This is a genomic window from Pelomonas candidula, assembly GCF_043555985.1.
GTDB classification, from domain to species: domain Bacteria; phylum Pseudomonadota; class Gammaproteobacteria; order Burkholderiales; family Burkholderiaceae_C; genus Pelomonas; species Pelomonas candidula.
Genome location: NZ_JBIGIC010000015.1, coordinates 1 through 115,343 on the forward strand (window position 1 = coordinate 1; position 115,343 = coordinate 115,343).

General features: G+C 70.2%; 83 protein-coding genes and 1 tRNA gene (1 of these 84 running past the window's edge). 28 read left to right on the forward strand and 56 right to left on the reverse strand.

Annotation, left to right across the window (positions count from 1 at the left end):
- Both ACG04R_RS24005 and ACG04R_RS24010 read right to left on the reverse strand, forming a co-directional pair.
- A partial coding sequence (locus tag ACG04R_RS24005) for an autotransporter-associated beta strand repeat-containing protein (protein ID WP_394416178.1) occupies nucleotides 1–2,914 on the reverse strand: 2,914 nt, incomplete at its 3' end.
- A gap of 55 nt (nucleotides 2,915–2,969) precedes the next feature.
- Complete coding sequence (locus ACG04R_RS24010; protein ID WP_394416180.1) at nucleotides 2,970–4,610, reverse strand: ShlB/FhaC/HecB family hemolysin secretion/activation protein; 1,641 nt, start codon at nucleotides 4,608–4,610, stop codon at nucleotides 2,970–2,972.
- Nucleotides 4,611–4,868: 258 nt separating this feature from the next.
- On the opposite strand from ACG04R_RS24010, the gene tssA reads away from it, so the two are divergent.
- The 15 genes from tssA to ACG04R_RS24085 all read left to right on the forward strand — a co-directional run bounded on the left by tssA (nucleotide 4,869) and on the right by ACG04R_RS24085 (nucleotide 23,354).
- A complete protein-coding gene (tssA, locus tag ACG04R_RS24015; RefSeq protein ID WP_394416182.1) occupies nucleotides 4,869–5,912 on the forward strand; it encodes a type VI secretion system protein TssA in 1,044 nt (347 codons plus the stop codon).
- Nucleotides 5,913–5,973: 61 nt separating this feature from the next.
- Nucleotides 5,974–6,477 (forward strand): type VI secretion system contractile sheath small subunit, encoded by a 504-nt coding sequence (gene tssB, locus ACG04R_RS24020; RefSeq protein WP_474103940.1) that lies wholly within the window; start codon nucleotides 5,974–5,976, stop codon nucleotides 6,475–6,477.
- Nucleotides 6,478–6,518: 41 nt separating this feature from the next.
- Nucleotides 6,519–8,009, forward strand: a complete 1,491-nt coding sequence (tssC, locus tag ACG04R_RS24025; protein WP_394416186.1) for a type VI secretion system contractile sheath large subunit — start codon at nucleotides 6,519–6,521, stop codon at nucleotides 8,007–8,009.
- Nucleotides 8,010–8,100: 91 nt separating this feature from the next.
- Nucleotides 8,101–8,586, forward strand: a complete 486-nt coding sequence (locus ACG04R_RS24030; RefSeq protein WP_394416188.1) for an Hcp family type VI secretion system effector — start codon at nucleotides 8,101–8,103, stop codon at nucleotides 8,584–8,586.
- A 233-nt stretch (nucleotides 8,587–8,819) separates the two neighbouring features.
- Nucleotides 8,820–9,305: an Hcp family type VI secretion system effector gene (locus ACG04R_RS24035; RefSeq protein WP_394416190.1), complete on the forward strand. Its 486-nt coding sequence runs from the start codon at nucleotides 8,820–8,822 to the stop codon at nucleotides 9,303–9,305.
- Entirely contained in the window at nucleotides 9,302–10,102 is an 801-nt protein-coding gene (locus ACG04R_RS24040) for a type VI secretion system accessory protein TagJ (protein ID WP_394416192.1), read from the forward strand. The genes ACG04R_RS24035 and ACG04R_RS24040 overlap by 4 nt, the downstream gene beginning before the upstream one ends.
- A gap of 25 nt (nucleotides 10,103–10,127) precedes the next feature.
- Nucleotides 10,128–10,634, forward strand: coding sequence for a type VI secretion system baseplate subunit TssE (gene tssE, locus ACG04R_RS24045; protein ID WP_394416194.1), 507 nt, complete (start codon nucleotides 10,128–10,130; stop codon nucleotides 10,632–10,634).
- Between the two features lie 5 nt (nucleotides 10,635–10,639).
- Nucleotides 10,640–12,511 (forward strand): type VI secretion system baseplate subunit TssF, encoded by a 1,872-nt coding sequence (tssF, locus tag ACG04R_RS24050; protein WP_394416196.1) that lies wholly within the window; start codon nucleotides 10,640–10,642, stop codon nucleotides 12,509–12,511.
- Nucleotides 12,508–13,596, forward strand: coding sequence for a type VI secretion system baseplate subunit TssG (gene tssG, locus ACG04R_RS24055; RefSeq protein ID WP_394416198.1), 1,089 nt, complete (start codon nucleotides 12,508–12,510; stop codon nucleotides 13,594–13,596). Before tssF ends, tssG begins: the two co-directional genes overlap by 4 nt.
- A gap of 25 nt (nucleotides 13,597–13,621) precedes the next feature.
- On the forward strand, nucleotides 13,622–16,345 hold the full coding sequence (gene tssH / locus ACG04R_RS24060; RefSeq protein ID WP_394416200.1) for a type VI secretion system ATPase TssH: 2,724 nt from the start codon (nucleotides 13,622–13,624) through the stop codon (nucleotides 16,343–16,345).
- A 72-nt stretch (nucleotides 16,346–16,417) separates the two neighbouring features.
- Nucleotides 16,418–17,539, forward strand: a complete 1,122-nt coding sequence (locus ACG04R_RS24065) for a PI-PLC domain-containing protein (RefSeq protein ID WP_394416202.1) — start codon at nucleotides 16,418–16,420, stop codon at nucleotides 17,537–17,539.
- 189 nt (nucleotides 17,540–17,728) lie between these two features.
- Nucleotides 17,729–19,102, forward strand: a complete 1,374-nt coding sequence (locus ACG04R_RS24070) for a tetratricopeptide repeat protein (RefSeq protein ID WP_394416204.1) — start codon at nucleotides 17,729–17,731, stop codon at nucleotides 19,100–19,102.
- Between the two features lie 115 nt (nucleotides 19,103–19,217).
- Nucleotides 19,218–21,257, forward strand: a complete 2,040-nt coding sequence (locus ACG04R_RS24075) for a type VI secretion system Vgr family protein (protein ID WP_394416206.1) — start codon at nucleotides 19,218–19,220, stop codon at nucleotides 21,255–21,257.
- Between the two features lie 16 nt (nucleotides 21,258–21,273).
- A complete protein-coding gene (locus ACG04R_RS24080) occupies nucleotides 21,274–22,710 on the forward strand; it encodes a polymorphic toxin type 15 domain-containing protein (RefSeq protein ID WP_394416208.1) in 1,437 nt (478 codons plus the stop codon).
- Nucleotides 22,707–23,354, forward strand: a complete 648-nt coding sequence (locus tag ACG04R_RS24085) for a GAD-like domain-containing protein (RefSeq protein ID WP_394416210.1) — start codon at nucleotides 22,707–22,709, stop codon at nucleotides 23,352–23,354. Before ACG04R_RS24080 ends, ACG04R_RS24085 begins: the two co-directional genes overlap by 4 nt.
- A gap of 507 nt (nucleotides 23,355–23,861) precedes the next feature.
- On the opposite strand, the gene pdeM is transcribed toward ACG04R_RS24085, so the two are convergent.
- The 4 genes from pdeM to ACG04R_RS24105 are packed head-to-tail and all read right to left on the reverse strand — an operon-like array spanning nucleotide 23,862 to nucleotide 29,704.
- Nucleotides 23,862–24,524, reverse strand: a complete 663-nt coding sequence (pdeM, locus tag ACG04R_RS24090; RefSeq protein WP_394416212.1) for a ligase-associated DNA damage response endonuclease PdeM — start codon at nucleotides 24,522–24,524, stop codon at nucleotides 23,862–23,864.
- On the reverse strand, nucleotides 24,521–27,037 hold the full coding sequence (locus tag ACG04R_RS24095; RefSeq protein ID WP_394416214.1) for a ligase-associated DNA damage response DEXH box helicase: 2,517 nt from the start codon (nucleotides 27,035–27,037) through the stop codon (nucleotides 24,521–24,523). The genes pdeM and ACG04R_RS24095 overlap by 4 nt, the downstream gene beginning before the upstream one ends.
- Entirely contained in the window at nucleotides 27,009–28,679 is a 1,671-nt protein-coding gene (locus ACG04R_RS24100) for an ATP-dependent DNA ligase (protein ID WP_394416216.1), read from the reverse strand. Before ACG04R_RS24100 ends, ACG04R_RS24095 begins: the two co-directional genes overlap by 29 nt.
- Nucleotides 28,676–29,704: a ligase-associated DNA damage response exonuclease gene (locus tag ACG04R_RS24105; protein WP_394416218.1), complete on the reverse strand. Its 1,029-nt coding sequence runs from the start codon at nucleotides 29,702–29,704 to the stop codon at nucleotides 28,676–28,678. Before ACG04R_RS24105 ends, ACG04R_RS24100 begins: the two co-directional genes overlap by 4 nt.
- A 157-nt stretch (nucleotides 29,705–29,861) precedes the next feature.
- Here ACG04R_RS24105 and ACG04R_RS24110 point away from each other — a divergent pair.
- Nucleotides 29,862–29,938: transfer RNA gene (locus tag ACG04R_RS24110), tRNA-Met, on the forward strand.
- Nucleotides 29,939–30,057: 119 nt separating this feature from the next.
- Here ACG04R_RS24110 and ACG04R_RS24115 read toward each other — a convergent pair.
- From ACG04R_RS24115 to ACG04R_RS24185, 15 genes are all read right to left on the reverse strand, one after another.
- Nucleotides 30,058–32,760 carry an alpha-L-rhamnosidase gene (locus tag ACG04R_RS24115; RefSeq protein WP_394416220.1) on the reverse strand — a complete coding sequence of 901 codons (2,703 nt, stop codon included), beginning with the start codon at nucleotides 32,758–32,760 and terminating at the stop codon, nucleotides 30,058–30,060.
- Nucleotides 32,757–34,298, reverse strand: a complete 1,542-nt coding sequence (locus ACG04R_RS24120; RefSeq protein ID WP_394416222.1) for a glycoside hydrolase family 43 protein — start codon at nucleotides 34,296–34,298, stop codon at nucleotides 32,757–32,759. Before ACG04R_RS24120 ends, ACG04R_RS24115 begins: the two co-directional genes overlap by 4 nt.
- Nucleotides 34,299–34,316: 18 nt before the next feature.
- On the reverse strand, nucleotides 34,317–36,758 hold the full coding sequence (locus ACG04R_RS24125) for a glycoside hydrolase family 3 C-terminal domain-containing protein (protein ID WP_394416224.1): 2,442 nt from the start codon (nucleotides 36,756–36,758) through the stop codon (nucleotides 34,317–34,319).
- The gene (locus ACG04R_RS24130) at nucleotides 36,755–37,696 is read right to left on the reverse strand and encodes an alpha/beta hydrolase (protein WP_394416226.1); all 942 of its coding nucleotides are present in this window, start codon (nucleotides 37,694–37,696) and stop codon (nucleotides 36,755–36,757) included. Before ACG04R_RS24130 ends, ACG04R_RS24125 begins: the two co-directional genes overlap by 4 nt.
- Complete coding sequence (locus tag ACG04R_RS24135; RefSeq protein WP_394416228.1) at nucleotides 37,693–38,616, reverse strand: nucleoside hydrolase; 924 nt, start codon at nucleotides 38,614–38,616, stop codon at nucleotides 37,693–37,695. Before ACG04R_RS24135 ends, ACG04R_RS24130 begins: the two co-directional genes overlap by 4 nt.
- 1 nt (nucleotide 38,617) lies before the next feature.
- Nucleotides 38,618–41,176, reverse strand: coding sequence for a family 1 glycosylhydrolase (locus ACG04R_RS24140; RefSeq protein WP_394416230.1), 2,559 nt, complete (start codon nucleotides 41,174–41,176; stop codon nucleotides 38,618–38,620).
- Between the two features lie 31 nt (nucleotides 41,177–41,207).
- Complete coding sequence (locus ACG04R_RS24145) at nucleotides 41,208–42,563, reverse strand: MFS transporter (protein WP_394416232.1); 1,356 nt, start codon at nucleotides 42,561–42,563, stop codon at nucleotides 41,208–41,210.
- Nucleotides 42,560–45,343 (reverse strand): glycosyl hydrolase, encoded by a 2,784-nt coding sequence (locus ACG04R_RS24150; RefSeq protein WP_394416234.1) that lies wholly within the window; start codon nucleotides 45,341–45,343, stop codon nucleotides 42,560–42,562. Before ACG04R_RS24150 ends, ACG04R_RS24145 begins: the two co-directional genes overlap by 4 nt.
- A 160-nt stretch (nucleotides 45,344–45,503) precedes the next feature.
- Nucleotides 45,504–47,816 (reverse strand): TonB-dependent receptor, encoded by a 2,313-nt coding sequence (locus ACG04R_RS24155; protein ID WP_394416236.1) that lies wholly within the window; start codon nucleotides 47,814–47,816, stop codon nucleotides 45,504–45,506.
- A 668-nt stretch (nucleotides 47,817–48,484) separates the two neighbouring features.
- Nucleotides 48,485–49,378 carry an alpha/beta hydrolase gene (locus ACG04R_RS24160; RefSeq protein ID WP_394416238.1) on the reverse strand — a complete coding sequence of 298 codons (894 nt, stop codon included), beginning with the start codon at nucleotides 49,376–49,378 and terminating at the stop codon, nucleotides 48,485–48,487.
- An 11-nt stretch (nucleotides 49,379–49,389) separates the two neighbouring features.
- Nucleotides 49,390–51,048 (reverse strand): bifunctional 3-(3-hydroxy-phenyl)propionate/3-hydroxycinnamic acid hydroxylase, encoded by a 1,659-nt coding sequence (locus tag ACG04R_RS24165; protein ID WP_394416240.1) that lies wholly within the window; start codon nucleotides 51,046–51,048, stop codon nucleotides 49,390–49,392.
- 3 nt (nucleotides 51,049–51,051) lie between these two features.
- On the reverse strand, nucleotides 51,052–51,921 hold the full coding sequence (locus ACG04R_RS24170) for a fumarylacetoacetate hydrolase family protein (protein ID WP_394416242.1): 870 nt from the start codon (nucleotides 51,919–51,921) through the stop codon (nucleotides 51,052–51,054).
- A gap of 10 nt (nucleotides 51,922–51,931) precedes the next feature.
- Nucleotides 51,932–52,828: a VOC family protein gene (locus ACG04R_RS24175; protein WP_394416244.1), complete on the reverse strand. Its 897-nt coding sequence runs from the start codon at nucleotides 52,826–52,828 to the stop codon at nucleotides 51,932–51,934.
- Nucleotides 52,825–53,868 carry an amidohydrolase family protein gene (locus ACG04R_RS24180; protein ID WP_394416246.1) on the reverse strand — a complete coding sequence of 348 codons (1,044 nt, stop codon included), beginning with the start codon at nucleotides 53,866–53,868 and terminating at the stop codon, nucleotides 52,825–52,827. Before ACG04R_RS24180 ends, ACG04R_RS24175 begins: the two co-directional genes overlap by 4 nt.
- 5 nt (nucleotides 53,869–53,873) lie before the next feature.
- Nucleotides 53,874–54,299: a GlcG/HbpS family heme-binding protein gene (locus ACG04R_RS24185; protein WP_394416248.1), complete on the reverse strand. Its 426-nt coding sequence runs from the start codon at nucleotides 54,297–54,299 to the stop codon at nucleotides 53,874–53,876.
- Between the two features lie 120 nt (nucleotides 54,300–54,419).
- Between ACG04R_RS24185 and ACG04R_RS24190 the strand changes: the two genes are divergently transcribed.
- The gene (locus ACG04R_RS24190) at nucleotides 54,420–55,325 is read left to right on the forward strand and encodes a LysR family transcriptional regulator (RefSeq protein WP_394416250.1); all 906 of its coding nucleotides are present in this window, start codon (nucleotides 54,420–54,422) and stop codon (nucleotides 55,323–55,325) included.
- 9 nt (nucleotides 55,326–55,334) lie between these two features.
- Here ACG04R_RS24190 and ACG04R_RS24195 read toward each other — a convergent pair whose 3' ends face one another.
- Both ACG04R_RS24195 and ACG04R_RS24200 read right to left on the reverse strand, forming a co-directional pair.
- Nucleotides 55,335–56,891: an acyl CoA:acetate/3-ketoacid CoA transferase gene (locus ACG04R_RS24195; protein WP_394416252.1), complete on the reverse strand. Its 1,557-nt coding sequence runs from the start codon at nucleotides 56,889–56,891 to the stop codon at nucleotides 55,335–55,337.
- Nucleotides 56,892–56,901: 10 nt separating this feature from the next.
- Entirely contained in the window at nucleotides 56,902–58,113 is a 1,212-nt protein-coding gene (locus tag ACG04R_RS24200) for a thiolase family protein (RefSeq protein WP_394416254.1), read from the reverse strand.
- 179 nt (nucleotides 58,114–58,292) lie between these two features.
- Here ACG04R_RS24200 and ACG04R_RS24205 point away from each other — a divergent pair, with 179 nt between their 5' ends.
- Genes ACG04R_RS24205 through ACG04R_RS24220 form a run of 4 tightly spaced genes read left to right on the forward strand, consistent with a single transcriptional unit; the run spans nucleotide 58,293 to nucleotide 62,309 of the window.
- Nucleotides 58,293–59,120 (forward strand): crotonase/enoyl-CoA hydratase family protein, encoded by an 828-nt coding sequence (locus ACG04R_RS24205; RefSeq protein ID WP_394416256.1) that lies wholly within the window; start codon nucleotides 58,293–58,295, stop codon nucleotides 59,118–59,120.
- Nucleotides 59,117–61,030 (forward strand): feruloyl-CoA synthase, encoded by a 1,914-nt coding sequence (locus ACG04R_RS24210; RefSeq protein WP_394416258.1) that lies wholly within the window; start codon nucleotides 59,117–59,119, stop codon nucleotides 61,028–61,030. The genes ACG04R_RS24205 and ACG04R_RS24210 overlap by 4 nt, the downstream gene beginning before the upstream one ends.
- Nucleotides 61,027–61,791, forward strand: a complete 765-nt coding sequence (locus tag ACG04R_RS24215; RefSeq protein ID WP_394416260.1) for an SDR family NAD(P)-dependent oxidoreductase — start codon at nucleotides 61,027–61,029, stop codon at nucleotides 61,789–61,791. Before ACG04R_RS24210 ends, ACG04R_RS24215 begins: the two co-directional genes overlap by 4 nt.
- Nucleotides 61,792–61,829: 38 nt before the next feature.
- The gene (locus ACG04R_RS24220) at nucleotides 61,830–62,309 is read left to right on the forward strand and encodes a MarR family winged helix-turn-helix transcriptional regulator (RefSeq protein ID WP_394416262.1); all 480 of its coding nucleotides are present in this window, start codon (nucleotides 61,830–61,832) and stop codon (nucleotides 62,307–62,309) included.
- On the opposite strand, the gene ACG04R_RS24225 is transcribed toward ACG04R_RS24220, so the two are convergent.
- The 5 genes from ACG04R_RS24225 to pobA all read right to left on the reverse strand — a co-directional run bounded on the left by ACG04R_RS24225 (nucleotide 62,306) and on the right by pobA (nucleotide 66,831).
- A complete protein-coding gene (locus ACG04R_RS24225; protein ID WP_394416264.1) occupies nucleotides 62,306–63,292 on the reverse strand; it encodes an aldo/keto reductase in 987 nt (328 codons plus the stop codon). The two genes, ACG04R_RS24220 and ACG04R_RS24225, sit on opposite strands and share 4 nt — an antisense overlap.
- Complete coding sequence (locus tag ACG04R_RS24230) at nucleotides 63,289–64,245, reverse strand: Gfo/Idh/MocA family oxidoreductase (protein WP_394416266.1); 957 nt, start codon at nucleotides 64,243–64,245, stop codon at nucleotides 63,289–63,291. Before ACG04R_RS24230 ends, ACG04R_RS24225 begins: the two co-directional genes overlap by 4 nt.
- Entirely contained in the window at nucleotides 64,242–65,108 is an 867-nt protein-coding gene (locus ACG04R_RS24235; protein ID WP_394416268.1) for a class III extradiol dioxygenase subunit beta, read from the reverse strand. The genes ACG04R_RS24230 and ACG04R_RS24235 overlap by 4 nt, the downstream gene beginning before the upstream one ends.
- A 2-nt stretch (nucleotides 65,109–65,110) precedes the next feature.
- The gene (gene ligA, locus ACG04R_RS24240) at nucleotides 65,111–65,554 is read right to left on the reverse strand and encodes a protocatechuate 4,5-dioxygenase subunit alpha (protein WP_394416270.1); all 444 of its coding nucleotides are present in this window, start codon (nucleotides 65,552–65,554) and stop codon (nucleotides 65,111–65,113) included.
- Nucleotides 65,555–65,658: 104 nt separating this feature from the next.
- A complete protein-coding gene (gene pobA / locus ACG04R_RS24245) occupies nucleotides 65,659–66,831 on the reverse strand; it encodes a 4-hydroxybenzoate 3-monooxygenase (protein WP_394416406.1) in 1,173 nt (390 codons plus the stop codon).
- Nucleotides 66,832–66,937: 106 nt separating this feature from the next.
- On the opposite strand from pobA, the gene ACG04R_RS24250 reads away from it, so the two are divergent.
- Complete coding sequence (locus tag ACG04R_RS24250; RefSeq protein WP_394416272.1) at nucleotides 66,938–67,831, forward strand: helix-turn-helix domain-containing protein; 894 nt, start codon at nucleotides 66,938–66,940, stop codon at nucleotides 67,829–67,831.
- Here ACG04R_RS24250 and ACG04R_RS24255 read toward each other — a convergent pair.
- The 5 genes from ACG04R_RS24255 to ACG04R_RS24275 form a co-directional block, all read right to left on the reverse strand.
- Complete coding sequence (locus ACG04R_RS24255; protein ID WP_394416274.1) at nucleotides 67,828–69,120, reverse strand: NAD(P)/FAD-dependent oxidoreductase; 1,293 nt, start codon at nucleotides 69,118–69,120, stop codon at nucleotides 67,828–67,830. The genes ACG04R_RS24250 and ACG04R_RS24255 overlap by 4 nt on opposite strands.
- Nucleotides 69,121–69,127: 7 nt before the next feature.
- Complete coding sequence (locus ACG04R_RS24260; protein ID WP_394416276.1) at nucleotides 69,128–70,618, reverse strand: aldehyde dehydrogenase; 1,491 nt, start codon at nucleotides 70,616–70,618, stop codon at nucleotides 69,128–69,130.
- 10 nt (nucleotides 70,619–70,628) lie between these two features.
- Complete coding sequence (locus ACG04R_RS24265) at nucleotides 70,629–72,026, reverse strand: glutamine synthetase family protein (protein ID WP_394416278.1); 1,398 nt, start codon at nucleotides 72,024–72,026, stop codon at nucleotides 70,629–70,631.
- 62 nt (nucleotides 72,027–72,088) lie between these two features.
- On the reverse strand, nucleotides 72,089–72,883 hold the full coding sequence (locus ACG04R_RS24270; RefSeq protein ID WP_394416280.1) for a gamma-glutamyl-gamma-aminobutyrate hydrolase family protein: 795 nt from the start codon (nucleotides 72,881–72,883) through the stop codon (nucleotides 72,089–72,091).
- 115 nt (nucleotides 72,884–72,998) lie between these two features.
- Nucleotides 72,999–73,928 (reverse strand): LysR family transcriptional regulator, encoded by a 930-nt coding sequence (locus tag ACG04R_RS24275; RefSeq protein ID WP_394416282.1) that lies wholly within the window; start codon nucleotides 73,926–73,928, stop codon nucleotides 72,999–73,001.
- A gap of 108 nt (nucleotides 73,929–74,036) precedes the next feature.
- Here ACG04R_RS24275 and aptA point away from each other — a divergent pair, with 108 nt between their 5' ends.
- Nucleotides 74,037–75,386 (forward strand): omega-aminotransferase AptA, encoded by a 1,350-nt coding sequence (aptA, locus tag ACG04R_RS24280; RefSeq protein ID WP_394416284.1) that lies wholly within the window; start codon nucleotides 74,037–74,039, stop codon nucleotides 75,384–75,386.
- 24 nt (nucleotides 75,387–75,410) lie between these two features.
- Nucleotides 75,411–76,916 carry a CoA-acylating methylmalonate-semialdehyde dehydrogenase gene (locus ACG04R_RS24285; RefSeq protein WP_394416286.1) on the forward strand — a complete coding sequence of 502 codons (1,506 nt, stop codon included), beginning with the start codon at nucleotides 75,411–75,413 and terminating at the stop codon, nucleotides 76,914–76,916.
- Between the two features lie 12 nt (nucleotides 76,917–76,928).
- Here the strand turns inward: ACG04R_RS24285 and ACG04R_RS24290 are convergent, their stop codons facing one another.
- The 22 genes from ACG04R_RS24290 to gspG form a co-directional block, all read right to left on the reverse strand.
- Nucleotides 76,929–77,555: a hypothetical protein gene (locus ACG04R_RS24290; protein WP_394416288.1), complete on the reverse strand. Its 627-nt coding sequence runs from the start codon at nucleotides 77,553–77,555 to the stop codon at nucleotides 76,929–76,931.
- Nucleotides 77,555–79,207, reverse strand: coding sequence for a putative porin (locus ACG04R_RS24295; protein WP_394416290.1), 1,653 nt, complete (start codon nucleotides 79,205–79,207; stop codon nucleotides 77,555–77,557). The genes ACG04R_RS24290 and ACG04R_RS24295 overlap by 1 nt, the downstream gene beginning before the upstream one ends.
- A 21-nt stretch (nucleotides 79,208–79,228) precedes the next feature.
- Complete coding sequence (locus ACG04R_RS24300) at nucleotides 79,229–79,903, reverse strand: TonB C-terminal domain-containing protein (protein ID WP_394416292.1); 675 nt, start codon at nucleotides 79,901–79,903, stop codon at nucleotides 79,229–79,231.
- Nucleotide 79,904: 1 nt separating this feature from the next.
- On the reverse strand, nucleotides 79,905–80,306 hold the full coding sequence (locus ACG04R_RS24305; protein WP_394416294.1) for an ExbD/TolR family protein: 402 nt from the start codon (nucleotides 80,304–80,306) through the stop codon (nucleotides 79,905–79,907).
- 380 nt (nucleotides 80,307–80,686) lie between these two features.
- Nucleotides 80,687–81,097, reverse strand: coding sequence for an ExbD/TolR family protein (locus ACG04R_RS24310; RefSeq protein ID WP_394416296.1), 411 nt, complete (start codon nucleotides 81,095–81,097; stop codon nucleotides 80,687–80,689).
- Nucleotides 81,098–81,241: 144 nt separating this feature from the next.
- The gene (locus tag ACG04R_RS24315; RefSeq protein WP_394416298.1) at nucleotides 81,242–82,930 is read right to left on the reverse strand and encodes a DUF2341 domain-containing protein; all 1,689 of its coding nucleotides are present in this window, start codon (nucleotides 82,928–82,930) and stop codon (nucleotides 81,242–81,244) included.
- A 19-nt stretch (nucleotides 82,931–82,949) separates the two neighbouring features.
- Complete coding sequence (locus ACG04R_RS24320) at nucleotides 82,950–95,258, reverse strand: filamentous haemagglutinin family protein (RefSeq protein WP_394416300.1); 12,309 nt, start codon at nucleotides 95,256–95,258, stop codon at nucleotides 82,950–82,952.
- A gap of 9 nt (nucleotides 95,259–95,267) precedes the next feature.
- Nucleotides 95,268–96,926 carry a ShlB/FhaC/HecB family hemolysin secretion/activation protein gene (locus ACG04R_RS24325; RefSeq protein ID WP_394416302.1) on the reverse strand — a complete coding sequence of 553 codons (1,659 nt, stop codon included), beginning with the start codon at nucleotides 96,924–96,926 and terminating at the stop codon, nucleotides 95,268–95,270.
- A gap of 61 nt (nucleotides 96,927–96,987) precedes the next feature.
- Complete coding sequence (locus ACG04R_RS24330; protein ID WP_394416304.1) at nucleotides 96,988–98,046, reverse strand: PEP-CTERM sorting domain-containing protein; 1,059 nt, start codon at nucleotides 98,044–98,046, stop codon at nucleotides 96,988–96,990.
- Nucleotides 98,047–98,232: 186 nt separating this feature from the next.
- Nucleotides 98,233–99,684 carry a hypothetical protein gene (locus ACG04R_RS24335; RefSeq protein ID WP_394416306.1) on the reverse strand — a complete coding sequence of 484 codons (1,452 nt, stop codon included), beginning with the start codon at nucleotides 99,682–99,684 and terminating at the stop codon, nucleotides 98,233–98,235.
- A gap of 120 nt (nucleotides 99,685–99,804) precedes the next feature.
- On the reverse strand, nucleotides 99,805–100,581 hold the full coding sequence (locus tag ACG04R_RS24340) for a PEP-CTERM sorting domain-containing protein (protein WP_394416308.1): 777 nt from the start codon (nucleotides 100,579–100,581) through the stop codon (nucleotides 99,805–99,807).
- A 267-nt stretch (nucleotides 100,582–100,848) separates the two neighbouring features.
- Entirely contained in the window at nucleotides 100,849–101,691 is an 843-nt protein-coding gene (locus ACG04R_RS24345; protein WP_394416310.1) for a helix-turn-helix transcriptional regulator, read from the reverse strand.
- Nucleotides 101,692–101,819: 128 nt separating this feature from the next.
- Nucleotides 101,820–102,326, reverse strand: a complete 507-nt coding sequence (locus ACG04R_RS24350; protein WP_394416312.1) for a type II secretion system protein — start codon at nucleotides 102,324–102,326, stop codon at nucleotides 101,820–101,822.
- Nucleotides 102,313–102,693 carry a type II secretion system protein gene (locus ACG04R_RS24355; RefSeq protein WP_394416315.1) on the reverse strand — a complete coding sequence of 127 codons (381 nt, stop codon included), beginning with the start codon at nucleotides 102,691–102,693 and terminating at the stop codon, nucleotides 102,313–102,315. The genes ACG04R_RS24350 and ACG04R_RS24355 overlap by 14 nt, the downstream gene beginning before the upstream one ends.
- A 2-nt stretch (nucleotides 102,694–102,695) precedes the next feature.
- The gene (locus ACG04R_RS24360; RefSeq protein ID WP_394416317.1) at nucleotides 102,696–103,187 is read right to left on the reverse strand and encodes a type II secretion system protein; all 492 of its coding nucleotides are present in this window, start codon (nucleotides 103,185–103,187) and stop codon (nucleotides 102,696–102,698) included.
- Entirely contained in the window at nucleotides 103,171–105,324 is a 2,154-nt protein-coding gene (locus ACG04R_RS24365) for a secretin N-terminal domain-containing protein (RefSeq protein ID WP_394416320.1), read from the reverse strand. The genes ACG04R_RS24360 and ACG04R_RS24365 overlap by 17 nt, the downstream gene beginning before the upstream one ends.
- Entirely contained in the window at nucleotides 105,321–105,836 is a 516-nt protein-coding gene (locus ACG04R_RS24370; protein ID WP_394416322.1) for a hypothetical protein, read from the reverse strand. The genes ACG04R_RS24365 and ACG04R_RS24370 overlap by 4 nt, the downstream gene beginning before the upstream one ends.
- Nucleotides 105,836–106,351 (reverse strand): hypothetical protein, encoded by a 516-nt coding sequence (locus ACG04R_RS24375; RefSeq protein ID WP_394416325.1) that lies wholly within the window; start codon nucleotides 106,349–106,351, stop codon nucleotides 105,836–105,838. Before ACG04R_RS24375 ends, ACG04R_RS24370 begins: the two co-directional genes overlap by 1 nt.
- The gene (locus ACG04R_RS24380; protein WP_394416327.1) at nucleotides 106,348–107,412 is read right to left on the reverse strand and encodes a PilN domain-containing protein; all 1,065 of its coding nucleotides are present in this window, start codon (nucleotides 107,410–107,412) and stop codon (nucleotides 106,348–106,350) included. The genes ACG04R_RS24375 and ACG04R_RS24380 overlap by 4 nt, the downstream gene beginning before the upstream one ends.
- Entirely contained in the window at nucleotides 107,393–108,931 is a 1,539-nt protein-coding gene (locus tag ACG04R_RS24385) for a GspE/PulE family protein (protein WP_394416330.1), read from the reverse strand. The genes ACG04R_RS24380 and ACG04R_RS24385 overlap by 20 nt, the downstream gene beginning before the upstream one ends.
- Complete coding sequence (locus ACG04R_RS24390; protein WP_394416332.1) at nucleotides 108,928–110,112, reverse strand: type II secretion system F family protein; 1,185 nt, start codon at nucleotides 110,110–110,112, stop codon at nucleotides 108,928–108,930. Before ACG04R_RS24390 ends, ACG04R_RS24385 begins: the two co-directional genes overlap by 4 nt.
- 9 nt (nucleotides 110,113–110,121) lie before the next feature.
- A complete protein-coding gene (gspG, locus tag ACG04R_RS24395) occupies nucleotides 110,122–110,547 on the reverse strand; it encodes a type II secretion system major pseudopilin GspG (RefSeq protein WP_394416334.1) in 426 nt (141 codons plus the stop codon).
- Nucleotides 110,548–110,669: 122 nt separating this feature from the next.
- On the opposite strand from gspG, the gene ACG04R_RS24400 reads away from it, so the two are divergent.
- Both ACG04R_RS24400 and ACG04R_RS24405 read left to right on the forward strand, forming a co-directional pair.
- On the forward strand, nucleotides 110,670–112,541 hold the full coding sequence (locus tag ACG04R_RS24400) for a S8 family serine peptidase (protein WP_394416336.1): 1,872 nt from the start codon (nucleotides 110,670–110,672) through the stop codon (nucleotides 112,539–112,541).
- A gap of 47 nt (nucleotides 112,542–112,588) precedes the next feature.
- Complete coding sequence (locus ACG04R_RS24405) at nucleotides 112,589–113,188, forward strand: YdeI/OmpD-associated family protein (protein ID WP_394416338.1); 600 nt, start codon at nucleotides 112,589–112,591, stop codon at nucleotides 113,186–113,188.
- Between the two features lie 57 nt (nucleotides 113,189–113,245).
- Here the strand turns inward: ACG04R_RS24405 and ACG04R_RS24410 are convergent, their stop codons facing one another.
- Entirely contained in the window at nucleotides 113,246–113,926 is a 681-nt protein-coding gene (locus tag ACG04R_RS24410; protein WP_394416340.1) for a PEP-CTERM sorting domain-containing protein, read from the reverse strand.
- A gap of 155 nt (nucleotides 113,927–114,081) precedes the next feature.
- Between ACG04R_RS24410 and ACG04R_RS24415 the strand changes: the two genes are divergently transcribed.
- Both ACG04R_RS24415 and ACG04R_RS24420 read left to right on the forward strand, forming a co-directional pair.
- Nucleotides 114,082–114,999, forward strand: a complete 918-nt coding sequence (locus tag ACG04R_RS24415) for a LysR substrate-binding domain-containing protein (protein ID WP_394416343.1) — start codon at nucleotides 114,082–114,084, stop codon at nucleotides 114,997–114,999.
- A gap of 104 nt (nucleotides 115,000–115,103) precedes the next feature.
- Nucleotides 115,104–115,343, forward strand: the 5' portion of a protein-coding gene (locus tag ACG04R_RS24420) for an amino acid ABC transporter substrate-binding protein (RefSeq protein ID WP_394416346.1). 651 nt of this gene lie beyond the right edge of the window; 240 of the gene's 891 nt are visible here — the first part of the coding sequence; its start codon is at nucleotides 115,104–115,106; its stop codon lies off the right edge, out of view.

Consider the following 115,343-nt stretch of genomic DNA (forward strand, 5'->3'; position numbering starts at 1 on the left):
AGCGGCTGGAGTAGTCGGTGGTGTTGCTGGCAGAGAACTGCAGCGAGCCGCCGCCGAGGGTGATGGTGCCGGTGGAGCCGATGGCGCCGGCGCTGCCCAGGGCCAGCGTGCCTGCGGTGAGCGTGGTACCGCCGCCATAGGTGTTGGTGCCGGAGAGCGTCAGCGTGCCGGAGCCGGACTTGGTCAGCGAGCCCCCGACGCCGGTGATGTTGCCGGCGAAGATTCCTGCGCCGACGCTCAGGAGTTGGCCGCTGGCGATGGTGACATTGCCGCCCGATGTGCCGCCGCCGTTGAGCGAGCCGATGGTTTCGCTGCCGACGACGTTCAGCGTCGCGCCCGAGGTGTTGGCCAGCGTCACCGCTCCCGTATCGGAGAGCGCGCCGCCACCACTGACGCTGACGACGCCCCCGTTGATGTTGGTGCCACCATCGTAGGTATTTGCGCCGGAAAGGGTCAGAGTGCCTGCGCCGGACTTGGACAGCGAGCCACCGGAGCTAGTCATCCCGGTGGCCAGCGTGACGGACTGGTTGTTGGTGTCGAAGCTGTAGAGCTGACCGGCCGAGTTGCTGAAACGGGCGGAGTAGTCGGTGGAGTTTGCGCTTGTGAACTGCAGCGTGCCACCGGTGAATGAGATCGTGCCACTGCTGCCGATGGCACTGGCGTTGCCGAGAGCTAGTGTGCCGCCGGCCAGGGTGGTGCCGCCGTCATAGGTGTTGGTGCCGGAGAGCGTGAGCGTGCCGGTGCCGGACTTGGTCAGCGAGCCGCCGGAGCTGGTGAGGGCGGTGGCCAGCGTGACGGCCTGGCCGTTGGTGTCGAGGTTGTACTGCTGGCTGGCAGCGGTGCTGAAGCGGCTGGAGTAGTCGGTGGTGTTGCTGGCAGAGAACTGCAGCGTGCCGCCGCCGAGGGTGATGTTGCCGTTGGAGCCGATGGCACCGGCGCTGCCCAGGGCGAGAGTCCCGCTGGCGAGGACGGTGCCGCCGTTGTATGTGTTGGTGCCGCTCAACGTGAGCGTGCCGACGCCGTCCTTCGTCAGCGCTCTCGTACCGGTATCGGTGAGGGCGCTCCCCAGAGTCAGGTTGCCGGAACCGATATTGAGCGTCAGGTCGCCGCCCATGTTCATGGTGCTCGTGATCGACGACGCGGAAGCCCCCGTGGTGAACGTGCGCGTACCGTTCGTCGAGACCTTGCCGGTAATGCTGATGCCAGCGCCGGTGAGGTTGCCGCCAATTGTGTGGGTGCCCGTTCCGCCGTTGTTGGTGATGGTCAGCGTGCCGATGCCGGCGTCCAACGGCGCATTGACAGCGACTATCCCGGCGGCCACCCGGCCTCCGCCCGCACCGACGTCGTTGGTGGACAGCATGATCCCGTTGGTCGTGATCGTGCTTCCGATGCTGATGTTGCGGCCCGCCTGCAGCGTGAGCAGATTGCTGCCGGTGATGCTGGCACCGGAATTCAGCGTGATGTTGTTGGTGGCTTGTAGCGTGACAGCCGATGTCGTCAGCAAGCCGCTCACGGCGCCCGCGGTGATGACGCTGTTGGTGCCGCTACTGCCGAAGCTCAGCAGCGAGCCTGTGAGATCTTGATTGCTGTTGTCGTCCAGGATGTCGGGACTGGTGGCCTGGATGGTCAGGTTCGTCGGGTCCAGCAGCAACTCGCCGGCGGAGCCGGCGGAGGCTCGCAGATCGGCTTTGCCGGCGAAGTCGAGCACGCCTTTGCTCGACACCTCGACCTTGCCGCCGTTGCCGCTGTTTTCTCCGCCGCGCGCACTGATGGTGCCGGCGAACCGGGTCGATGTATCAGACCACAGCACCACCTGCCCGCCGTCGCCGCTCGTGCCAGCGTCTGCCCTCAATTGCGCGCCGGTGCGCGCGACGACCATGTTGGCGTTGGTGATCTGCGCGTTGGCACCGTGGAAGTCGCCGCCCACCCGGATGCGCCCGCCACCGGTGTCGCCCGAGGCGTCGATCTGCGCGCCGTTGTCCAGCATGATCCGCTGGCCTTGCACCAGCACATCGCCACCCACCTGGCCACTGCCACTGCTGGCTTCGATCTTGCCGTTCACCCAGGTCACGCCCTGGCTGCCGCCGTCGACGACGACCTTGCCGCCCACGCCTTCCAGCGAGCGCGCACGGACGATGCCGTCCATGTTCAGCACGGTGTCGGCGAAGCCGGCGCGGGCCACGGCGCGCAACTCGGCACTTTGCGTGGCATTGATCGTGCCGAGCGCGTTCAGACGCGTCTCGAGGTTCTCGTCGTTGCGGACGTTGAACAGCACGAGGCCGTCGCCTTCGACGTCCACCGAGACCTGGCTGGCCGCCGCCACCGCCACACGGCGGGCGTCGATGCTGCCGTTGACGGTGACCTGCGGCGCGACCAGGGCCACGGTGTCCGCCGCGCGGATACGGCCCTCGGCCTTCAGCTCACCGGCGCCGTCGGTCGACGCGCCGAAGCGCAGCACGCCGCTCTGCAGGTCCGCGTCGCTGATGCTGAGCGTCGTGGCGACGAGGCTGCCGACGTCGATCTGCGAGTCGGCCGAGAAGTAGACGCCGCGCGGGTTGCTGAGCACGACGCGGCCGTTGGCGTTGATCTGGCCGAGGATGCGCGTGGGGTCGTAACCGATGACGCGGTTGATCAGCAGCGCCTGCGAGTTGGGCTGGACGATGTTGACTGTCTCGCTCTTGTCGACCGAGAAGCTGCGCCAGTCGACGGCTGCCGTCTGCGTGGATTGGTTGATCACCATCAGCCCGTTCTGCGGGGTCTGGATGGTGGCCGCGCCTTGCTTGACGACACCGTCCTGCGGCAGCGCCACGGCGGCGACCGGCGCCAGCGCGACGGCGATGGCCCAGGTGAGCGGATGGACGCGGTGATGCCGCTGGCTGTGGCTCTGCGGTTGCGAGCTGCGGTCGAAAGGCATGGTGATCTCCCTGGTTCCTGTGCAGGGCGGCCGCGGCCGCCGGCGGCGTGTTCGGCTACTTGATGAAGTAGGTGAGCTGGGCGTAGGCGCGGGTGCTGCCGCCCTTGGTGTCGCTCTTGGGTGTGCCCTGGGTGCGGCTGGCCACGCTGAGCCGCAACGCGAACTCGCCTGGGCGCACCCAGGTCGCCGCCACGCCGGCGCCGCCCAGCGTCGCCGTGTTCACGAAGGTGTCGTCCTGCTGGATCTGCGCGGTCGGGTCCTTGCGGTACTTGATGTAGCCCGCGTCGTAGAACAGGCTCACGACGGACTCGCGGCCGATGCGCCCGAAGATGGATTCCGGCGGCAGGAAACGCAGCTCCAGGCTGCCGATGACGCCGCTGTCGCCGGTGCCTTCACCGGGCGCGAACGCGCGTACGCCGTCGGGGCCGCCGAGGCGGAACTGCTCGGTGTTGTCCAGGTTTTTAAGGCCTACCTGGCCGCGCACGGCCAGGTAGGCGAGCAGGCGGTTGGTGAGGATGTTCTGCAGCCGCGTGAAGCCGGCGGTGACCTTGGTGAAGTTGGCGGGGTCCTGGCCCGGCTGCACCACGTCGTACTTGAGGTGGCCCGTGATCGCCGAGAACTCGTAGGTATTGACGCCGCCGCTCAGCAGGCTGTCGCGGAAGTCGCCGTTGCCGCCCAGGGCGAGCGTGTCCGAGCTCTTCTTGACGGCCAGCGTCGCGGCGCTCTTGTCGCTGAACTGCTTATGCTCCACCGACAGCAGCGAGAAGAAGTTCAGGTTGCGCGAGCGGATGACGGGGTAGAGGCCGAAGCCGGAGAGGGTCACGGCGTCGCCGGTCAGGTCGAGCGGGAACTCTTCCTTGTCCAGCTGGTAGCGCACGGCCGAGATCGAGGCGCCGAGCTTGAGGCCGCTGCTGCCGAGGGGCGTCGTGTAGTTCACGAGACCGAAGAACAGGCCGCCGGTCGTGGACGCGAGCACGTTGCCCGTCAGGCCGTCGCCACGGCCGAAGGGGCTGTTCATCGTGGCCAGTCCCGTGAGCCGGAAGCGGCCGAGGAAGCGCGAGCCGTTGGCGTCCAGGTCGGCGCGGGCCGTCCAGGTGGCGTCGGCGCGGGGCGTGACGACCAGCGTGGCCGTGCCAGGCTTGCTGCCGGCCTGGACCTCGACCTGGGCCGTGATGCCGCGCAGGTCGTTGATGAGGAAGACCGTACGCTCGACGTCGCGCACCTTGAGGATGCTGCCGGGCTTCAGCTCGTCCAGGTAGGCCTGCACGACTTCGCGCCGCACGGGCAGTCCTTCGCTCCAGTTCAGCCGCACTTCATCCAGGCGCCCTTCCAGCACGGCGATGCGCACGATGCCACCGACGGTCTGCTGCTCGGGGATGTAGGCGTAGCCCAGGTAGTAGCCCAGCTCGCTCTGCAGGAAACGCGTCACCTCGGCCGCGGCGTTGGCCAGGTCTTCAAAGCTGCGCCCCTTGCCGATGAAGGGGGCGGTCAGCTTCGCCAGTGAGGCCCTCAGTTCGGGGGGGGCGTCTTCCGCAACACTGAAGGACTCGATGTCGATGCGGAGGTCGTCGGACGGCTTGCCGAGCTCGCGCGGAGGGGCGGGGCGAGGCACGTCGACGTCGCGCCGGGGTTGCGGCTTGGGGGCCAGTTCGGCGGGAGTCGGTACGGTGCCGGCGGGGGGGGTCGCCTGTGCCATCGCCATGGCGAGAGGCGCCGACAGCCCGAGCGCGAGCAGCGCATTCCTGATCCCCTGAGCCGCCTTCATTTGTTCACACCCCTCCGTTGTAATGGGCCGAGAGGCTATCCGAAGTGCATGGCGGCGGCCATGGTTCGGCCCCCTCAAAGCTGACGGTTTCCTAGCGTTGACCCCAGTCGGAGGGACATGCTTTGAAGCTATCGTATTGCCGGCCGTGATCTGATCTAGGGTCCGCCGTCACCATGTTGGAGTTTGAGCTTGAGTGTTTCGTCTGAGTTGGTCGTGCAGGTCGAGGGCTGGTTGCAGCCCTTGGCGGACGAGTCCGCGCCCTGTGGGCCGGACTTGGAGTACGACAACGCCTTTCTTGAGCTGACGCAGGCGGCGCAAGGCAAGCCCGAGTCCCAGTTCGAGGCGGCCGTGCCGGCGGACTGGCGCGACGTGCGTCGCCGCTGTGAGAAGCTGTTCGACGTCAGCCGCGACCTGCGCGTCGCGATGCTGTGGGCACGTGCACTGCTGCGCCTGGAAGGGGTGGCGAGCCTGGCGCCGAGCCTTCGTCTGTTGACGGGCCTGATGGGCAATTTCTGGGAAGGCTTGCATCCGCAGCCGGACCCGGATGACGGCGATCTCTACGCCCGGGCCAACGTGCTCGCGCTGCTCGTGGATGCGGATGCCGTGCTGGCCGATCTGCGCGAGGCCAACATCATCAGCCTGCGCGGTGTCGGCGAGGTCAAGGTCCGTGCGGTGGACATCGTGCTGGGCAACATCGTCGCGCGTGACGACGAGACGTCCTGGAGCCGCGGCCAGGTCGAGCAGCTGTTCGCCGACGCCATCGCCCAGGGTGCCAGCCTCGCATCCGATATCGCCGACGCCCAGACGGAACTGGCAGCCTTGTCGACGCTGCTCGGCGAGCGGCTGGAACATTCGCAGGTGCCGGACCTGAAGCCGCTGCGCCAGACGCTGAGTGCCATCGCCGGCATGCTGCCGCAGGCCGGCGGCGCTGGCGATGAAGCGGCGGATGTCGCACATGCGGGCGGAGAAGCGTCTGTAGGTACAGGAAGCGGTGCTCAGGCACTGAGTGGGCGGATCAATTCACGTGCCGAGGCGCTGCGTGCCATCGAAATGGTGTGCGACTATCTCGAGCGTGCCGAACCGACCAACCCAGCGCAATTGCTCCTGCGTCGTGCGGGGCGTCTGCTCGGCCACAACTTCCTGCAGTTGATGAAGGAACTGGCCCCGGATGCGCTGAGCGAAGTTGCACGCATCATGGGTGTCGATCCTTCGACGATCGAAATTGACGGATGAGACTGATTCGGGTGATTGACATCACCAAGTTGTACGCTTTCCACTCCTAGGCTCCACGGAGATCCACATGGCCACCAGCAGCCAAAAATTCATCGCCCGCAATCGCGCCCCGCGCGTCCAGATCGAGTACGACGTCGAGCTCTACGGCGCTCAGAAAAAGGTCCAGCTGCCCTTCGTCATGGGCGTGCTGTCCGACCTGTCGGGCAAGCCCGTGGACCCGCTCGCACCTGTGTCGGACCGCAAGTTCCTGGAGGTCGACGTCGACAACTTCGACTCGCGCATGAAGGCGATGAAGCCGCGCGTGGCCTTCCAGGTGCCCAACACGCTGACCGGCGAAGGCAACCTCAGCGTCGACATCACGTTCGACAGCATGGAAGACTTCACCCCTGGCGCGATTGCCCGCAAGGTCGATTCACTCAACAAGTTGCTCGAAGCGCGCAACCAGCTGCAGAACCTGGTCACCTACATGGACGGCAAGACCGGTGCCGAGGAGCTGGTGTCCAAGGTGCTGGCCGATCCCGCGCTGCTGGGCTCGCTCGCGAACTCCGCCAAGCCCACCGAATAACGACCGGCGCGCAAGACGCCCCCTTGTCAAGGAGATCCTGAATGGCTGAGCAACAGACGACGTCCGCCCTGGCGTCGGTCAACTTCGAAGGCAGCGACCTTGCCTCGCTGCTGAACAAGGAATTCAAACCCAAGACCGAAGAGGCGCGCAGCGCCGTGGAACTGGCCGTCCAGACGCTGGCCCAGCAGGCGCTTGCCCAGACGCAGCTGATCAGTGGCGACACCGTCAAGTCCATCGAAAGCATGATTGCGGCCATCGACCGCAAGCTGTCGGAGCAGATCAACCAGATCCTGCACCACGCCGACTTCCAGAAGCTCGAAGGCGCCTGGCGCGGCCTGCACCACCTGGTGAATAACACCGAGACCGACGAGCAGCTGAAGATCCGCGTCATGAACATCTCCAAGGCGGAGCTGGGCAAGACGCTGAAGCGCTACAAGGGCACGAACTGGGACCAGAGCCCCCTGTTCAAAAAGATCTACGAAGAAGAGTACGGCCAGTTTGGTGGCGAGCCCTTCGGCTGCCTCGTGGGCGACTACCACTTCGACCAGAGCGCGCCCGATGTGGAACTGCTGGGCGAGATGTCCAAGGTGGCCGCCGCGGCCCACTCGCCCTTCATCACCGGCGTGTCGCCGACCGTGATGCAGATGGAGTCCTGGCAGGAACTGGCCAACCCGCGCGATCTGACCAAGATCTTCACGACGCCCGAGTACGCCGCCTGGCGCTCGCTGCGTGAATCCGAAGACGCGCGTTATCTCGGCCTGGCCATGCCGCGTTTCCTGGCCCGCCAGCCCTACGGCGCGCGCAGCGCCCCGGTCGAGGAATTCAACTTCGAGGAAGACACCGGCGCCGCGGACCACAGCAAGTACACCTGGGCCAATGCGGCCTACGCGATGGCCGTCAACATCAACCGCTCCTTCAAGGAGTACGGCTGGTGCTCGCGCATCCGTGGCATCGAGTCCGGCGGCGCCGTTGAGGGCCTGCCGACGCACAGCTTCCCCACCGACGACGGTGGCGTGGACATGAAGTGCCCGACCGAGATCGCCATCTCGGACCGCCGCGAGGCGGAACTGGCCAAGGCCGGTTTCATGCCGCTGGTGCACCGCAAGAACAGCGACTTCGCCGCCTTCATCGGCGCCCAGTCGCTGCACCAACCGGCGGAGTACGACGATCCGGACGCGACGGCCAACGCCAATCTGGCGGCCCGTCTGCCCTACCTGTTCGCCACCTGCCGCTTCGCCCACTACCTGAAGTGCATCGTGCGCGACAAGGTCGGCTCCTTCAAGGAGCGCGACGAGATGAACCGTTGGCTGCAGGACTGGATCATGCAGTACGTCGACGGCGATCCGGCGCACTCCAGCGAGTCCACCAAGGCCACCAAGCCGCTGGCCGCGGCTGAAGTGGTCGTCGAGGAGATCGAGGGCAACCCCGGCTACTACTCGTCCAAGTTTTTCCTGAGGCCTCACTATCAGCTCGAAGGGCTGACGGTTTCGCTGCGTCTCGTGTCCAAGCTTCCCTCCGGGAAAGCCGGCTGAGCGGCGTAGCCGCTAGGGCATGACGCCATCCGGCGCACGACCTGCAGCGGTATTTTTTGTTCTGTAATTCATAAATGAAGGAGAAGGGATCATGGCTGTAGACATGTTCATCAAGTTCGATGGCATCGACGGCGAGTCTGTGGATGCGAAGCACGCCAAGTCGATCGACGTGCTGGCCTGGAGCTGGGGCATGAGCCAGTCCGGCACGACGCACACCTCCACGGGTGGTGGCGCCGGCAAGGTCAACGTTCAGGACCTGAGCGTGACCAAGTACATCGACAAGTCGTCCACCGTGCTGATGACGCACTGCGCCACCGGCAAGCACATCCCCAAGGCCGTGCTGACCGTGCGCAAGGCTGGCGACAAGCCCCTGGAATACCTCGTCATCACGCTGAAGGATCTGCTGATCTCCAGCGTCAGCACCGGCGGCAGCGGCGGCGAAGACCGTCTGACGGAAAACGTCAGCATCAACTTCGCTTCGTACGAAGTGGCCTACCAGCAGCAAGCCAAGACCGGCGGCGCCGAAGGCGGCCAGGTGTTCTCGAAGTTCGACATCGCGAAGAACACGGTCATCTGATCGACCTTCGCGGCGGCTCCTGCTCGCGGGAGCTGCCGACGACTGGCACCCAGGTTGCGGCCCGGGTGGCTGCCGGAGCTGTCAGGCCCCGGTGGTTCCAGGCCGCTGCCCTGCCAGGCGAATGGCGGCCACCGCTCGCGGTGGCCGTCCTGTTTCGATGTCCCGCGCTTGGCTGATGTCTGCGCGTGGACGTCGCGGGTCCCGCCATGGGATCGAACACCGGTGAGGTTGAGATGTCGAAGAAAGACATATTCCTGAAGCTCGAGAGCAAGCGCGGCGGCGCCGTGAAGGGCGAGAGCGAGGACCCATCCCATCCGGCCGAGATGGTCGTGCTGGACTTCAGCTGGGGCATGACCAGCGTCGTCAGCACCGGCTTCTCCGGCAAGGAAACCAAGCCGGCGCAGCTGGAGCTGCGCATCGTCAAGAACGTCGATGCCGCCTCCACCGGCCTGATGTCGGTCATGAAGACCAACGACGAGATCAAGAAGGCGGTGCTGACCGTGCGCAAGGCCGGCGGCAAGCAGGAGGACTACTTCTCCATCGCGATCCAGGGCGGCCGCATCACGTCGCTGGAAGTGACTTCCGAAGGCGATCACCCGCTGCTGACCGAGCGCCTGTCGTTGACATTCAACAAGATCGAAGTGCAATACAAGGCCCAGAGCGCCACCGGCGCGATGAAGGGTGCATCGACCTTCCAGGATGAGGTGACCCCGGGATGAGCCAAGCCGAACAAGCCCTCCGCGACGGCGACCCCGAGCTGGCGTTGCGCCTGCTGACAGACCAGGTCCGCGCCAATCCGGCCGATGCCAAGCTGCGCGTCTTCCTGTTCCAGCTGCTGTGCGTGCTGGGCCGCTGGGACCGCGCGCTGAACCAACTCAACGTCGCCGGCGAACTGGACGCGTCCACGCTGGCGATGGTGCAGACCTACCGCGAGGCCTTGCAATGCGAGCGCCTGCGCGCCCAGGTCTTCACCGGCGAGAAGCTGCCCATGCTGTTCGGCGAGCCCGAGCCGTGGACGGCGTTGCTGCTCGAAGCGCTGCTGCGCGAAGGTCGCGGCGAGGCCGAGGCGGCGCAGACCTTGCGTGCGCAGGCCTTCGAGCAGGCGCCGGTCTGCGCCGGCACGGCCGACGGCCAGGCCTTCGAGTGGCTGGCCGACGCTGACATGCGCCTGGGGCCGCTGCTGGAAGCCGTCATCAATGGCCGCTACTACTGGGTGCCGTTCTCGCACCTGAGCCAGCTGCGGCTGGAAGAGCCGGTCGACCTGCGCGACAAGGTCTGGGTGCCCGCGCAGCTGCAATTCAGGAACGGGGGCGAGACCGTGGCCCTCGTGCCCACGCGCTATGCCGACACTGATCTCGCCGTGGCCGAGCTGGCGCTCGCGCGCCGCACCGAGTGGCGCGAGCCGCGTCCGGGCTTCTTCACCGGCCAGGGCCAGCGCCTGCTGACGACCGAGGCGGGCGACCTGGCGCTGCTGGACCTGCGCGAGATCACGTTCGCCGACGGCGAGCCGGCGTGATCCGTTCCGGTGTCGTGAGCCGCCCATGACCACCAACAAGGTCATCGACCGGCTGCAGCCGGCGCTGCTGGACCGGCTGCGGGACGACCATCCGGAGCAGCGCATCGAGTCCGCCGACATGCGCGTCATGAGCCGCCAGCGCCTGCGCGACGCGGTGCTGCGCGACCTGGAGTGGCTGTTCAACGCGACGGCGCCGGCAGCCGTCGAAGGGCTGGGCGACTTCCCCCGCGCCGCGCGCTCCGTGCTGGGCTTCGGACTGCCCGCGCTGTCGGGCACGACGGCCTCGTCCATCGACCCGCCGTGGCTGGAGGCCCAGGTGAAGCGCGCCATCCTCGACCACGAGCCGCGCATCCTGGCCGACAGCCTGCGCGTGGAGGCGCTGCTGTCCGACCTGCAGATCGGCCACCGCAACCAGATCAGCATCCGCATCAGCGGCCAGATGTGGGCCCAGCCCGTGCCGCTGGAGCTGCTGCTGCACACCGACTTCGACCTCGAGACCGGCCGCGTACAGATCCGCGAACTGGCTCGATAAGCGTCATGGACCCACGCCTCATCGGCTATTACGAGCAGGAGCTCCAGCATCTCCAGGACATGGGGAAGGAGTTCGCCGAGCAATTCCCCAAGCAGGCCGCGCGGCTGCGGCTTGGCAAGGATGTCGAGGTCGCCGACCCCTATGTCGAGCGGCTGCTGGAAGGTTTCGCCTTCCTCGCGGCGCGCGTGCAGCTCAAGCTGGACGCCGAGTTCCCGCGCTTCACGCAGCACCTCGTCGAGATCCTCTACCCGCAGTTCCTCGCGCCGCTGCCGTCCATGCTGATCGCACAGGTCCAGCCGGACACGGGCGATGCCGGCCTCGTGACCGGCGTGACGCTGCCGCGCGGCAGCATGCTGCGCGGCCAGTCGGCGCGAGCGGGGCTGACGGACTGCCGCTTCCGCACCGCGCACGAGCTGGTCATGTGGCCGCTGGAGCTGGCGTCGGCGGAGTACTTCAGCCACGCGTCCAACCTGCCGCTGAACGGGCAGGACAGCTGGCGCAAGTTCTCGTCCGGCCTGCGCATCAAGCTGCGCACGACGGGCGGTGCTGACCTCTCCCAGCTGACGCTCAACGACCTGCGCCTGCACTGCGCGGCCAGCGGCGAGCTGGGCTACGCGCTGCACGAGCTGGTGTGCGGCCACACGCTGGGCGTCATCGTCAGCGGCGGTGGCAGGCACGAGACGGTCGCGCCCGGCTGCGTGCGCACGGTGGGTTTCGAGGAAGACGAGGCGCTGCTGCCCGTCAGCCCGCGCGGCTTCGGCGGCTACCGCCTGCTGCAGGAGTACTTCGCCTTCCCCAGCCGCTTCATGTTCTTCGACCTGGCCGGCATCGGCGACGCGCTGCGGCGTGTCGGCGGCCAGGAGGTCGAGATCGTGCTGCTGTTCTCGCGCGCCAACGGCGTGCTGTCGCAGTCGGTCGACGCGAGCTCGCTGGCGCTGAACTGCGTGCCGGCCATCAACCTGTTCCAGACCCGCTGCGACCGCGTGCAGATCGGCCCGCAGGGGCACGATTACCACGTCGTCGTGGACCGCGCGCGGCCGATGGACTTCGAGATCATCGACCTGCTGGAAGTGACCGGCCACGGCAACGACCTCGCCCGTGAGCGCCACTTCTCGCCGCTGTACGCGGCCTTCCACCACGAGGACGAGGAGCGCGGCGCGTACTACACGATGCAGCGCGAGCCGCGCCTGCTGTCGGCACGCCAGAAGGACCTGCGCGGCACGGGCCCGCGCTCCAGCTACATCGGCAGCGAGGTCTTCGTCTCCATCGTCGACACGAAGGAGGCGCCGTTCAGCGCCGACCTGCAGCAGCTCAGCGTGAAGGCGCTGTGCTCCAACCGCGACCTGCCGCTCTTGATGAGCACCGGCAGCGACGACGACCTCAGCCTGGAAGGCAGCGCGCCGATCAAGGGCATCCGCGTCGTCAAGGGGCCGTCGCGGCCGCAGTCGGCGCTGCGTGAGTCCAACCTGACCTGGCGCTTCATCAACCAGCTGTCGCTGAACCACCTCAGCCTGTCGGACACCGACGAGCACCAGGGCGCCGCCGCGCTGCGCGAGATCCTGCGCCTGTATGCCCGCGAGGGTGACGAGGCGGCGCAGCGCCAGATCGACGGCGTGCGCTCCGTGAAGACCGAGTCCGTCGTGCGCCGGCTGCGCAAGCCGGGGCCCATCGCCTTCGGCCGCGGCGTGCAGATCTCGCTGACCGTCGACGAACTCGCCTTCCAGGGCGGCTCGGCCTTCCTGCTGGGCTGCGTGCTGGAGCGCTTCTTCGGCCGGCACGTGTCGATGAACGGCTTCACCGAGCTGCAGATGAGCGCGCCGTCGCGTGGCGTCATCTTCGCGGGCAAGCCGCAGGACGGATCTCGGCCACTCCTATGAGCACGTCGCCGGCAGCCATCGCGGACTTCTGGCGGCAGCTCCACGACGCGCCGTGGGAGCACGACTTCTTCCACGCGCTGCGGCGCCTGGAGAACCTGCACCCCGACCGCCCGCGCCTCGGCACGGCGCGCCGGCCTCAGGATGAGGCGCTGCGGCTGGGCCAGTCGCCCGAGCTGTCGTTCGCACCCGCAGCGCTGCACTCCGCCAGCGGGCCGACGGCCAGCTCGGCGGGCCGCATTGACGTGCGCTTCTTCGGCCTGTTCGGCCCCAACGGCCCGCTGCCGCTGCACCTCACCGAGTATGCGCGCGAGCGGTTGCTGCACGCGGGCGACGCCGGCTTCTCGCGCTTTGCTGACCTGTTCCACCACCGGCTGCTGCTGCTGTTCTACCGCGCCTGGGCGCAGGCCCAGCCCACCGTCAGCCTGGACCGCGGCACCGATGACCGCATCTCGGCCTTCATCGGCTCGCTGGTGGGGATCGGGTCGCAGGCCCTGCGCGACCGCGACAGCGCGGATGACCACGCCCGCCTGCACTTCGCCGGCATCCTGTCGTCGCCGGTGCGCAGTGCCGAGGGGCTGGCCAAGATGTTGAGCGGCGTGCTGCAGCGCCCGGTGCAGGTCGAGCAGTTCGTCGGCAGCTGGATGCCGCTGCCGGAGTCCGAGCGCACGCGCATCGGCCGCAACGCGCTGGGCGAGCGCCAGCACAGCGGCAACTGCGTCGGCGGCGGCGCCGTGCTGGGCGGCGCCGTGTGGGACCGCCAGCACGGCTTCCGCATCCACGTGGGTCCGCTGGACGCGAAGGCGTTTGCGTCGCTGCTGCCCGATGGCGACAACCTGCCGCGCATCGTGCCGCTGGTCATGCACTACGTCGGCGAGGAACTGCATTGGGACCTGCGCCTCGTGCTGGACCGCGACCAGGTTCCCGCCACACGGCCGGGCATCGCCGGCCGGCTCGGCTGGACCAGCTGGCTGGGCCAGCGCAGCGAGCGCCAGCAGGACGCGCACCTTGTTTTGACGCCCGGACCTGCCATGCAGCGTCTGTTGAAGAAGACACGCCGCCCGGGTGGGATGGCGCCACCGAATTAACGAACCCGTTCAGAGGAGAGAACCCATGGCAGAAATCAGTCGTGTCGCCGTCTTCGGCAAGCTCAATGCCCTGACCTACAAGGCGGTCGAAGGCGCCACCGTGTTCTGCAAGTTGCGCGGCAACCCCTACGTGGAGCTGGAGCACTGGATCGCCCAGATCGTCCAGAACCCCGATTCGGATTGGCACCGCATCCTGCGTCACTTCGACATCGACGACGCCGTGCTGGCCAAGGACATCACGACCGCGCTGGACCGCCTGCCGCGCGGTGCCACGGCCATCTCCGACATCGCCGAGAACATCACCAACGCCATCGAGCGTGGCTGGGTCTACGGCTCGTTGATGTACGGCGACACGGCCGTGCGCAGCGGCTACGTGCTGCTGGGCATGCTCAAGACGACCTTCCTGCGCAACGCGCTGTTCGCGATCTCGCGCCAGTTCGAGCGCATCAAGCCCGATGACCTGGCCGACGGCATGGCCAAGATCGTCGCCGGCTCGCCGGAGGATGGCCAGACGGCTAGCGACGGCTCCGGTGCCGGCGCCCCGGGCGAGGCCAGTGGCGCCATCGCGCCGGCCGCGATGGGCAAGCAGGAGGCGCTGAAGAAGTTCACCGTCGACCTGACCGAGCAGGCCCGCAGCGGCAAGATGGACCCCATCGTCGGCCGCGACGACGAGATCCGCCAGGTTGTCGACATCCTGATGCGCCGCCGCCAGAACAACCCCATCCTGGTCGGCGAGGCCGGCGTGGGCAAGACGGCCGTGGTGGAAGGCTTCGCCCAGCGCATCGCGCGAGGCGACGTGCCGCCCAGCCTGAAGGACGTCGAGCTGCGCGCGCTGGATGTGGGCCTGCTGCAGGCCGGTGCCAGCATGAAGGGCGAGTTCGAGCAGCGCCTGCGCAGCGTCATCGACGAGGTGCAGGCCAGCGCCAAGCCCGTCATCCTGTTCATCGACGAGACGCACACGCTGGTCGGCGCCGGTGGCGCCGCCGGCACGGGCGACGCGGCCAACCTGCTGAAGCCGGCGCTGGCACGCGGCACGCTGCGCACCATCGGCGCGACGACGTTCGCCGAGTACAAGAAGCACATCGAGAAGGACCCGGCGCTGACCCGCCGCTTCCAGACCGTGCAGGTCGACGAGCCCGACGAAGTGCGCGCCGTGCTGATGATGCGCGGCGTGGCCGGCACGATGGAGAAGCATCACAAGGTGCAGATCCTCGACGAGGCACTGGAAGCCGCCGTCAAGCTCAGCCACCGCTACATCCCGGCGCGCCAGCTGCCGGACAAGAGCGTCAGCCTGCTCGACACCGCCTGTGCCCGCGTGGCCGTGAGCCTGCACGCGACGCCGGCCGAGGTGGACGACTCGCGCAAGCGCATCGAAGCGTTGGAAGTGGAGCTGGGCATCATCGGCCGCGAGGCGGCGGTCGGCATCGACGTCGGCTCGCGCGAAGCGGTGGCCCGCGAACACCTGGGCAACGAGAAGGCCCGCCTCGAAGCGCTGGACGCCCGCTGGGCCGCGGAGCGCACGCTGGTCGACGAGGTGCTGGGCCTGCGCGCCAAGCTGCGCGCCGCATCGCAGCCGGTCGAAGGCACGGGCAGCGCGCTGGAAGCCGAGGTCAAGGTGGAAGCGGCTGAATCCGACGTGCCCGCTGCGCCGACCGCCGAAGACCGCGCCGCCTGGCTGGCGCAACTGCAGGAAGCGCAGAAGAAGCTGGCCGAACTGCAGGGCGAGTCGCCGCTGATCCTGCCGACCGTGGACTACCAGGCCGTGGCCGCCGTCGTCGGCGACTGGACCGGCATCCCCGTCGGCCGCATGGCGCGCAACGAGATCGAGACCATCCTGAAGATCGCCGACCACCTGGGCCAGCGCGTCATCGGCCAGGACCACGCGATGGAGATGATCGCCAAGCGCATCCAGACGTCGCGCGCGGGCCTGGACAACCCCAGCAAGCCCATTGGCGTCTTCATGCTGGCCGGCACGTCCGGCGTCGGCAAGACCGAGACGGCGCTGGCGCTGGCCGAGGCGCTGTACGGCGGCGAGCAGAACCTCATCACGATCAACATGAGCGAGTACCAGGAGGCGCACACCGTTTCCACGCTCAAGGGCGCGCCTCCGGGCTACATCGGCTACGGCGAAGGCGGCGTGCTGACCGAGGCCGTGCGCCGCAAGCCCTATAGCGTCGTGCTGCTGGACGAGGTCGAGAAGGCCCACCCGGACGTGCACGAGATGTTCTTCCAGGTGTTCGACAAGGGCTTCATGGAAGACGGCGAAGGCCGCTTCATCGACTTCAAGAACACGCTGATCCTGCTGACGACCAACGCCGGCACGGACCTCATCGCCAGCCTGTGCAAGGACCCCGACCTGATGCCCGACCCCGACGGCATGGCCAAGGCGCTGCGCGAGCCGCTGCTGAAGATCTTCCCGCCCGCGCTGCTGGGCCGGCTGGTCACGATCCCGTATTACCCGCTGTCCGACGAGATGTTGGGCCGCATCGTCAAACTGCAGTTGGGCCGCATCAAGAAGCGTGTCGAGGCGCGCTACCAGATCCCGTTCAACTTCGGCGAGGACGTCGTCAAGCTGGTCGTGTCGCGCTGCACCGAGAGCGAGTCCGGCGGCCGCATGATCGACGCCATCCTGACCAACACGATGCTGCCGGACGTGAGCCGCGAGTTCCTGAACCGGATGATGCGAGGCGAGGAGATCAAGGGGGTGACGGTGGGCGTGGCGGGCGGCGGGTTCAGCTACCAGTTCTGAGCCTGTACCGGCCCTGTTTAGCGAAGGCGGGCGCCGCGGCGCCCGAGCCCCCAACAACTCCGGAAAAACGCCATGACCGCATTCCTCAGCCACTACGCCAACAAGCAACTCAACCAGATCGTCTTCCCCGGCGCGCATGACGCCGGCATCTACGGTCAGGGTAAAGACAACGTCATCACGCAGAGCCTGAACATCTCGGACCAGGCCAATGCCGGCGTGCGCTTCTTCGACCTGCGCATCGCCACCGTCAAGCGCAGCGACGGCTCGTTCGAGCAGAAGTCTTATCACCTGGGCGGCGGCGTCATCAACAACAAGCACAAGGGCGCCCAGCCCGGCCAGGTGCAGTCGCACCAGAACGTCTCCCACCTCGGCGGATGGGGCCAGGACACGCTGACGGACATGCTCACGCAGGCCAAGAACTACGTGACGAAGAACCCGACGGAGTTCCTGATCCTGAAGTTCTCCAAGTGCTACAACCTGAAGGACGTGGTCGACACCTGCGTGCGCGTGCTGGGCGACACGCAGTTCAACTACAACAAGTCTGGCGGCGCGCCGGTCAACCTGAACACGCGCACCGTGGGCAGCCTGGCCGGCAAGGTCATCACGCTCTTTGCTCCGAGCGATCTGGAAGAACTCGGATTCGTCATCCGTGGCCAGATCTACAGCGGCTGTCTGTCCTTCGGTGAGCTCTTCGACAAGAAGACCAAGTCATCGCGTGCCTACAACAAGGATTTCAACGGCCTGCAGTACTTCGGCAAGTTCAGCGACACCGCCGACATCAAGGACAACACCAAGAAGCAGACGAAGACGCTGGGCGGCGGCACCACGTGCGACCGCGATGCGATGGGCATGATGTACTGGACCACCACCGGTCTGCTGGGCGACATCAAGAAGCGCAACGACAAGATGTGGAGCGGCGTGAACGTGCAGTCGCTGCGCGACGTGTGGGAGAGCGGCTACAAGAAGGCGCTGATGAACCAGCTGGGCGCGCTCAGCTTCAAGGATCTCTACAGCAGCAACAGCCGGCTGTATGTGGCCAACAAGAACAGCTGGACCAGCTTCACGCCCAACATCGTCATGATCGACTTCGCCGACTACCAGAAGTGCGTGACGATCTACAACCTGAACCGCGTCAAGAACGAGATGCTCGAGAAGCTGATGCAGCAGTCGGGCCATGCGATCGAAGGGCTGTGACGTCGTTGATCGCGAGCTGCTCGATGCAGGTCGCTGCCGGTGGCTGGCGCAGGTCTGTTGCGGTGTCAGGGGGCTTCATCGAGCCGAAGCTGGCGGCCTGATTGCTGAACCAAGCCACCCGCGTGGTCCGCTCGGTTGCCGCCGCTCCTTCACCTCTATCTGCCAGCGCATGCCGAGACCTTGAAGCCGATGTCCAAGTCCAAATCCCGCCGCCCGGCCATCCCGTCCAATCCGCCGCAGCCTCGCAAGGAAGAACTCACCTACGACGAGGCCCTGCGGTTGGCCATGTCCATGCACCAGGATCGTCGCGTGCTGGCTGCCGAGAAGCTCTATCGCAAGCTGGTCGAGGTGCGCCCCGAGGACCCCAACCCGCTGCACTTCCTGGGCGTGCTGTTGCACCAGGACGGCAAGAGCGAGGAGGCGCTGGCGATGATCGACCGCTCCCTCGAGATGGACCCGGGCGTGGCCTCCTGGCACAACAACCGCGGCAATGTGCTGCTGCTGTTGCAGCGCGCTGACGAGGCGCGTGCCGCCTACGAACGCTGCCGTGAGCTGGAGCCCGCCAACCCGGCCGTGGCCAACAACCTGGCCTGCCTGCTGCGGGCGCTGGGCGAGGTGGACGCGGCGGAGGCGCTGTTCCGCGAGCTGCTCGCGCGTGAGCCGGGTTTTGCCGACGCGCACACCAACTTCGCCAACCTGCTGGTGGACACCCGGCGCATGCAGGAGGCCATGCGGCACTTCGGCACGTCGCTGGAGTTGCGGCCCGACGACCCCAAGGCCAACCGCATGATGGGCCTGATCTTTGCGCACAGCGGCCAGCTCGACAAGGCGGCGCAGGCCTTCGAGCGCTGGATCGCGGCCGAGCCCGACAACCCGCAGCCGCGCCACCACCTGGCCGCCGTGACCGGCAAGAACGCGCCCGAGCGCGCGCCGGACGACTACGTCGCCAAGCTGTTCGACACCTTCTCGCTGAGCTTCGACGAGCGGCTGGCCTTCCTCGAATACCGCGCGCCCAGCCTGGTCGCCGAACTGCTGCAGCGCCTGCAGCCCGAGGCCCGTGGCGACCTGGACGTCCTCGATGCCGGCTGCGGCACGGGGCTGTGCGCGCCCTTCCTCGCACCGTACGCACGCGAGCTGGTCGGCGTGGACCTGTCGGGCGGCATGCTCGACAAGGCCCGCGAGCGCGGCGGCTACGACGAACTCGTGAAGGCCGAACTGGTGGGCTATCTGCAGCAGCAGCCCGGCCGCTTCGACCTCATCGTCAGCGCCGACACGCTGTGCTACTTCGGCCGCATCGACGCGGCGATGGCGGCGGCGGCGCAGGCGCTGCGGCCGGGCGGCCGGTTCCTCTTCACCGTGGAGGCCCTGTCTGGCGACGTTCCCGAGCCGGCCGGTTACCGCCTGCAACTGCACGGCCGTTACGCCCACGAGCGCGCCTACGTTGAAACCTGCCTGGCCGACGCCGGGCTGCAGGTGTCGGTGATCGAGTCCGTCGTGCTGCGCAAGGAGGTCGGCGAACCCGTTTCGGGTTGGCTTGTTGCGGCGCAGAGGCCTGCGTTGTGACTGCCGCTGTCCTCTGCGCGGGGGATAGCGGCCCGGCCCGGTGTGGGACACCATGCCAGGCTTCCGCCGAGCTGTTTTCGTCGTCTAGCATCCACAGCGCTCCCCAGGATAGCCCATGACCCCGCCCCCATTCACCCTCAACACCCCGCTCGGCGAGACGCTGCTGTTCCAGTCGCTCAACGCCACCGAAGAGCTGGGCCGTCTGTTCGAGTTCAACGTGCTCGCGCTGGCGGAGGCCAAGACCGACGTCGACCTGGAGAAGCTGCTGGGCAAGAACGCCCACGTCAGCATCCAGCTCGACGACAACACGAAGCGCCACCTGCACGGCGTCATCGCCACCGCGGGCCTGGACGGCGCCAGCGGCGGCTATGCTGCCTACCGCCTCACGCTGCGGCCCTGGCTGTGGCTGGCCACGCTGCGGGCCGACACGCGCATCTTCCAGAACATCCAGATCGACGCCCTCATCAAGAAGGTGCTGCAGCCCTACGGCGGCGACATCGAGTTCAACCTGCAGGGCAGCTACCCCACCTTCGAGTACTGCGTGCAGTACCGCGAGTCGGACTTCAACTTCGTCAGCCGGCTGATGGAGCAGGAAGGCCTGTACTACTACTTCAAGCACTCGGACAGCAAACACACGCTGGTCGTCGTCGACAAGATGAGCGCCCACCAGCCCTTCCCGGACTACGACAAGTTCAAGTTCCGCCAGGGCCTGGGCGAGGGCCAGCACGTGGGCGTCGTCAGCGACTGGCGCCACCACTTCGAACTGCAGTCCGCCAAGACCACGCTCAACGACTACAACTACCTCACGCCCGGCACGGCACTGTTGAAGGACAGCACGTCGATGCACAACGGCGCGCCGGCCACGCTGGAGGTGTACGACCCGCCGGGCGAGTATCTGACCGTGGCCGAAGGCCAGCGCTACGCCAAGTTGCGCATGGAGGAGGCCGACGCACGCTACGCCGCCGTCACCGCCAAGACCAACCTGCGCGGCGTGGCTACCGGCTGCACCTTCTCGCTGACCGACCACCCGCGCGACGCCGAGAACGCCAAGTACCTCATCGTCAGCACGCGCATCGACGTCGTCTACAGCGGCTACGAGGCCGGCCAGAAGGACTCGCACTTCAGCTGCAGCTTCTCGGCCATGAGTGCCAACGACGTCTTCCGCAGCCAGCGCCTCACGCCCAAGCCCCACATCGGCGGCACGCAGTCCGCCGTCGTCGTCGGCCCGTCCGGTGAGGAGATCTACACCGACGAGCATGGCCGCATCAAGGTGCAGTTCCACTGGGACCGCCTCGGCAAGAAGGACGAGAACAGCTCCTGCTGGCTGCGCGTGGCCACGCCCGTGGCCGGCAAGGCCTGGGGCATGATCGCGCTGCCACGCATCGGCCAGGAGGTGGTGGTGCAGTTCGTCGAAGGCGACCCGGACCGGCCGCTGGTGCTGGGCAGCGTCTATAACGCCGAGCAGATCCCGCCCTACCTGCTGCCGGACCACGCCACGGTCTCCACCTTCCGCTCGCGCTCCAGCAAGCAGGGCGTGGCCGCCAATTTCAACGAACTGGCGTTCGAGGACAAGAAGGGCGAGGAATACATCCGGCTGCACGCCGAGAAGGACCTGCTGGAACTGGTCAAGAACGACGCCCACCTGGAAGTGGGCAACGACCAGTACCGCATGGTGGCCAAGAACCTCACCGAGGAGATCGGCGAGAACGTGGCGCGCACCATCGGCAAGAGCTTCACCGACACCATCGCCGAGAACGTCCAGCTCACCATCGGCCAGGACACCAGCGTGGACATCGGCGGCAAGCACGGCGTGAAGACCGGTGCGGACGCCAGCTACGCCAGTGGTGCGTCCATCTCCGTGGAATCCAGCGCCGGCATGGATATCAAGGTCGGCGCCAACCTGCACATCAAGGCCGGCGCCAACGTCGTCATCGAAGCCGGTGCGACGCTCACGCTCAAGGGCGCCATGATCAACATCGAGGGCAGCGGCCCGGTCAGCATCACCGGCGCGATGGTGAAGGTCAACTCGGGCGGCGGCGGTGGTGGCGGCAGTGCCAGCCCCAAGAGTCCGGACAAGCCCGAGAAGGCCAAGAAGCCCGAGGAACTGCCGAAGTTCAAGAAGAAGGTCGCTGACGACCTGGGCAAGAAGCGCTGAGGCGGGAGAAACCGCCTTGGCCAACTACCGCATTCCCGGTCCGCTCGACGCCAGTCGAGGCAATCACGACGTGCTTGACGGCACCGGCCAGCGCAGGGCCGGCGTCACGCCCGGCATCATCAATGGGCCGACCCCGGGCAATACCAGTGCCTGGGACATGCTCGTCAAGAACTATGAGCGCGCCGAAGCTGTCTATGACGCGGTGCAAATTGGGCAGATGCGTGCCGGCGCGGCCATCCTGCGCGAGACCGGGCATGCGCTGGAGGAACTCGTCAAGGGATTGATTCCCGGGCTGCTCACGATGATGGTGGTGCTCGTCGCCACGACCGTCATTGGAGGGGCCATCGGTGGGGTTATCGGCTTCTTCTTCGGTGGCGTCGGTGCGGCACCGGGGGCGGTCATCGGGGCCGACCTTGGCGTTTCGGCAGGCGTCACCATCCTTACCTGGCTGGGCCTGGGTTTCCTGGTCGTTGGTATTGCCCAGGGCTTCGGCGAATTGATCGGCGCATTGAGCCACGCCACCACGCGGGCCTGGAATGCACCCGACAGTCCGAGAACCCGTTCTGAGGTCGAAGCGGCCGGTGACGAATACGCCTATGCGATTGCGCTGCTCTTCAAGCTCATCCTGATGGCCATCGTGGCGCGGCTGACGTTGGGCCCGGCAAAGGCGTCGACGCAAGAGACGCTGGCGCTGCTGCGCAAGAGCAAATTAGGCGAAGGGTTTGCAGAGTGGGTGGCGAAGAACCAGGAGTCGCTTCTCAAGAACCCGAAGCTGCGTCCCAAGCCGAAGGCTGCGCAGAGCGAGGCGCCGGTAGAGCCGTCGAAGTCTCCGAGTCAGGTCAACAAGGAAAAGAAGCAGGCAGAGCGAGCCGAGGCCGCGAAGCGCCTCAAGGAGCACGAAGTTCCGTGCTTCCACCCCTTTGACAAAGCCAAGTTCAAGAAGATGAGTGCGGCTGAGCAGAAGGAGTATCTGCAGGAGTATGCGAAGCAGTTGCGCGGGCAACAGGATGCGCTTAACTCCATGACGGCCAACGAATACAAGGCCGCGCGAGACGCCTACGAGGCAGTCGGTCGCAATCCGGTGGCCGACGCGGCTCAGGAAGAGTTGCGAAAGAACGTTTCTGCCAACATCAGGAAGAGCATCTTCGACAGTTTGCGCAGCAGCGGTATGAGCGCGGCAGACGCCAGGACCGCGTCGGTCAGCAAGGCAGCAGAGGTGATGGACAAACTGGCCGCACTGCATGAGCCCGACATGGTCGCAGGTGGTTGGTTCGATCCTGACCCAACCAAGATGGGACGGACGGACGTCAACTCGTCAATCGGTGGCGGCTGGAATCAGGCTTCGCGGCTCAAGGGCATGGATGCCATGGTCGATGAGGCGATCAAGAATGGGCAGGGTGCCGACAAGCTCAATGTCAAGCTGGAGCCCTGCCGCGGAAAAGGATTGAGATGAGAGACGAAGACTTTTCATTGTTCATCGAGGAGTTCGGCGAGCCGGACCGCAGCGAGCCGGTGCCGGACACAGCATTCGAGCGCTGGGCTGACAAGCTTCCGGCTCAGTTGTTGAATTACTGGCGCCAGGAGGGGTGGTGCAGTTACGGACAAGGACTGTTGTGGACAGTCAACCCGGATGATTATGAAGATCTGGTCGACGAGTGGTTGGCCGACACGCCGCTCGAGCAGGTGGATGCTTTCCACGTTTTCGCGCGCTCTGCCTTTGGCGATCTGTATTTGTGTGGCGAAAAGTCCGGATCTAGTGCGACGTTATGTTGCTCGATCAATGCGATCACAGCGGTTCCCAAGGAGCTGAAACCCAAAGATGTGGCACGCCGGGACAGTTCCATTTGCTCCTTCTTCGCTGCCAGCTTCATTGCTGATTACGATCGAAGCGACCTTTCAAAGAAGCCGTTGTTCAAACGCGCCTGCGCCAAGCTCGGTGTATTGGCGGCGGACGAGATGTACGGCTTCGAGCCAGCGCTTGTCTTGGGTGGAAAGCCAGTTCTGGAAAATCTGCGAAAAGTCAAACTGGATCAGCATCTGACGATGTTGCGGCAGTTCGGTGCGCCCAAGCTGCCGTTTGCAAAGTTGGACTTCTGACAGCGCCCTGAGTATTCAAATCGTTTGGGACTGGTGGGCAAATCGTGGTCGCCCATGCGACACGTCACCGAAATCGTTTTGATCTTCAACAGCCTGCTCGGCAAGCATGGGCAAGTTCTTTGAACGCTTTCTCGAGGGTTTCAGGCCGGGAACGGCGCGCCGAGAGGTTCCGTCGCGGTCCTGAAGAAGTTCCGAGGAGCACTGCCTGACACGCTGCTTGACCATTTTCTGTGGGGGACCCGCAGGGACAGTCCTTGAAGGTTGGTCCGGCTTATGGCGGGTTCTTCCCCTCGTTCGACGCTGAGAAGTTCGAGCGTCGTGGGCCTGACACGTCTCTCCAACTGCTCCTCGCGAGTGCATCGCGGGCCACCTACGATCTGGAAGACGACCAGTCTCTCGTTGAGCTCGCGCTGGCTCGACTTGGGCCGTTGGATCACGACACTTTGTATGGTTTCGTACCTGACAGTTCTTTGCCGACGTGAGGCAGTCCGTCAAGAGCTGAGCGACTCAGCGTCCCGACAGTAACCAGTGCAGGCCGCCGTCGCCCAGCATGGCGACATCGGCACCGTCTCTCGCCAATTCGCTGCGTCGCAATGTCAGCGCGCCCGTCAACCCGCCAAACGCCGGCAGCACCAGCGCGTGCGGGTAGCGGACGAAGCAGGGCCGGCGCAGGCGGTCGCCGGCGCGGCTGCGCAGCGAGATGGCGGGATGCCAGTGGCCCGCGAGCGTGAAGCCGGGCATGCCCGCGGGTGGCGGTTCGTGGGCGGCGGTCAGCGGGCCTAACGACAGCTCGCTGCTGACCACCTTCAACGGCAGACCCTCCGGATGAATCCGCCGGTCGTGGTTGCCGAGCACCAGCACGGTCGGGATGCGTTCGGCGAACGTCGTCACCGCGTTCAGCAGCGAAGGCGTCAGCCCCTGGGCGCCGTGCCAGAAGTCGCCGAGCACAACGAGCTGCGACGCGTCGTGAGCCGCGACGAGCGCTTCCAGTTGAGCCAGCGTCTGCGCACTGCTGCCCGCTGGCACCGGCTGCCCTTGCGCACGGAATGCCGCGCCCTTGCCCAGGTGCAGGTCGGCGGCGAACAAGGTCCGCGTGGCGGGCCACCAGACGGCGCCGCTCGGCAGCAGCCACAGCGTTTCGCCGGCCGCTTCGACACGCAGGCCGTTCATCGCCGCCTCCGGCGCGTCCGGTGCGATGCGGGCTTGTCCTGCACGTCGCCGAACGCGAGGCGCGAGCCCACGTCCACAGCGGGCGCATCGCCGCCGGCCGCTGCCTCCAGCTCCGCCAGCATGCGTGCCAGCCGCTGCGCCAGCGACTCGGTCGACACCCGCTCGCGCAGCCGTTCGATCAGCAGCGGGAAGGCCAGCGGTGTGGGCCGCGCGGGCTGCCGGAGGTCGAGCGTCTGCGCCGCCATGCGTGCCAGCGCGCGCCCCAGCGCATCGACATCCAGCTCCGCCGATAGCAGCTCGGCCTCGGCTTGCCGCAGCAGCCGGTTGTCCGGGTCGTGCTCGCGGAACACGTCGAAGTACAGCGATGCGGACGCCTGCAGCTGCCGCTGGCTGCGCACCTCGCCGGGGTGGCTATGGAAGATCAGCCCGGCGATGCGCGCGATCTCGCGGAAGCGCCGCCGCGCCAGCTCGCTGGCGTTCAGGCTGGCCAGCACCTCCTCGCGCAGCGTCGCGCGGTCCACCGGCGCGAGCAGTGCGCGCAACTGGGCGGCCCAGTCAATGGGCGTGGCGCTCAGCAGCTCCAGTCCATAGTCGGTGATGGCCATCGTGAACGTGGCCGGCGTGTCGCGCCCCGCACGCCAGGCCAGCAGCGACGCCAGGCCCAGGTGCACGGTGCGGCCGGCGAAGGGGAACAGGAACAGATGCCGGCCTTCGTTCGAGTCCAGCACCTCGGCCAGCAGCCGCTGCGCGCCGGGCAGGGCGGACCACTCGGCCTGCAACGTCAGCAGCGGCGCGACGAAGCGCATCTCGGCATCGCTGAAGCGGCCCTGTGCGGCCTCGTCGAAGCGCTCCAGCATCGCGCCGGCCAGCGTGTCGGAGATCGGCAACTGCCCGCCGCCCCAGCGCGGCAGCAGCGCCTGGCCCGCCTTGGCGGTGCGCACATAGGCGGTCAGCCCCTCCACGCGCACCAGCTCCAGCGCGCGGCCGCCGAGCAGGAAGACATCGCCCGCGCGCAGCCGCGCGATGAAGCTCTCCTCCACGGTGGCGATGCGTCCGCCGGTCAGGAACTGCACGCTCATGACCGCGTCCGACACGATGGTGCCGATGTTGCTGCGGTGGCGCCGCGCGAGGCGCGCATCGGGCACGCGCCAGACACCTTCGTCGTCGGGCACGACGCGCTGGAAGTCCGGGTAGGCGCGCAGGCTCTCGCCGCCGTGGCGCACGAAGGCCAGCGCCCACTGCCAGGCCTCGTCGCTCAGCTGGCGGTAGCTCGGCGCACTACGCACCTCGGCCAGCAGCTCGTCGGGCCGGAAGCCGCCGCCCAGCGCGACGGTGACGAGGTGCTGCACCAGCACGTCCAGCGGCGCGTCCGGCGGGCGGCGTGGCTCGATGTGGCCGGCCTGCACGGCGGCGCGCAGCGCCGAGGCTTCGACGATCTCCAGGCTGTGCGTCGGCACCAGCGTCACGCGTGAGCGCCGGCCCGGCGCGTGGCCGCTGCGGCCGGCGCGCTGCAGCAGCCGCGCCACGCCCTTGGCCGAGCCGATCTGCAGCACCTGCTCGACGGGCAGGAAGTCCACGCCCAGGTCCAGGCTGGCGGTGCAGACCACGCACTTGAGCTGACCCGCCTTCATCGCCGCCTCCACCCAGCGGCGCGCCTCCGCGTCCACCGAGCCGTGGTGCAGCGCGATCAGCCCGGCCCAGTCCGGCCGCGCCTCCAGCAGGGCCTGGAACCAGCGTTCGCACTGCGAGCGCGTGTTGGTGAACACCAGCGTGCTGGCCGCGGCGTCGATGTGCTTCACGACCGCGGGCAGCATCGTCAGCCCCATGTGCCCGCCCCACGCGAAGCGCTCGATGCGCGCGGGCAACAGCGTGTCGATGAGGATCTTCTTGTCCTGCGCGCCGCGCACGATGACGGCGCCGGGCGCCAGCGTCTCGGCGGCCTCGTCCAGGTTGGCCAGCGTGGCGGACAGGCCCCAGGTCATCAACGCCGGGTTCCAGCGCCGTAGCCGGGCGAGCGCGAGCTGCAGCTGCACGCCGCGCTTGCTGCCCAGCAGCTCGTGCCATTCGTCGACGACGACAAGGCGCACGCGCTTGAGCACCTCCGGCGCGTCGGCGCGCGACAGCATCAGGCTCAGCGACTCGGGCGTCGTCACGAGCGCCGTGGGCCAGCGGCGCTGCTGCGCGGCGCGCTCGCTGGTCGACGTGTCGCCGGTGCGCGCGGCCAGCGTCCAGTGCGGCGCGAGCGTGGCGGCGGCGTCCTGCAGCGCCAGCAGCGTGTCCTGGCTCAGCGCGCGCATCGGCGTGACCCACAGCACCGTCAGCGGCACCTCGGTGTCGGCCAGCGTCTGCAGCGCGCCGAGCCAGACGGCCAGCGTCTTGCCCGAGCCGGTCGTCGCGTGCAGCAGGCCCGAGTGGCCCCGGGCCATCTCGCGCCAGACCCCGCGCTGGAACGGGAAGGCCTTCCAGCCGCGCGCGGCCAGCCACTCAGTCGTCGGCGCCGTCATCGTCGCCATGCGGGGCGGCCTCCATCAATGCGCGCAGCGTGGCCAGTGTGTCGGCCTCGTGCAGCGGCTTGTCGTCGCGGATGCGCAGCATGCGCGGGAAGCGCACGGCGATGCCGCTCTTGTGCCGCGTGCTGGCCTGGATGCCCTCGAAGCCCAGCTCGAACACCAGCGTCGGCCGCACGCGACGCACCGGGCCGAACTTCTCGACGGTGGTCTTGCGGATCTCACGGTCCACGCGCTGGATCTCTGCGTCGGTCAGGCCCGAGTAGGCCTTGGCGAAGGGCACCAGCGTCAGCTCGCCATTGGTCGCGTCGAGTGCGGCTTCGGCCTCCGCGGCGTCGCGCGGCGCACGGTTCCAGACGGCGAAGCTGTAGTCCGTGTACAGGTTGGCGCGGCGGCCGTGGCCGGCCTGGGCGTAGACGAGCACGGCGTCCACGCTCAGCGGCGCCACCTTCCACTTCCACCACGCACCCGCCGTGCGGCCGATGCCGTAGGCCGACTCGCGGTGCTTCAGCATCAGGCCCTCGACGCGGCGCTCGCGCGAGCCCTCGCGAGCGGCCGCGAGGCCGGGCCAGTCGGCGGCGTCAACCAGTGGCGAGGTCGCGATGCGCAACTGCTCCAGCCGCGCTCGGCGCGCGTGCAGCGGCTCCTGCCGGCGATCCTCGCCCTCGCTCTCCAGCAGGTCGTAGGCCAGTAGCCGCACCGGCGCTTCGGCGAGGATGGCTTTCGACAACTTCGTGCGGCCGATGCGCTTTTGCAGCAGCGCGAAAGGTGCGGGCCGGTCCTCGCCGTGGCGCCAGGCCAGCAGCTCGCCGTCGACGACGGTGCCGTCGGGCCAGGTGCTGGCTTCCAGCTGCACCTCCGGGAAGCGCTCGGTCACCAGTTCCTCGCCGCGCGACCAGATCCACACCTGGCCGTCGCGCTTGACGACCTGCGCGCGGATGCCGTCGTACTTCCACTCGGCCAGCCAGTCGCCGCGCTCACCCAGCGTCGCGGGCTCGGCCTGCAGCGGGTGCGCGAGGAAGAACGGGTAGGGCTGGCCGCCGCGCGCGCCGGTCGTGTCGTCGGCCAGCAGCGCCTGGAAGCGCTCGGCCGTCGGCGGCGTGTCGATCTGCGTGTAGCCCATCATGCGTTGCGCGATGCCGGCCGCGTCCGCGCCTGACCACTCGGCCAGCGCGCGCTGCACCAGCAGCTTGCTGACGCCCACACGAAAACTGCCGCCCACCAGCTTCACGAACATGAAGCGCTCGTCCGCCGACAGACCGCGCCATGCTGCCAGCACGGCCTCGCGTCGTGCGGCGGCGTCCGCCTGGCGCAGTGGCAGGATGCGGCGCTCCATCCAGTCGGCCAGTGGCGCATCGATGCGGTCGACCGGGTCGGGCAGCACGTAGGCGATGGCCTCGGCCAGGTCGCCCGTGGCGGCGTAGCCGGCCTCGAACAGCCACTCCGGCAGCCCCGCCGCCTCGCAGGCCAGCGCGCGCAGCTCGCCCGTCGGCACCGCGCGGCGCGGCGTGCCGCCAGCCAGCAGGTAGACGGCCCAGGCAGCGTCGCTCGGCGGTGCGTCGGCCAGGTAGCGCTTCAGCGCGGCCACCTTCGCGAGCGTGGACGTGCTGGCATCCAGCGCCAGGTAGAGCGCGACGAAGCCTTTCACTCCGCCGCCTCCACGCCGTGCGTCTCGTCGCCGTACTCGGTGGCGAAGGCCTCGGCCTGCAGGCCCAGTTCGGTCAGGTAGCGCACCAGCGCGCCCTCGTCGCCGTGCGTGACGATGACGCGCTGCGCCTCGGTGGCGCGGATGGCCGACAGCAGGCCGGGCCAGTCCGCGTGGTCGCTGAACACGAAGCCGCGGTCCACGCCACGCCGTCGGCGCGCGCCGCGCAGCCGCATCCAGCCGCTCGCGAAGGCGTCGCTGTGCGGGCCGAGCGCCTTGGCCCAGCGGCTGCCCTGCACGGCCGGCGGCGCGATGACGAGGGCGCCGCGTAGCGCCTTGAAGTTCGTCTCGGGCGTGACGCTCTCGACGTCGGGCAGTGCGATGCCGGCCGCGCGGTAGGCCGCGTTCAGCGGCGCGATGGCGCCGTGCACGAGCACCGGGCCTGGTGCGTCTGCCGTCGCCAGCCCGGCGACGAGGCGCTGCGCCTTGCCGAGGCTGTAGCCCATCAGCAGCGCGTGCTTGCCCTGGCTCGCGCAGTCGGCCCACCAGGTGCGCATGTCGGCGAGCACCTCGGTCTGTGGCGCCCAGCGGTAGATGGGCAGGCCGAAGGTGCTTTCGGTGACGAACACGTCGCAGCGCACCGGCTCGAACGGCGCGCAGGTCGTGTTGCAGTCGCCCGCGCCGCTGACGAAGTAGTCGCCCGCGACGACCCACACCTCGCCGCGATGCTCGATGCGCACCTGTGCCGAGCCGAGCACATGGCCGGCCGGATGCAGGCTCAAGCTGACGTCGCCGAGGCGGCGCGTCTCGCCGTAGGCCAGCCCCTCCAGCGAGGCACCGTCGCCCAGCCGGGCGCGCATCAGCCCGAGGCCGTCGTGGTGGGCGAGGTAGGCGCCATGGCCCGCGCGGCAGTGGTCGGCATGCGCGTGCGTGATGACGGCAAGGTCCACCGGCCGCCAGGGATCGATGTAGAAACCGCCGCGTTCGCAGTACAGCCCCTGCGGCCGGCGCGTGACGAGATCGGGCATGGGGCGCGAGTGTGCCCAAGCTGCGCGAGGCGTGCGTGGCGTCGGGAACTGCCGTCTCTGCCACGGCGGTCCGGCAGGCTTGATGAGCGGCTTTTGTCGCCAGGTCTTCAAAGATTTGCGCGGACTTTAAAAACCCGTGTATACTGCTAGCTTCAGTCGCGGGGTGGAGCAGTCTGGTAGCTCGTTGGGCTCATAACCCAAAGGTCGTCGGTTCAAATCCGGCCCCCGCAACCAAATACGGAAACCCGCTGAGTCGCAAGCTCAGCGGGTTTTTTCGTTTCTGGAGTCCGTCGAGGTGAGTCCGGTCGGGGCCAGCGTGCGGCTGGAGGCCAGCACGCTGGGGGCTCCGGCATTCACAGGCGCGGCGAGAACCGCTGTTTGCCGGCCTGGATGGCCGTCGCAGCATGGCCCGGTAGTTCGACGGTTCCTGTCACGCCTTCAGGCAGCGCGATCTCGAACCAGGGCTGGCCTTGCGCGTCGCGGCCCCAGGCGGTGGCGATGACGCCGTGGTCGGTCTGCAGGCAGCAGCGGCCGTCGCCCAGCCGCGGGTCCAGCAGCGGGCGGCAGCGCACGGTCTTGAAGCCCGGGGCCACGCTCGCGAGGCCGGCCACGCGGCGGTACAGGAAGCCCGTCACCGAGCCCAGCGCGTAGTGGTTGAACGAGTTCATCGCCACGTCGCCGGTGTCGCCGTTCCAGCGTTCCCAGATCGTCGTCGCGCCGCGCTCGACCATATAGCCCCAGCTCGGGTACTCGGTGCGCAGCAGCAGGTCCACGGCCAGCGCGGGGTGGCCGTGGTCGGCCAGCACGTCGAGGCTGAACGGCGTGCCGAGGAAACCGGTCGTCAGCAGCGTGCCGCGTTCGCGGATGTTGGCGGCGAGGCGGTCGGCGGCGGCCATCTGCAGATCCTTCGGCACGAGGCCGAAGGCCAGCGCGAGGATGTAGCTCGTGTGGCTGCCGTTGCCGACATGCCCGTCTGGCCGCACGAAGTGCTCGCGGAAGGCGCGTACGACGCGCTCGTGCCAGCCGGCGAAGTGCGCCCCGCGCTGCGTGCGGCTGGTGGCTTCGGCCATCTGCACCATCATGCCCAGCATGCGCGCCCAGCAGGCGGTGGCACTGAGCAGTTTGGGCGTCGTGGCCTCCATCAGGTTCTTCGCGTCGAGTGACAGCCAGTCCCCGAAGTCCACGTCGCGCCGCCGCGCCCACAGGCCGTCGGGGTTGACGTCGGCGATCCAGGCCATCCAGCGTTCCATCGATTCCCAGTGCTCGTCGATGCCCGCGGTCTCGCCGTAGTGCTGCCAGACGGTGTGCGGCAGCACCACGCCGGCATCGCTCCAGCCGTGCGCACCGTAGGCTGGCAGCGCGGGCGGGTTGGTGTCGGCGTAGGCGCCGTCGGCGCGCTGGCTGGCGCGCAGGTCGGCCAGGAAGCGGCGCGTGAAGCCGCGCACGTCCATGTTGAACGCGGCCGTGGGCCAGAACACCTGCGCGTCGCCGGTCCAGCCCAGGCGCTCGTCGCGCTGCGGGCAGTCGGTCGGCATGCCGACGAAGTTGCTGCGCTGGCTCCACAGCGTGTTGTGCCACAGGCCCTGCACGATGGGCTGAGTGCTCTGGAGGTCGCCCGTGACGCCGAGGTCGCTGTGCACGACGACGCCGTCGATGTCTCCGGCGCGCAGCTCGCCCGGCCAGCCCGACACCTGCACGTGGCGGAAGCCGTGGTACGTGAAGCGCGGCTCCCAGGTCTCGCCGTTGGCGTCACCGCGCAGCGTGTAGCGGTCCGTGCACTGGGCCGCTCGCAGGTTGCGCATGTCGACCTGGCCGTCGTCCGCCAGGATCTCGGCATGCCGCAGCGTGACGGTGCGGCCGGCCTCGCCGCGCACGCGGATGCGGCACCAGCCTGCGAAGTTCTGGCCAAAGTCGACGACGTGGTCGCCGTTGGCGAGGCGCCGGATGCTGCGCGGTTGGAGCGTCAGCGTCGCGCGGATCGGCGGGCTCTCCTGCGGCATCAGCGCGCAGGGCGGCGTCGGCGCGGTATGGACGGCGTCCCAGCCGGAGGCGTCGAAGCCCGGCGCATCCCAGCCGGCGGGCTCCAGCCGCGCGTCGTGAGTCTCGCCGTGATAGATCTCGGCGAACAGCGTCGGTGCCGGCGCGGCCTGCCAGTCGCGGTCGGTCGTGACGACATGCGTGTTGCCGTCGGCGAGCGTCAGCGTGAGCCGCGCCCACAGCCGGCGCGGCGCGGCGCCGAAGGGGTAGCGGCCGCGGCCGATGGCCTCGCTGGCGTAGAAGCCGTCGGCCACCGTCACGCCCAGCACGTTCTCGCCGGCACGCAGCATGTCGGTCACGTCGTAGCTTTGCAGCAGCAGGCGCACGCGGAAGTCGCTGTTCTCCGGCGTCAGCAGCGCGTCGCCGACGCGCCGGCCGTTCAGCCGCGCCTCGTAGCCGCCCAAGGCGGTGATCTCCAGCGTGGCCGAGCGCAGCTGCGCGTCGAGGTCGAAGCGGCGGCGCATCAGCCGACCGGCCTGCGCCGGCGTGGGCAGCCAGTCGATGGGCTCGGCGGGCAGCAGCGCTGGCAGCCAGACGGCGGCATCCAGCGGCGCGTCGCTCTCGTGCCAGCCCGGCTCGGCACCCGTGCGGATGCGCCAGTCGGCCGCGCGCGGCGCGAGGAAAAAGTCGCCAGAGCGCAGCAGCGCGCCGACGCCGCCCTGGCGCGGCTCCTGGATGAAGGGATGGAAGGTGCGCACGGCCACGGCCAGCCGGTGCGTGCCGGCGGCGAGGTCGCCGAGGTCCAGGTCCTGCAGCTCGCGGCCGGCCATGCCGTCCTTGGACGCGTGCAGCAGCCGTCCGTCCAGCCACACGCCCGGCAGGCCCTTCTGCGCGGCCAGCGTCAGCCGCGTGGCGGACAGTGGGCGGTCCAGCGTGAAGGTCCACAGGCACTGGCGCAGCTCGCCGTCGGCGGGGCCGTCGTCCCAGGCCCAGTGCCAGCCGGCGGCGCGCTCGGCACGGGCGGCGGCGTCCTCGGCGGCCAGCCACAGGGGAGCGGTGGTTTGCGGGGTGTTGCTCATGGTGTCGTGTCTCGATAGTCCAGCCCGCGGAAGCAGGCCGGTGCCGCGCTGTGGCGGCCGTTGCCGGTGGCGTAGAGGCCCAGGTAGACGCCGGTGAAACCGCCCGCCACCTCGGTGGACAGCAGCGCGCATTCGCCGGTGCCGAAGGCCTGTTCGGCCTGGCCGGGGCGCTGGAAGAAGAAGCGGTAGTGCTGCGCGTCAGCGCGCAGGCCCAGCAGCAGCTCGCCGTGCGGCAGCGGCTGCTCGCGCTCGACCTTCCACAGGCTGCCGAGGCGCCGGCGCAGGAAGACGACGCGCTGGCTGTCGCGCCGGCCGACGGCGATCTCGTAGTGGAAGCGCTCGTTCTTGAAGACGGTCAGCCCGGCCTCCTCGCCGTCCGCCGCAGGCTCGAAGTCCAGCAGCGTCGTGACCGTGCAGTCGAAGTGCTGCTGGCGGCGGCCGACGAAGGCCGGTGCGGCAACGTCGTCCAGCGTGTCGGGCTGGCCTTGCAGCGTCAGCCAGCCGGGCCGTGCCTGCAGGCTCCAGCTGCCGGGTTGCGGGTTGCGGAGGTGGTTGAACTCGGGCGGGAGCGTGGTACCGCTGAACGTCGTGCTTGTCGACCGTGCCGCGGGTGGCTGCAGCGGCAGCGTGCCGGCGTCCATCGTCTCGAACACGCGGCCCTGCTGGCCGATGACCGGCCAGCCGTCGTCGGTCCACGTCACCGGCGCGAGGAAGGTCTCGCGGCCGAGGTGATGGTGCAGCCCGGCGAAGCGCACCGGCGCCGGGCGGATGCCGAGGAAGACGGCCCACCAGTGGCCATCGGCCGCCTCGACGAGGTCGGCGTGGCCGGTGGCTTGAATGGGACTGTCCAGGCTGCGATGGCTGAGGATGGGGTTGCGCGGGCAGGCCTCGAACGGCCCCATCGGCTGAGCGCTGCGCGCGACCGTGACCATGTGGCCGTACTCCGTGCCGCCCTCGGCGATCAGCAGGTAGTAGAAGCCGCCACGGCGGTAGAGATGCGGCCCCTCGGGCGCCTTGCCGCCGGTGCCGGGCCAGACGAGCCGGCGCGGCGACTTCAGCGCGCCGGTGGCGAGGTCGATCTCGGCCTGGTAGATGCCGGCCGGCTCGTCGCCGAGGAAGCCGCCGTTGCCGCTGATGTAGACGCGCCCGTCCGCGTCCTCGAACAGCGAGGGGTCGATGCCGGGCCAGTCCAGCCACAGCGGTTCGGACCAGCTGCCTTCGGCACGGTCGGCCGAGACGATGAAATTGCTGAACTTGTTGAGGTTGGTCGTGACCAGATGGAAGCGCCCGCCGATGTGGCGCAGCGTCGGCGCGAAGATGCCCAGCGAGCTCTTGCAACCGTGCAGGTCGAGCTGGCTGTCGCGCGTCAGCGCGTGACCGATGGCTCGCCAATTGACGAGGTCGCGGCTGTGAAACAGCGGCACGCCGGGGAAGAACTCGAACGAGCTGCAGGCCAGGTAGTAGTCGTCGCCGACGCGGCAGACGCTGGGGTCGGCATGCGAGCCCGGGATGACGGGGTTGCGGTACTGCGCGCTCATAGTCGGGCTCGGGTGGGCTCAGTCGGGCAGGCGCTGCCGGCCGTGGATGTGGAAGTGCAGCGCCACGGACGGCGCCGCCGTGCCGGGCTGGCCGCCGCCCATATGCAGCGTGTAGCGACCCTCGCCGACCCAGCGGCTGCCGTCGGCGGCGACGTGGCTCAGTTGACGGGCGTCGAGTTCCAGCGTCACGCGCTGCTCGGTGCCTGCGGCGATCCGCATGCGCCTGAACGCGCGCAGGCTGGGGCGCGACGCGACGAGGCCGGCGGGCAACTCGAGGTAGGCCTGCACGACTTCGTCACCGTCGCGGCCGCCCACGTTCTGAACGCTGACCTGGGCCGTCAGCGATTCACCGGCCTGAAGTGCCGTGGTCGACAGCCGCGCCTCGGCGTAGCGGAACGTCGTGTAGCTCAGGCCGTGGCCGAAGGCGTAGCGCGGCTGGCCGTCGAAATAGCGATAGGTGCGGCCGGTCATTGCGTAGCTTTCGAACGGCGGCAGGTCGTCCGTGTGCCGGTAGGCCGTGACGGGCATGCGGCCCGCCGGATTGATGTCGCCCGCCAGCGCCTGCGCGATCGCGATGCCACCTTCCTGCCCCGGATACCAAGCTTGCAGCACAGCATCGGCTGCGTCCACGGCATCGTCGGACACCGCGCCGCCGGCCATCACAACCGCGGCCCACGGCTTGCCGCTGCGGCGCACAGCCGCCAGCAACTGCTGCTGTTCGGCCGGCAGCGCCAGTGTCTGGCGGTCGCCGCGTTCGAAGCCCGGCAGCTTGACCGGCAGGTCTTCGCCTTCCAGCCGGCCGTTCAGGCCGACAAAGGCCAGCACGAGGTCGGCCTGCGCCATCGCCGCCTCGGCCTGCGCCAGCGCGTCCGGCACCTCGGCGAAGGCGACCAGCCGGCTGAAGCCCATTGGCATGCCCATGACCTCGAAGCGCAGCCGGTAGCGCCGGCCCTGCACGAGGTCCACGGCGGCCAGGCAGTCAGCCGGTGCGTGCGGGTGGCTGTCGTCGGCGATCAGCGCGTCGCCCAGCCACACGCGGCTCATGCCGGTGCCGTGGCTGCCGAGCTGCCAGCGGCCCGTCGTCGGCGCGACCAGCCAGCCGCTCCAGCGCGTGAAGCCCTGGCCGGCGCGGCCGAACCAGATCGCCTGCGGGTCCACCCAGCGCGACACCGCCTCGCCCGGGCCGAAGCCGGCGTGGCGCTCGGCGGCCAGGCCGGGTTCGTCGGCATCGGTGCGCAGCAGGGCGGTGGGCACGTCCACCGGCGTCATCGGCACGTTGGCGCCGGCAGCGTGGATGAATGTCGTGTTCGGGAAGCGCTGGCGCAGTGCCTGCAGCGGCGTGAGGCCTTGCGTGGGCTGGCCGTGGTAGTTGCCCAGCATGGATTCGAGGTCGTCGGCCAGCGGCCCGACGATGGCTACGCGGGCGAGGCCGGCGGGCAGCGGCAGCAGGCCGTCGTTCTTCAGCAGCACCAGGCCTTGCTGGGCGGCGCGCAGCGCGGTCTGCGCGTGGTCCGAGGTCGATGGCGACGGTACGGCGTTGGCAAGCCGCTCGCGCACCGCGAGGCTGCGGGTCAGCGCGCGGTCAAGATCGTCTTCCGTCAGCAGGCCTTGCGACACGGCCTCCAGATAGGCCGCGGCGGCCGGCACGGGGCCGGCGTAGAGCTCGGTGTCCATGCCGCTCGTGACCGCGGCGGCCACGGCCTCGGCATCGCTGGCGGCCGTGCGGTGGTGCTGGCGCAGGAAGCGCACCGCGTTGCAGTCGGACATGACAAAGCCCGCGAAGCCCCAGGTCGCGCGCGCCATGTCCTGCACCAGCCCGGCATGCGCCGCGCCCGGCTGGCCGTTGACGGCGTTGTAGACCGTCATCAGGCCGGCGACTTCACCGTCCACGACGGCGGCGCGGAAGGCCGGCAGGTAGGTGTCGGCCAGGTCGTAGGCGGTCACGCGGGCGTCGAACGTGAAGCGCAGCGGCTCCGGCCCGCTGTGCACGGCGAAGTGCTTGGCGACGGCGCAGGCCTGGTCGTCGGCCTGCAGGCCGCGGATCAGCGCGACGCCCAGTTGCGCGGTCAGCTGCGGGTCTTCGCCCAGCGTCTCCTGGCCGCGGCCCCAACGCGGGTCGCGCAGGATGTTGAGGTTGGGCGCCATGAAGGTCAGGCCTTCGGACATGCCCGTGCCGCCCGGACTGCGCCCCAGCGCGCGGGCGTGGGCGGCGCGCCCGTCGGCGGCGATCTCGCGGCCGATGGCGTGCAGCAGTTCGGTGTCGAAGCCGGCCGCCAGCGCGATGGGCGCGGGGTAGACGGTGGCCGGCTCGCCGGGCGAGACCAGGCCGTGCAGCGCTTCGGTCCAGTGGTCGTAGGCGGGCAGGTCCAGCCGCGGCACGGCGGCGTTGGCGTTGCTCATCAGACCGGCCTTCTCGGCCAGCGTCAGCGCGCGCAGCAGGGAGTCGACGCGCGCGGTCACTGCTTCGCCAGCCAGCTCAGGTAGGCGTCCAGCCAGGCATCGGCCGTCGTGCCGCGCGGCATCGAACCGAAGCCGTGGCCGCCGCGCTCGTACAGGTGCAGCTCGACGCGCTGGCCGGCCCGGCGCCAGTTCTGCACGATGTCGAAGCCGTCGGGCGGGAACAGCGGGTCGTCGGCGGCCTGGGCGAGGAACAGCGGCGGCACCGGCTGGCGCGGCGTCGTCGCGTAGAAGCCGCCGTAGATCAGCGCCAGCGTGTCGGGCATCTCGCCGGCCGTGGCCTGCTCCACCAGCGCGCGGCCGCTGCGGGCACCGGCCGAGAAGCCGATGTAGCCGAGGCGCTTCGCGTCGAAGCCCTGCTCGGCGGCGTGGGCCTTCAGCCAGGCCATCGCCGCCTTCGCGTCTTCAATGGCCGGGCCGTGCGGTGCGAGGTCGTCAGCGGCCTTGGGCGCGCCGGGCGCGAAGCGCTGCGCGATCTCGGCGTTGACTTCGGCGGCGAAGTCGGCGTCGGCCACCGGCGTGGGCTTGACGCGGTAGACCAGCACGAAGGCGGTGTAGCCCGCGTCGGCGAGCCGGCGTGCGATGGGCATGCCTTCGTTCTCGATGGCGACGAAGCGGTAGCCGCCGCCCGGCACGACGAGCACCGCGCGGCCGTTGGCCTTGCCGGCAGCCGGGCGCACCGGGAACAGCTGCGGGCGCTGCACGTTGCGCAGGATGCGTTCCTGGCCCAGGCCGGTCCATTGGAAGGCCGGGCCGCTGCCCGTGCCGCCGAAGGGCCGCGGCGTGGGCAGCTCCATCGGCGTGGCGGGCACGGTGCGGAAGACGTGGACGGGCGGTGGCGCGTCGGCCGCGAGCGCCGCGGGTGTGTGGCACAGCGCGAGGCTGGTGACGAGGCCGGTCAGCAGGCGGTTCGAGCGGGAGAAGGCTTGGGGCATCTTCATGGCTGGGTGGGGGCGGCGTGGAAACGGAGCTTGGCGAGCAGGTCGGCGATGAGGGGGCGCGCGTCGATGCGGTCGACGACCGGCAACTCGCGACCCAGCAGCACGCGGCGTGGCGGTGCCTCGCGGTGCAGCACTGCAGCGTGGATCAGCGCGCTGTCGCCCAGCGTGACGGTCGGGCCCAGCTGCACGAACGGCGGCAGCTGCAGGTAGCGGTCGTACAGCCAGCGGCTCAATGGCGAGATGGGGCGCAGGTCCGCGCCCAGCTCTGCGACCGAGGCGGTCAGCTGCCGGTAGGTCTCGCGGGGCACGACCCACAGCGGCAGCGACGGATGCGCGAGCACCTGTCGGGCGGCGTCGGCGTCGGTCGCGAGGTTGTATTCGGGCTCGCCGCCGGCTTCGAGCGCACCGCCGATCCAGATGACCGTCAGGCGCGCCGCGATTTGCGGCGCGAGGCGCAGCGCGGCGGCGACGTTGGTCAGCGGCCCGCCGCAGGTGACGAACAGCGGCAGCGGGGCGTCGCGCGTCGCCTCGGCGACGATGGCTCGCGCAGCGGGGCTGACCTGCGCGTCGCCGATGCCGAAGCTCTCGGCACCGGCGATGACGGGGCAGGGCGCGGCGAGGCCGGCAATGCGCGCCAGCTCCAAAGCCAGGTCGCGGCCCTTCGCCGCCGTCCGGCCCGCGGGTTCGCCCGCCATCGCGGCGAGCTTCGCATCCAGCGCCGTCGTCGTGACGAGCACCGTCTTTGTCGTCGGGCTGAGCCACTGGTGGGCCAGCGCGAACAGGCCGTCCGGGTCGCCGGCCAAGTCGTTGTCGACGATGACGCGGGCCGATGAGCGCTGCGAAATCAGCGGTGCGGCGAACCCAGGCACGCATGCGGCGGCCAGCGCAGCACCGTGCGCGAGGACGAGACGGCGGTTCATGTCAGGCCGGCGACTTGTGGAAGCGGCCGTCCTTCATGATGGCCTTCAGGTGGTGCTTGTTCTGCAGGATGGCGACGTTCTCGGTCGGGTCGCCGTCCACCAGCAGCAGGTCGGCGAGGAAGCCTTCCTTCAGCTGGCCCAGCTCGTCGCCCATGCCCATGATCTGGCCGCCCAGGGCGGTAGCGGCGTGCAGCGCCTCGGCCGGCGTGTAGCCGAAGTGCTGCACCCACAGCTCCAGGTCGCGCGCGTTGCGGCCGTTGGGGTTGAACGGGAAGCCGTAGTCGCCGCCCGGCAGCAGGCGCACGCCGCGGCGGCGCAGTTCGGGCACCAGGGCCTTCTGCGTCTCCAGCACGAGGGCCGCGTCTTGCTTCATGTGCGTCATGTCGAAGTGCGGCGGCGGCGTGGCATCCAGCGTGGCCTGGATGATGCCGATGCTGGGCGCGACGAAGACCTCGTCCTTTGCCGCCTCCAGCATGTCCAGCGCTTCCTCGTCGGCGTAGGTGCAGTGGTACAGCACGCGGAAGCCCGCCTTCAGGCCCAGCTTCACCGCGTCGGCCGCGTGGGCGTGGCCGGTCAGCCAGAGGTCGTGCTCGCGCGCGGCGGCGCCGGCGGCCATCAGCTCCTCCTCGGTGTAGAGCAGCTCCAGCGACGCACCGGGCTTGAGCGCGCTCTCGCCCGAGATCAGGAACTTGACGGCCTTGGCGCCGATGTCCTTGCAGCCCTTCACGAAGGCCGCCACGTTGGCCGGGCCGGCGCCGTGCTCGTCGACCTTGCCAGGGTCCAGCAGCGAACCTTCCATCGGCGGCTCGCGCTCGACCGACGACGCGATGAGTCGCGGGCCGGGCATGCCGCCGGAATCGATCATGTCCTTCAGCGCGGGCTCGATGCGCTTGCCTAAAGCGCCGGCCGAGTAGGCGCTGGTGAAGCCGTGGTCCAGCAGGATGCGCGCGTTGCGCGCGGCGGTCAGCGTCAGTTCCTCCGGCGGCAGGCTCATGCCGGGCACGAACTTCTCGACGCTGGTGGGCCAGGTCAGGTGGGCATGGGCCTCGGTGAGGCCGGGCATCAGCACGCCGCCACGGCCGTCGATGACGCGGGCGTTGTCGTGCGACACGCTCTGGCCGATGGCCGTGATGCGGCGGCCGTCCACGCGCAGCTCTGCGGCGAAGGGCGCGCTACCGCTGCCGTCGAAGACGCGCACGTTGGTGAAGACGACGCCGGGTTCGGCGGCGGGCGGGGTGTAGCGGTGGTCCATGGCCAGCTCTTCCGATGTGCCGGGTTGGGGATGCGTGGTGATGCCGTCGGGCAGCGCGTTGCGGCGCGCGATGTCGCCGAGGAAGGTCGCGCTGGGTTTGGGCAGGCGTTGCTGCGTGGCGCGATCCACGGCGACGAGGCCGAAGCGCACCGCGTAGCCGAACACCCACTCGAAGTTGTCGAAGGCGGTCCAGTACGTGTAGCCGATCAGCGGCACGCCGTCCTCGATGGCCGCGTGCAGGCCGGCCAGCGCCTGGCCGATGAAGGCGATGCGGCGCGTGTCGTCGCTGCCGCTGTAGCCGTTCTCGGTGATGAGGATGGGCAGCTTCAGCTCGTGCGCGACGCGGCGCGCGACGGAGGCCACGGCCTGTGGCGCGAACTCGTAGCGCATGCCGGTGGTCTCGACGCCCTCCGGCGGCGCGACCTGGCCGTCGGGGCCATAGATCTCGCGGGTGTAGTTCTGCAGCGCGAAGAAGTCGTCGCCGTCGATGGCCGGCAGCCACTGGCGGAAGTTGCCGTGCCACATCTTGGCGGCCTGCTGCTCGCCGCCGGGCGCGACCTGCGGCTGCGACAGCGCCAGCGACAGCCCCACCTGCACGCCCGGCGCGACGCGGCGGATCACCGCGCGCGCGGCGATGTGGGCCGCCGAGATGACGGCCACGCCGCGCTCGTCGCCGGCCATCTGGAAGGCGCAGTAGGTGGCGGCGTCGGTGCCGCAGGCCTCGGCCGCGCTGTTGCGCCAGCCCGGCGCGCGCCAGCTCTTCACGTCCACGCCGATGGGCGGCACGAAGCCCAGCTGCGCGAACATGCCTTGCAGCAGCACGCCGATGTTGCATTCGTTCAGCGTGATGACGCGCTTCACGGCCGGGCCTAGCGCCGGCATGACGCGCTCGACGTAGCGCGCGAACAGGGCCGGCGTGCGCTCGCCCTTCCAGCCGCCCAGCGCCATCAGCCACTTCGGCGAAGTGAAGTGGTGCAGCGTGACCAGTGGCTCCAGGCCGTGCTCGACGCAGGCGTCCACCACGGCGCGGTAATGCGCCAGCGCCTCATCGCTGAACTCGCCCTCGCGCGGCTCGACGCGCGCCCATTCGATGGAGAAACGGTAGGCCTTCAGGCCGAACGAGGCCAGCAGCGCGATGTCGTCGCGGAAGCGGCGGTAGTGGTCGATGGCGTCGCCGCTCTTGTCGGCATAGGGTGAGCCTTCGGCCCACTCCTCGGCCCAGGTGTCGCAGTTGTCGTTGCCGCCTTCGACCTGGTGGGCAGCGGTGGCGGCACCCCAGAGGAAGCCGGCGGGAAAGTTCTTGTGCATGACGGGGACGGTGATCGTTCGGTGAGGGGAGTCAGGCGGCAGCCGCGGCACGGCGCTGGCCCAGTTGTTCGTTCATCTGCGAGAGCTGCGCGCGGCCCAGCGGGTAGGCCCAGCCCATGATGGCGGCCACGCCCAGCGCGACAACGGCGGGGATGACGCTCATCAGCGCCACCACACCCTGCAGTGCCTGCGGCGCCTGCTCGGGCGCACCTGCGTGATAGGCCGTCACGCTGAGCACCAGGCCCACGATGGCGCTGCACAGGCCGGCGCCGACCTTGGACGCGAAGTTGATCGTCGCGATCAGCGTGCCGACGACGCGCTTGCCGTCGCGGCACTCGATGTCGTCGGCGATGTCGCCGTTCATCGAGTAGCTGATCGGCGCGCTGACGCCCAGGCAGATATTGGCCAGCAGCGACAGCACGAACACCAGCGGCAGGCGGTCCGGCCCGCCCAATGTCAGGCCCGTCAGCAGCAGCGCGGCGGCGAGCATGGAGCCGACGTAGACGCGCTTCTTGCACAGGCGCCGTGTCAGCTGGTCGCTCAGCACCACGCCCAGCACCAGGCCCACGCCACCCAGCCCCATGAACGGTCCGATCAACTGCGGCTTGCCGATGACAGCGGCGAAGTAGTAGACGCCGGCGGCCAGCGGCAGGCCGATCAGCGTGCCCAGCGCACACTGCGCCAGCACGCCGGCGCGCCAGGCGCGGCTGCCCACCAGCGCGCGCAGGTCGGCCTTCAGGTCGGCGCGCGGCCCGCTCATCGGCGCCACGCGCTCGCGCACGAAGGCGAAGCACAGCCACGTGAACAGCAGGCCCAGTCCTCCGAACAGCAGCGCGGCGCGCTGGAAGCCCTGCGCCGGCACGCCGTCGGACAGCACATCCTTCATGATCGGGAAGCCCGCCGCGCAGCCGACAACGAACAGGAACTGCACGAAGCTGCTGACGCCGGCCATGCGCAGGCGCACGTCGGGGTCGGGCGCGATCATCGGCAGCAGCGACTGGAACGGGATCATGATGAGGCTGTACGAGCACCACAGCGCGACGTAGGCCAGCACGAAGTACACGGTGCGGGCCAGGCCTTCCAGCGGCGGGACCGTGAAGCTCGCCACCAGCGCGATGGACACCACGGGCGCGAACCACAGCAGATAGGGCCGGGCCTGGCCCCAGCGGGTGCGCGTGGCGTCCACGCGGCGGCCGACGAAGATGTCCCACACCGCGTCGACGATGCGCACCAGCAGCAGCAGCGCACCAATGAAGGCGGCCGACAGGCCGGCCACGTCGGTGTAGAAGTACATCGCCATGCCGCCCGTGGCCGTGATGGCCGTCGGCATGAAGTTGCCCAGGCCGTAGGCGACCTTTTCGTGGAAGGGGATGCGGAGCTGGCTCATGGGAGGCTTTCGGCAAGCAGGCGGACGGGGCCGAGGAGGCCGGTGGGAAGACGGGTCAGGCGGCGGCCGGGCAGTGGCAGGCCACCGGGGCGGGCGGGGTCGCGGTGGGCGTTCTCAGGCACGTTGGCCACCGTGATGACGAGGGTGTTGGTGCCGGCCCGCAGGCGCTGGCTCACGTCGAAGACGAACGGGCCTTCGCTGCGCATCCACGGCGTGTCGCCGTTGACCTGCAACGACAGCGCGTCGTGCGCGGCGCCGAGGTCCAGCTGGAGGCCGCCGGCGGCCAGCTCTTCGGGCGCCACGTCGAGCTGCAACGTGTAGCGCAGCTGGCCTGCGAAATCGGCGATGTCGGCGTGGTCGCGCAGGTCGGTCAACTTGTCCCAGGTGGCGTCGAAGACGATGCGCCGGCCACCGAGGCCCCGGCCGTCACCGTTGACCTGCCAGGGGCCGAGCAGTTCGCGCGCCGAGGTCCGCGTGGCGGCTCGTGCGGCGCGCGGTGCGCGGCAGTGCAGGGCGGGCGCGATGCGCAGCCAGCGCGACGTGGCGGGCGGCAGCCGCATGTCGGCAGCGTCGTGGGTCTTCATGCCGTGTACCTCTCCAGTCCAGGCGTCCCAAATTTCGGCGCCCAGGCCGGCCGGCAGCGGCCAGGTGGGCGTTTGCGGCGTCGCGCCGGCGTTGCGCAGCAACACCCATTGCTGCTCGCCGTCGTCGCGCACGTGGAAGCTGCAGCCGTGGCCGGCCGGCAGCGCCAGGCTGGGCGGCACGTCGGCGTCGCGCAGCGTGCGGCCCAGTGCGGAGGGCGCCACGGCGCGCACCGGCTGCATCGCGAGTTGCACGCGCTGGTCGCGCGTGGCGGCGTCCAGCCAGCCGGCTTCGCGGCGCGGCTTGGCGCCGCAGGCGACGACCGGCATGCCGGCCTCCGCACAGGCGGCCAGGAACTCGGCGACCTCGGCGCGCAGCGCCGGCAGGTCGGGCAGCACGACGGCGCGGTAGCGGTGGCCGCCGGGCGTGACCAGGGCGCCGGCTTCGAGCCGGCTGGCCAGCAGGCCGTGGTCGTTGATCCAGTCCCAGTCGTAGCCGGCGTCCTGCAGCGCGTCGTGCCAGGCCGGGGCGGTGAGGCGGTCTGCGGCGCCGGTGAAGGCGAACAGGTCCAGCGGCGCCAGCACGGCCACCGGCACGACGGCGCGGCCGCGCTGCAGCAGGCACTGGTTGCGCGCCATGTAGTCGGTGAGCGGGTGGGCCAGCTGCCACCAGGGGTTGGCGTCGTCCAGCGGCGTGCCGATCTCCATCGCCTCGAACGGGTACCAGGGGTGCTGGTCTTGGGGCCAGCCCGTCACGCGGGCGCTGGCGCCATGGCCGACGAGCTGCTGGATGCCGGCGGCGTAGAACGCGTCGGCGCGTTCGCGCACCTGCTTCGGCGTGACGGCCAGGCCTTCCAGCAGCCAGCAGAAAGCCTCGCCGCTGACAACGCTGCGGCCGTAGATGTGGGCGGCCGAGCGGGCCACGCGCAGCAGGTGCGGCGCGGCGCCGCCGGCGAGGTCTTCGGTCTCGGGGATGCCGGCCACGCCGTAGGCCTGCAGCCAGTCCACCGGCGCGCCGTGGGCCTGGACCTTGGCCTGCAGGCCGTGCGCGCGGGCCCAGTCGGACAGCGGCGCGTACAGCCGCTCGATCATCAGCTCGGAGACGGTGAGGCGGTAGTCGGCGCGCACGCGGTCGCCGGTGCCGGGGGCGTCGAACAGCGGCGCGCCGTTGCGGGCCTGGAAGCAGTTGCGCCAGCCGGGCTGCAGCATCAGCGGCAGGTGCGGGCGCGGGTCGTAGCCGCGGCGGCGCTGGAATTCGCTCGCGAAGTCGTCGGTCCATAGCAGGTCGGCCGGGACTTCGAGGCTGTCGACGAAGACGCTGCGCCACGCGCCGCCGGCGTGTTCGCGCCAGTGCGGCAGCGCGGCGTCGCCGACGCGCGCGGCATGGGCGTCGAAGGCGGCGCGCTGCAGGTGGTCCAGCACCAGCTGCGGGCCGCGGCCGGCGCCTTCCAGGATCATCTGGTCGCTGACGAAGCGCTGCACGATGACGATCTGCCATTCGCCGTCGGGCACGTCCCAGGCGAGGCTGCCGTCGGGCTGCAGGCGGTCGGTCAGGTCGACGGTCTGCGACGCGTCGACCCAGCCCGGCGCGAACACCTGGCCCCAGCGGTCGGGCATCGTCATCGGCACGAAGCCGGGGTAGGCGCCGAGGCTCGGTACCCCGCCGCGCAGCGCGATGACGGCGACGGTTTCGGTGGCCTGCATGCGGTCCTGCCAGCCGGCCGGCAGCGCCTGCTCCTCGGGCACGCCGCCGTGGCCGGCCAGCCAGGTCGTCGAGCGCTGCGGCCGCTCGGGGCGGCGCGGTTGGCCCTGCCAGCGGCCGGGGCCCCGCACCGTGGTCCAGGCCAGGCTGAGTTCCTGCGTGGCGAGCTCCGGTGTGATGGTGTCGCCGCCACCGAAGGGCCAGGCCGAGCCGAAGGTGGTGTCCACCCGCAGGCCCAGCCGTGCCGCCTCGGCCATGACGGCGGCGACGGTGTCGAACCAGCGCGGCGTGAAGACGTCGTGCAGGCCGGCTGGCGCAGTCATCTCGTGATTGGGCAAGCCGATGCGGCAGGGCTGGATCTCCACGCCACCCCAGCCGGCCGCCGCGAAGCCGCGCAGCTGTTCGCACAGCGCCGCGGCCTCGACGGCGCCGCCGGGCCACCACCAGCGCAGCATGGGCCGCAGCGCGGCGGGGGGAGCGAGGAACAGGTCGTGCATGTCAGTCATTCATCCGGGCCGAGCGCTGGGCCGCTCCCGAGCCGGCCCGCTCTGGCGATGTGCTCGCGGCTCGATGCCGCGAGCATCGCCGTCCCCTCGGGGGACCGACCAGGCACGCGCGCGTTCAGCGCTGCGAGGTTGGGCGAGGGGCTCATCATTTTTAGAACTTGATGTCGGCTTGGAGCCCAACCGTGCGGAACGAGTTTGCGCCGAGCGAGTACGCGTAGCCAGAGCCGGCGCCCTTGCCGGGCAGCGGGTAGAGGATGGCGTTGGGCACGCGCTCGTCGCCGGCGTTGCGCACGAACAGCGTCAGGCCCCACTTGTCATCCGCACCGCGCAGGCCGGTGTGCAGGCCCACGATGTTGTGGCCCTTGTAGGAGCATTCGACGGCCAGCGTGTTGCAGTAGCGCACGGCACTCTTGTAGGTCACGTCGGCGCCGATGCTCCATTCGTAGTCGCCCCAGACTTCCGTGTCGTAGTCCGCGCCCAGCGTGACCTTGGTCTTGGGCGAGTACAGCAGGCGCTGGCCACCGACGTTCTGGTTGTCGAACGTGAAGCCAGCCGGGTACTCGGTGCCCAGCACCAGCGCACCGCTGGCGCGCAGGCTCAACGCGCCGAACAGGCGGGCACGCGAGTCCACCTCGAGGCCGTAGCTCTTGACCTTGGGCACGTTGAGCGGGATGCAGTTCAGCGCGCCGACGCTGTTCAGCGTGCAGTTCTGCTCCTGGAAGTTCTTGATGTCGGTGTGGAACAGCGCGATGTCCAGGTCCATGCGCTTGCTGAACAGGCTGGTCTTCAGGCCCAGCTCCAGGCTGGTGGGCTGCTCGGCCTTGACGATGGTGCCCGTGGTGCTGCCACTGGCGGTCAGCGCGCTGATCGGCGTGTCGTTGTCGATCTGCGGGCCCTTGTAGCCGCGGCTCAGCGTCATGTAGCCCTGGGTCTGCTTGTCCAGCGCGTACATCAGGCCGACCTTGCCGGACAGGTCGCTCTCGCGCGCGGTGCCGATGCTGGACGTGACGGTGGTGGGCACCGAGAAGTACTGGAATGCGACGTCGGCGTTGCGCACCTGCTGGTCCTTCACGCGGTCCTTCGTGTAGCGCAGGCCGGCCAGCAGGCTGAACTTGTCGTCGAGCTTGAACGTGGCCTGGCCGAACAGCGCGGCGGAGCCGGTGTCGGTGGTGTAGTCGATCAGCGTGGAGATGGAGCGCGGCACCGAGGCCGGGTAGGCCGGGTTGGGCAGGATGGCCGTGGTGGAGCTCTTCGTGGAGTGGTAGTCGGACAGGAACAGGCCGGCCACCCAGTCCACCGCCTGGCCGCTGGGCGACGCGAGGCGCAGCTCCTGCGACAGCTGGCGCGCCTTGATGACGGTGTCGATCGTGCGGACCTTGTCCCAGCCTTCGGACATGTCGATGCCCGCATCGTCCGGGCCCTTGTGGCGCTCGCGCGCCGCGGTGATGGAGGTCAGCGTCAGGCCGTTGGCCAGCGTCTTGTCGATCTGCGCGGACAGGCCGGCCGTCTTGGACTGCCAGAGCTCCTTCGAGTCGGAGCAGACGTTGTTGTTGCGCACGTTCACGGTCACGCCGCAGGCGGCGAAATCGGCCGCCGCCGCCGTGCTCGCGATGGCCGGTGCGAAGAACACGGCGTTGCTGCTCTTGTCCTGGTCGTAGTCGGCGATGAGGTTGATGCTGAGGTCGGCATCGGGCTTGAGCAGGTAGCGGGCACGCAAGCCGCCGGCCGTCGTGACGCTGTCCTTGTCGTTGTAGGTGTTGTGATAGACGCCGGTCAGGCGGTCCGTGTGGGCCGTGATGCGCAGCGCCGAGATGTCGTTGATGGGCACGTTGACGGCACCGCGCAGCACCGTGTTGCCCAGCTGCGAGCCGAGCACGTCCTTGCCCGACACCTCCAGCGATGCCGTGCCTTCGAAATGACCGATGCGCGGCGCCTTGGAAGTCAGGTTCAGCACGCCGGCCGACGCGTTTTTGCCGAACAGCGTGCCCTGCGGGCCCCGCAGCACCTCGACGCGTTCCACGTCGAACAGCGCGCTGCCGGCCGTGTTGCCCAGCGGCACGCCGTCCACGACGATGCCGACCGAGCTTTCGGCCGAGGTCGTGAACACGGCGGTGCCGATGCCGCGGATGGACGCGCTGCCGCCGGCGCCGCCGGTCTTGGTGTCGCCGAACTCCAGCGCGGCGACGGCCTTGGACAGGTCGGTGATGTCGGAGACGCCCTGTTTCTGCAACTGCTCGGCGCTGACGACGCTGATCGCGACCGGCACTTCCTTCAGCGTCTGCGTGCGCTTCTGCGCCGTGACGACGACGGTGGGCAGTTCGTTGACGACCTTGGCCGCGGGCGCGGCGTCGGGCTGGGCAGCGGCCGGCGCGGACTCCTGCGACACGGCGGGCAGGACCAGGCCGAGCGTGGCCAGGGCGGCGGCGATCTCGTGGAAGCGGAAGCGGGGGCTGGTGCGGGTCAAGACGGTCTCCTGGTGGTTGTGCCGGGGTGTTCCCGTGCGATGGGTGGCGCTGTCGCAGCGAGGGGTGCTGCGGCGCGGTTCGAAGTCGTTCGTCGAGGCGCCTGGCCCGGGCCCGGCGGAGCGCGACACGGCGCCGCCGGCCGCATCGCGGCGGCCGGTTCGGGCGGTCTGCTCCTGGCCCAAGAAACCCTTGGTCATGGCTGTCTCCTGCTGCCTCGTCCACTCCAGCGGGGACGGGCTTTGTTCTGTTGTGGGGCAGTCTAGGAAGGGGGCAACCATTCATCCAGAGGATGGGTTGGATTTCCATCATTCACGGGATGAATACCCCTAGGCAGCATCGCGAAACAAAAAACGGCCGGCGCGAGCGAGGGCTCGGGCCGGCCGAAACGGAGGAGAGAAAGGGGAGGGGCTGCAGCACCCCTGTGGGTCACGTTGGCGAGAAAACGGGCCCGCGAGTAGGCGTGCTGCGAAGCTGGGGCTGGCCGCCCCAGCGAGCGGCGCAACACCCGCGCGGGCCCGTTTTCTCGCCAACCCGAAGGGGCGTGGCTTTGCCGGCGCCGGGCGGCGTTGCGAACCTTGCCCAGGCACGAGCCTGGGCGGCGGTCCGCGCCTTGCCCGGCATCCGGCAAAGACCTCGCCGTGACCCGCAGGGGTGTTGCAGTCCCTCCCTAGGTCACGCGGCGGATGAAGTCCAGCAGCGGCCCGGCGACGCTCGTGTCGGTGGTGCCGACCGAGTAGCCCTGCGAGAAATGGTTGTGCTCGCGCAGCAGCCGCAACTCGGGCGCGTAGCCATGGCGGCTGACGAGGCGGGCGAACAGCTCGCCGGCCTGGGCCTGCATCTGCAGCAGGTCGCGCTCGGCCATGCTGATCCACAGCGGGAAGGGCGGCGCGTTGACGTGGTCGACGAGGCTGGCGGCGTCCCACGCGGCGGGGTCGGGGCCGAAGTAGGCCTCGTTGCGCGGGTCCGGCGTCGCGATGCCGAACTGCGTGCGCGCCAGGCCTTCCAGCCGTGCGTTGTAGGGGCCGGACAACAGCGCCGCGCCGGCGATGCGCCAGCCCGGCGGCTGCCAGCGCCGCAGCAGCGTCGCCGCGGCCACGTGCGCCGCGCCGGCGGATTCGCCGAGCAGCACGATGCGCGACGGGTCGCCGCCCAGCGCGGGCAGGCGGTCCTGCAGCCAATGCCATACGGCCACGACGTCCTCGGGCCCGCTGGGCCAGCGGCTCTCCGGCGCGAGCCGGTAGTTGGGCAGCACGGTGATGACGCCCTGCCGCGCGAAGTGCCAGCCGAAGTTGGCGCGCTGGCGCTTGTCGCCGCGGATGAAGCCGCCGCCGTGGAAGGCCACCAGCACCGGCGGTGCGACGCTCGGCAGCGGGTCGGGCAGGTAGACGTCGAGCCGGTGGCGTTCGTGGTCGCCGTAGGCCTGGTCGGCCAGCAGCGTCACGCCGTCGCGCGGCTGCGCGGCCAGCAGCGGCTTGTACAGCGCCTGCACGTCGGGCAGGTTGAAGCCGGGGCCCAGCTCTCGCAGGCGTGCGGCGATGGTGTCGGGAACGGTGCTGGACATGGCGTTCAGTATCAGGCGGCCATGCCGTGCAGGTGCAGCGCGGCTTCGTCCAGCAGGGCCTGCAGGCCGGCCGCGTTGGTGGCGGTGCCGAACACGTAGTTGTCCGGCCGTACGAGGGCGGCGCGGCAACGGCGCGCCTCGAACCAGTGGGCCATGACGCCTTCGGCCTCGGCGACACGCCCCGGGCCTTCGCCGAACTTCAGCACGCGCAGGCCCAGCGTGTCGACGTGCAGCGGCGTCGGCTCGCCGAGGTCGGCGTTGGCGGTGACGAGCAGCCGCCAGCCCGAGCCGAGCACGGTGTCCATGCGCACGCGGGCACCGTCCTTCAGCAGCCACGGCTGCGGGCACAGGCTGCCGCGCGCGGCCGTGATGGACTTGGCCAGCAGGCCGGTGCGCAACTGCGGCAGCACGTCCTGGCGCGGGGTCGGCGCGACCTGGCCGTCGACGGCGTCGGACAGCATCTGCCGGTCGCGGGCGCGCGCGGCCTTCACGTTGCGCTCGCAGATGACGGCACCGACGGCCTTGAGTCGCGTCGTCAGGTCGGTGACATGGGCCCGGCGCTCGTCGCCGTAGCTGTCCAGCAGCGCGTCGGCGGCGCTGCCAGTCACGTCGCCGCGCAGCACGGCAGTCAGCTTCCAGCACAGGTTGGCGACGTCGCGCACGCCCTGGCACATGCCCTGGCCGAGGAAGGGCGGCTGCTGGTGGGCCGCGTCGCCGGCGATGAACACACGGCCCGCGCGCCAGCGCTCGGCCACCAGCGCGTGGAAGCGGTAGGCGGCCTGGCGCCACAGCTGGCCGTCCTCCGGCGTCAGCCAGCGCGACAGCAGCGCCCACGTGGCGGCGTCCTCGACGATGGCCTTGGGGTCCTCGCCGTCCTTCAGCGAGATCTCCCAGCGGCGGTGGTTGCCCGGGCCCATCACGTAGGTGCAGGGGCGTTCCGGTTCGCAGTACTGCACGCTGGTGGTCGGCAGCTTGGCGAGGCCGCGTTCGTTGGCCATCACGTCGACGACCAGCCAGGGCTCGTCGAAGCCCAGGTCCGTCAGCCGGATGCCGGCCAGCTCGCGCACGGTGCTGGAGGCACCGTCGCAGCCGATGACGTAGCGCGCGTCCACCGTCGCGATGGCGCCGGCCTCGTCGCGGCAGGCCAGGCGCACGTGCTCGTCCTGGCCGAGGTCGAAGACGGCCTGGCCGGTGACGACGGTGACGTTGGGCAGCGCGCGCACGGCGGCGCGCAGCACTTCCTCGACCGGGGGCTGCGTGAACACGACCGACGGCGTGTAGCCCTGCGGGTAGGGCGGCGCCACCATCGTCATGCGGCGGATCAGGTCGCCGTCGACGCCGTAGTAGCAGGAGTCGGTGAAGGGCTCCATGAAGGGCTCGACCTGCTCGACGATGCCCAGCTGCTGGAAGACGCGCAGGATCTCGTGGTCCAGCGCGATGGCGCGTGGCTTGTCGTAGACCTCGTGCTGGCGGTCCAGCACGCAGACGCGCAGGCCGGCCTGCCCCAGCAGCGCCGCCGCCACCGCACCGCTCGGGCCGAAGCCGACGATGGCGACGTCGTGGATGTCAGCCCCTCGTTCGCCGGGTACGGCGCCCGATCCCCCAAGGGGATGCGGGGCCGCTTGGGAGCGGCCCGGCGCTGGCCCCGCTGCGGCTTGCTCGATGGTCATCGTTCAGGCCTCTTCGTTGCGGATGGGGTTGGCGAGCAGGCCGATGCCATCGATCTCGATCTCGATGACGTCGCCGTGCTGCATCCACACCGGCGGCGTGCGCGCCTGGCCGACGCCGGCCGGCGTGCCCATGACGATGACGTCACCGGCTTCCAGCGTCATGCAGTCCGACAGCAGCGCGATGGTCTCGGCGACGCTCCAGATCATGTCGGTCGTCGTGGCGTCCTGCATCACGCGGCCGTTGAGGCGGCTCTGGATGCGCAGGCCCGTGGCGCCGGGCGCCAGCTCGTCGGCCGTGACGAGCACCGGGCCGAACGCACCGGTGGCGTCGAAGTTCTTGCCGATGGTCCATTGCGGCGTGCGCTTCTGGTAGTCGCGCACCGACATGTCGTTGAAACAGGTGTAGCCGAACACGTACTGCAGCGCGTCGGCCTGGCTGACGTGGCGCGGCACGTCGCGGGCGATGACGAGGGCCAGTTCGGCCTCGTAGTCGAACTTGGTCGAGACCTTGGGCACGCGGCCGACGGCGCCATGGGCGATGAGCGAGCTCTTGCCGCGGAAGAAGAACCACGGGTACTCGGGCTTCTCGCGGCCGCCTTCCTTGGCGTGGTCGTAGTAGTTCAGGCCCAGGCAGATGGTCTTGCCGGGCTCGGGCAACAGCGGCGCGAGCGTCAGGTCGGCCAGCGGCGTGCGCGGCGCGCCGCTCAACAGGGCGGCCTGCGCCGCGGCGGCCAGGTCCGCGCCGGCGGCGAGCGCGGCGCGCAGGTCGGCCGGCACTTGCGGCTGGGCGGCGTTCAGGTCGATGACTTGCTGGCCGTCCAGCAGGCCCAGGCGGGGGCGGCCGTCGGCCGCGACGAAGGTGGTGAATTTCATGGTGGAGAACTCAGCTGGGAATGAAGAAGACCTGGCGCTGCGCGGCCTTGAGCGCGGCGCTGGGCGGGGCGGAGATGCCCCATTGGTCGACCCGGCCAGGCGGCCAGGTCCAGTCGGCGGGGCCGCCGACGGGGTAGCTGTCGTCGATCTGCTCGACCTCGGCCGTGTATTCGATGACCTCGCCGAACGGCCCGATGAAGTAGTTGAAGGCGTTGTTGCCGGGGCCGTGGCGGCCCGGGCCCCACTCGATGGCGTGGCCTGCGTCGCGCATGCGGCCGCCGCCGCGCATGACGGCGTCGACGTCGGGCATCAGGAAGGCGATGTGGTTGAGCGCGTCGTTGTCGGCGTCGCCCAGCGCGATCGTGTGGTGATCGCGGTCGCAGTTCAGGAAGGCCATGATCCGCGTGCGGTCGGCCAGCGTGAAGCCCAGCGCCTGCTCCAGAAAGCGCTGGCAGGCGGCGACGTCGGGGCTGTTGAGCACGGCGTGGGCGAGCCGCACGGGGCGGTCGGGTTCGCCGTCGATGCCGACGTGGCGTTCGTCGCCGTGCACGAGGCGCAGCAGCCGGCCGCGCGGGTCACGCAGCGTGAGGCCTTGGCCGCCACCGGGTTCGGTGATGGGACCCAGCCCGGCATGGAGGCTGCCGCCGGCCGCGAGCACGGCGGCACCCACGTCGGCCAGCGCCTGCGCCGAGCGGGCTCGCAGCGTGACGTTGCGCAGCGCCAGCTTGTCGGCCGCGTGCAGCGACAGCAGGTGGTGGTCGGCGCCGCTGCCGCGCAGATAGATTGCGCTGTCAGTGCGGGCGACGACGATGAGCCGCCAGACGTCCGTGTAGAAGGTTTCGGCGCGGGCGAGGTCGGGCACGTCGAGGGCGACGCTGCGCAGGCCCAGGGTCCAGGGGGAACTCATGCGGCAATCTCCGGGGGCAGGCCGAGGAAGCGTTCGGCGTTGCGGTGGATGAGGGCCTCGGCCGTGGCGGCGTCGAAGCCCGCGTCTTCCACGCGCTGCACCGGCCGGCGGTCGTGGAAGTTGAAGGGGTGGTCGCTGCCCAGCATCAGCTGCGTGGCGCCGAAGACCTCGACCAGGTGGCGCAGCGTGGGCGTGTCGAACACGAGGGTGTCGAAGTACAGCCGGCGCGCCTGTTCGGCGGGGGCGACTGGGATGGAGTCCTGCAGCGCCGGGAACACCTGCCAGCCCTGCTGCAGCCGCGGCAGCAGCATCGCCAGCGTGCCGCCGCCGTGGCTGAAGGCCAGGCGCAGCCTGGGGCAGGCCTGCAGCAGCCCGCCGGTGATGACGGACGCCGCGGCCAGGCCGACGTCGCTGGGATAGGCCAGCACCTGCTGCAGCGGCGCGGGGCCGACGAGGCGGTCCATGCCGGTGGGGCGCAGCGCGTGCACGAAGACCGGCACGTCCATCGCCTCGCAGGCCTGGAAGAACGGCAGGAAACGCGGGTCGCCGACGGGCACGCCGTTGACGTTGCTGCCCAGCTCCACGCCGACGAGCCCCAGCACGCCGATGGCGTGGCGCAGCTCGGCGATCGCGAGATCGACGTCCTGCAGCGGCACGGCGGCCAGGCCCAGCAGCGCAACGCCGCCGTCGGCCACCATCGCGGCGGTCTGTTCGTTCAGGTAGCGCAGTAGCTGCTGCGCGGCGGACGCGTCCATCCACGTGGACAGCAGCTCCGGCATCGGCGAGATGACCTGCAGCCGCAGGCCCATGCCGGGCAGGTCCTGCAGCCGGCGGGCGGGGTTCCAGCACTGTTCGGACACCGTGCGGTACTGCTTGCCGGAGATCATCACGTGCCGGTGGCAGAGGTCGCCCTTGGGCGGCGCGGCGACGGTGGACGGCCAGTCCGCCGGCAGGTGTTGGCCGAGGTAGGCGGGGAAGTGCTCGGGCACGACGTGGGCGTGCACGTCGATGCCCTGGCAGGCGCAGGACTGCAGACGCATGGTGTTCAGCCGACCGCCAGGCCCGCGGCCTCGACGCCGGAAATGCAGATGGCTTCGTCCTGGTCGCCGCTGCCACCCGAGGCGCCGATGGCGCCCAGCACGGCGCCGGCAGCGTCGCGGATCAGCACGGCGCCCGTCTGCGCCAGGAAGCGGCCGCCGGCCGTGCTGGCCAGCGAGTTGAAGAACACCGGGTTGCCCTGGGCGCGCTCGGCCAGCTTGCGGCTGGATGTGCCCATGCCGACGGCGGCCCAGGCCTTGCCGGTGGCGATGTCGATGCGGAACATGCTGGCACCGTCCTCGCGGCGCGCGGCCTTCAGGTGGCCCGACTCGTCCAACACGACGACGGCCATCGCCGCGTGGCCCGCGGCACGCGCCGCGGCCAGTGCGGCCGAGATCATCTGGTCGGCCTGGGCCAGGGTCAGTGCAGGCATGTCGTGTCTCCGGAAGCGGCGCTCGCTCGAGAGAGGAGGGCCTTTTGTGGGTGCGGAGGCAGTCTAGAAATCGCCCCTCAATTCATCCAGACAATGGGGTGGATATCTAAAATCCACGCCATGGATATAACCAAGGTGGACCTGAACCTGCTTGTGGCCTTCGACGCGATGGTCGAGCACCGCAGCGTCACGCGGGCGGGCGAGGCCATCGGGCTGAGCCAGCCGGCCATGAGCGCGGCGTTGAACCGGCTGCGCGCGCTGTTCGGCGACCCGCTGTTCGTGAAGACGGGCCAGTTCATGGAGCCCACGCTGCGCGCGCAGGCGCTGGTGCCGCACATCCGCCGCGTCGTCGACACGGTCAAGAACGACATCCTCAGCGGCTCGGAGTTCAACCCGGCGACGAGCGACCGCAGCTTCACGCTGATCACGCCGGACATCGGCGAGATCCACTTCGTGCCGCCGCTGCTGACCCACCTCGCCGAGTTCGCGCCGCGCATCCGGCTGCGCGCCGTGTCGCACCCCAAGCTGGCCGCGTCGGAGGCGCTGGCGTCAGGCGCGGCGGACCTGGCGGTGGGCTATTTCCCGGACCTGACCGGTGCTGAGTTCTTCCGCCAGAAGCTGTTCGAGAACAACCATGTCTGCATCGTGCGGCGGGCGCACCCGGAGGTGGGCGATGCGCCGCTGGCGCTGGACACCTACCTGGCGATGCGGCACGTCGTCGTGCGGCCCGAGGGGCGGGCGCATGTGTTCGAGCAATACCTGCAGCAGCAGGGGCTGCGGCCCAAGGTCGCGCTGGAGATCTCGCACTTCATCAGCCTGCCGCCCATCATCGAGGCCAGCGACCTGATCGCGACGGTGCCTCGCCACCTGGCGAACATCTGCGCGCGCTACGCGGACCTGCGCATCCTGGAGGCGCCGGTCGACGCACCGGCGATCCCCGTGTTCCAGATCTGGCACCGGCGCGCGCACAAGGACCTGGCGACGGTCTGGCTGCGCGCGGCGGTGCAGAAGCTGTTCACCATCTGAGGGGCAGCCTCAGCCGCACAGCGCGGCGCGCAGGCCGCCCCAGCGCTCGCTGAACAGGCCGGTGTCCATGCGCTTCACGTCGCGCACGATGGGGCGGAAGTCCATGTGCGCCAGCACGTCGCGCTCCAGGTTCACGCCCGGGGCGATCTCGGTCAGCTCCAGGCCGTCGGCGCGCAGGTGGAACACGGCGCGCTCGGTGACGAACACGACTTCCTGGCCGCGCAGCGCGGCGTCGCGGCCGTTGAAGGTGATCTGCTCGACCTGCTGCACGAACTTGCGCGAGCGGCCTTCGGTGTCGATGTGCAGTTCGCCGTTGCCGACGCGCAGCGCCAGGCCGCCGGCCGTGAAGCTGCCGCAGAACACCAGCCGCTTCGTCGAGCGCGTGATGTTGACGAAGCCGCCGCAGCCCACCGGCCGGCCGTTGAACTTGCTGACGTTGACGTTGCCGGCCGCGTCCACCTGCGCCAGCCCGAGGAAGCTCGCGTCCAGGCCGCCGCCGTCGTAGAAGTCGAACTGGAAGCTCTGCTCGATGATGGCCTCGGCGTTGTAGGCGAGGCCGAAGTCGCCCAGCTGCGCCGGGATGCCGCCGGTCACGCCGCTCTCGATGCTCAGCGTCAGCGCGTCGGCCATGCCTTCCTCGGCGGCAACGGACGGGATGCCGGCCGGGATGCCGATGCCCAGATTGGTGATGGCGCCGGGCTTCAGCTCCATCGCCGCGCGGCGTGCGATGACCTTGCGCTCGTCCAGCGCCATCGGCGCGAGGCTGTCGGTGGGCACGCGGATGTCGCCGCACAGCGCGGGATCGAACTGCGTCGCGATGGTCTGCTTGTGATGCTGGGGCTGCGAGACGACGACGTAGTCGATGACGACGCCCGGGATCTTGACCGCCTTGGGATGCAGCGTGCCGGCCTTGACGATGCGCTCCACCTGGCAGATGACGATGCCGCCGCTGGCGCGGGCGGCCTGGGCGATGGAGAGCTGTTCGAGGATGACGCCTTCCTTGTCCAGCGTGATGTTGCCGTGCTCGTCGGCCAGCGTGCCGCGGATCAGTGCGACGTCGATCTTCGGCGCCTTGTAGTACAGCCACTCCTCGCCGTCGAACTCGACGAGGCGCACGAGGTCCTCGGTCGATGCGCTGTTCATCTTGCCGCCCTCCAGACGTGGGTCGACGAAGGTGCACAGGCCGACCTTGGTCAGCACGCCCGGCGCGCGGCAGGCGATCTGGCGCGTCAGGTGCGACAGCGAGCCCTGCGGGAAGTTGTAGGCCTCGACGTCGCCGTTGAACACCATCTTCATCATCTCCGGCCCGGTCTGGCCGAAGTGGCCGGCGACGACGCGGCGGGTCATGCCGGCATGGGCGAAGTGCTTCATGCCGGCGTCGCCGGAGTTGCCGATGGCGCCGCAGGCCCAGGTGCTGAGCTGGCGCGGGTGGCCGGTGGCGAGGAAGTGCTGTTCCAGCGCGAGCAGCAACTCCTCCGGCAGGCTGGTGACGGCCAGGCCGCCGAGGAAGAGGGTGGCGTTGTCGGGGATCAGCGGGCCGATGTCGGCGGGGCGGATGACTTTCATGGGGACCCTGTCAGTGGTTGCGGGAGTCGGTCACGCGCAGCACGGTGGCCAGCCCGGTGTCGCCGGCCGCGCAGCCGGTGAACAGGCCCACGCCACCGCCGCGCAGCACCAGCTCCTCGATCAGCTCGATGACGCCGCGCAGGCCGGTCGGCGCCTGCGGATGGCCCCAGATCAGCGAGCAGCCGTAGTTGTTCATGCGTTCCCACGGGAAGCCGAGGTCGGCCGCCAGCGCGAGGTCGTTGACCGAGAAGGGGTTGTGCGTCTTCACGGCATGCAGCTCGGTCGCCGCGAGGCCCGCGCGCTTCAGCGCTGCCTGCGCGGCGGGGCCGGGAGCTGCGGGCATGTAGCCGGCTTCCTCGCGGTACATGCCGAAGCTCAGCACCTCGATCTCGATGCCGGGGTCGAGCGACACCTCGCGGGCGAACTCCCGCGTCGTGAGGATGGCGCCGGCATTGCCGTCGGCCGGGTGCGTCTGGCCGCCGAAGGTGATGGTGCCGTGCTCGCCGGCCACCGGCTTGAGCTTGGCCAGGCCCTCGGCGGTTGTCGGGAACACGCCTTCGTCGGTGGCCAGCGCGCCGCTGGCCTTGCGGAAGCGGCTGTCGTACAGCGGCACGTCGACCATGTAGCGCTTCTGGAAGGCGCGGTCGTCGGCCAGGGCCTGCTGGTACTGCTCATGACGGCGCAGCTTGACGGCATGCTGCTGGGCCGTCGTGAAGCCGTAGCGGCGCGCGACGTTCTCGCCGGTCTGCAGCATGGAGCCCTTGAAGTAGGGGTCGTGACCCATGTTGTCGGTGACCCAGCGCTCGGTATGGCCGTAGCCGCCGGTGCCCTTGGGATCGGGGTAGTAGATGACCGGCCCGTTGGACTGGCGGTCGGCCATCACCAGCAGCGCGCAGCGCGAGCTGCCTGCGGCGATCTCGTGGCTGGCCAGTTGCATCGCGCGCACGCTGGTGGCGCAGGCCTGCTGGATGGTGGGCCCGGCCACGCGGTCGATGCCCATCAGCCCCGTGACCCAGGGCAGGCCGTAGAAGCCGCCCAACTGCGGGTTGGTCACGCCCAGGATGCCGAGGTCGATGGCCTCCACAGGGAAGCGCCGCGCCTCCAGCGCGCTGCGGCCGCACAGCGCGGCCAGGTGCAGCGCGTTCAGGTGGGCCAGCGAGCCCTGCCACTTGGCGAAGGGGGTGGACCAGTAGGCGCCGTAAGGGATGTAGCTGCTGCTCATGGGTGGCCTGTTGACTCAAGTTTGTAATTGCAATGTATAACTATCTTAATGGCCAATCAAGCGGCATTTCCTGCGTTTTCATGCGGGACTGTCATGGCTAACCCTAGAATTTTGCGCTTGAAATGCTTCGCGGCTTGAACGATCATTTGCCCTGAATGTAGTTCAACAAGTGAATCAAAATGAAGCCTGCCGAGCCTTTGCTGCCACCCGAGACGCCGGTCGATGGCCTGCTGGCCAGCCTGGATCTGTTGACCATCACGCGCGCTGGCGCCGTGCTGCACTTGCGCCTGAACCGGCCCGCCAAGCGCAACGCGATCTCCGACGAGCTGATCCGCCAGCTGCACACCGCCGTGCTGAACCTGCCCGCCGACGTGAACGCCGTGCTGATCAGCGGCGAGGGGGCACATTTCTGCGCCGGGCTCGACTTGTCGGAGCTGGTGGAGCGCGACATCGGCGGTGCCGTGCAGCACTCGCGCGGCTGGCATGCGGTGTTCGACGCGCTGCAGTTCGGCCGGGTGCCGGTCGTCGCGGCGCTGCATGGCGCCGTCGTGGGCGGCGGCCTGGAGCTGGCCGCGGCCTGCCATCTGCGCGTGGCGGACGACAGCGCCTACTTCGGCCTGCCCGAGGGGCAGCGTGGCATCTTTGTGGGCGGCGGCGGTTCGGTGCGCATCCCGCGCCTGATCGGCGTCGCGCGGATGACGGACATGATGCTGACCGGCCGCGTCTACGACGCCGACCAGGCCGAGCGCGCCGGCCTCGTGCAGTACCGCGCACCGGCCGGCGGCGCGCTGGCCAAGGCGATGGAGGTCGCGCAGGCCGCGGCGCGCACGTCGCCGATGACGGCGTTCGCCGTCATCCACGCGCTGCCGCGCATTGCCGAGCAGGGCGCGGCGGAGGGGCTGTTCACCGAGGCGCTGATGTCGGCCGTCGCGGCCAGCACGCCCGAGGCCAAGGCCCGGCTGCAGGCCTTCCTCGAAGGCAAGGCGGCCAAGGTGGTGAAGTCATGAGCGCCGCGCCGGGCCGCTCCCTAGCCGCGGGCGACGCTGTCCACGTGGGCGCGGGCTTCCGTGATGCGCGCGTTGGCGGCTGCGTCGTCGCCACGCTGGTCGACCGCCCCGATGGCAGCCAGGTGCTGTCCTCCACCGAGCCGTTGCAGGCCTACCCCGAGCGCCTGACCGACGTGCTGGAGCACTGGGCCCGCACATCGCCCGCGCGCCCGCTGCTCGCGCAGCGCGACGCGTCCGGCGCGTGGCAACACCTCAGCTACGCCGACATGCTGGCGCGTGCGCAGGCCGTCGGCCAGGCGCTGCTGGACGCCGGCGTCAGCGCCGAGCGCCCGCTGGCCATCCTGGCCGACAACAGCCTGGACCACGCCACGCTGATGATGGGCGCGATGTGGGCCGGCGTGCCCTATGCCAGTGTGTCGGTGGCCTACGCACTGGTGTCCAGCGACTTCGCACGGCTGCGCCACATCCTGGGCGTGCTGACGCCGGGCATGGTCTACGCGGCGCACGACGGCTTCGGCCGCGCGATCTCGGCGCTGGTGCCGGCCGACGTGCCCGTCGTGCTGGGCCGCGGCGAGCTGGCGGACCGGCCCACGACGCCCTTCGCCACGCTGCTCGACACGCCGCCCGGCCCCGCGCTGGCGCAGGCCCACGCGGCCGTCACCGCCGACACCATCGCCAAGATCCTGTTCACCAGCGGCAGCGCCAGCGCGCCCAAGGGCGTCATCACGACGCACCGCATGCTCAGCGCCAACCAGCAGATGCTGCGCCAGTGCATGGCCTTCCTGGCCGACGAGCCGCCGGTGCTGCTGGACTGGCTGCCGTGGAGCCACACCTTCGGCGGCAGCCACAACCTGGGCATCGCGCTCTACAACGGCGGCAGCCTCTACATCGACGATGGCAAGCCCACGCCGACCGGCTTCGCGCAGACGGTGCGCAACCTGAAGGACGTGTCGCCCACGGTCTACTTCAACGTGCCCAAGGGCCTGGAGGAACTGGCCAACGCGATGGACGTCGATGCGGAGCTGCGCGACGCCTTCTTCCGCCAGCTCAAGGCCATCATGTTCGCCGCCGCCGGCCTGTCGCAGGCCGTGTGGGACAAGCTCGACCGCCACGCCGTCGCCGCCTGCGGCGAGCGCGTGCGCGTGCTGACCAGCCTGGGCATGACCGAGACGGCGCCGTCCGGCCTCTTCCTCGTCGGCACGCACGCCCGCTCGGGCCACGTGGGCCTGCCTTGCCCCGGCGTCGAGGCCAAGCTCGTGCCGGTGCAGGGCAAGCTGGAGGTGCGCTTCCGCGGCCCCAACGTCATGCCCGGCTACTGGCGCGAGCCGGCGCTGACGGCCAAGGCCTTCGATGCCGAGGGCTTCTACTGCACCGGCGACGCGGTGCGGTTCGTGGATGCCGAGGACCTGTCGCTGGGCCTGTCCTTCGACGGTCGCATCGCCGAGGACTTCAAGCTCTCCACCGGCACCTTCGTCAGCGTCGGCCCGCTGCGCTCGCGCATCGTGCTCGAAGGCCACCCCTACGTGCAGGACGCCGTGCTGGCCGGCCTGAACCGCGACCAGGTCGCCGCACTGATCTTCCCACGGCTGGCGGACTGCCGGGCGCTGGCCGGCCTCGGCCCCGAAGCCGCGGCAGCCGACGTGCTGCACCACCCGCACGTGCGCGAGCGCTTCCAGCAGCTGGCCGACAGGCTCTACGCGCAGGGCACGGGCAGCGCCAACCGTGTCGAGCGCCTGCACGTGCTGGTCGAGCCGCCGTCCGTCGCGCACGGCGAGATCACCGACAAGAACTCCATCAACCAGCGTGCCGTGCTGAGCCACCGCGCCGCCCTGGTCGACGCCCTCTACGAAGGCGCCGACGCCGACCCGTGGCTCATCCGCCCCCGCAAAACCTCGAAGGAATTGACATGAACATCCAGCACCAGGCCGCGCTCGTCACCGGCGGCGGCTCCGGCCTCGGCGAGGCCGTCGCGCGCGAACTCGCGAAGCAGGGCGCCAAGGTTGCCGTGCTCGACATCAACGCCGCCGGCGCGCAGCGCGTGGCGGCCGACATCGGCGGCATCGCCTGCGCCTGCGACATCACCGACCCAGCTTCCGTGCAGGCCGCACTCGACGCCGCCGAGGCCGCCCATGGCCCGGCGCGCATCCTGATGAACATCGCCGGCATCGGCACCGCCAAGCGCGTCATCGCCCGCGACGGCTCCCCCGCGCCGCTGGAGGACTTCGAGCGCGTCGTGCGCATCAACCTGATCGGCACCTACAACGTCATCCGCCTCGCCGCGGCCCGCATGGCCAAGCTGGAGGGGCTGGACGACGGCGAGCGCGGCGTCATCCTGTGCACCGCATCGGTCGCCGCCTTCGACGGCCAGGTGGGCCAGGAGGCCTACTCGGCCTCCAAGGCCGGCATCGTCGGCATGACGCTGCCGCTCGCGCGCGACCTCGCGCAGCATGGCATCCGCGTGTGCACGGTCGCGCCGGGCCTGTTCGCGACGCCGCTGGTCAAGGAACTGCCGGAAGAGGTGCAGGCCAATCTGGCCGCGTCCATTCCGTTCCCGAAGCGGCTGGGCAAGCCCGAGGAGTTCGCGGCGCTGGCGGCGCACTTCGTCGTCAACACGCACCTGAACGGCGAGGTCATCCGGCTGGACGGCGCGCTGCGCATGGCGCCGCGCTGAGGGCCTGGTCATGGGCCTGCGTGGGGCATCATGCCGGCATGTCGTCGAAGACCAAGAAGACCGAACTGAAGACCGGCCCGCTGGAGTCGGTGATCGGCTACCGCATCGCGAAGGCGCGGGTCACCACCCAGGCCTTGTTCGTCCGCCACATCGGCAAGCCGTTCTCGTTGCGGCCGGTGGAGTTCTCGCTGCTGATGCTGCTGCAGGCCAACGAGGCGGTGACGCCGGCGCAGCTGAGCGACGCGCTGTCGCTGTCGCGGCCGCACCTGACGCTGCTGCTGGACCGCATGCAGGAGCGCGGCCTCATCGACCGCGCGCGCAGCCAGGTCGACCGCCGCTCGCAGCAGGTGACGCTGACCGATGCCGGCCAGGTGCTCTCGGCCGAGCTGGCGCAGCGCGCGCCGCAGATGGAGGGTGAGCTGCAGCTGAGCCTGTCCGCCGCCGAGCGCGCCATGCTGATCGAGCTGCTGGACAAGGTCGCCGCGCACGGCGGGCCGGTGCCTGACGACGAAGCCTAGAACTCTTCCGTGTCGATCTCGGCCTGCGTGGCCTCGTTGTAGCGCGCGCCGCTGACCGTGCGCTGGTTGATCAGCGCGTCGAGCCGCGCCAGCGTGGCGCCGTCCAGCGTGAGCTGCGGTGCGGCCAGCAGTTCCCACAGGTGCGCCGCCTGGGATGTGCCGGGGATGGGCACGATGTCCTCGCCCTGGTGCAGCAGCCAGGCCAATGCCAGCGTCGCCGGTGCGCAGCGCAGCTGATGGGCCTCGTCCTGGAAGGCGTCCAGCAGCTTCAGGTTGGCCGCGTAGTGCTGCGGCGAGAAGCGCGGCATGGCGCGGCGGATGTCCTTCGGGGCCAGCGCGTTGACGTCGCGCAGCTCGCCGCCCAGGAAGCCGCGCGCCAGCGGGCTGAATGCGACGAACGCGACGCCCAGCTCGCGGCAGGCCTGCAGCGCGCCCAGCTCGGGGTTGCGCGTCCACAGCGAGTATTCGCTCTGCAGCGCGGTGATCGGGTGCACCGCGTGCGCGCGGCGCAGCGTCGTGGCCGACACCTCGGACAGACCCAGCGCCCGCACCTTGCCGGCGCGCACGAGTTCGGCCATGGCGCCGACGCTGTCCTCCACCGGGACCTTGGCGTCCAGCCGGTGCAGGTAGAGCACGTCGATGACGTCGGTGCGCAGCCGCTTCAGGCTGGCGTCGACGCTGACGCGGATGGTGTCGGGGCGGCCATCGATGACACGCACGCCGTCCACGCCCTGCATGCCGCACTTGCTCGTCAGCACGATGCGCTCGCGGTGCATGGCCAGCACCTCGCCGACCAGCTCCTCGTTGGCGCCGAAACCGTAGAGCGCGGCCGTGTCGAACAGCGTCACGCCGTTGTCCAGCGCGCCGTTCAGCACGGCCGCGGCTTCGGCACGCGACGGCGGCGTGCCGTAGGCGTGGCTCAAGTTCATGCAGCCCAGGCCGATGGCCGAGACCTCGAAGGGGCCGATGCGTCTTGTTTTCATGCGCCCAATTGTTGTTCGAGCTGGTGCAGCACCCGGTAGCAAGGCAGCACTTGCGCCACGCTGCCATTGGGCTCGCGTCCCTCGCGGATGGCGGCGAAGAACTCGCGGTCCTGCAGCTCGATGCCGTTCATCGATACGTCCACGTGGGACACATCGATCTTGTTCTCCTTGCCGTCGAACAGGTCGTCGTAGCGCGCGATGTAGGTGCCTGTGTCACCGATGTAGCGGAAGAACGTGCCCAGCGGCCCGTCGTTGTTGAACGACAGGCTCAGCGTGCAGATCGCGCCGTTGGCGGCCTTCAGCTGGATGCTCATGTCCATCGCGATGCCCAGCGTCGGGTGGATGGGCCCTTGCAGCGCGTTGGCCTGCACGACGGGGCTGCCTGCCTGATGCGCGAACAGGTCCACCGTGTGCGCGGCGTGGTGCCATAGCAGGTGGTCTGTCCAGCTGCGCGGCTGGCCCAGCGCATTCATGTTGGTGCGGCGGAAGAAGTAGGTCTGCACGTCCATCTGCTGGATGTTGAACTCGCCCGCGGCGATCTTCTGGTGCACCCACTGGTGGCTGGGGTTGAAGCGCCGCGTGTGGCCGCACATCGCGACCAGGCCCGAGGCCTTGGCGACCTGCACGACCTCTTCGCCATCCGCCAGCACGTCGCACAGCGGAATCTCCACCTGCACATGCTTGCCCGCCTTCAGGCAGGCCAGCGTCTGGCTGGCGTGCATCTGCGTGGGCGTGCACAGGATGACGGCGTCCACCTCAGGTCTAGCTAGGCTGTCAGCCAGCTCGGTCGTCACGTGGCCGATGCCGTACTTGGCTGCGACCTCTTTTGTCTTGTCCAGATCGCGGCTGATCAGCGAGACGACCTCGACGCCGTCGATGTTCTTGATGGCATCCAGATGCTTGATGCCGAAGGCGCCGGCGCCGGCCAGCGCCACGCGAATAGGCTTGCTCATGTGTTCTCCAGAATCAAATGGCCCACCGCCGTGTTCGACGCGGGCACGTGATAGAAGCGATGCGCGACCCGCGGGGCCGCCCCACCGGCGACGTCGGCCATCGCGCCGCGGGCAATGAGCCACATGACCAGCTCGATGCCCTCGGAGCCGGCTTCGCGCACGTACTCGTCGTGCTTGACCTGCGACAACGCCTCGGGCTCGGCGATCAGTCGATCCAGGAAGCGGTTGTCCCACTCGCGGTTGATGAGGCCCGCGCGCGGGCCCTGCAGCTGGTGGCTCATGCCACCCGTGCCCCAGATCTGCACGTTGAGATCCGGCCCGTAGGACTCGACGGCCCGGCGGATGGCCTGGCCCAGCATGAAGCAGCGCCGCCCCGACGGCACCGGGTACTGCACGACGTTGACGGCGAACGGGATGACCGCGCAGGGCCAGGCGCCGGCCACCGGGTCGGGCTGGCCGCACATCAGCGACAGCGGCACCGTGAGGCCGTGGTCCACGGCCATCTTGTTGACGATGGTGAGGTCGAAGTCGTCCTGGATGACGCTGTGCGCTATGTGGCTGGCCAGCTCCGGGTGGCCGATGACGGGCGGCACCGGGCGCGGGCCCCAGCCTTCGTCGGCGGGCTCGAAGCGCGCGGCGGTGCCGATGGCGAAGGTCGGGATCAGGTCCAGGCTGAAGGCGGTGGCGTGGTCGTTGTAGACGAGGAAGACGACGTCAGGCTTGTTCTGTGCAAGCCAGCGCTTGGAGAACTCGTAGCCGGCGAACAGCGGTTGCCAGTAGGGCTCTTGGGCCTTGCCCAGGTCCAGCGCCGCGCCGATGGCGGGCACGTGGGAGGTGTAGACGGAAGCGGTGATGCGGGCCACGGTTATTTGCCTTCCTTGCGGCCAGCCTGGCCTTGCGGCTGGCGGTGGGGCTGGGCATCGCCGTCCTCGCCGAGGCGGCGGTTGCCCTGGATGGAGCGGCCGCCGGCAACCATCATGTCGCGGTACTCGGCCTCGGTCATGCCGGTCATGCTGCCCGCCATCTGCTGGAAGCTCTTGCCGTCGGTGGCGCCGATCTTGGCCAGGAAGTAGATGTTGCCGCCCAGGCGGATGCACTCGTTGAGGTCACGCGCGAGCACGGCGGCCTTCTGCGCATCGGTCATGGGCCACTCGTCGAGGTAGGCGCGTTCGTCGGCCTTGAAACGCTCGCGGTTGTCTGCCTTCATCAGCGACATGCAGAACTGGTTGAGCCAATAGCCCTTGCGCGACTGCTCCGCGTCGAAGATGGTCGTGCCCGGGATGTCCTGGTAGGGTTTGTCGAGGGGCATGGGTTGGCGTGGTGTCGGGTCTGGGGCGCATTCTTCGCACTCCAGCCCCATCAATCGAGTTCTGGCTCGCACTAGCTGCTATCGCAAGCCGGCATGGGTTGACCTTACCAGGGCAGGCCGACGTAGTTCTCCGCCATCGCGGCCTTGGCGCTGTCCGACGTGACGAGGTATTCCAGCTCCGCGCGGTGCAGCTTGGCGTCGATTTCGGGCTCGTTGGGCAGGTTGTGCATCAGGCTGGTGAACCACCACGAGAAGCGCTCGGCCTTCCAGATGCGCGACAGGCAGCGCGCCGAGTAATGCTCGATGCCGGCCTCGCTGCGCTCGCGGTAATGCTCGATCAGTGCCTGCGACAGGTAGTGCACGTCCGACGCGGCGAGGTTGAGCCCCTTGGCGCCGGTGGGCGGCACGATGTGGGCGGCGTCGCCGGCCAGGAAGAGGCGGCCGAAGCGCATCGGCTCGGCGACGAAGCTGCGCAGCGGCGCGATGCTCTTCTCCAGCGACGGGCCGGTGACGAGGGCGGCCGCGGCGGCCGGGTCCATGCGCGAGCGCAGCTCGTCCCAGAAACGCTCGTCGCTCCAGTCGGCGACCTGTTCGGTCAGCGGCACCTGCAGGTAGTAGCGGCTGCGCGTGTTGGAGCGCATGCTGCACAGCGTGAAGCCGCGCTCGTGGCGGCCATAGATCAGCTCGTGGCCGACCGGCGGCGTGTCGCTGAGCATGCCCAGCCAGCCGAAGGGGTAGACCTTCTCGTGGGTGCTGATGGCCTCGGCCGGCACGCTGGCGCGGCTGACGCCGTGATAGCCGTCGCAGCCAGCGATGTAGTCGCATCGCACCTCCACGCGCTCGCCGTCCACCGTGCAGCGCGCGCCGGGGCTGTCGCCGTCGAAGCCGAACAGCTCCACGTCGGTGGCGGAGTACAGCGTGGGCAGGCCGGCCGCGGCGCGGGCTTCCATCAGGTCGCGCGTGACCTCGGTCTGGCCATAGACCATGACCGATTTGCCGCCCGTGAGCCGCTTCAGGTCGATGTGGTGGCGCTGGCCGTCGAACATGAGCTCGAAGCCGTCGTGCACCAGGCCTTCTTCATGCATGCGGGCGCCGACGCCGGCCTGGTCCAGCAGGTCGACGGTGGTCTGTTCCAGCACGCCGGCGCGGATGCGGCCCAGCACGTAGTCGCCGGTCTGGCGTTCGAGGATGAGGTTGTCCACGCCAGCCTTGTGCAGCAGCTGGCCTAGCAGCAGACCCGACGGGCCGGCGCCGACGATGAGGACCTGGGTGCGCAGTGTTTTCATGTCTCGTTGTTGATGTAGGTCACGTGCATCGAGATTAGGTCTGGGCGGGCCTGTAAACAATGGACGCTTGGAACCAGCACTTGCACAATCCGAACCCATGCAGATTTCCCAGTCCGCCACGTCGCCACCGCTCTACGAGCTTTATGGCGAGTTGGGAAGGGACGCGGCCCTCGACGGCTTCCATCTGGAGTCCATTGCCGACCGGAGCCGATTGCACAATTGGGAAATCCAGCCGCATCGGCATGCATCGCTCGTCCAGCTGCTGCTGATCCAGGGCGGCACGGCCCGTGTGCAGGTGGACGGCCGCACGCTGGCGTTGCGCGCGCCGGCCCTGGTCTGGGTGCCGGCGCTGACGGTGCACGGCTTCGCGTTCTCACCCGGCACCGAGGGCTACGTGCTGACGTTGGAGCAGGGGCGGCTGCGCACGCTGCTGGGCCCGGCACGCGGCCTGTGGGAGGGATTGGCCGCGTCGCGCGCCGCGGCGCTGCGGCGCGGTTCGGCGCCAAGCCAGACGCTGCTGTCCGTGGCCCGCGCGCTGCACGACGACTACCACGGCGCAGCCCCCTGGCGAGCCCAGGTGCTGGACGGCGCGGTGCTGATGGCGGTGGCGCTGGTGGCGCGCCTGCCGGCGCTGGTTGCCGAGCCGACCGAGGCCGCGCCGCCGGAGGGGCGGGCGATGCAGCATCTGGCGCGCTTTCGCGAGGAGGTCGAGCGCCAGTTCCGCGGCCAGCCCAGCCTGCAGGCGCTGGCCGCGCCGCTGGGCATCACGACGACCCAGCTCAACCGCATCTGCCGGCGGCACCTGCGCTGCTCGGCGCTGGACGTGCTGCACCAGCGGCTGCTGCTGGAAGCCAAGCGCGAGCTGGGCTACACGACGCTGCAGGTACGCCAGATCGCCGACGGGCTGGGCTTTGCCGACCCGGCCTACTTCACGCGCTTCTTCCAGCGCTTGACGGGGCAGTCGCCGACGGCCTGGAGAGAACAGCGCTAGCGCTGGAGTTTGTCGCGCAGGTCGTACCAGGCCGCGCCCAGCGCCGTCAGTGGCACGCGCAGCAGCCGGCCGCCGGGGAAGGGGTGGTGCGGCAGCGCCGCGAACGCGTCGAAGCGTTCGGCCTGGCCGCGGATGGCCTCGGCCAGCACGCGGCCGATCAGGTGCGTGAACGTCACGCCGTGGCCCGAGCAGCCCTGTGAGTAATAGATGTTGGGGGCCAGCCGCCCCACCTCGGGCAGGCGCGACAGCGTCAGCAGGAAGTTGCCCGTCCAGCCGAAGTCGACGCGCACGCCTTTGAGCTGCGGGAAGGTCTTCAGCAGCTTGGGCCGGATGATGGACTCGACATGCGCCGGGTCGCGCGCGCCGTAGATGACGCCGCCGCCGTAGATCAGCCGGCGGTCGGCCGACAGGCGGAAGTAGTCGAGCAGGAAGTTGCAGTCCTCGACGCAGTAGTTCGTCGGCAGGATCTCGGGGAAGCGTCCGCCCAGCGGCTCGGTCGCGATGACCTGCGTGCCGCAGGGCATGGACCGCGCGGCGAGCTGCGGCTCCAGCCCGCCGAGGTAGGCGTTGCCGGCGACGACGACGAACCTGGCCCGCACCTGGCCGCCGGCCGTGTGCACGACGGCCGGGTCGCCGCGCTCGATGCGCGTGACGGCCGAGTCCTCGTGGATGACGCCGCCCAGCGACTCGAGGGCCAGGGCCTCGCCCTGCGCCAGCCGCAGCGGGTGCACATGGCCGGTGCTACGGTCCAGCAGCGTCGCACGGTAACGGCGCGTGCCGGTGATGGCCTCGCTGTGACCGGCGTCCAGCAGCTCCAGATCGCGATGGCCGAAGCGCTCCCACAAGGCCTTGTGGTGTTCGAGCTGGCCCACCTGACGCTTGCTGATGGCGGCGAACACGCCGCCGGGCCGGAAGTGGCAGTCGATGCCGTACTGCTGGATGCGTTGCTTGATGATGGCCGCGCCCTCGAACGCCATCGCGCCGAGCGCGCGCGCGGTGGCGGTGCCATGGCGGGCTTCGATGACGTCCAGGTCGCGCGAGTAGCTGTGCACCAGCTGGCCGCCGTTGCGGCCCGAGGCGCCCCAGCCGACACGCTGCGCCTCCAGCACGACGACCCGGTAGCCGGCCTCGGCGAGGTGCAGCGCCGTGGACAGGCCGGTGTAGCCGGCGCCGATGACGACGGCGTCGGCCTCGGTGCTGCCTTGCAGCGCGGGCCTCGGCGGCTGCGGCAGGCCGGTGGCGGCATAGAGGGACGGCGCATGGCCGCCCGGTGATGGCGATGTCTGCATGCGAGCCTCAGCCGCCGATGCGCAGCCAGGTGGTCTTGAGTTCCGTGTACTTGTCGAAGGCGTGCAGCGACTTGTCACGGCCGTTGCCGCTCTGCTTGAAGCCGCCGAAGGGCACGGTGATGTCGTCGTCGTCGTACTGGTTCACGTGCACGGTGCCGGCGCGCAGCGCGCGCGATACGCGGTGGGCGCGGTCCAGCTGGCCGGTCCAGACGCTGGCCTGCAGGCCGTAGGGACTGTCGTTGGCGATGGCGATGGCTTCTGCCTCGGTGTCGAACGCGATGACGCCCAGCACCGGGCCGAAGATTTCCTCGCGGGCGATGCGCATGCCGTTGTCGACTGCGCTGAACACGGTGGGCTCGACATAGAAGCCGCCGGTCTCCGCCCGCACGCGCTGGCCGCCGCAGGCAAGGGTCGCGCCTTCGTCCTGGCCGGCCTGCACATAGCCCAGCACCGTGCGCATCTGCGCCTCGTCGACGAGGGCGCCCATGGTGCTGGTCTCGTCCAGCGGGTGGCCGGGCGCATGGCGCCGTGCCACGTCGGTGACCCAGGCGACGCACTCCTCGACGCGCGAGCGGTGCACCAGCAGCCGCGTCGGCGCATTGCAGGACTCGCCCTGGTTATAGAACACGCTGCCCGCCGCCGTGCGAGCGGCGCGCTCCAGGTCGGCGTCGGCGAAGACGAGATAGGCGGACTTGCCGCCCAGCTCGTTGTAGACCCGCTTCAGGTTGGACTCGGCCGACGCCGCCAGCATGCGCCGGCCCGTGCGCGTGGAGCCGGTGAAGCCGATGGCGTCCACGTCCATGTGCAGCGCCAGCGCCTCGCCGGCCTCGGGGCCGTAGCCGGGCACGACGTTCAGCACGCCCGCCGGCAGGCCGGCTTCCAGCGCCAGCTCGGCCAGCCGTAGCGCGCTGTAGGGCGACTTCTCGCTAGGCTTGAGCACGACGCTGTTGCCGGCGGCCAGTGCCGGGCCCAGCTTCCACGCGGCCATGAGGAGCGGGTAGTTCCACGGCACGATGGCGGCGATGACGCCCATCGGCTCGCGCGTGACGAGGGCCAGCGCGTTGGCCGGCGTCGGCGCGATCTCGTCGTAGAGCTTGTCCACGGCCTCGCCGTACCAGGCGAGGCAGTTGGCCGAGGACGGCACGTCCACCGCCCGCGCATGGGCGATGGGCTTGCCCATGTCCAGCGTCTCCAGCAGCGCCAGTTCGTCCCTGTTCTCCAGCAGCAGCTCGGCCCAGCGTTGCAGCACACGCTTGCGCTCGCGCGGCGCCTGCCGGCGCCAGCGGCCGCCGTCGAAGGCGCGGCGCGCGGCGGCCACGGCAGCGTCGATGTCCTCGGCGCGGCCACGGGCCACGGGGCCCAGCAGGCGGTTGTCGATGGGCGAATGCTTGGCGAAGGTCTCGCCGCTGGTGCTGTCGACGCGTTGGCCGTCGATGAGCAGGCGGCCGTCCAGGCGCAGCGCGGCGGCACGGGTGTGCCAGTCGGTCTTGTCGCTCATGTCGCCTCCCTCAGACATGCAAAAGCAGATGCTCGCGCTCCCACGGCGAGATCACCTGCATGAACTCGGCGTGCTCGATGTCCTTGACCTCGGCGTAGACGTCGATGAAGGGCTGGCCCAGCATGTCGGCCAGCGCGGCCTCGGCCTTCAGCAGGTCCAGCGCCTCGCCGAGGCTGCGTGGCAGGCCGTACTCGCTGAGGTAGGCGTCGCCCTTGCATTCGACAGTGGGTGTGAGCCGCTGCTCGATGCCGAGATAGCCGCAGGACATCGTCGTGGCCAGCGCGATGTAGGGGTTGGCGTCGGCGCCGATCACGCGGTTCTCGATGCGCCGCGCCGCCGGCGACGCCAGCGGCGAGCGCAGGCCTACGGTGCGGTTGTCCACGCCCCATTGCGTGTTGATCGGCGCCGCCGTGAAACGGGCCAGGCGGCGGTAGCTGTTGACGTAGGGGGCCAGCAGCGCCATCGCCGCGGGCAGGTAGCGCTGCAGGCCGCCGATGAACCAGTGGAACTCGTCGCTGGCCGAGCCGTCGGGCCTGCTGAACAGGTTGCTGCCGTCGCTGGTGCGGACGATGCTCTGGTGCACGTGCATGGCGCTGCCGGGCTCGCCGGCGATGGGCTTGGCCATGAAGGTGGCGTACATGTCGTGGCGCAGTGCGGCCTCGCGCACGAGGCGCTTGAACAGGAATACCTCGTCGGCCAGCAGCAGCGGGTCGCCATGGAAGAAGTTGATCTCCATCTGGCCGGCGCCGATCTCGTGGATCAGCGTGTCGACGTTGAGGCCCATCTGTTCGCAGTAGGCGTAGATGTCCTCGAACAGCGGGTCGAACTCGTTGACCGCGTCGATGGAGTAGGCCTGGCGCGAGGTTTCGGCGCGGCCGCTGCGGCCGATCGGGGGCTTGAGCGGCAGGTCGGCATCGGTGTTGCGCGCGACCAGGTAGAACTCCAGCTCGGGCGCGACGACCGGCGCCCAGCCGCGCTGCGCGTACAGCTCGCAGACGCGCTTGAGCACCGAGCGCGGCGCGAACGGCACGAGCCGGTCGTTGCGGTCGTAGCAGTCGTGGATGACCTGCACCGTGGGGTCCTGCGCCCACGGCACCATGCGGGCGGTGGATGGGTCGGCGCGCAGCGTCATGTCGTGGTCGGTCGACGCGATGACGTCGCTGTAGCGCGGCGTGCCGGGCGTCTCGCCGGTCACGCTCATCGCGATGGCGACCTCGGGCAGGCGCATGCCCTTGTCGGCGGCGAAGCGCTCGCGCGGCAGGATCTTGCCGCGGGCCAGGCCCGTGAGGTCAGGGACCAGGCATTCCACCTCGCCGACGCGGTGTTCGCGCAGCCAGTGGGTCAGGGTGTCGAAGTTGGCGTCGGCCGGCAGCGCGGCGGTGGCGGGGGATTGGATGGGGGACAGCATGGCAGGACTCGGTGAGCGGTGGACGGCCCGCGGCAAAGCACCGCGGGAGGGCGTGACACGGCTCAGGCGTCCGGTGGCCGGTGCAGGTCGCGCCAATCCTGGCAGGCCGCACCGAAGGCCTTCAGGATCGCCATCGAGGCCGGGTTGGTCTCCGCCCGCCATTCGGGGTGCCACTGCACGCACAGCGCGAAGCCACTGCCCGCGGAAAAGGCCTCGACGAGGCCGTCCGGCGCACGCGCTTCCACGCGCACCGTGTTGGCCAGGCGGTCCACGCCCTGGCCGTGGATGCTGTTGACCGTCACGGTGTCGGTGCGCAGCAGGCCGGCCAGCAGGCCGCCGGGCTCGACGTGCACCGGATGTGCCGGGCCGTACTGCACGCCGACGGGCTGGTCGTCGGCGGCGCGGTGGTCGGCCAGGCCCGGCTGCTCGTGCACGGCCTGGTGCAGGCTGCCGCCCAGCGCGACGTTGGCCTCCTGGAAGCCGCGGCAGATGGCCAGCAGCGGCATGCCGCGGGCGATCACCTGGCGCACGATGGGCAGCGTCCACGCGTCCCGCAGGGAGTCCAGCGGCAGGCGGGTGTCGTGGACCTCGGCATCGAAATGCGAGGGGTGGACGTTGGACGCGGAGCCGGTCAGCAGCAGGCCGTCGGCCATGTCCAGCCAACCGTCCAGTTCATCGGGGTGCGCGGCCGGCACGATGAGCGGATAGGCGCCCGCCAGCCGCACCGCCTCGACGTACTTGCGGCCGACCATGTGGAAGGGGTGGTCGCCATGCATGCGGTTGCAGGCCGGGATCAGCACGCGGGGGGCGCTGCGGGGCAGCGCTGCCTGGATGGGAGTGGTGGTCGGCGCGGTCATTGGAGGATGTCGCCCGGCCCAAAGGTATTGGGTTTCGAGGGATTCGTCCAATCCCCGGTGACTCACTCTGGATTGCTTGACAGCGCCACGTGAGCGCGCGGGGGCGCCTTTGTGTTCAGGCGTCGCCGTGCGCCTGGACCAGCGCCGTCAGGAAGCTCTGCGCTGCACGCGACAGCGTCGGCGCGCGGCGGTGTACGCTGCTGAAGCGGCAGTCGTACTTCAGCACGTCGGGCGCGATGGCCCGCATGCGGCCGGCGTCGACGAAGGTCTGCGCGTAGTGCTCAGGCAGGAAGCCGACGAACGCGCCCGACAGCACCAGCGTCGCGATGCCCTCCTGGTCGGATGCCGTGGCCGCACGGTCCAGTCGGTGCTCGTGGGCGAGGCGCATGTTGGGCGAGTGGTAGCCCAGCCCGGCCAGCGGCTGGGTGCGCAGGTCCTTCCAGTCCGCGGCGGCAGGTGCGGCAGCGAACCAGGGGTGCGTCCGGCCGGCGTACAGCCGCATGACCTCGCCGAACAGGGGGGCGTAGATCAGGCTTTCCGAGCGGCGGTGCTCGGGCAGGATGCCCAGTTGGAACTGTCCGTCCATGACGCCGCGCTCGATCATCGCGATGGTGCCGACGTGCAGGTGCAGCGACACCTCCGGCGCCATCGCGTGGAAGGCGCTGACCGCCTCGGCGATATGGGCCTGGTGATTGGTGGCGGTCTTGTCGAAGATCGCCACGTGCAGCTCGCCGCCCAGCCCGCGGTGGATCTCGTGCAGGCTGCCGCGGAAGGCCTCGGTGGCCGACAGCAGCTGTTCCGCCGCCGCGTAGACGCGCTCGCCTTCCGCGCTCAGCGCGAAGCCACCGCGCCCACGGCGGCACAGCACCAGGCCCAGCCGCTCCTCCAGATCCTTGATGTGGCGGCTGATCGTCGACATCGCGATGTTCAGCTCCAGCTCGGCGGCCGCCATGCCGCCGCAGTCCGCCACGGCCTTGAAGACGCGCAGCAGCCTCAGGTCAATATCGCCGAGCCGCCCCAGCAGCGCGCGGGCCTTTGGTTGCATTTATCTTCAAGTGAAGTGGAATAAGTTGTCATTCCATTAAAGCACGCGGGCCACGAGCATTCGCCCTGACACGACCGCGGCGCGACGCCGCCATCCCAGGAGATCGCGATGAACGCAAAGGAAGAATGGCTGCACAACCCGCCCGCGGCGCAGGCTGAGCATCTCGCCGCGCACTGGATGCCGTTCAGCGGCAACCGCGAGTTCAAGCGCAACCCGCGGCTGATCACCGGCGCGGCCGGCCACTACTACACCACCGCCGAGGGGCGTCGCGTGTTCGACGGGCTGTCCGGCCTGTGGTGCACGGGCCTGGGCCACGGCCGCAGCGAGATCACCGAAGCGATCGCCCGGCAGGTAGCCACGCTGGACTACGCGCCCGCCTTCCAGTTCGGCCACCCGCTGTCGTTCGAGCTCGCGAACCGCATCGTCGAGCGCATGCCGGCCGGCCTGAACCGCGTGTTCTTCACCGGCTCCGGCTCGGAGGCGGCCGACACGTCGCTGAAGCTGGCCCGGGCCTACTGGCGCCTCCAGGGGCAGCCGGGCAAGACGCGCTTCATCGGCCGCGGCAAGGGCTACCACGGCGTGAACTTCGGCGGCATCTCGGTCGGCGGCATCGCGGGCAACCGCAAGCTCTACGGCCAGGGCGTCGAGGCAGACCACCTGCCGCACACGCAGCCGCCGCTGGGCAGCTTCCACCGCGGCATGCCGCCCACCGGCGCCGATCTCGCAGACGAGCTGCTGACGCTGATCCAGCTGCACGACGCGTCCACCATCGCCGCGGTCATCGTCGAGCCGTTCTCGGGTTCGGCCGGCGTCATCGTGCCGCCGGTGGGCTATCTGCAGCGCCTGCGCGACCTCTGCACGGCGCACGGCATCCTGCTGATCTTCGACGAGGTCATCACCGGCTTCGGCCGCACCGGTCACTGGACCGGCGCCGAGGCCTTCGGCGTCACGCCCGACATCCTCAACATCGCCAAGCAGGTCACCAACGGCGCCCAGCCCATGGGCGCCGTCATCGCCCGCCAGGACATCCACGACACCTTCATGGACGCCGGCGGGCCGGACTACATGCTGGAGTTCCCGCACGGCTACACCTATTCGGCCCACCCGGTGGCATGCGCAGCGGCGCTCGCGGCGCTGGACCTGCTGGAGTCGGAGTCCGCGCTGCAGCGCGTGCGCGAGCTGGCGCCGCGCTTCGAGAACGCCGTGCACGGCCTGCGCGGCGTGCGCCACGTGGCCGACATCCGCAACTACGGCCTCGCCGCCGGCATCACGGTGGACCCCGCGCCCGGCGAGCCGGCCCGCCGCCCGTTCGAGATCGCGATGGCCATGTACCGCAAGGGCTTCTACGTGCGCTACGGCGGCGACACCATCCAGCTGGCGCCGCCGTTCACGAGCACGCCGCACGAGATCGAGACGCTGCTGGACGCGCTTGCCGAGACCTTCCACGAAACCGCCTGACCGACTGCGCCACCCCCGCCTGCCATGACTGCCCTTCGAACCATTCCCCATCTGATCAACGGCGCCCGCCAGGACGGCGGCCAGCGCCTCGCCGACGTCTTCGATCCGTCCACCGGCCGCCCCGTCGCCCGCGTCGCGCTGGCCGACGCGGCCACCGTGTCCGAGGCCATCGCCGCTGCGCAGCGCGCGCTGCCGGCCTGGAAGGCCACGCCGCCGCTCAAGCGCGCACGCGTCATGAGCCGGCTGAAGACGCTGCTGGAGGACAACGCCGCGCGCATCTGCGAGCTCATCACGCTGGAGCATGGCAAGGTGCTGGCCGACAGCATGGGCGAGCTGCAGCGCGGCATCGAGAACGTCGAGTACGCCAGCTACGCGCCGGAACTGCTGAAGGGCGAGCACAGCCGCAACGTCGGCCCCGGCATCGACGCCTGGTGCGAACACCAGGCGCTGGGCGTGACGGCCGGCATCACGCCGTTCAACTTCCCCGCCATGGTGCCGTTGTGGATGTGGCCCATGGCGGTGGCCTGCGGCAACACCTTCGTGCTCAAGCCGTCGGAGCGAGACCCGTCCAGCGCGCTGCTGATCGCCGAGCTGGCGTTGGAGGCCGGCCTGCCGCCGGGCGTGCTCAACGTCGTCAACGGCGACAAGGAGGCGGTCGACGCGCTGCTGGCCGACCCGCGCGTGAAGGCTGTCAGCTTCGTCGGCTCGACGCCGGTGGCCGAGGCCATCTACGCGACCGGCACCGCCCGTGGCAAGCGCGTGCAGGCGCTGGGCGGCGCGAAGAACCACGCGGTCGTCATGCCCGATGCCGACATCCCCAACGCCGTGACGGCGCTGATGGGCGCAGCCTTCGGCTCGTGCGGCGAGCGCTGCATGGCGGTGCCCATCGTCGTGGCCGTGGGCCAGGCGACGGCCGACGCTGTCGTGGCCGGCCTGGTCGCCGAGATCGCCCGCATGAAGGTGGGCCCCGGCACGGCTTCGTCCTGTGACATGGGGCCGCTGGTGACGCGGGCGCACTTCGAGAAGGTGCGTGGCTACGTCGACCACGGCGTGGAGGAAGGCGCCACGCTGGTGGTGGACGGCCGCGGCCTGTCGGTGCCGGGCCACGGGGGCGGCTACTTCCTCGGTCCCTGCCTGTTCGACCACGTCAAGCCCGGCATGAAGATCCACCAGGAGGAGATCTTCGGCCCGGTACTGGGCGTCATGCGCGTGGATTCATTGCAGGAAGCGATGGACATCATCAACGCCCACGAGTACGGCAACGGCACCTGCATCTTCACGCGCGACGGCGAGGCCGCGCGACATTTCAGTGACCACATCGAGGTCGGCATGGTGGGCGTCAACGTGCCGCTGCCGGTGCCGGTGGCCTACCACTCCTTCGGCGGCTGGAAGCGCTCGCTGTTCGGCGACCTGCACGCCTACGGGCCGGACGCGGTGCGCTTCTACACGCGGCGCAAGGCCATCACGCAGCGTTGGCCGTCCGCCGGCGTGCGCGAAGGTGCCGTGTTCAGCTTTCCGTCCAGCCGCTGAGCGGCTAGAGGCTCAACGCATCACCCGCTGCGCCTCCAGCTCGGCGCGCAGCTTTTCCGCCTGGTCCTCGAAGCGCACGGCTGTGAGGCCCAGCACCGGGTCTTGCAGCAGCGCGGTGTCGAGTGGCGCGCGGCCCTGCCAGCGCTTCACGAGGTCCTGGCCGATGGCGTAGAGCTTGCGGTTCTTGCCCTCCGCGTCGGCCAGCGCCTGCGTGCTGCGCTCCAGCAGCCGCGTCAGCGCCTGGTTGGCCTGCTGGCGGGCGGCGGCTTCCTGGCGTGCGGCAACGATCTGCTGCTGCAGCGCCTGCTCGCGTTCGAGCGCCTTCGCGTCGTCCTGTTGCCGGGCCTCCCGGTCGGCCTGCAGCTGCACGCGCAGCGCCTGCACCTCGGCCTCGCTGGCCTTCAGGCGGGCGGCGCTGCCGGCGATCTGGGCGCGGGCGGCACTGGCGTCCTTCTTCGCACTGGCGGCTTCGGCCTCGACCTTGGCCTTGTCGGCCTGCAGGCTGCTTTGCTGCTCCTGCGCGGCGCGCAGCGCAGCCTGGGCACGGCGCAAGGCCTCGCGTTCCCTGGAGGGCTTGGCGTCCTCGGCATGGGCGGTGAGGCTGGCTGCGGCCAGCAGCGCGATCGCGATGCGCTTCATCAGAACCTCGCGTTCAGGTCGAGCTGGAAGACCTCGATGCGCAGCGGCGCGCTGCTGAGGTTGCCGCTGATCGACGTCGCGTCGCCCGGCACGGCCAGGAAGCGCACGCCGTCGTCAAGGTTGCGCGTGCTGGTCCAGCGCCCGCTGAGCCAGAAGTTGCGATCCAGGCCGACGTTGCCGCCGATGGACCAGCCCTTGTAGTTGGTGCCGCCCAGGTGCCAGGTCGTGTCGGTGAAGCCGTCGATCCACGCGTCGCGCTGCACCAGGCGGTAGGCCGTGAAGGCCTGCCAGTCGCCGCGTCGCGTCAGCTTCGGCGCGCCGACCTGCACGCGGGCCTGCACGGCGTTGGTCTTCTCCTTCAGGTCCGCCAGCGTCACGCCGGCGCGGGCCTGGATGTCCTTCAGGTCGAAGGCGGTGTTCTTGATCCAGTCCAGCGTCAGGCCCACGGGCACGGGAAACACCTGGTCCAGTTGCAGGCTGGCCGTCATGTTGACGGGGCGGAACTTGGACGCCAGGCCCCAGGTCGGCGAGGCCGTGCTGGTCGGGTCGTTCAGGTTGATCAGCGTGTTGCCCTTCAGGCGCAGGCCGGCGGCGTACTGCGACGCGAAGTAGTTGGTCGTGCCGGCGCGGGTGCCGGTGGGTGCCGGGTCCGTCTCGCGGCGACCTTCCATGTGGCGGAAGTCGTAGGCCGCCAAGCCCAGCTTGAACTGCACGCCGCGGGCGAGGTCGATCTCGCCGCCGACCTGTGCGCCCAGCAGCCACTTGTCCTGCGTGGACAGGCTCAACTCCTCCAGCGGGAACACACCTGCCGCCGCGAACAGGCTGCGCTGCGGCGTGAAGGTATGGCTCAGCTTGGCCGCCACGCCGTCGAAGGCCAGGTCATCGGGCCAGGCCAGGTCGGTGCTGTAGAACGGATTGGGCATGCGGCCGAAGTCAGCGGACAGGCCGTTCATGAACAGCGGCGGCTGCCAGCGGATGTAGGCGCGGTCCAGCCCCAGCGTGTAGCGGTTGAAGTCGTTGCCCAGCGTCTGCGACGTGGACGTGGCGCTGTTGCCCGTGCTGCCGGTGGCGATGCGCACGTTGGCCAGCACCTGGTCGCTGAGCTTGGCGTCTACCTCAAGGCGGCCGCGCAGCGTCAGGCGCTGGCGGTCCGTCGTCGTGTTGGTCAGGTCCGGCGACCACGCGGGCGACGCCGTCTGCGAGCGGTAGACCTCGGCGGCGATGTTGTCCTTGTCGAAGAACTCGCTCTGGCCGCGCACGCGCAGGTCGCCGCCGACCTTGATGCGGCTGATCCATTCGGGCAGCGCGTCGGGCTGGCCCCAGCGCTCGCCCTTGGCCTGGGCCAGCACCTCGGCCTTGATCTCCTCGCGCATCTGCTGGCGCACCGTCTCGGGCACGTAGGGGATGCGCAGCACGTTGGGCCTGGCGGCATCGGCCTGCGGCGGTTGCGGTGCCGGCGCGGTGGCGGCGGCCTGGGCCTGCTTGAGGATGGCCTCGGCCTTGTCGCGCGTCAGCAGGCCCTGGCCGACGAGGGCGTCGATGAGGGCTTGCGTCGTCGCGCGCAGGCGGGCGATCTCCTCCTTGTCAGAGGCCTCGGCGTGGGCGGAAGTCGCGAGGAGGCTGGCGAGCAGCAGCGTGAGGATGGGCTTCATGGGGTCGCGTCGAAATCGGAATCAGGCTTGGGGCCGCACGCTGAGGCGAAAGCGCATGGGTTGGGAGAGGGCCAGCGCCGGGGGCGGTGGCAGCTTGAACTGGCGGCGGGTTTCGTCGAGCGCACTGCGCAGCGCGGTGTCGTTGCCGTCGTTGCCGCTGGGGCTCAGCTCGAAGCGCTGGATGCCGCCGTCCTTGTCCAGCCAGATGGAGAACGTCGCGGTCAGCTGCTCGGCATCGGCCTTCAGGTGGCGCTCGATCTCGCTTTGCAGCAGCTGGCGCGCGGCGTTGGCGTAGAAGCGTTCCTGCGCGCGGTCGGCCGCGTTGCCGCTCGGACCGCCGCCGCCGGTCGTCGGCGCGCCGCCGGCGTAGTCCTTGGCGACGTTGCCCGCCGCGAAGGCGCTGGGACCATCGCCGGCGGCGCCTTCCATCTTGATCGCCTCGGCCGGCTTGGGCGCCTCGACCTGCTTGATCTGCTCCTCGCGCATGACCTGCTTGGGCTCTTCCTTCGGCGGCTCGGGCTTCTTCTCTTCCTTGGGCGGAGGCGGCGGGGGCGGTGGCGTGTCGGGCAGGATGGCGATCTTGGCGACCTGGCGCTTGGGCGCCTCGGCCTTCATGTGCGTGACGCCCCACCACACGGCGATGCCCACCAGCACGAAGCCGATGGCGACGAGGATCTTGACGTGCAAGGCCTTCATGTCAGGTCCCGATCCGGCTCGTCACCAGGCCCATGTTCACGCCCAGCTTGTTGCACAGGTCGATGACGGCGACGACGCTGGCGTACTGCGTGCGCGCATCGCCCTTGATGGCGACGGACATCTGTGCGTCGCGTTGCTTCGCGGCGTCGAGCTGCGTTTCCAGCTCCGCCAGGCTCACGCCGACGCCGTTCAGCAGCACACCGCCATCGGGCATGACCTGCACGATCTTCAGCTCGTGCTTCTCCGTGCTGGGCTTGTTGCTGGGTTTGGGCATGGTGATGCTCAGGCCTTGCACGCTGGCAGTGGTCATCAGGATGAAGACGACCAGCAGCACATAGGCGAGGTCGAGCATCGGCGTGACGTTGATGCTGTCGTAGGGTTTGGCGTCCTGGTTGACTTGCATGTCAGGCGCTCCGCGGTGGGTTTGGGTTAGCGCCGAGGCCCAGCCGGGAGGTCGCCCCGGCGGGCGACCTACTTTGGCTTCGCCGAAACCTTCGGTTTTCTTGTGTCGACAAGAAAGTAGGCAAAGAAGCGACCCCCGACCGCCCCGCCCCTGCGGGGTTCCCGAGGAACACAAGCCCCGAAGCCCCGCGCCGAACTCGCTCCGCTACGCTCTGCTCAAACAGGCGTCGCGAGTCAGTTCTTGAGGCGAGCTGCGCTCGCGGGCTTCGGGGCTTGTGTTCCTCGGCGGGGCTCAAGGGGGGAAGATAAATACCTCGATGCGAACGGCTTCCGGGCTTGGCGATGGAGGTTCTCGTGGGGCGACGAAGCAGCTTGCTCATGTCAGCTCCCCGCCCGCTTGGTGACCAACCCGATCTCGGTGATGTCCAGCTTCTTGGCCACCTCCAGCACCTGCATCACCTTGTCGTACTGCGCCGCCGCGTCTGCCTTCAGCACGACGGGCAGTGACGGGTTGGCCGACTTGTACTGGGCCAGCGACGTGCGCAACTGCTCCATGTCCACGGGGTAAGCGTCCAGGTACACGCCGCCATCCGCCGTGATCGTGATCGCGCGCGTCTGTGGCTTGGCCAGGTTGTTGGCCGCCATCGTCTCGGGGGACTTCACCTTCACGCCCTGCACCGATGCCGTCGTCAGGATGATGAAGACGACCAGCAACACGTACGCGAGGTCCAGCATCGGCGTGACGTTGATGTCGTCGTAGGGCTGGTTGTCACTCTTGATGTCACCGGCCATGGCGATCGCCTCCGTTTTCGGGCCGAGCGCTGGGCCGCTCCCGAGCCGGCCCGCCAGGGCGATGTGCATGCGGCTCGATGCCGCATGCATCGCCGTCCCCTTGGGGGACCGGCCAACGTACTCGTTGGACGAGGGGCTTCATGTTCAGGGAGCGCCGTACAGCTCTGCAACGCGGGTGATGAACTCGTCGATGAAGATCTGCATGTCCGATGTCGCGTTCTTGATCTGCGACGCCAGCCAGTTGTAGCCAAAGAGGGCAGGGATCGCGACGCCCAGGCCGGCGACGGTCGCCAGCAGCGCGGCAGCAATGCCCGGGGCGATGGCGTTCACGTTCACGTCGCCCGCCGCCGCGATGGCGGCGAAGGTGATCATCACGCCCACCACCGTACCCAGCAGGCCCAGGAAGGGGCCGCCCGAGATGGCGATGGTCAGCAGCACCATGCCCGAGTTCAGCTGCGCGTTCTCGCGCACGTAGTCGGCATCGACCGAAGCCTTCACCGCGTCCAGCGACGCGCCCGACAGCGGCTTGGCACCGGCCTCGCCGACCTTGCGCTTGGCCAGCTCGCGCACGCCGGCCTGGTAGAGGCGGTAGATGGGCGAGGCCGGATGCGGCGCGTGCGTCTCCAGCTTCAGCAGCTCCTCGTCGGCCTCGCGGAACTTCAGCACGAAGCTGCGGTTGGCCTTGGCGACCCGGTTGACCAGCAGGCTCTTCGTCACCATGACCCAGGCCGCGATGGCGAACATGACGCCCAGGATGCCGATGACGGCCCAGGCATCCGGCGTCAGGTTCTTGACGAGGATGCCCATGTAGCCGTGGCTCTCGCCGCCTTCGGCTTCGGCGCTGTCCTTGGCCTCGCGCGTGGACGCGACCAGCTTGCTTTCGGCCCCCTGTGCGCCGGCGGCGACGGCAATCCAGTCGGCGCTGCGCAGCGCGGCGGCCACCTGCACCTCGTCCATCAGCCCGTGCGCGCCCTCGCCCAGCGCCAGGCTGCTGCCCAGCGCCGGCGTGGCGAGGTCGCCCTGCGCGACCTGCGCGCCGCTGACGAACAGCGTCGCCTTGCCCAGGCCCAGCCGCAGCGCGACCTGCGTCCAGCGCGCCACCGGCACGTCGCCGCCGGACACCTCGGCCTTGTCCGCGCGGGCGACGAGCTTGCCGCCGTTCAGGCCCAGCGTCAGCCCGCCCCAGTGCAGCAGCGTCGCGCGCTGCACGTCGTCGAGCTTGATCCACAGGCTGACGGTCAGCTGGTTGCCCGCGTCGACGACGGGCTTGTCGGACAGCGCGTAGACGATGGCCTCGCCGCCCAGCTTGGCGCTTGTGGCCAGCAGGCCGTTGGGCTCGGTGACCAGCGTGCCCTGTGGCTTCACGGCGCCCAGTTGGTCGCCGCCCGCCGGCTTGTCGCTGAAGTGCAGCGCGATGACGGTTGCGGCATCAAACCCGCTGGCGTCGCCTTCCGCGGCGGCCTTGGCATTGCCGCCGTAGACGTAGAAGACGTTCTTGTCGGTGCCAGGCAGCACGCTGGGCAGTTGCACCCACAGCACGGCCAGCTCGTTGACGCTGTCAAAGCGCTCGACGCTGAACTTCAGCGGCGTCTTGTCGTCACCGGCGACGACGCGCAGGTCGCTGCCGTCCTCCTTGGCGGCCGTGAAGTCGAAGTTGCCGCTGTGCAGGCGCACAGCCACGGCCACACCGCTCGCGGCTTCCTTCGTCTCCAGCCCCTGGGCCGACGTGTTCAGCGTGATCTTGGCGCGCTCGCTCCAGTCGGCGTTCCACCACGCGTGGGCGGTGGCCGGCAGCAGCGTGGCCAGGAGAAGTGCGGTGAGTGCTTTGCGCATGTTGTGGTCTTTCGGGAAATCAGGAGCTGCCGAAGCCGAGGAACTCGAGCAGCAGGTTGCGGCGCCGGCGGCGGCGCTCGTCCTTGTCCTTGTCGGCATCGGCCACGGCGGCGGCCTGGGCGGCGCCGGTGGGTGTCGTCGGTACGGTGATGGGCACCGACAGCGGCACGTCGGCCGTCGCGCCGGCGCGCGTGCCCGACACCTGGATGTCGTTCGCGTTGACCAGCCGCTCCGCGCCGAGGAAGGCGTTGCCCTTGGAGCGGATGCCGGCCTCGCCGGCGTTGATCTCGCCGGTGGGCGCGTAGAGGTCCAGGTCGTTGCCGGCCGACAGCACGGCAATGCCCGAGCCGCTGAACGAGCCCGAGGTGTCGAAGACGAGGTTGCCGTTCGCGTCCAGCCGCAACACGGGCGCGGGCGCGCCGGTCACGGTCTTGGCACCACGGCCCGCGTCGATGTTGCCGGCCGACGACCACATCAGCAGGCTGCCCTGGCCGATCGTGAACACGCGCGACTGGTTGACGTCGAAGTTCTGCGCGACGACGGCCGACACGTCGCCACCGTTGACGGTCACGATACCCAGCTCCGTGGCGGATTTGCTGCCTGCCGTCACCTCGCCGGCATTGACGCCGCCGCCCGGGTTGACGAGCGTGATGTCGGCGTTCTGCAGCGTCTTGATCTGGCTCTTGGGCATGCGCACCTGGCCCATCGGTCGCGCGGTCGAGTCGCCCAGCGGGAACAGCAGGTTGATGGCCTGGTAGCCGCGTGCGTAGGCGGCCCAGCGCTCGTCGCCGTCCAGCACCGCGGCGGCGCGGCCCGCGCTGCGCAGTTCGCCGACGAGCACGCGGTTCAGCCACGGGATCTGCCGCTCCAGCGGCAAGGCTTCGAAGCGGCGCAGCGTGTCCGCCGCGTCCACGCCACGCTGGCCGCCCATCAGCGCCACGTAGTCGGCCAGCTTGGCGAGGTCCGCCGTCGCGGCCAGCTGCGCCAGGGCCGACGCGCGTGCGGTCGCGGTCTGCGCGGCCAGGCCGTTCATCAGCACGCGGCTGACCAGCAGCGACTGCTGCGCGCTGCTCAGGCTGCCGGACTGCTTGAGCGCGGCGTCGTCGCTGAGTGCGGACCAGGCCGGCTGCAGCAGGCTGGTCTGCCTGGCGATTTCGGCGGTGACGGCCGGGTCGTCCGCCGTCTTGCCCAGCAGCGCGGCGACGCGTGCCTGCTGGTCGCCGGCCTCGGCCCGCGCCGGCTGGGCGCGCACCTGCTCGGCCACGAGGTGGTCCACCACCGCCGCGCCGTACTTCTGCCGCAGCAGGTCCAGCTGCTGCGTCGGCGACGCGGCGTCGAACGCCGCGGCCGTGCCGCTGCCGCCCAGCAGCGCCCAGGCCTGGCCCAGCTTGCCCGCCAGGCCTGAAGCGCCCAGCACCTGGAAGCCCGCGGCGCTGGCCTGTGCGTAGTCTTCGCCATCGGCGCCGAGGCCGGCCACGACGGTCAGCCGCGTGCCGCCCTCGGGCAGCAGCGCGCTGTTGGACAGGTTGCCGCGCGCGACGATGCCGGTGCTGTCGCCCAGGTCCACGTCGCGGCCGGCCAGCACGAGCAGGTCGCCGGGGCCGGCGATCTCCAGGCCGGTGGCGCTGGTGATGCGGAAATCGCGCCCGGCCTGCAGCAGCGTCAGCTCGCTGGCCGCGCCGCTGCCGGCGGGCTGTTGCTGCACGCCGAGGTTGGACACGCGCACGTCGCGCCCGGCCACCGCCGTCAGCGGCCGCGCCGAGACGAGGTTGTCGAGCTCGACGTCGCCATCGCTCGACAGCAGCATCACCGGCGAGCGGTTGCTCTGGTCCAGCTGAGCCTGGCCCAGCGTGTTGCGTGTCAGGCGCTGCGCCTCGGGCAGCGTCGTGTCGGCCAGCTCGGGCATCGACGCCGCGGCCGGTGCCTGTGCGGCGCCCAGTGCGAGCACCTGCAGGCCGTTCACGTTGACCCCGTCGCGACCGGCGATCCACGTGCGCGCCTGCAGCGGGTCGGCCGCCGTGCTCCATTGCCACAGGTTGCCGGCCGTCACGCTGCCGGACGGCGCCAGCAGGCGGACATCCACCGGCGCGACCTTGCCCGGGTCGGTCCTGCCGCCATAGCTGGGGGGCAGTGGCTGCGCGGAGCCCAGGTAGCTCACCGACCCCGCCGCGCTCTGCACCAGCAGTTCGCTGCTGGCGTCCAGCATCGGCGTGGCCAGGCCTTCGCCCTGGGCGGCCTTGTTGTCGTTGGAGGGCAGCGCCAGCGCGAAGTTGCGGGCACTGGCCACCGTCGCGTCGCCGCCGGCCTGCACGCGCAACGCGCCGTTCTGGTAGATCAGCTGCAGGCCCGGGTCCGCCGAGGTGGCATCCACCTGCGTGCGCACGGAGCCGCCGGCCGACACGTCCACGCCGCGCGAGGCCATCAACTGGCCGCTGACGACGTCGCGCCCGGCGCCTACGACCACGCTGCCGCCGCCGAACTGCTGCAGGCCACGGGGCAGGTCGCTGCTGGTGGCGTTGGTGCTGTCGGCCAGGAAGCCCGAGCTGACAGCCACCGCGTGTACCTGCACCGCGTCACGGCCGGCCCGCACCAGCACCGAGCCGCCGCCGAACGTGGCGACGCCCTGGTTGAACAGGTCGCTGCGTGCATACCAGGCCACCGTGCCGTCCATGACGCCCTGGGCACGCCACATCCAGTCGGTCGCGTAGAGCTGCGTGGCGGTGGCGGCCTTGCCCACCACGTCGCGCCCGGCCGTCAGCCGGACGGCGCCGCCACCCTGCGTGAACGGCAGCAGGCCCGACGTGTCCAGCGCCGGCGCGAGGTTCTCGAACAGCGACGCGTAGGGCGTTGTCGGCAGCGCGTCGGGTGTGTCCGGTGCCGGCGCGGGGCTGGGGGACGGGCTCGGTGAAGGACTCGGTGAAGGGCCGGGCGCCGGCGTTGGGCTGGGCGCGGGGGAAGGCGAGGGTCCGGGCGTCGGCGCGGCGCCGGGCGGCGGCGGTGGCAGGGTGTCGCCGGTGGTTGCGCCATTGCCGTCCGATGGCGTGCCGGGCGACGACACGGCCAGCGCCCGCATCGTCGTGGCGGTGCCGGCCTCGGCGGTCGGAGCCGGTGACGGCGCAGGCGAGGGTGCCGGCGTGCTCGTGACCGGCACACCCAGCGTGGCGATCGTCGCGCGGCCGTCCAGCCAGACGATGTCCTGCGCCGCGGCCATGTCGATGCGGCCGGTCGTGCTGCGCACCTGTACGGCGCTGCCGCTGGCATCCGCCGTGCCGATCAGCACCGAGCCGGTCGAGCCGGTGCGCGTGGCCATCGCGTTGGCGCCGTCCAGGTCGGCGCCCGCGATGATGCGGATGCTGCCGGCGCGCGCCGACGTGCCGACCCACTCGCCGGCGTTCGTCGGCGACTCGCGCAGGCCCGTGCTCAGCGAGGCCTGCAGCTTCACGTCGCCCGTGGCGCGCAGCGTCAGCGCGGCCTCGGCGGCGTTCGGTGCGGCGGCGACCTGTGCCGACGTCAGCGTCGGCAGGCGCCAGTCGGCCGTCAGCACGAGGTCGGCCGGCGAGCGGACCTCGACACCGGCTCGTACGCGAACCGCAGAGGCCAGGTCGGCCTGGCCGGCCGTCAGCCGGCTCGTGATGCCCTGCGCCGTCTGCAGGTGGTCGCCCATGAAGGCGTCGTTGTCAGCCACGACCTTGGCCAGGCCCAGCGGGCTGGTCGTCGGCGTGGGAGCGGGGGTAGGCGTGGGGGCCGGGGTTGGCGTCGGAGCCGGTGCGGGAGTCGGAGTCGGTGTGGGGCTGGGCGTGGGCGACGGCCCGGGGGTGAGCGACGGGCTGGGCGGTTGCGTGCTGCCGGTGGTGGCACCGTTGCCGCCGGACGGCGTGGACGCGTCGGCGGTGACGGCCATCGCCTGCGCGCTGACGCGTGCCTGCGAGGTGGCCCGCGCAGCCAGCGGCGGGCTGGGCGGCTGAACGGAGCCCGTGGTGTCGCCATTGCCGGTGGAGGGCGTCGTGGCTGGTGTCGGTGCCGGCGCCGGGGGCGGTGGCAGCGGTGGCGAAGGCGGCTGCGTGCTGCCGGTCGTGTCGCCATTGCCGGCGGACGGAGACGTCGGCGTCGGACTTGGGGCCGGGCTTGGGCTGGGCGACGGACTCGGCGAGGGCGACGGGCTGGGGGGCGGCACCGGTGTCGGTGTCGGCGCAGGTGTGGGTGTGGGTGTGGGCGTCGGAGTTGGCGACGGTGCCGGGGTGGGGGGCAGCGGCGGCGAAGGCGGCTGCGTGTTGCCGGTGGTGTCGCCATTGCCGGTGGATGGAGATGTTGGTGATGGCGTCGGGCTGGGGGCCGGGCTCGGACTGGGAACGGGATTCGGCGAGGGCGACGGTCCGGGCGTTGGCGCCGGGGATGGCGACGGTGTCGGCGTTGGCGTGGGTGCCGGCGATGGTGTCGGTGCGGGCGCCGGAGTCGGCGTCAGCGGTGGCGAAGGGGGCTGGGTGCTGCCGGTCGTGGCGCCATTGCCGCCGGACGGAGACGTCGGCGACGGAGACGGCGCAGGCGTCGGACTGGGAGCCGGGCTCGGACTGGGCGACGGGCTAGGCGAGGGCGACGGGCTGGGCGTCGGCACTGGAGATGGCGACGGGGTCGGTGTTGGCGTGGGAGCCGGGCTCGGGCTGGGCGACGGACCCGGCGAAGGCGAGGGGCTGGGCGTCGGCGCCGGAGTCGGCGTCAGCGGCGGCGAAGGGGGCTGCGTGCTGCCGGTCGTGGCGCCATTGCCGCCGGACGGAGACGTCGGCGACGGAGACGGGGATGGGGACGGAGACGGTATGGGCGTCGGACTTGGGGCCGGGCTCGGCGAGGGGCTCGGGCTGGGTGCGGGCGACGGGCTCGGCGAAGGCGCAGGTGACGGTGACGGTGACGGTGACGGGCTCGGCGAAGGCGAAGGACTCGGCGTCGGAGCGGGCGTCGGCGTCAGCGGCGGCGACGGGGGCTGGGTGCTGCCGGTCGTGTTGCCGTTGCCGGCCGAGGGGTTCGTCGGTGATGGCGTGGGGGCCGGCGATGGCGTCGGCGTCAATGGCGGCGACGGCGGTTGCGTGCTGCCCGTGGTGTCGCCGTTGCCGGTGGACGGTGTCGTCGGTGTGGGTGCAGGGCTCGGGCTGGGCGACGGACTCGGCGTGGGCGTCGGCGCCGGCGCCGGCGATGGGCTGGGGCTCGGCGACGGACCGGGCGAAGGGCTCGGACTCGGCGAAGGGCTGGGGGCCGGGCTCGGTGTTGGCGTCGGTGTCGGTGCGGGTGCCGGTGCCGGCACGAGGCCACCCACCAGCGAGTCCACGCCGTCGTAGACCTTGACGGCCTCGATGTCGATGCTGCCGGCCTGCTGGATGCGGCTCTGCAGCGCGTCGATCCTGACGTCCTGGCCGTCGGTGCGCAGCGCGCGCAGCGACAGCTCGCCGCCGCCGAGGTCGAGGCTGCCGCCCTGCAGGCGCAGCCAGCCCTGGGCGCTGTTGAAGGCGATGCGGGGCGCGTCGACGGCGCTGCCCGTGCCCGCACTGCGAGCCACGAGGCGGGCGCCGTCGGTGACGGTGATGTCCTGCCCAGCGTTGAGCTGCATCTGCCCGCCGCCGCTGCCGGATGCCAGCGCCACGAGTTCGCCGGAGATCGTCAGGTTGCCGGCGTCGCTGCCGAGGTCCAGGCTGCGGGCGGCCAGCCGCGCACCGGCGGGCAGGGTCTGGTCGCCGCTGCGGTTGCGCACGGCGATCTGCTGCTCGAAGGCGCGCGAGCCGGCGGCGGCGATGGTGGTGGACAGCGTGCCGAGGTCCACCGCGGCCCGGCTGTCCAGGCTGAGGCTGGCGGCCGCGACGGCGGCGGCGGACGCGCCCGCGCGCAGCGTGCCGGCGAGCGTGAGGCTGCCGGTGGGCGCGGCCAGGCTGAGGCGGCCAGCATCGCCGTCGCCGGCGCCGGACACGTCCAGTTGCGCCGCGCCGCCCAGCACGAGGTTGCCGGCGCTGCTGGTGGCGGTGAGGCTGCCGGCGGCGAGGTCGCTGCGCACGGTCTGGCCGCCACTCGTGATGCTGTCGCTGCGGCCGGCCACGCTGAGGCGGCCGGCGTCGAGGTTGAGGTCGGCGCTGCTCGTCAGCGCGAGCTGGCCGGCAGGCAGGTCGATGTCGGTCGCGACGCGCAGCGTCTGCGCGGTCAGCGTGAGTTGGGCGGCCGTGCCCCGCGTGGCCGTGGCGATCGACGTGGCCGTGGTGTTCTTCAGCGCGAGGTCGCCTTGCACGGTCCAGCTGCTGCTGGCCGGCGTGCTGCTGACGACGCTGCTTGTGGCGCTGACGACGCTGGTCGAGGCGTTGACGTTGCCGGTGGCGGTGATCTGGCTGCTGCCGGCGATGAAGAGGCCGTCGGGCGCAATCAGCGTGGTCTGCGCGGCCTGCCAGGCCTGGCTGCCGGGGTCGACCTGCAGCGTGCTGGCGCCGGCCAGCGTGATCTGGCCCGCGCCGGTGGCAGCCGTGGCGCTGCGGCCGGTGCTGTTGGTCAGCACGAGGTGGCGGGCCTGGATGCGGGCGGAGTCGTCAGCCGTGGCCGCGCGCAGGGCGGGCGTGTCGAGCGTGAGCTGGTCCAGCGTCGGCAGGCCGAAGTCCACGCTGCCGACGATGTCGAGGCCGGCGTAGCTGCGCAGCAGCAGCTTGCCGGCATTGCCGAGCTGGCCCAGCAGGCCGGCGCCGAGCAGCAGGCTGTCGCCGGCCAGCGGCTGGCTGCCGCCCAGCTGCAGGCGCGGCACGCCCAGCGCCAACGCGGCGGCGTTGAGCTGCGTGGTGTCGGCAAGGGCCGCGTGCGCCGTGGCGTCGATCTGCACGACGCCGCTGCCGGCCTGCAGCGAGGCACCGTCGCGCAACGCCAGGCTGCCGGTGGCCTGCGTGGCGCCCGTGCGTTGCAGTTGGCTGGCAGCGTTGGTGCTGAGCAGCAGCGCGGCGCCGTCGCCGTTGATCGTCCAGCTTGATGCCGTGGCCGCCGTGCCGCTGGCGGCGAGGCTGGTGCCCGCACCGACATCCAGCGTGTCCTTGGCGGCGAGCAGCAGCGTCGGCGCGGCGAGTGCCTGGCCGGTGTCGACGGTCACCGTGCCGGCACGCACGGTCAGCGCCTGCGGCTGCTGCAGGTTGGTGGGCGCGGCGCCGAGCACGAGTTGGTCCACCCCCAGCGCGGTCAGCTGTTTGGCGTCGAGCCGCAGGCCATTGCTGGAGCCGGCCGTGTTCTTCGCGCCGCTGCCGATGCTGATCTCGTCGGCGCTGAAGTAGGCACTGCCGCCGCGACCGCCGGTGCCGGCGCCCAAGGTCAGCGCGCCGCGGATGTCGGCCTGCATCGCGGCGACGACGAGGGCGCCGGCGTCGCGGTTCAGGGCCGGCGTGGCGGCGTCGTTGCGCGTGGCGAGGTCGCTGAAGAAGCTGTCGGCGTTGGCGAGGCGGATCTCGCTGTAGCGCTGGGCCTGCTTGGCGGTCAGCAACTGCCAGTTGCTGGTCAGCGCGTCCAGCACGCTCGTGCCGGCCAGGCCGAGCCTGGCGCCGACGAGCAGCGTGCCGTCGGCGTTGGCGACGGCGCGGCCGAGGCTCAGCGACGTGCCCGTTGTTGCGGTACTCGCGGGGCGAACCAGCAGCGCGCCGGGCAGCGCCGCGTAGCGCGCCGGCAGCAGCGTGTAGCTGCCGCTGAGCAGGGTGCCGTCGGCCAGCGTGAAGCCGCTGCCGAAGTTGATCGTGCGGCCCACGGCGGCCTGGCCCGACAGCGAGCTGTCCGCCGCGCCGGTGCTCTGCACGCCGGGCACGATGGCGTAGCTGCCGTCGGCGGCGCTGAAGATGTCGGTCGAGCCGCCGGGGCCGGCGACGAACTGCCAGCCCAGCAACTGCCCGCCGCCGCTGAGGTCGACCTTGGCGCCGCCGGCGATGGACACTGCGGGCGCCTCCAGCACGACGGCCTTGGCTGTTGCCGCGGTGATGACGCTGCCGCCGGGTGCGACCCAGCGGTCGCCGTCCCAGGTGCCGTAGAGGAAGCTGCGGCCGCTGGCGTTGACGGAGGTCTCGCTGCCGTCCAGCAACTGGAGGGACTCGCTCGCCTTCAGCGTCAGGCTGCCCTCGGGTGCGCGCAGGCGGCCGCCTTGCGCGATGGTGGCGGCCTGCAGTGTCAGGCGTCCGCCGGCGGTCCACGGCAGGTCGGGGGCGGTGGCGTCGGGCTGGGCGACGGTGATGCGCTTGCCGGTGGCGTCGACGGTGAAGCCGGTGCCGGTGGCCGGGTAGACCTGGCGGGCGTTCAGCGCGAGGTCGGCGGCCGTGGTGAGGCTGCCGTCGCCGGCGATGCTGGTGCTGGACTTCTGCAGCACGAGGTCGCCGCCGCTCTGCAGGCTCAGCTGCGCGACGCCCTGGCTGACGACCTGGCCGTCGACGGTGAGGCGCTGGCCGGCCTGCAGCGCGAGGCCGGCGGTGCCGCCCGTGGCGGTGGCAGCGGGCCGCTGCAGGTTGTTGCCTTGCGTGACGGCCGTCTGCGTGTTGGCCCAGCTCAGCTGCGGCGCCGACAGCTGCGCCGTCGTCTGCCCGGCCTGCGGCGTGACGGCCAGGGCCTGGCTGTCCAGCGCCAGGAACTGGCCGAGGTTCAGCGACACGCCGGCCTCCAGCGCGATGCGCTCGCGGGCGCTGAGGGTCAGGTCGGCCACGCCGGAGCGCGTGAGCCAGGGCGCGTCGACGCGTGCCGTCATGTCGACGGTGGCGGCACGGCCCAGTTGCTCGGCGCCGAGCGTGCGGGTGAGCTGGCCGTCGCCGGCCGCGAGCACCAGGCTTTGCACCGGCGGCAGCGCGTTGGCGTCGGCGTAGCCGGCCTCCAGCCGAACGGTCAGCTTGCCGCCGCTCTGGTCGGCCGTGCCGGCGTGGGCCTGCAGTTCGCCCTCGAGCAGCAGCTCGCCCGCGGCCCGCACCGACAGCGAGCCGGCCGCGCTGCCGACGAGCTGGCGCGTGATGCGGGTGCCGGCGTCGGTGCGCTGCTGCACGTCCAGCAGGCTGCTGGCGCCGTCGATGTCGATGATGGCGCCGCGCTGCACGACGAGGCTGGTCGCGTAGGCCGAGCTGGCAGAGCCGGTGGTGACGCCTGCGTCCAGGCTGACGCTGCCGCCGGCCAGCACACGGCCGGTGAGCAGGCCGTCCGTCGTGGCCTGCAGCTGGCGAAGGCCGGCCACGTCGATGCGGGCGGTGCTGCCCAGCCACAGCCAGCGCGCGATGTTGGGGTCGCCGTCGCTGCCGGACAGCGCCAGGCTGACCTGGCCGCCGGGTGCGATGAGGCTGCCATCCAGCGCCAGCCGGTTGCGGGCCTTGAGGCTGAGGCGGGCGGTGGGGTCCAGCGAGATCGTTGCGCCGGCGGCGATGCTCAGCGCACCCTGCGGACTGTTGGCCGTGTAGCCGCTGGATGTGAGGCTGAGGTTGACCGGCTTGACGTAGCCCGGCAGCGGTGAGCCCAGTGTCAGCGTGTCGCGCCAGCGCGTGCTGTCGCTGACCTGCAGACGGCTGGCCGCGCCCGCCAGCCACAGCTGCTGGCGTGGTGCCAGCGTCGTACCGGCCTCGACGATGAGGGACTCGCGGCCCTCGAAGGCGAAGCTCTGGAAGCCGCCGCGGTTCAGGAAGTCGGCACCCAGGCGCAGCGTGCCGGCGGCGTCGGGTGTGCCGGTGCTGCTGCCCAAGCGCAGCGCGGTGGCGGTGAGGTTGAGGCTGCCGCCCTGCGTCAGCGAGTAGCCCAGCAACTGGGCGCCCAGCCGCTGCTCGCCGGGCGCCTGCGTCGTCAGCACGGGCGAGCCGGCGCTGAGCGTGAGGCTGCCGGCTGCGCCGCCGGTGATGGTGCCACTGCCGGCGACGAGGGCGCCGCCGGAGACGTCCAGCACGCTGCCCGCGGCCAGGTCGAGGTCGCCGCCGGCCTGCAGGCCCAGGCTGCCGCCCTGGGTTGCGGCGGCGGGGGCGGAGCTGGTCAGCAGCGGGTCCAGCGCGGCGTTGACCCAGGCGCCGGAGACGTCCAGTCGCGACGTGGCGGCCACGCTCACGTCGCCGTTCAGGCTGCGCAGCACGACCTGGCCACCGGCGCTGTGCACCGAGCCGGCGACGCCGATGTTGCCCTGCTCGGACTGCAGGCGCAGCGTGCCGAGGGCGGGCAGGTCGAGGTCGCCGCCGAGGCGGACATCGCCGACGGCCGTGATGCTGACGGCGCCGAAGCCCGAGTCGCGCAGCGTCTGCAGCGACAGCGCGGAGCTGCCGTCCACGACGTTGCCGCTGGCCGTCAGCTCGAAGCTGCCGAGCACGGCGCCGAGGTAGCCGCTGGTGCCGAAGACACCGTTGTGCTTGAGCGCACCGATGACCAACTGCGCGGCGGCGGCCAGCGAGTCCTGTCCCAGCCGCTGGCGCTGACCCTGCACGGTGCTGCCGCTGAGGCCGCCGGCCAGCGAGACGGTGGGCGCGACGATGGTCAGGCTGCCCCCGGCCTGGCCGCTGACGTAGCCGGCTTCCAGCCGCGCCGGGCTCAGCGTGCCGTAGCTGACCATCGGGCCCCAGCGGTCGTAGCGGGCCTTGCTGGTGCCGGCGTTGGTGATGGCCGTGTAGACCAGGTCCCTGGGCGCATTGTTGAGCGTGTAGGCCGTGCCGGTGCTGCTGTAGAGCCGCGTGGGCGCGACGGTCGCGTCGGTGTAGGTGACCTTGCCGCCGTCCACGCTGAGGCTGGAGCCGGCCTTCGTCGTGACCGAGTCGCCGGCGATGAGGCGCAGGCTACCGCCGCTGGCCAGCCGCTCGCTGGCGCTGCGCTGCACGCCGGCGCGGTAGCTGGACAGGTCGCCGAGGATCAGCGAGTCGCTGCGGATGTCCAGCGTGACCTTGTTGCGGTAGAGCAGCCCGTCCTTCTGCAGCGGCGCGTCCTTCAGGTCATTGCTGCCCAGCAGTTCGGTCGTCACGAAGTTGCGCGCTGCGCTGACCGTGGTGTCGGTGGTGCCGGAGAGGTCGATGCTGGCTGCGTTGCCGAGCACGACGCTGCCGGCCTTCGCGTTCAACGGCGTGGCGTTGAGGATGTCGGTGTAGTCGGGGCGGTCCAGCGCGCGGAACTCGGCCTGGGCGCCGGGCCCGGTGATGCGGCCCTGCACGTCGATCAGGTTGCCGTTGAGCTGCAGCCGCGAGCGCGTGAACGTTGCGTTGTCGTCGCTGGTCAGCGGCTTGCCGTCGGCGCTGTTGTTGTCGGGCCTGATCTCCGTGACGCTGCCGGCCGCCAGCGTCAGCGTGCCGTTGCGCACGGCGCGCTTGAAGGCGGGGTCGGACGTGGCCAGCGCCGCGCCGGTCTCGATGCTCGTTTCGGCTGCATCGCCTTGCGCCAGCAGCAGGATGGAGCCGTTCTGCGACACGCTGGTCGTCGCGCTGATGCGGCCGGCCTGGTTGACGGCCAGGCCCACCAGCGTCGCGTTGCCGCGCGGCACGCTGATGGTGCCGGCGTTGTCCACCGAGCCCGCACCGGTGGCCATGTCGCCGCGGCCCACTTCGACCAGCAGGCCGCGCAGCGCCGGCACGTTCGCATTGGCCTCGGAGGCGTACAGCGGCTCCGATGTCGGCAGCTTGTAGAAGACTTCGGCGCCTCCGCCGAGGATGACCTGGCCGCCCGGAGCCGTCAGCGTGCCGGCGTTCTCGACGCGCTTGGCATAGAGCTGGATGCGGCCGCCTTCGCTGGTCGTGATCTGTGCACCGGGCTCGACACGGATGAAGTTCTTCGCGTCGACGTAGTCCGCTGCGGCGCCGTCGTAGCGCAGCGCCGCGCTGGCCCCGGTGATGTTGGAGACGAAGCCGTTGACGTAGTCCGCGTTCCTGGGCGCCAGCGTCGTCGCCATCAGGGCGCCGACGTCCACGCTGGCCGTCGCGCCGAACAGGATGCCGTTGCGGTTGTAGAGCAGGATCTCGCCGCCGTTGGTGGCCTTGAGCTGCCCGAAGATGAGGCTGGGGCTGACGCTGCCGATGCGGTTCAGCGCGCTGGAGCCGGCCAGCGCCATGTCGAAGGTGACCGAGCTGTCGGCGGCGATGTCGAAGCTCTGCCAGTTGTAGATCGCGCGCTGGCTGGCCTGGCCGATCGTCATGTCCACACCGCCGCGCGTGTTGCCCGTGGTGACCGGCGCGGCCGAGCCGCTGCCGTAGACGCGCCAGCCCGTGGCTGCCGGTACCGGCACCGTCCTGGCCGGCGGCGGCGGGGGAGCCGTCACGCGCGACTGCGCCAGCGTGGCCAGCGGCAGGCTGGCGGCCAGTGCCGCAACGAGGGGCGTCAGCAGCAGGGCGGTCTTGGTCGGAGCGGGCTTGGACATGGATGGGCTCTAGAAGCGCAGCGCGGCACGCACGTGCAGTCGCTCGGAGGGCAGGCTGCGGCCGGCGACGTCGCGATGCCGGCGTGCCCAGTCCACCGCCAGGCTCAGGCCCGGCTGGATGCCCAGGCGCACGCCCACGCCGGTGCCCATCAGCGTGCTGCGGTGCGGCTGGCCGGGCTCGGGCTCGATGAGGGCCACGCGGGCGACGTCGCCGAAACCGAAGAACACCAGCTCGGTGAAGGGCGGCAGGTTGGCGCCGTCGAACGCCGACAGCAGCGCCGGCGCGAGGTTGCGGCTGCGCAGCTCCAGCGAGGCCAGCACGCCGTAGTCCGCCGAGACGGCGGCTTCCGGATAGCCGCGCACCGAGTCGGCACCGCCCACGGCGAACTGCTCGGCGCTGACCAGCGGCTGGCTGGCGATCTGGCCGCCGACGCGCAGCGCCCATTCGGTGGGGCCCACACGGCGGCTGCCGCGCCAGTCGAGTTTGGCCGTCGTGAAGCCGCCGTCTGCGCCGCGGCGCCTGCAGGCGAACTGGTCGGCCACGCCGTAGCTGCCGTCGGCGAGCTGGCAGTCGCTGCGCGTCTGCTGCCACACCGGCTTCAGGCCGAAGGTCGCGCTGGCGCTGAGCTGCTGTTGGCCCCCGTCGCCCCACCAGTTGCCGTTGTAGGCCGCCTGCAGCGGCGCGTAGCGAAGCGGCGTGCCGATGGTGCCGGCGCTGGTCTGCACGTCTTCCTTCAGGTCCTTGAGATCGAAGCCCAGCGACAGGCCATGGGCCGCGTTGTCGGCGACGCGGTTCAGACCGTAGCGCACACCCAGCGTCGTGCCCTTGCCCAGCACGCGCGTGCTGCCCAGGCTGTCGACGTCGCTGCTGGAGTGCACGGCGCTGAAGCTCAGCGAGGCGCCCTCGGCCCAGTCCGCCAGCGGCACGAGGTAGTTCAGCACCACCACCTGCGATTGGCTGGGCTGCATCGGCGCGGTCAGCGCCGTCAGCGACAGCGAGTGCTCGCGCTGGAACAGGTTGTCGTAGTGCAGGTTGAGCGCGGCGCGCAGCTGCTCGGTGCCGGCGGCCGCGGCGTTGTTGACCTCCGCGCTGCCGCCGAAGGGCAGCTTGTCGCTGACCTTGAGTTCGGCCTCCACGGTGCCCGGCTCGCGGCCCGGGCGCAGCACGGGCTGCACACGTCGATCGGGCGTCTGCGAGAGTGCCGCGACCTGCTGCTGCACGATGTTGAAGTTGGGCACCTTGCCCTCGGCCAGCTCGGCTGCGACGGCGCGGATCTTGCCCTGGTCGTAGTAGCGCGAGCCGGTCACGTAGAGCTTGTCGATGCGACCTTCCAGCACGGTCAGGCGCACGACGCCGCCGTCGATGCGCTGCTCGGGCACATCGACGAAGACGGTCAGGTAGCCGGCGCCCTGATAGGCCTTCTCCAACGCGGCGCGGGCGCCTTCGATGGCGGCCATGTCGCGGCCCTCGCCCATGAAGGGCATGACGGCGGCTTCGACCTGCACGGCGGTCAGGCGTGTGTTGCCTTCGACCTCGAACTCGAGGATGTCAAAGCGCAGCGCGGCCTGTGCCAGCGCCGGCAGGCTGCCGGCGCACAGGGCCAGCGCGGTGAGCAGCAAGCAAAGGCAGCGCGCCCACGAGGGAGCGCGCGTCGTTCCGGCATCCATGAAGTCAGTGTCCCGAGAGCGGGTGAAGCGGTCGTGAAAGGCGGCGTGGCGCCGCGCGGCGTCAGGCGCGGCGGCGGCGCGCGCAGCCGGCCACGACGGCCAGGCCCAGGCCCATCAAGCCCCAGGTGGCGGGCTCGGGCACGGCGGTGACGCTGCCGCCCAGGTTCAGCGTGTCGCCGACGGGTGCGGCAATCAGCCGCGTGCGGCCGTAGCTGGCGGCGAAGTCGGTGCGCAGGCGCAGCAGCGAGCCGGCGGCTGTGGTGGCCTGCGTGATCGAGGCTTCGAGGGTGTAGCTCAGGATGTAGTTGCCCGAACTGTCCACGCCGAGGCCCCAGTAGGCGTCGTGCTTGGTGTTGTCGAATTCGTCGACCAGCACGGGGGCGGTATCCGTGTCACTGGTCAGCGTGATGGAGTAGAACCAGGACGACTGGTTGACGCTGTTGAACAGAGCGGGGCGGGACAGGTTCGCAGCTCCCAACACACCGGTGCTTGCGTAGGCAGCGCCCGCGTACTGAAGGGGGTTATTGACCTTTGTGTACGTACCAGACAGGTTCTCGGTGAACTTGGTCGTGCAGTCGGTGCCAGTGCACTTGCTGTTCCAGTCGCCGACGTTTTGTTGAAGCAGGCCGACCTGATTGGCCATATCGCCTTGCAGCCAATTCATCAGCGTCGTGTAGTTGGCATCCAGCGTGCCGGTAGGCGCGGTGTGCTGGGCCGTTGTGTACAGGCTCGTGCCGTTTGCGGCCAGTCCGCCATTGGGATCGACAGCGAGGCCCATGACGGCCCAGATCTGCTTCGTCGCATCCGTGGACGTGGCCAGGAAGGTCTGGAAGTTCGGGTCCGTGTTCAGCGGCGAAAAGATCTTCTGGTAGCCCGTGTCTTGTTGCCCGTAGACGAACAGATTGGTCGACGTGTCACCCAGCGCGTAGTTGTCGCTGTAAACGCTGATCCCGAGGTCCCGCGTGTACGAGATGTTGTTGCTCTGGTCCCAGACCACCAGAAAAAGCTCAGGGTAGGTTCCAGCCTTCACACCATCGGCAGAAGGGTCGCCCACGCTGATGGCGGCATGCGACGTTGTGCTGGCAATTGCTGCGAATGCCAAGGCGCCAAGCTTCTTCATGATCAATCCGGCTTCTATCGGGTAGTGGGCAGGTGCAATGCTGGGTTGCAACCTGATTCGGGAATTTGGCTCGCGCCCAAGCTTCGACCTGACGGCAAAGCGCTGAAAGCAGGCATCGAGGAATGCCTGTTTTCAGAGCAGAGGGCACGGAGGCGCGAGGCCTCCGTGCAGCCCGCCAAACGGGACTTACTTGCTCATGCGCACAAAGGCGCAGCTGTTGGCGCTGATGCGGCCGGTGTGCGAGGTGTAGCTCTTGGTGGTGGCGTCGAGGTCAGACCAGGCACCGGACACCGTGGAGGGCAGGGCGGCCAGGCCTTGCTGCAGGTCGGTGTCCAGGCCTTGCAGAATGGAGGCCTTGCCCATTTCGGCGCGCATCTTGGTCAGCAGGGCCAGCACGTTGGCGCTCGGGGCGTTGGCGGCGCCGGCCTTCGGCCATTGCATCGAGGCCTCGACTGCGAAGTCGTAGTCGCCAGCGATCAGGCCCGCACGGCTCGGGGTGGCGCCGCTGAGCTTGACGAAGCGGTACTGCAGGTCTTGCGTCACACCGTTGACCGACGGGAGCGGGTTGTTCTCGCGGCCCATCACGCCGAAGGCATAGCCGTCGCCGGCAGCGTCCACGAGGTTGTCGACGGTCTTCAGGCAGGTCTGAACGGCGCCGGTGCTGGAGTTCTGCAGAGTCGTCAGGCTGCCGGTGACGGCGAGCGATGCCGTGGTGGTGCCGGCCGTCACGGAGAAGGCGTTGGTCGAGCCACCGCAGGGGTTGTTGGCGAAGTACAGGTTGGATGCGGCCTGCGTGCCCGAGCCGGGCGTGCGACGGCAGACGTTGATGCGCTTGCTGTTGACGTTGGCGTCGACGGAGGCAGGGATCAGCAGGTTCCAGCCCTTCTTGTTGGAGGAGGAGCCGAGCAGCTGGCCGGTCAGCGCGCCGGCGATGAAGGTCTTGGGGATGCTGGGCTGGGCGGCGGCCGACTCGTCGATCGTCGTGGCACTCGGGGCCACCAGGCCCTGGGCCTTCTGCAGGGCCAGGTAGAGCTTCTTGTTCACGCCGACGGCGAAGATGTTCTGCACGAAACCGGCGGCGTCCAGGCCGGACGTATCGAGGCCGGTGCCACCATTGATATTGGCTTGCAACAGCGCGGGTTCGACGTCAGCGAAGCCGGCATCAGCGAGGGCGGCCACGGTGTTGCCGCACAGGAAGCCGGCCGACTGGATGTCGGTGGCGGGCGACGGGCCGGCGCCCGTGGTGCAGCTCGCGTCAATCAGCATGTGGGTCTGGGTGGCGTCGCCGCCGTTCAGCAGCGGCGTCACACCCTGGGCAGAGCCGCCGGCGTCACGCTTGTAGATGACGACGGGCGTGCCGACGGGCCAGGAGCCGATGGCGACCTTGGTCTTGAACGAGTAAGCGCGGTAGTTGCTGCCGGCGGCCGAGTCGAAGAAGACGTCGAAGGTGGTGGGGTCGGCCAGGTCGGACTGGATGTAGGCGCCGATCAGCAGACGCAGTGCGGAGGCGCCGGCCAGACGGACTTCCTTCAGCGAGCCGTCAGCACGGGCGGCAACGACCTGGGCGGGCGTCAGCGCGTGGGCGGCACCGACAGAGGCGATGCAGGCCAGGGCGATCAGGGTGGAGCGGAGCTTCATGGGGTTTCGCTTCAAAGAGGAGAGAGTCGGAAAGCGTCCGCCCGGCCGCACCCGGGAACGGGGCGGCACGAGGGCAGGACTGCTGTGTGCGGGGCCGGGCCCACGGACCCGGCAGGGCGATCAGGAGGCGTTGCGGCGGCGGGCCACGAAGCTGACGGCCAGCAGGCCGCCAACGAGCATGGCGTACGTGCTCGGCTCGGGCACGGCGGCGACGGCCGGGCCGATCGTCACGGTGTTGCCGTCGAAGTTGGCGGTCAGCTTCACGCCGGCGCTGTTGGACAGGATGCTGTACAGCGACGGGGCGTCGGACGTGTCGCTGGAGGGCGTCAGGTAGACCAGCTGCGAGGCCGTGCCGACGGCGTTGCGGGCATTGAAGAAGCTGTTGAACGACGTGATGCCGTTGTCCGAGTAGGTCAGCGTGCCGAAGGCCGAGGCCAGGCGGTTGTTGGCCTGGCCGTTGCCGCTGTTGATGGCCTTGTGGTCGATGTCGGCGAAGTGCGAGGCCAGGAAGGCCGTGCCGTCATTGGACTGGCTGTTCTGGATCGTGCCCAGGGCCTGGTTCTTGTTGACGGTCGTCCAGGCGTTGATTTCACCGGGGTTGAAGCCGTCGCCGATGGGCTGGGCCGCGATGATGGCGTACTGGCTGTTGGTGCCGCCGAAGTTCAGGAACTTGGTCCATTCGGTGCCGGCCACGGACTGGCTGAAGGTGCTGCCACCGTTCAGCATGGCCGTGACGCCATCGGTCGAGATGCCGAGGTCCTGCGCGTAGGAGCCGGAGCCGTTGGTGACGAGCAGCACGTATTCGGCTTGGCCGAGAGTGCCGTCGGTCGTGACGGTGGCGAAGGCGGGGGCAGAGACGGCCAGCACAGCGGCCAGGGCAAGGGTCTTGAGCTTCATGGATTTTCTCCGTAGTCAGTGGTGATGGGACGTCAGGCCGACATGGCTCCGGTCCGTCACGCCTGGCTGCCTCCCCTGGATCGCTGCTGCGATCGGCGGTGGCCTTGGGCGCCTGGGTCAGGGTGACCCGCGTTCAAAGAGCGGTGGTGATCCGAGGAATCGTTTCAACCGGCATTCTTGTGGGTGCAGGTGACATGCCGTCCGGTTCGTGATTTCGTTCGCGGTCCGAACGGACTACGTGCAAACCCATGAGCCGTTCGGACATCCCTAGGGAACCAGTCGCGGCCGTGCTGCCGGCTGCGTCGACACCCGCTCCAGCAGTTGCAGCGACATGGCCTGCGCGACGGCCTGGGCGCGGTTGGCGGCGTTGAGCTTGCGCAGGATCTTCTGCACGTGGTTCTTCACGGTTAGCGCGCTGATGCCCAGCTCATCGGCGATCTGCTGGTTGCTCTTGCCCTCGCGCAGCCAGCTGAGGATTTCACGCTCGCGCTGCGTCACGCCGCCCACGCGCACGGTCGGCTGCTGGGGCGTGCTGGCGCCGACGACGTCGCGCTCCACCACCTGCACGCGCTGCCACGCGCCGTGGATATGCGGGATCATCAGCTCCAGCCGACCCGCCAGCGGCGCCAGCGCGCCGTCGTCCTGCGCGGCGAAGACGAAGAAGCTCTCGATCTCCTGCGGCCGCTGCGGGCGAGACATGCCGTGCACGAGCACGTGCTGGAACTGTGCGGCCAGCAGCGCGTCGCGCACGATACCGAGCGACGTGAAGGCGAGGTCCGCCGTCGCGATGACGGCGGGCTTGCCGCGGGCCTCCAGCCAGCAGGCCTGCCAGTGCTGCATGAGCAGGCTGCGCGCGTCGCCCAGCGCGTCCATCAGCGCGGGCTCCAGGCTGACGCTGTTGAAGACGTCGAACACCAGCTCGCGCGATGTGCGGTCGTAGCTGCCGCACACGACCAATTGGTGCGGGATGAGGCGGCTGAGGTAGCTCTGCGTCCAGACGAAGAACTGGTAGCGGCGGCGCACCGTCAGCGCGGATTCGGCCGCGCGCACGATGGCTTCGACGGGGTCGTTGGGCGAGGACGTGGCGGCCGGGTTGTCGTTTGTAGTCATGGGCAGCGGTTGTCGCGGGAGGCGGAAGGGCGCGTCACAAAACTTCGCAACGAACTCACAGAACAGAAACTCTAGGAACCCCGCGTGACCGCGCGTTGAAGGCTTGCTGAAGGGATGAGCCGTTCGGATCACTCGACCGGTGCCGGTGCGGCCGGGGCTGGCGCGGTGAAGACCCAGTCGTGCGCGGTGTCGTGGTGGCCTGCCGTCGCCATCAGGCGGTGCGACGAGCGGCTGCGCACGCCCACGATGCCGCTGCCTGCGGTGGCGCTGGCGGCGCCTTCTGCCGCGACGGCAACGGTCGCCCGCCCCAGCACCAGCTCCCAATCGGGCTGTCCGGTGAAGGGGTCGGCGTAGAGCTGGCGCAGATGCCGCCGCGGCGTGGGGTGGCGGCGGTCGGCGAGCAGATCGTCCAGCCGCTGCGGCAGCGGCAGGTGGCCGACGGGGGTGGCCTCGGCGTAGCGGCCCAGCGCGGTGGCGATGGCCTCCCCCCTAAAACGAAGTTCGGCTTCGCGTTCGCGCTGCTGCCGGGTGGACTCCTGTTCGCCCAATGCGGCCAGCGCCACGCCGCCCAGCGCCAGCACGAACAGCAGCCAGAGGTAGGTGAAGCCGCGGGACCGGGCGCTACCAGTCCGCATACAGACGGCCATCCGGCGCCCGCCCGGCAGCGCCGCTGCGCACGTCGCCCACCTGGCCGGCGAGGTCGGCCGCGGCTGGCGGTGGCAGCGTGATCCAGCTCTGCGCGTTGCCGGTCAGCGGGTCCTCGGGCACCTGGCGCAGGTAGCGGTCCTGTACCAGTTGCTCCAGCGAGTCGGGATAGCGGCCCTTGTCGGCGGCGTACTTGTCCAGCGCGTCGCGCATCACGGCCAGCGACGAGCGCAGGCTGTTGGCCTTGGCGCGGTCCACCGACGCGAAGTAGCGCGGCGCCGCGATGCCGGCCAGCAGCGCGACGATGGCCATGACGACGATCAGCTCGATCAGCGTGAATCCTCGGGTGCGTTTCATCGTCACCAGTCCCGGTAGCGGCTGCCGTCGATGGCGATGCCTTCCGACCGCGAGTGCACGTCGAACACGTCCTTCCCCGGCGCCGGCGACTCCGGCGGGCTGTCGTAGCTGCGCAGCGCCCAGGTCTCGGCCGCGGGCAGGGCCACATCGGCCAGCGGGTCGCGCGGCAGGCGGCGCAGGAAGTACAGGCGCTTCTGGCGCTGCGGGTCGGTGGCGTCGGGCACGCCGCGCACGAGGCTGTCGAGGTCGGGCGGGTAGCCGCTCTCGCCGGCCTTGAGCGTGATGCGGCCCTCCTTGGTGGCCTGCCAGTAGGCGTCCAGCCCGTTGCGCAGCGTGCGCAGCGCCTGGCGCAGCTCGGCCTCGCGCTGGCGCTTGTGCACCCATGTCGCCAGCGGCTGCGCGGCCGCCGCGAGGATGCCGACGATGGTGACCACCGCCAGCATCTCGACGAGCGTGAAGCCTCTGTTGAAGGGAACTTCAGCGGACCTCGACATTGGCTTCACCTTCCACACGCACGACGAGCTGCCCCCCGTCGGGCTTGCTGGCCTTGGCGTTGACGAACTCGACGACGCCCGATTGCCCCGACGCACCGGGGCGTGCGCGCAGCACGATGACCTTCTGCCCCTGCGGGCCCAGCTCGACGTCGACGCTGCCCGTGTTGGCCTCGGTGACGGCCGCATCGGCGCGCGTGAACAGCGAGACGTCGTAGGTCAGCGTGCCGGTCACGGGCACGGACGACTTGTTCGTCAGCCCCACCGACAGCGTTTCTCCGACGGCGGCGTTGCCGGTGGTCTGCAGCTCGACGAGGGCCTCGCCGGGGTGGGCAGCGGGGGCGGCCGGGGCCGCGCCCGGCAGCTCGCCCGCCAGCGGCGCGGCCACGCTGGCGCGCGGGCGCAGGCGCACGCCCTCTGCCCCCGGATTGGCGTCGAAGCCCGACGGCAGGATGGTCTGGCTCGCGTCCGGCAGGCTGACGTTGCGCAGCACGTGCGGCGTGATGAGCAGCACGATCTCGGTCTTCTTGCGCGTGTCGGTGTGCACGCCGAACAGCCGACCCAGCAGCGGCGTCTCGGACGCGTAGGGCACGCCGCTGATGCTCTTGCGATCTTCGTCGTTGATGAGGCCGGCCAGCACCTGCGTCTCGCCGTCGCGCAGCCGCAGCGACGTGCTCGCCGTGCGCGAGCCGATGCGGTAGGCGCTGGTGGGTTGCGAGCCGCCGGAGGTCTCCTTCTGGCCGAGGCTGCTGACCTCGAGGTTCACCTTCATGACAACCTCGTTGTCCAGCTGCACGGTGGGCTCGACCTCCAGCTTGAGGCCGACGTCGAGATAGGTCACGGCGGTGGACACGCCGACGTTGGCTGTCGACGTGCTCGTGAACACCGGCACGCGGTCGCCGATCTGGATCTTGGCCTTCTCCTTGTTGCGCGCGCGCAGCTTGGGGTTGGCCAGCAGGTTGGTCGTGCCCGACGAGCCCTTCAGTCGCGCGGCGACGACCGGGTTGGCCACCAGCGTGCGGAAGCTCCCGCGCGAGCTCCACGGCACCATCGCCGCGCCGTCGGTGCTGCCGTAGGTCGCGTCGGTGGCCCAGTTCAGGCCGGCCTCGTCGCTGCGGTCGCTGCCGATCTCCAGCACCTCCACGTCCAGCATGACCTCGGGCTCGGGCAGGTCCAGCCCGGCGACGAGCTGCTCGATCATCGCGATGACCTCCGGCGTGTCGCGTGCGACGAGCAGGTTCAGCCGCTCGTCGATGAACAGGTCGCGCGTCTTGGCCATCATGCGCACCAGCGCCTGGGCCTGCTTCACGTCGGCGTTGTTCAGGTAGAAGCTGCGCGTGACCAGCTCCTGGTGCTCGCGCTGCTTCTGCGGCGTGTTGGGGTAGATCAGCACCGAGTTGTCGTTCAGCAGCTTGCGCTCCAGCTGCTGGGTGCTGAGCACCACGCGCATCGCCTCGTCGACGCTGACGTCCTTCAGGTAGATGCTGATGCGCGCGTCGCCCTTCACTTCCTTGTCGAAGACAAAGTTGACGCCCGCGCCGCGGCCCAGTGCTTCGAACACGGTGCGCAGCGGCGCGTCGCGGAACTCCAGGCTCACCGGCTTCTGGTAGGCCGCGGCGAGCGCGGACGGCACGGGCGGCGGCGCGTAACGCTGGCGCAGCTTCTGCTGCAATGCCAGCGCCTGCGGCTGGCCGGGGTCCTCGGCCAGCACGCGCGTGACGGTGTCGCGCGCAGCGTCCGGCTGGCCGGCCTGCAGCTGGCGGGCGGCACGCGCCAGGCGGTCCCGGTGGTCGCGCGCACGGGCCAGCGCGGCCCGCAGCGAGCGCGTGCGCGGCGCCTGCGCATCGACGGCTTCCATGCGCTTGAGCAGCTCGGCGGCGGCGTCGAGCTCGCCGGTGGCGCGCGCGGCCTCGGCCTGCGTCGCCAGCGCCACGAGGCTCAGTTCGCGCTGGCGCTGGGCCGCGCTGCGCAGTTCGTTGTCCTGCGGCGCCGACGCGGCGGCATCGCGCAGCAGCCGCCACGCGGCCTCGGGTTCGCCGCGGCGTGCCAGCGTGTCGGCCTCGCGCAGCGCGGGGTTGGCGCAGGCGGCCAGCCCCAGGACGAGAGCGATGACGAGGGCGAGGGCTGGCAGGCGGGTCATGCGGCGGCGAACGGAATGAACTGGGCCAGGCCCAGCGGCAGATAGGTCAGGCGCAACCCGCCGGCTTCGACGGCGTCGACGCGCCACTGGCCGTCCACCACGTCACCCGCGCCGACGACCGTGCTGCGCCGCGGGCTGTCGAGCACGGCACGCGCGGCGCCGTCGGTCAGGCGGCCGACGAACTGGTAGGGGAAGGGCGGGGCGGTCGGGGCCGGTGGCGGCGCGTCGACGGACTCTGCCGGCGGTGGCGGCGCGGGTGCTGCGGCGACGGATGGCGCTTCGCCCCAGGCGGCGCGGGCCTGCATGTCGGCCGCCGGCCAGGCGGCGCGGGCGCTGGCGGCGGGGCCGGGCCAGTTGGCCTGGTTCGACGGCGCGGCGGCCGCTGTCGTGCGGCGCGACGGTTCGGCGGCAACAGGCTCGGCCGCGTCGTCGCGCGACACCCAGGCCGTCGCCGCGAGGCTCAGGCCCAGCGCGCCGAAGAGGGCCAGCTGGCGGGGCGCAGGCTTCTTCATCACTTCGCCGATTGCATGTGCAGCACCCAGGCCAGCTCGGCCTTCAGCGTGCCGTTGGGCTCGCGGCGCAGGCGCAGCGTTTCCAGCGCCAGCGCGGGGTCACGCCGCAAGGCCTCGGCGACAAAGTCGCGCAGCGCGCCGTAGTGGCCGCTGAGCTGCATCGCGATGCGGTACTGCGCCAGACCCAGCTCGCGGTCGGCCTGGTAGCGGAACTCGCTGCGCGGCCAGGGCAGGCCCAGCTCGGTGGCCAGCGACATCAGCGCGGCGGTGCGGGCCTGGCGTTCGCTGTCGGGCGGCAGGCTGGCGGCCAGGGCACGGCCGTCGTCGGTGGGGATGACATTGGCCGCTCGCGGCTGCAGTGCGGCGCGGCGGGCGGTGATCGTGTGGCGCTGAGCGTCGAGTTTTGCCTGCTCGCGAGGCAGCCACACGGCGCCGGCAATGGCGGCGAGCGTCAACACCGCCGCCAGCGCGGCGGGCCAGCCGAGGCGGTGGGCCTGCTGCAGCCAGCGCTTCATCGCGTGACTCCAGAGCGGCGCACCAGCTCGAAGCGCAGCAGGCTCGTGTCTGCGGGTGACTCGGGGCGCTGCAGGCGCGTCAGCACCACCTCGTCGCCTGACGCGGCATCCATCGCCAGGCGGTCGACGAGGCGGGTCACGGCGTCGGGGTCGCCGGCCTGGCCTTCCAGCCGCAGCGCCTGGCGGTCCAGGTCCAGCGCAGCGAGCTGCAGGCCCGGCGGCAGCGCGCGCTCCACATCGGCCCACAGCGCGGGCCAGTCGGTGCCCAGCTGGCGCGACACGGCCCAGGCGCGTGCGCGTGCCGCCGGATTGGCGGGCTTGGCTTTCTGCGTCGCGGCGGGGCGGGCGATGCGGTCCAGCACGGCGGCCTGCTCGGCAAGGCGCTGGCCTTCCTCGTGCTGGCTCTGTGCCTGCAACGCGACGAGCACGCAGGCCGCTGCAGCCGTTGCGGCCCAGGCCCAGAGCAGCGGCCGGGCCTGCGAGGGCTGGGCGATGAAGTCGGGCGTTGCCTGCCCGCCGGGCTCGGCCAGCAGGTCCTTCGCGTGAACGACGCGGGCGCCTTGCAGCTCGTTGAGCAGCTCGTCGTCGGCATGGCGCTGCTGCAGCTCGACGAGGTGGCCGTCGCGGCGGCGCAGCCAGGTCAGCATGCCGCCGTCGACGAGGGCGCAGTCGCCGTCTTCAAGCGGCAGCAGCGTCCAGCTCGGCCGCAGCGACGTGATGCGCACGCGGTGCGCTGCGGCGGTGGCCCGCAGCGCAGCGAGGTCGCCATCGGCCAGAGCGCAGGCGCCGCGCGGCCATGCGGCCAGCGGCCAGGTCTGCGCGGCCGGGCCGAAGTAGTGTGTGAACTGCAGCCGCGCGTAACCCAGCAGCGCGTCGTCGTCGGCCAGCGGCAGGTCGTCCGGCACCAGCATGCTGTGCATGCGGTCGGGCCCCGCCAGCAGCGCCAAGCGCGCGCCGGCGTGGGCCGCGCACCAGGCGGCGAAGTCGGGCCAAGCCTGGCCGCTCGCATCGACGGCGCCATCGGCCGTCAGCAGCAGCCGTTCAGTCGGCGAGCGTGACACGTTCCAGCTCCTCCAGCGTCGATTCGCCGCGCAGTACCAGCGCCACCGCCGCGTCGCGCAGCGAACGCATGCCGCGCCCGCGCGCGGCCTCCTTGATGCGTGAGAGCGGCGCGCGGCTGGCGATGAGGTCACGCAGCTCGTCGTCCAGCCACAGCAGCTCGCTGACGGCGCGCCGGCCGCGGTAGCCGGTGCCGCGGCAGTGGCTGCAGCCGCGGCCGTGCAGCAGCGTTGCGTCCTCCGGCAGGCCCAGCGCGCGCAGCTGCTGCGCTATCGCCGGCAGCGGCTGGCGGCAATGCGCGCAGTTGATGCGCATCAGCCGCTGCGCCAGCACGCCGTTCAGCGCCGAGACGACGTTGTAGAGATCCAGCCCCATGTGCATGAAGCGGCCGACCACGTCGAAGGCGCTGTTGGCATGCACGGTGCTGAAGACGAGGTGGCCGGTGAGGGCCGCCTGCACGGCGATCTGCGCCGTCTCGGCGTCGCGGATCTCGCCGACCATGACGCGGTCCGGGTCGTGCCGCAGCACCGAGCGCAGGCCGCGCGCGAAGGTCAGCCCCTTCTTCTCGTTGACGGGGATCTGCACGACGCCGGGCAGTTGGTACTCGACCGGGTCTTCGATCGTGATGATCTTGTCGCGGCCGGTGTTGACCTCGCTGATCGCGGCATACAGCGTCGTCGTCTTGCCCGAGCCGGTGGGGCCGGTCACGAGCAGCATGCCGTGGGGTTGCTTCGCCAGCGCGCGGATCTGCGCACGCGCCTCGGGCTCGAAGCCCAGCGCGTCCAGCGTCAGCGCGCCCTGCGCCTCGACCTGTGCGCGGTCCAGCACGCGCACCACCGCGTCCTCGCCGAAGACGCTGGGCATGATGGACAGGCGGAAGTCCACCTCGCGGCCCTGCACGCGCAGCTTGAAGCGACCGTCCTGCGGAAGCCGGCGCTCGCCGATGTCCAGCTCGGCCATGACCTTGAGGCGCGACACCAGCTGCTCGGCTGCCTGTTGGCCGTCGATGGCCTTCACGTCCAGCATCACGCCGTCGACGCGGCTGCGGATCTTCATGCCGCGCAGCTGGCTCTCGAAATGGATGTCGCTGGCGCCGTCCTGCAGCGCGTCGTACAGCGTCGCGTCGAGCAGGCGCACGACGGGGCTGGCCTGCCCGGCGAGGTTCAGCGCCGACAGCTCCTGCGCGGCTTCGGCCTCGTTGCCGTTGTTGAATGATTCGTCGAGTTCGCCCAGTGCGCGGTAGTCAGCCTCGCTGGCTTCGAGCAGCGCGTCGATTTCGCTGGCTTCGCAAGGCCACCAGAGGACAGGCTTCTTCAGGCGGGACTCGATGCGCAGCCGCAGCAGCGGCTCCAGCGGCCGGTCGGCCAGCAGCGCGAGGCGACCGCGGGCCGACGTGGCCATGACGGCGCGCCAGCGCTGCGCGTCGGCGTGCGGCCAGGGCTCGAAGGTGAGCGCCCACGGCGCGTCCGACGCCGGCAGGCGTGCCAGCACGTCGGGCCCGGGCTGGAGCAGCGCGTTCATTGCACCTGGTCCACCAGCTGGAAGATCGGCAGGTACATCAGCACGACGACGGTGCCGATCACCAGGCCCATCAGCAGCATCAGCACGGGGTTGACCAGCCGCGTGACAAGGTCCGACAGCCGCGTCAGTTCCTCGTCGTAGAAGCCGGCGGCCTGGGCCAGCATCGCGCCCAGCTCGCCGCTGTGCTCACCGACGCGCAGCATGCGCAGCGACACTGGCGTCGCGAGGCCCTCGCGCTGCAGGCAGGCCGACAGCCGCTCGCCCAGCCGCACGCTGTCCGTCGCGCGGTCCAGCGCCGCGCGCAGGTGTGCCGCCGCGACACCGCGTGCGTTCACCAGCGCTGGCACGATGGGCACACCGGCCAGCAGCAGCATGGCCAGGCAGCGGTACAGCTGCGCCAGCGCGAGGAGGTGCAGCTTGGGGCCGATCAGCGGCAGCTTCCACAGCCGCGACTGCACCGCCTCGCGCAGGCCGCGCTGCCATGCGAACACGGGCAACGCGATCAGCGCGGCGGCGATCGACAGCAGTGCCACCGGATGGGCGCCGCTGAACGAGCCGACGGCGATCAGCACCTTGGACGCGACGGGCAGCTCGCCGCCGACGCCGTCGAGCAGGCCTGCGAAGCGCGGCACGACGAAGACGAGCAGGAACAGCACGACGGCCGTGCCCGCCGTGATCAGCATCGTCGGGTAGATGGCCGCCGCGACGAGCTTGCCGCGCAACTGCTCGGCCCAGGCCAGGTAGCTGGCCTGCTCGAACAGCGCCTGCTCGACCTGGCCGCTGCGCTCGCTGGCCTCGACGACGGCGACGAACAGTGTGTCGAAGGCCTGCGGCTGCGAGGCCAGCGCCGTGGAGAAGGATTCGCCCAGCTGCACGCGCTCGACGACGCCGGCCAGTGCAGCCGTGACGGCCGGCGGGTTGTCCTGCGACTGCAGCGTCTGCAGCGCCTCCAGCAAGGGGATGCCGGCGCGCAGCAGCACGGCCAGCTGCTGCGCGAACTGCCGGCGGGGGAAGCGGCCGCCGCGGGCCTTCAGGGGCGTGGCAGCAACCGGCTCGACCGCGAGCAGCGCTGCGGGCGACAGCCCCAGCGCCGCGGCGACGCCGCTCGCGTCCGCCGCCTGCACGCGTGCCTGCACCGGCTGGCGCTGCAGGTCGAGATAGCGGACGTCGAACTCGGCCATGTCAGTGCGTCACCAGGAGGTGAGGTCCGCGTCCTCGCCCTCGCCACCGGGCCGGCCGTCCTTGCCGAAGGACAGCAGGTCGTACTCGCCATGCTCGCCGGGCGAGCGGTATTGGTAGTCGTTGCCCCAGGGGTCCTTGGGCAGGCGCTTGCTCAGGTACGGGCCGGCCCACTTGGGCTCGTCGGCCGGCCTGTCGACGAGCACGGCCAGGCCTTGTTCGGTCGACGGGTAGTGGCCGACGTCCAGCCGGTACTGGTCCAGCGACTTCTGCAGCGCGTCGATCTGCGCCTTGGCGGCCTTGACCTCGCTCTTGCCGATCTGGCCGAAGAACTTGGGGCCGACATAGCCCGCCAGCAGGCCGATGATGACCATGACGACGAGCAGTTCCAGCAGCGTGAAGCCGCAGCGGCGGTGGAGGCGGGCGGGCGGGGTCATGGGCCGCGCAGCTTAGGAAGCCGTAATGACCGCGACGTGAATGACGGCCGCATGACTCGTCGCATGATCCGTTGGTGCCATGTCATGGCCTCTTCACCGCTGCCGCCTAACGTCGCGGCGCTATGAAGACACTGCCTGCACTCACCCCGCCTCCCCGCCCTGCGTCCCGGGCGTTCCGCTTCAACCAGTTCGTGGCCGCCGCGGTGGTGGCCGGCGTCGCCGTGTCGGCGCTTGGGCTGGCGTCCAGGCTGGCCCCGGTGACGGCCGCATCGTCCGCGACGGCCACGCTGCTCGTCAGGCTGGCCGACGGCGCGCAGGACACCGCCCGCCAGCAGTCCGAACTGGGCCGTGTGCTGGCTGACGCCGGCCTGCCGCTGAGGGCCGACCGGCCGCTGGGCTCCGGCTGGTGGCGGGTGCAGGCGCCCGCAGGTTCATCGGGCCGGGCGTTGGCTGCGCTGCGCGCCGATCGCCGCGTCAGCCACGCCATGAACGATCTGCGCGAGCAGCGCGCCGCCGTGCCCAGCGACACGCTGTTCCGCGCGACCGACCCCGCCAACGCGCAGTGGTGGCTGGACGACCAGAGCGACACGACCAACGCAGGCGCCGCCAACTTCACCAAGGCCTGGGACACGACCAAGGGCTCGGCCTCTCCGGTCATCGCCGTGCTGGACTCGGGCATCACCTCGCATGCCGACCTCAACGCCAACGTGCTGGCCGGCTACAACTTCGTCAGCAAGCCCGAGTACGCCAACAACGGCGGCACGGGCCGCAGCGCCGGCGCGCTGGACCCGGGCGATGCGCTGACGCAGACCGAGTTCAATGGCAACACGGCGCTGTGGGATGGCTGCATCGTCAACCCGCAGAGCAGCTGGCACGGCACGCTGGTGGCCGGCCAGCTCGGCGCGGTGACGAACAACGCCAACGGCGTGGCCGGCATCAACTGGAATGCGCGCATCCTGCCGGTGCGCGTGTCGGGCAAATGCGGTGCGTCGGTGGCCGACATGGTCGACGGCATGCGCTGGGCCGCGGGCCTGTCGGTGGCGGGCGTGCCCGTCAACACGACGCCGGCCAAGATCCTCGTCATCGGCTTCGCCGGCGTGACGGGGGCGTCCTGCAGCGTCAGCGATGCCGACGCCAACGTCGCCGCCGCTGCCAAGCTGTACGCCGACGCGATCACCGAGCTGCGCAACCTGGGTGTGCTGGTCGTCGCCGCTGCCGGCAACCAGCGCGGGGCCGTGGGGCGCCCGGCCAACTGCAGCGGTGTCTTCGCCGTGGCGGCCACCAACCGGCAGGGCTTCAAGGCCCTCTACTCGAACTTCGGCGCCGAGGTGCAGCTCGCCGCGCCAGGCGGCGACACCGACAACAACGCCACCTGCGACACCGACCTGGCGGACACCGGCATCGTCTCCACGACCAACACCGGCACGTCGGCGCCATTGACGGCGGGCTACGGTGCCGTCAGCGGCACCAGCTTCGCCGCGCCGCAGGTGGCCGGTGCCGCCGCACTGATGTGGGCGGCCAACCCGGCGCTGACGCTGGCACAGGTCGAGAGCGGCCTCAAGGCCAGCGCGCGGCCGCACGTGACAGCCTACGCGCTGGGCTATTGCACGTCGCTGAACAAGAGCCGCTGCACGCTGACCGGCACGACCGGCGGTGCCGGCCTGCTGGATGCCGCCGAGGCCGTGAGATACGCACTGACGCCCACCAGCTACACGGCCTCCGCACGCAGCTCGCTGGGCCTGCAGGGCACGGCACTGACCAACTGCGGCGTGAAGCAGGGCAGCACGGCCATCGCCGTACCGCCTGCACCCGCACCGACACCAACGCCGCCGGCCCCGGCTCCGACTCCGACTCCGACTCCGACGCCAGCACCGGCCCCGACCAGCAGTGGCGGTGGCGGTGGGGCGGCTTCCATCGGGTGGCTGCTGGGTCTGGCCGGTGCGGCTGGGCTGTTGCGTCCGGCGCGGCCCCGGCGCGGGGCGTTCGGGGGCTGAGGCTGGTATGTTCGGCAGCGCACCTTGGTTCTGCCGGACACATCCTCATGGCCCCTGTCGTCGTCAACCCCGAGAACGTCTGCGAGTTCCGTGACGAGCAGAGCTTCCACGACTGGCTCGCGCAGCATCACGATCAGCGCGACGAGGTGTGGATCAAGATCCACAAGGTCGCCTCGGGTTTGGCATCGATCACGCCCAGGCAGGCCATCGACGTGGTGCTGTGCTGGGGCTGGATCGACGGGCTGCGCAAGGGGCTGGACGACAACAGCTTCCTGCAGCGCTACACGCCGCGCCGCGCCCGCAGCGTCTGGAGCCAGATCAACGTGGCCAACGTCGAGCGCTTGATCCAGGCCGGACGCATGACGCCCCACGGGTTGCGTGAGGTCGATGCAGCCAAGGCGGACGGCCGCTGGGCGCACGCCTACGGCAGTGGCCAGGACATGAAGATCCCCGTCGACCTGCAGTCCGCCATCGACGCCGAGCCCAGGGCCCGCAAGATGCTGGCCGGGCTCTCGGCGCAGAATCGCTTCGCGCTGGCCTTCCGCGTTCACCAGATGAAGACGGAGGCCGGCCGCCGGCGCAAGATCGAGGCCTTCGTCGAGATGCTCAAGCGGGGCGAGACGATCTACCCGCAGACGAAGAAATAGACCGCCCATGAAAAACGACCGCCGCAGCGGTCGTTTTGAAATGGCGCAGGTGCCGGCTCAGCGGCGGGCGGCGCGCCTGCGCGACCAGCCCAGCGCGCCCAGGCCACCCAGGGCCAGTGCGATGCTGCCGGGTTCGGGCGCAGGGTTGGGGTTGGCGGGGGCCTGGATCAGGTTCAGGTCGTCCAGCATGAACGTTTGATCGGCGCCCTTGACAACGATGGAGTAGGCGGTGCCGGCGAATTGGAGGTCCGCCAGCGACCAGTCGCAGAACGTCAGGCCGGACACATCGCACGTGGCCGATGTGGACGCTGCGATCGCCTTGCCGGTACCCTTGCCGTCCAGCTGGTCGTAGACGGTGATGCTGAATCGGGTGTCCTTCAGGGCCGAGTAGTAGAAGGACGAACCCGTGGTGAAGCCGTCCGCGAAATTGATCGTGAAGCTCACATCGCTAGAGCTCTTGACGTTGTGCGGGTCGCTCGCAAGTTGCACCGCGCCGCAGCTGAGGTCATGGGCGACGAAGCTGTTGAAGCCATCGCAGTTGTAGGCGGACCTTTCACCCCAGGCGCCACCCGTGAACTGGACGCCGTCGCTCAACAGGTAGCGGTCCATCAGCTGGACCATGCCAAATCCGGCAGCGTCGTCGGAGTTCGTGATGTCGTTGAAATCCAGCATCCCGGCGAATGCCGGCTGCAGTGCCGCGGCCAGGGCGAGGGCCAGAAGTTTGCTCATTGCGCGCATGGCGTTCTCCGTCCGGATGTTCGAGTTGGGGTTGTGGCTGGCACTGTAAACAAGGGCTTCTGTCCTGGGCAGTTCGGCGACCCTTTAGTTGAGGGGGATGCGCCCGGTTGGGGCCGCGCTTAGGGGGTGTCCATGCGCTGGCTACACTGCGGCGCGTGGAAACCAAGTGGCTTGAAGACTTCGTCAGCCTGGCCGAGACGCGCAGCTTTTCCCGCTCCGCCCAACTGCGCCATGTGACCCAGCCGGCGTTCTCGCGCCGCATCCAGGCGCTGGAAGCCTGGGCAGGGGTCGATCTCGTGGACCGTTCGTCCTACCCGACGCGGCTGACGGCGGCCGGTGCGACCTTGCTGGCCCAGGCCGTGGATCTGCTGGGCAACCTGCAGGCCACCCGCAACATGCTGCGCAGCCATCAGGCGGCCGACTCGGACATGATCGAGTTCGCCGTGCCGCATTCGCTGGCGTTCAGTTTCTTCCCGCACTGGCTGATGGGCCTGCGCCGCGGCTTCGGGGCGATCAAGTGCCGGCTCAACGCGGCCAACGTGCACGACGCGACGCTGCAGCTCAGCGAGGGCAGCTGTGACCTGCTGCTTGTCTACCACCATGCCAGCCAGCCGCTGCAACTGGACCCGGAGCGCTACCAGATGGCGTCGCTGGGCCACGAGACGCTGTCTCCCTACGCCAAGGCCGATGCCCAGGGCGAGCCGCTGTTCCGCCTGCCAGGCCGGCCAGGCCAGAAGATTCCCTTCCTCAGCTACGCGGCGGGCGCCTACCTGGGCCGCATCGTCGAGCTCATCGTCAAGCAGGCCGATTGCGCGCTGAATCTGGATGCCATCTACGAGACCGACATGGCCGAGGGCCTGAAGGCGATGGCGCTGGAAGGACACGGGCTGGCTTTCCTGCCCGCCAGCTCGGTGCAGAAGGAGCTGGCCGGCGGCCGCCTCGTGCCGGCGGCGGCTTCAGGCACTTTCAGTGCGACGATGGAGTTGCGCATCTACCGCGAGCGGCCCGAACTGGCGCGCCGGCAGAAGCCCGCTGCGCAGGCGCTGTGGGACTATCTTGCTTCGGCGGCATGAGGCCATCGCGCCTTTGCATGCATCGTGAAAACCCGTATTCGGACCCGGTGCGCGGCATGGTCTGCTAGCGCCACCGATCCCTATTTCCTGTTGTTGGAGTCACCATGAAGAAAGTTTTGCTCGTTGCCGCCCTGATGGCCGGCTTCACCGCCGCGCATGCCGAAGACACGCTGAAGAAGATCAAGGACAGCGGCACCATCACGATGGGCGTGCGCGAGTCGTCGGGTCTGTCGTACACGATCGGTGACGGCAAGTACGTCGGCTACCACATCGACGTCTGCGAGCAGGTCGTCCGCGACCTGCGCCGCCAGCTGGGCCTGAGCGGCCTGACGGTCAAGTACCAG

What these genes read in the sequence shown, in the direction of transcription:
- ACG04R_RS24010 (WP_394416180.1), bottom strand. Translation starts at nt 4,610, where the DNA reads ATGGCACAGGCGACCCCCCCCGCCGGCACCGTACCGACTCCCGCCGAA.
- tssH (WP_394416200.1), top strand. Translation starts at nt 13,622, where the DNA reads ATGGCAGAAATCAGTCGTGTCGCCGTCTTCGGCAAGCTCAATGCCCTG.
- ACG04R_RS24205 (WP_394416256.1), top strand. Translation starts at nt 58,293, where the DNA reads ATGAAGCCTGCCGAGCCTTTGCTGCCACCCGAGACGCCGGTCGATGGC.
- ACG04R_RS24255 (WP_394416274.1), bottom strand. Translation starts at nt 69,120, where the DNA reads ATGCAGACATCGCCATCACCGGGCGGCCATGCGCCGTCCCTCTATGCC.
- ACG04R_RS24120 (WP_394416222.1), bottom strand. Translation starts at nt 34,298, where the DNA reads ATGAGCGCGCAGTACCGCAACCCCGTCATCCCGGGCTCGCATGCCGAC.
- ACG04R_RS24320 (WP_394416300.1), bottom strand. Translation starts at nt 95,258, where the DNA reads ATGTCCAAGCCCGCTCCGACCAAGACCGCCCTGCTGCTGACGCCCCTC.
- ACG04R_RS24335 (WP_394416306.1), bottom strand. Translation starts at nt 99,684, where the DNA reads ATGAAGCTCCGCTCCACCCTGATCGCCCTGGCCTGCATCGCCTCTGTC.
- ACG04R_RS24290 (WP_394416288.1), bottom strand. Translation starts at nt 77,555, where the DNA reads ATGAAGCGCATCGCGATCGCGCTGCTGGCCGCAGCCAGCCTCACCGCC.
- ACG04R_RS24330 (WP_394416304.1), bottom strand. Translation starts at nt 98,046, where the DNA reads ATGAAGAAGCTTGGCGCCTTGGCATTCGCAGCAATTGCCAGCACAACG.
- ACG04R_RS24220 (WP_394416262.1), top strand. Translation starts at nt 61,830, where the DNA reads ATGTCGTCGAAGACCAAGAAGACCGAACTGAAGACCGGCCCGCTGGAG.
- ACG04R_RS24075 (WP_394416206.1), top strand. Translation starts at nt 19,218, where the DNA reads ATGACCCCGCCCCCATTCACCCTCAACACCCCGCTCGGCGAGACGCTG.
- ACG04R_RS24170 (WP_394416242.1), bottom strand. Translation starts at nt 51,921, where the DNA reads ATGAAATTCACCACCTTCGTCGCGGCCGACGGCCGCCCCCGCCTGGGC.
- ACG04R_RS24355 (WP_394416315.1), bottom strand. Translation starts at nt 102,693, where the DNA reads ATGAAACGCACCCGAGGATTCACGCTGATCGAGCTGATCGTCGTCATG.
- ACG04R_RS24285 (WP_394416286.1), top strand. Translation starts at nt 75,411, where the DNA reads ATGACTGCCCTTCGAACCATTCCCCATCTGATCAACGGCGCCCGCCAG.
- tssE (WP_394416194.1), top strand. Translation starts at nt 10,128, where the DNA reads ATGACCACCAACAAGGTCATCGACCGGCTGCAGCCGGCGCTGCTGGAC.
- ACG04R_RS24310 (WP_394416296.1), bottom strand. Translation starts at nt 81,097, where the DNA reads ATGGCCGGTGACATCAAGAGTGACAACCAGCCCTACGACGACATCAAC.
- ACG04R_RS24400 (WP_394416336.1), top strand. Translation starts at nt 110,670, where the DNA reads ATGAAGACACTGCCTGCACTCACCCCGCCTCCCCGCCCTGCGTCCCGG.
- ACG04R_RS24070 (WP_394416204.1), top strand. Translation starts at nt 17,729, where the DNA reads ATGTCCAAGTCCAAATCCCGCCGCCCGGCCATCCCGTCCAATCCGCCG.
- ACG04R_RS24190 (WP_394416250.1), top strand. Translation starts at nt 54,420, where the DNA reads ATGGATATAACCAAGGTGGACCTGAACCTGCTTGTGGCCTTCGACGCG.
- ACG04R_RS24215 (WP_394416260.1), top strand. Translation starts at nt 61,027, where the DNA reads ATGAACATCCAGCACCAGGCCGCGCTCGTCACCGGCGGCGGCTCCGGC.
- ACG04R_RS24300 (WP_394416292.1), bottom strand. Translation starts at nt 79,903, where the DNA reads ATGAAGGCCTTGCACGTCAAGATCCTCGTCGCCATCGGCTTCGTGCTG.
- ACG04R_RS24295 (WP_394416290.1), bottom strand. Translation starts at nt 79,207, where the DNA reads ATGAAGCCCATCCTCACGCTGCTGCTCGCCAGCCTCCTCGCGACTTCC.
- ACG04R_RS24410 (WP_394416340.1), bottom strand. Translation starts at nt 113,926, where the DNA reads ATGCGCGCAATGAGCAAACTTCTGGCCCTCGCCCTGGCCGCGGCACTG.
- ACG04R_RS24385 (WP_394416330.1), bottom strand. Translation starts at nt 108,931, where the DNA reads ATGAACGCGCTGCTCCAGCCCGGGCCCGACGTGCTGGCACGCCTGCCG.
- ACG04R_RS24135 (WP_394416228.1), bottom strand. Translation starts at nt 38,616, where the DNA reads ATGAACCGCCGTCTCGTCCTCGCGCACGGTGCTGCGCTGGCCGCCGCA.
- ACG04R_RS24195 (WP_394416252.1), bottom strand. Translation starts at nt 56,891, where the DNA reads ATGAAAGTCATCCGCCCCGCCGACATCGGCCCGCTGATCCCCGACAAC.
- ACG04R_RS24350 (WP_394416312.1), bottom strand. Translation starts at nt 102,326, where the DNA reads ATGCGGACTGGTAGCGCCCGGTCCCGCGGCTTCACCTACCTCTGGCTG.
- ACG04R_RS24375 (WP_394416325.1), bottom strand. Translation starts at nt 106,351, where the DNA reads ATGAAGCGCTGGCTGCAGCAGGCCCACCGCCTCGGCTGGCCCGCCGCG.
- ACG04R_RS24360 (WP_394416317.1), bottom strand. Translation starts at nt 103,187, where the DNA reads ATGTCGAGGTCCGCTGAAGTTCCCTTCAACAGAGGCTTCACGCTCGTC.
- ACG04R_RS24325 (WP_394416302.1), bottom strand. Translation starts at nt 96,926, where the DNA reads ATGGATGCCGGAACGACGCGCGCTCCCTCGTGGGCGCGCTGCCTTTGC.
- ACG04R_RS24085 (WP_394416210.1), top strand. Translation starts at nt 22,707, where the DNA reads ATGAGAGACGAAGACTTTTCATTGTTCATCGAGGAGTTCGGCGAGCCG.
- ACG04R_RS24175 (WP_394416244.1), bottom strand. Translation starts at nt 52,828, where the DNA reads ATGAGTTCCCCCTGGACCCTGGGCCTGCGCAGCGTCGCCCTCGACGTG.
- ACG04R_RS24405 (WP_394416338.1), top strand. Translation starts at nt 112,589, where the DNA reads ATGGCCCCTGTCGTCGTCAACCCCGAGAACGTCTGCGAGTTCCGTGAC.
- ACG04R_RS24160 (WP_394416238.1), bottom strand. Translation starts at nt 49,378, where the DNA reads ATGTCCAGCACCGTTCCCGACACCATCGCCGCACGCCTGCGAGAGCTG.
- ACG04R_RS24340 (WP_394416308.1), bottom strand. Translation starts at nt 100,581, where the DNA reads ATGAAGCTCAAGACCCTTGCCCTGGCCGCTGTGCTGGCCGTCTCTGCC.
- tssG (WP_394416198.1), top strand. Translation starts at nt 12,508, where the DNA reads ATGAGCACGTCGCCGGCAGCCATCGCGGACTTCTGGCGGCAGCTCCAC.
- ACG04R_RS24260 (WP_394416276.1), bottom strand. Translation starts at nt 70,618, where the DNA reads ATGAGCGACAAGACCGACTGGCACACCCGTGCCGCCGCGCTGCGCCTG.
- ligA (WP_394416270.1), bottom strand. Translation starts at nt 65,554, where the DNA reads ATGCCCCTCGACAAACCCTACCAGGACATCCCGGGCACGACCATCTTC.
- tssF (WP_394416196.1), top strand. Translation starts at nt 10,640, where the DNA reads ATGGACCCACGCCTCATCGGCTATTACGAGCAGGAGCTCCAGCATCTC.
- ACG04R_RS24210 (WP_394416258.1), top strand. Translation starts at nt 59,117, where the DNA reads ATGAGCGCCGCGCCGGGCCGCTCCCTAGCCGCGGGCGACGCTGTCCAC.
- ACG04R_RS24275 (WP_394416282.1), bottom strand. Translation starts at nt 73,928, where the DNA reads ATGCAACCAAAGGCCCGCGCGCTGCTGGGGCGGCTCGGCGATATTGAC.
- ACG04R_RS24200 (WP_394416254.1), bottom strand. Translation starts at nt 58,113, where the DNA reads ATGAGCAGCAGCTACATCCCTTACGGCGCCTACTGGTCCACCCCCTTC.
- ACG04R_RS24140 (WP_394416230.1), bottom strand. Translation starts at nt 41,176, where the DNA reads ATGCACAAGAACTTTCCCGCCGGCTTCCTCTGGGGTGCCGCCACCGCT.
- ACG04R_RS24040 (WP_394416192.1), top strand. Translation starts at nt 9,302, where the DNA reads ATGAGCCAAGCCGAACAAGCCCTCCGCGACGGCGACCCCGAGCTGGCG.
- ACG04R_RS24270 (WP_394416280.1), bottom strand. Translation starts at nt 72,883, where the DNA reads ATGACCGCGCCGACCACCACTCCCATCCAGGCAGCGCTGCCCCGCAGC.
- pdeM (WP_394416212.1), bottom strand. Translation starts at nt 24,524, where the DNA reads ATGAACGGCCTGCGTGTCGAAGCGGCCGGCGAAACGCTGTGGCTGCTG.
- ACG04R_RS24225 (WP_394416264.1), bottom strand. Translation starts at nt 63,292, where the DNA reads ATGAAAACAAGACGCATCGGCCCCTTCGAGGTCTCGGCCATCGGCCTG.
- ACG04R_RS24030 (WP_394416188.1), top strand. Translation starts at nt 8,101, where the DNA reads ATGGCTGTAGACATGTTCATCAAGTTCGATGGCATCGACGGCGAGTCT.
- ACG04R_RS24150 (WP_394416234.1), bottom strand. Translation starts at nt 45,343, where the DNA reads ATGCACGACCTGTTCCTCGCTCCCCCCGCCGCGCTGCGGCCCATGCTG.
- ACG04R_RS24145 (WP_394416232.1), bottom strand. Translation starts at nt 42,563, where the DNA reads ATGAGCCAGCTCCGCATCCCCTTCCACGAAAAGGTCGCCTACGGCCTG.
- ACG04R_RS24165 (WP_394416240.1), bottom strand. Translation starts at nt 51,048, where the DNA reads ATGACCATCGAGCAAGCCGCAGCGGGGCCAGCGCCGGGCCGCTCCCAA.
- ACG04R_RS24305 (WP_394416294.1), bottom strand. Translation starts at nt 80,306, where the DNA reads ATGCAAGTCAACCAGGACGCCAAACCCTACGACAGCATCAACGTCACG.
- ACG04R_RS24180 (WP_394416246.1), bottom strand. Translation starts at nt 53,868, where the DNA reads ATGCGTCTGCAGTCCTGCGCCTGCCAGGGCATCGACGTGCACGCCCAC.
- ACG04R_RS24115 (WP_394416220.1), bottom strand. Translation starts at nt 32,760, where the DNA reads ATGAGCAACACCCCGCAAACCACCGCTCCCCTGTGGCTGGCCGCCGAG.
- tssC (WP_394416186.1), top strand. Translation starts at nt 6,519, where the DNA reads ATGGCTGAGCAACAGACGACGTCCGCCCTGGCGTCGGTCAACTTCGAA.
- ACG04R_RS24250 (WP_394416272.1), top strand. Translation starts at nt 66,938, where the DNA reads ATGCAGATTTCCCAGTCCGCCACGTCGCCACCGCTCTACGAGCTTTAT.
- ACG04R_RS24265 (WP_394416278.1), bottom strand. Translation starts at nt 72,026, where the DNA reads ATGCTGTCCCCCATCCAATCCCCCGCCACCGCCGCGCTGCCGGCCGAC.
- ACG04R_RS24105 (WP_394416218.1), bottom strand. Translation starts at nt 29,704, where the DNA reads ATGCCCGATCTCGTCACGCGCCGGCCGCAGGGGCTGTACTGCGAACGC.
- ACG04R_RS24315 (WP_394416298.1), bottom strand. Translation starts at nt 82,930, where the DNA reads ATGCGCAAAGCACTCACCGCACTTCTCCTGGCCACGCTGCTGCCGGCC.
- ACG04R_RS24370 (WP_394416322.1), bottom strand. Translation starts at nt 105,836, where the DNA reads ATGAAGAAGCCTGCGCCCCGCCAGCTGGCCCTCTTCGGCGCGCTGGGC.
- ACG04R_RS24035 (WP_394416190.1), top strand. Translation starts at nt 8,820, where the DNA reads ATGTCGAAGAAAGACATATTCCTGAAGCTCGAGAGCAAGCGCGGCGGC.
- ACG04R_RS24130 (WP_394416226.1), bottom strand. Translation starts at nt 37,696, where the DNA reads ATGAAGATGCCCCAAGCCTTCTCCCGCTCGAACCGCCTGCTGACCGGC.
- ACG04R_RS24345 (WP_394416310.1), bottom strand. Translation starts at nt 101,691, where the DNA reads ATGACTACAAACGACAACCCGGCCGCCACGTCCTCGCCCAACGACCCC.
- ACG04R_RS24185 (WP_394416248.1), bottom strand. Translation starts at nt 54,299, where the DNA reads ATGCCTGCACTGACCCTGGCCCAGGCCGACCAGATGATCTCGGCCGCA.
- ACG04R_RS24230 (WP_394416266.1), bottom strand. Translation starts at nt 64,245, where the DNA reads ATGAGCAAGCCTATTCGCGTGGCGCTGGCCGGCGCCGGCGCCTTCGGC.
- aptA (WP_394416284.1), top strand. Translation starts at nt 74,037, where the DNA reads ATGAACGCAAAGGAAGAATGGCTGCACAACCCGCCCGCGGCGCAGGCT.
- ACG04R_RS24095 (WP_394416214.1), bottom strand. Translation starts at nt 27,037, where the DNA reads ATGGCGACGATGACGGCGCCGACGACTGAGTGGCTGGCCGCGCGCGGC.
- ACG04R_RS24065 (WP_394416202.1), top strand. Translation starts at nt 16,418, where the DNA reads ATGACCGCATTCCTCAGCCACTACGCCAACAAGCAACTCAACCAGATC.
- gspG (WP_394416334.1), bottom strand. Translation starts at nt 110,547, where the DNA reads ATGACCCCGCCCGCCCGCCTCCACCGCCGCTGCGGCTTCACGCTGCTG.
- ACG04R_RS24365 (WP_394416320.1), bottom strand. Translation starts at nt 105,324, where the DNA reads ATGACCCGCCTGCCAGCCCTCGCCCTCGTCATCGCTCTCGTCCTGGGG.
- ACG04R_RS24390 (WP_394416332.1), bottom strand. Translation starts at nt 110,112, where the DNA reads ATGGCCGAGTTCGACGTCCGCTATCTCGACCTGCAGCGCCAGCCGGTG.